Source organism: Paraburkholderia phenoliruptrix (genome assembly GCF_047325075.1).
Lineage (GTDB): Bacteria > Pseudomonadota > Gammaproteobacteria > Burkholderiales > Burkholderiaceae > Paraburkholderia > Paraburkholderia phenoliruptrix.
This window is the reverse complement of sequence record NZ_CP168530.1, coordinates 1,198,964-1,313,600: the sequence shown is the minus strand read 5'-3', so window position 1 is coordinate 1,313,600 and position 114,637 is coordinate 1,198,964. Positions and strand designations below refer to the sequence as shown.

102 protein-coding genes (1 of these 102 only partly in view) are annotated in these 114,637 nt (G+C 63.4%); 50 read left to right on the top strand and 52 right to left on the bottom strand.

Annotated elements, in window-relative coordinates:
* Window positions 1-265: 265 nt before the first annotated feature.
* A complete protein-coding gene (locus ACEN8U_RS05835) occupies window positions 266-454 on the bottom strand; it encodes a hypothetical protein (RefSeq protein ID WP_013590508.1) in 189 nt (62 codons plus the stop codon).
* 239 nt (window positions 455-693) lie between these two features.
* Between ACEN8U_RS05835 and ACEN8U_RS05830 the strand changes: the two genes are divergently transcribed.
* Window positions 694-972 (top strand): DUF1488 family protein, encoded by a 279-nt coding sequence (locus ACEN8U_RS05830; protein ID WP_310108239.1) that lies wholly within the window; start codon window positions 694-696, stop codon window positions 970-972.
* 30 nt (window positions 973-1,002) lie between these two features.
* On the top strand, window positions 1,003-1,794 hold the full coding sequence (locus ACEN8U_RS05825) for a phosphate/phosphite/phosphonate ABC transporter substrate-binding protein (RefSeq protein ID WP_310108241.1): 792 nt from the start codon (window positions 1,003-1,005) through the stop codon (window positions 1,792-1,794).
* A 13-nt stretch (window positions 1,795-1,807) separates the two neighbouring features.
* Here ACEN8U_RS05825 and ACEN8U_RS05820 read toward each other — a convergent pair whose 3' ends face one another.
* Genes ACEN8U_RS05820 through ACEN8U_RS05805 form a run of 4 tightly spaced genes read right to left on the bottom strand, consistent with a single transcriptional unit; the run spans window position 1,808 to window position 7,500 of the window.
* Complete coding sequence (locus tag ACEN8U_RS05820; protein ID WP_310108242.1) at window positions 1,808-3,835, bottom strand: acetyl/propionyl/methylcrotonyl-CoA carboxylase subunit alpha; 2,028 nt, start codon at window positions 3,833-3,835, stop codon at window positions 1,808-1,810.
* A gap of 33 nt (window positions 3,836-3,868) precedes the next feature.
* On the bottom strand, window positions 3,869-4,654 hold the full coding sequence (locus ACEN8U_RS05815) for an enoyl-CoA hydratase/isomerase family protein (protein ID WP_310108244.1): 786 nt from the start codon (window positions 4,652-4,654) through the stop codon (window positions 3,869-3,871).
* Between the two features lie 28 nt (window positions 4,655-4,682).
* Complete coding sequence (locus tag ACEN8U_RS05810) at window positions 4,683-6,290, bottom strand: carboxyl transferase domain-containing protein (RefSeq protein ID WP_028359671.1); 1,608 nt, start codon at window positions 6,288-6,290, stop codon at window positions 4,683-4,685.
* Window positions 6,291-6,318: 28 nt separating this feature from the next.
* A complete protein-coding gene (locus tag ACEN8U_RS05805; RefSeq protein WP_310108247.1) occupies window positions 6,319-7,500 on the bottom strand; it encodes an isovaleryl-CoA dehydrogenase in 1,182 nt (393 codons plus the stop codon).
* A 216-nt stretch (window positions 7,501-7,716) separates the two neighbouring features.
* Between ACEN8U_RS05805 and ACEN8U_RS05800 the strand changes: the two genes are divergently transcribed.
* From ACEN8U_RS05800 to ACEN8U_RS05790, 3 genes are all read left to right on the top strand, one after another.
* Window positions 7,717-8,472 (top strand): TetR/AcrR family transcriptional regulator, encoded by a 756-nt coding sequence (locus ACEN8U_RS05800; RefSeq protein ID WP_310108250.1) that lies wholly within the window; start codon window positions 7,717-7,719, stop codon window positions 8,470-8,472.
* 122 nt (window positions 8,473-8,594) lie between these two features.
* Window positions 8,595-9,452, top strand: coding sequence for a DUF72 domain-containing protein (locus ACEN8U_RS05795; protein ID WP_374725917.1), 858 nt, complete (start codon window positions 8,595-8,597; stop codon window positions 9,450-9,452).
* Between the two features lie 140 nt (window positions 9,453-9,592).
* Window positions 9,593-10,711, top strand: coding sequence for a 3-deoxy-7-phosphoheptulonate synthase (locus ACEN8U_RS05790; protein WP_310108251.1), 1,119 nt, complete (start codon window positions 9,593-9,595; stop codon window positions 10,709-10,711).
* A gap of 191 nt (window positions 10,712-10,902) precedes the next feature.
* On the opposite strand, the gene ACEN8U_RS05785 is transcribed toward ACEN8U_RS05790, so the two are convergent.
* Window positions 10,903-11,181: an HU family DNA-binding protein gene (locus ACEN8U_RS05785; protein ID WP_006049832.1), complete on the bottom strand. Its 279-nt coding sequence runs from the start codon at window positions 11,179-11,181 to the stop codon at window positions 10,903-10,905.
* Between the two features lie 350 nt (window positions 11,182-11,531).
* On the opposite strand from ACEN8U_RS05785, the gene ACEN8U_RS05780 reads away from it, so the two are divergent.
* Window positions 11,532-11,915: a hypothetical protein gene (locus tag ACEN8U_RS05780; protein WP_310108253.1), complete on the top strand. Its 384-nt coding sequence runs from the start codon at window positions 11,532-11,534 to the stop codon at window positions 11,913-11,915.
* 174 nt (window positions 11,916-12,089) lie between these two features.
* A complete protein-coding gene (locus ACEN8U_RS05775) occupies window positions 12,090-14,063 on the top strand; it encodes a putative bifunctional diguanylate cyclase/phosphodiesterase (RefSeq protein ID WP_014972108.1) in 1,974 nt (657 codons plus the stop codon).
* A gap of 19 nt (window positions 14,064-14,082) precedes the next feature.
* Here the strand turns inward: ACEN8U_RS05775 and ACEN8U_RS05770 are convergent, their stop codons facing one another.
* On the bottom strand, window positions 14,083-14,811 hold the full coding sequence (locus ACEN8U_RS05770) for a DUF899 family protein (protein WP_310108255.1): 729 nt from the start codon (window positions 14,809-14,811) through the stop codon (window positions 14,083-14,085).
* 251 nt (window positions 14,812-15,062) lie between these two features.
* Between ACEN8U_RS05770 and ACEN8U_RS05765 the strand changes: the two genes are divergently transcribed.
* Both ACEN8U_RS05765 and ACEN8U_RS05760 read left to right on the top strand, forming a co-directional pair.
* On the top strand, window positions 15,063-15,989 hold the full coding sequence (locus ACEN8U_RS05765; protein ID WP_310108257.1) for a LysR substrate-binding domain-containing protein: 927 nt from the start codon (window positions 15,063-15,065) through the stop codon (window positions 15,987-15,989).
* Window positions 15,990-16,099: 110 nt separating this feature from the next.
* Window positions 16,100-17,350 (top strand): MFS transporter, encoded by a 1,251-nt coding sequence (locus ACEN8U_RS05760; RefSeq protein ID WP_310108258.1) that lies wholly within the window; start codon window positions 16,100-16,102, stop codon window positions 17,348-17,350.
* 21 nt (window positions 17,351-17,371) lie between these two features.
* Here ACEN8U_RS05760 and ACEN8U_RS05755 read toward each other — a convergent pair whose 3' ends face one another.
* Window positions 17,372-17,977: a peroxidase-related enzyme gene (locus ACEN8U_RS05755; RefSeq protein WP_310108260.1), complete on the bottom strand. Its 606-nt coding sequence runs from the start codon at window positions 17,975-17,977 to the stop codon at window positions 17,372-17,374.
* A gap of 162 nt (window positions 17,978-18,139) precedes the next feature.
* Here ACEN8U_RS05755 and ACEN8U_RS05750 point away from each other — a divergent pair, with 162 nt between their 5' ends.
* Together ACEN8U_RS05750 and ACEN8U_RS05745 are read left to right on the top strand one after the other, a co-directional pair.
* Complete coding sequence (locus ACEN8U_RS05750; protein WP_310108262.1) at window positions 18,140-19,105, top strand: LysR family transcriptional regulator; 966 nt, start codon at window positions 18,140-18,142, stop codon at window positions 19,103-19,105.
* A gap of 98 nt (window positions 19,106-19,203) precedes the next feature.
* Window positions 19,204-19,623, top strand: coding sequence for a cupin domain-containing protein (locus ACEN8U_RS05745; protein ID WP_310108264.1), 420 nt, complete (start codon window positions 19,204-19,206; stop codon window positions 19,621-19,623).
* A gap of 24 nt (window positions 19,624-19,647) precedes the next feature.
* Here ACEN8U_RS05745 and ACEN8U_RS05740 read toward each other — a convergent pair whose 3' ends face one another.
* Window positions 19,648-20,634, bottom strand: a complete 987-nt coding sequence (locus ACEN8U_RS05740; protein WP_310108775.1) for a zinc-dependent alcohol dehydrogenase family protein — start codon at window positions 20,632-20,634, stop codon at window positions 19,648-19,650.
* A 148-nt stretch (window positions 20,635-20,782) separates the two neighbouring features.
* Between ACEN8U_RS05740 and ACEN8U_RS05735 the strand changes: the two genes are divergently transcribed.
* Window positions 20,783-21,127: a hypothetical protein gene (locus ACEN8U_RS05735; RefSeq protein WP_310108266.1), complete on the top strand. Its 345-nt coding sequence runs from the start codon at window positions 20,783-20,785 to the stop codon at window positions 21,125-21,127.
* Window positions 21,128-21,352: 225 nt separating this feature from the next.
* Window positions 21,353-23,122 (top strand): SulP family inorganic anion transporter, encoded by a 1,770-nt coding sequence (locus ACEN8U_RS05730; RefSeq protein WP_310108267.1) that lies wholly within the window; start codon window positions 21,353-21,355, stop codon window positions 23,120-23,122.
* 22 nt (window positions 23,123-23,144) lie between these two features.
* Here ACEN8U_RS05730 and ACEN8U_RS05725 read toward each other — a convergent pair whose 3' ends face one another.
* Window positions 23,145-23,759, bottom strand: coding sequence for a TetR/AcrR family transcriptional regulator (locus tag ACEN8U_RS05725; RefSeq protein WP_310108270.1), 615 nt, complete (start codon window positions 23,757-23,759; stop codon window positions 23,145-23,147).
* Window positions 23,760-23,842: 83 nt separating this feature from the next.
* Between ACEN8U_RS05725 and ACEN8U_RS05720 the strand changes: the two genes are divergently transcribed.
* Both ACEN8U_RS05720 and ACEN8U_RS05715 read left to right on the top strand, forming a co-directional pair.
* Window positions 23,843-24,994: an MBL fold metallo-hydrolase gene (locus tag ACEN8U_RS05720; protein WP_310108271.1), complete on the top strand. Its 1,152-nt coding sequence runs from the start codon at window positions 23,843-23,845 to the stop codon at window positions 24,992-24,994.
* 405 nt (window positions 24,995-25,399) lie between these two features.
* Complete coding sequence (locus ACEN8U_RS05715; protein ID WP_310108273.1) at window positions 25,400-26,128, top strand: OmpW/AlkL family protein; 729 nt, start codon at window positions 25,400-25,402, stop codon at window positions 26,126-26,128.
* A 21-nt stretch (window positions 26,129-26,149) separates the two neighbouring features.
* On the opposite strand, the gene ACEN8U_RS05710 is transcribed toward ACEN8U_RS05715, so the two are convergent.
* Window positions 26,150-26,395 (bottom strand): hypothetical protein, encoded by a 246-nt coding sequence (locus tag ACEN8U_RS05710; protein WP_309588221.1) that lies wholly within the window; start codon window positions 26,393-26,395, stop codon window positions 26,150-26,152.
* 313 nt (window positions 26,396-26,708) lie between these two features.
* Here ACEN8U_RS05710 and ACEN8U_RS05705 point away from each other — a divergent pair, with 313 nt between their 5' ends.
* A complete protein-coding gene (locus tag ACEN8U_RS05705; RefSeq protein ID WP_310108277.1) occupies window positions 26,709-27,719 on the top strand; it encodes a DUF2891 domain-containing protein in 1,011 nt (336 codons plus the stop codon).
* Window positions 27,720-27,794: 75 nt separating this feature from the next.
* Here ACEN8U_RS05705 and ACEN8U_RS05700 read toward each other — a convergent pair whose 3' ends face one another.
* A complete protein-coding gene (locus ACEN8U_RS05700) occupies window positions 27,795-28,220 on the bottom strand; it encodes a PRC-barrel domain-containing protein (protein WP_013590577.1) in 426 nt (141 codons plus the stop codon).
* Window positions 28,221-28,404: 184 nt separating this feature from the next.
* On the opposite strand from ACEN8U_RS05700, the gene ACEN8U_RS05695 reads away from it, so the two are divergent.
* Complete coding sequence (locus ACEN8U_RS05695) at window positions 28,405-30,789, top strand: DNA polymerase II (protein WP_310108279.1); 2,385 nt, start codon at window positions 28,405-28,407, stop codon at window positions 30,787-30,789.
* A 51-nt stretch (window positions 30,790-30,840) separates the two neighbouring features.
* Here the strand turns inward: ACEN8U_RS05695 and ACEN8U_RS05690 are convergent, their stop codons facing one another.
* Entirely contained in the window at window positions 30,841-32,334 is a 1,494-nt protein-coding gene (locus ACEN8U_RS05690; RefSeq protein ID WP_310108281.1) for an alkaline phosphatase family protein, read from the bottom strand.
* Window positions 32,335-32,984: 650 nt separating this feature from the next.
* On the opposite strand from ACEN8U_RS05690, the gene ACEN8U_RS05685 reads away from it, so the two are divergent.
* From ACEN8U_RS05685 to ACEN8U_RS05670, 4 genes are all read left to right on the top strand, one after another.
* Entirely contained in the window at window positions 32,985-33,275 is a 291-nt protein-coding gene (locus tag ACEN8U_RS05685; RefSeq protein WP_310108283.1) for a hypothetical protein, read from the top strand.
* Window positions 33,276-33,870: 595 nt separating this feature from the next.
* The gene (locus tag ACEN8U_RS05680; RefSeq protein ID WP_310108285.1) at window positions 33,871-34,206 is read left to right on the top strand and encodes an ArsR/SmtB family transcription factor; all 336 of its coding nucleotides are present in this window, start codon (window positions 33,871-33,873) and stop codon (window positions 34,204-34,206) included.
* Window positions 34,203-34,730, top strand: coding sequence for an SRPBCC family protein (locus ACEN8U_RS05675; RefSeq protein WP_013590583.1), 528 nt, complete (start codon window positions 34,203-34,205; stop codon window positions 34,728-34,730). The genes ACEN8U_RS05680 and ACEN8U_RS05675 overlap by 4 nt, the downstream gene beginning before the upstream one ends.
* Window positions 34,731-34,754: 24 nt before the next feature.
* Window positions 34,755-35,171, top strand: a complete 417-nt coding sequence (locus tag ACEN8U_RS05670; RefSeq protein ID WP_310108287.1) for a DUF1801 domain-containing protein — start codon at window positions 34,755-34,757, stop codon at window positions 35,169-35,171.
* A 12-nt stretch (window positions 35,172-35,183) separates the two neighbouring features.
* Here the strand turns inward: ACEN8U_RS05670 and ACEN8U_RS05665 are convergent, their stop codons facing one another.
* Window positions 35,184-37,334 carry a tetratricopeptide repeat protein gene (locus ACEN8U_RS05665; protein ID WP_310108289.1) on the bottom strand — a complete coding sequence of 717 codons (2,151 nt, stop codon included), beginning with the start codon at window positions 37,332-37,334 and terminating at the stop codon, window positions 35,184-35,186.
* Between the two features lie 212 nt (window positions 37,335-37,546).
* Between ACEN8U_RS05665 and ACEN8U_RS05660 the strand changes: the two genes are divergently transcribed.
* From ACEN8U_RS05660 to ACEN8U_RS05650, 3 genes are all read left to right on the top strand, one after another.
* Window positions 37,547-37,948 (top strand): DUF2946 domain-containing protein, encoded by a 402-nt coding sequence (locus tag ACEN8U_RS05660; protein WP_310108291.1) that lies wholly within the window; start codon window positions 37,547-37,549, stop codon window positions 37,946-37,948.
* 117 nt (window positions 37,949-38,065) lie between these two features.
* The gene (locus tag ACEN8U_RS05655; RefSeq protein WP_310108293.1) at window positions 38,066-40,390 is read left to right on the top strand and encodes a TonB-dependent receptor; all 2,325 of its coding nucleotides are present in this window, start codon (window positions 38,066-38,068) and stop codon (window positions 40,388-40,390) included.
* A 54-nt stretch (window positions 40,391-40,444) separates the two neighbouring features.
* Window positions 40,445-41,968: a PepSY domain-containing protein gene (locus tag ACEN8U_RS05650; RefSeq protein WP_310108295.1), complete on the top strand. Its 1,524-nt coding sequence runs from the start codon at window positions 40,445-40,447 to the stop codon at window positions 41,966-41,968.
* Window positions 41,969-42,027: 59 nt separating this feature from the next.
* Here ACEN8U_RS05650 and ACEN8U_RS05645 read toward each other — a convergent pair whose 3' ends face one another.
* The 4 genes from ACEN8U_RS05645 to ACEN8U_RS05630 form a co-directional block, all read right to left on the bottom strand.
* Window positions 42,028-42,360: a DUF2322 family protein gene (locus tag ACEN8U_RS05645; protein ID WP_013590589.1), complete on the bottom strand. Its 333-nt coding sequence runs from the start codon at window positions 42,358-42,360 to the stop codon at window positions 42,028-42,030.
* Between the two features lie 96 nt (window positions 42,361-42,456).
* Window positions 42,457-44,373 (bottom strand): SMP-30/gluconolactonase/LRE family protein, encoded by a 1,917-nt coding sequence (locus tag ACEN8U_RS05640; RefSeq protein WP_310108296.1) that lies wholly within the window; start codon window positions 44,371-44,373, stop codon window positions 42,457-42,459.
* A gap of 78 nt (window positions 44,374-44,451) precedes the next feature.
* The gene (locus ACEN8U_RS05635) at window positions 44,452-45,108 is read right to left on the bottom strand and encodes a DsbA family oxidoreductase (protein WP_310108298.1); all 657 of its coding nucleotides are present in this window, start codon (window positions 45,106-45,108) and stop codon (window positions 44,452-44,454) included.
* 96 nt (window positions 45,109-45,204) lie between these two features.
* Window positions 45,205-46,203: an SDR family oxidoreductase gene (locus ACEN8U_RS05630; protein WP_310108300.1), complete on the bottom strand. Its 999-nt coding sequence runs from the start codon at window positions 46,201-46,203 to the stop codon at window positions 45,205-45,207.
* A gap of 164 nt (window positions 46,204-46,367) precedes the next feature.
* Between ACEN8U_RS05630 and ACEN8U_RS05625 the strand changes: the two genes are divergently transcribed.
* From ACEN8U_RS05625 to ACEN8U_RS05595, 7 genes are all read left to right on the top strand, one after another.
* Window positions 46,368-48,203, top strand: coding sequence for a thiamine pyrophosphate-requiring protein (locus tag ACEN8U_RS05625; RefSeq protein WP_310108301.1), 1,836 nt, complete (start codon window positions 46,368-46,370; stop codon window positions 48,201-48,203).
* Window positions 48,204-48,214: 11 nt separating this feature from the next.
* A complete protein-coding gene (locus tag ACEN8U_RS05620; RefSeq protein WP_310108302.1) occupies window positions 48,215-49,339 on the top strand; it encodes an enolase C-terminal domain-like protein in 1,125 nt (374 codons plus the stop codon).
* Between the two features lie 26 nt (window positions 49,340-49,365).
* The gene (locus tag ACEN8U_RS05615) at window positions 49,366-50,340 is read left to right on the top strand and encodes a hypothetical protein (RefSeq protein WP_310108303.1); all 975 of its coding nucleotides are present in this window, start codon (window positions 49,366-49,368) and stop codon (window positions 50,338-50,340) included.
* A complete protein-coding gene (locus ACEN8U_RS05610) occupies window positions 50,337-51,002 on the top strand; it encodes a gluconate 2-dehydrogenase subunit 3 family protein (RefSeq protein ID WP_310108304.1) in 666 nt (221 codons plus the stop codon). Before ACEN8U_RS05615 ends, ACEN8U_RS05610 begins: the two co-directional genes overlap by 4 nt.
* Window positions 50,992-52,635, top strand: coding sequence for a GMC family oxidoreductase (locus tag ACEN8U_RS05605; protein WP_310108305.1), 1,644 nt, complete (start codon window positions 50,992-50,994; stop codon window positions 52,633-52,635). Before ACEN8U_RS05610 ends, ACEN8U_RS05605 begins: the two co-directional genes overlap by 11 nt.
* A gap of 72 nt (window positions 52,636-52,707) precedes the next feature.
* Window positions 52,708-53,292, top strand: a complete 585-nt coding sequence (locus ACEN8U_RS05600) for a glutathione binding-like protein (protein ID WP_310108306.1) — start codon at window positions 52,708-52,710, stop codon at window positions 53,290-53,292.
* Window positions 53,293-53,345: 53 nt separating this feature from the next.
* A complete protein-coding gene (locus ACEN8U_RS05595; protein WP_310108308.1) occupies window positions 53,346-53,933 on the top strand; it encodes a diguanylate cyclase in 588 nt (195 codons plus the stop codon).
* Between the two features lie 105 nt (window positions 53,934-54,038).
* Here the strand turns inward: ACEN8U_RS05595 and ACEN8U_RS05590 are convergent, their stop codons facing one another.
* Window positions 54,039-55,589: a methyl-accepting chemotaxis protein gene (locus ACEN8U_RS05590; RefSeq protein WP_310108310.1), complete on the bottom strand. Its 1,551-nt coding sequence runs from the start codon at window positions 55,587-55,589 to the stop codon at window positions 54,039-54,041.
* Window positions 55,590-55,855: 266 nt separating this feature from the next.
* Here ACEN8U_RS05590 and ACEN8U_RS05585 point away from each other — a divergent pair, with 266 nt between their 5' ends.
* Window positions 55,856-57,529 carry an FAD-dependent oxidoreductase gene (locus ACEN8U_RS05585; RefSeq protein WP_310108312.1) on the top strand — a complete coding sequence of 558 codons (1,674 nt, stop codon included), beginning with the start codon at window positions 55,856-55,858 and terminating at the stop codon, window positions 57,527-57,529.
* 17 nt (window positions 57,530-57,546) lie between these two features.
* Here the strand turns inward: ACEN8U_RS05585 and ACEN8U_RS05580 are convergent, their stop codons facing one another.
* From ACEN8U_RS05580 to ACEN8U_RS05545, 8 genes are all read right to left on the bottom strand, one after another.
* Window positions 57,547-58,248 carry an OmpA family protein gene (locus tag ACEN8U_RS05580; RefSeq protein ID WP_310108314.1) on the bottom strand — a complete coding sequence of 234 codons (702 nt, stop codon included), beginning with the start codon at window positions 58,246-58,248 and terminating at the stop codon, window positions 57,547-57,549.
* Between the two features lie 44 nt (window positions 58,249-58,292).
* Entirely contained in the window at window positions 58,293-59,057 is a 765-nt protein-coding gene (locus ACEN8U_RS05575; protein ID WP_310108316.1) for a flagellar motor protein, read from the bottom strand.
* A gap of 81 nt (window positions 59,058-59,138) precedes the next feature.
* Entirely contained in the window at window positions 59,139-60,374 is a 1,236-nt protein-coding gene (locus ACEN8U_RS05570; RefSeq protein ID WP_014972140.1) for a Crp/Fnr family transcriptional regulator, read from the bottom strand.
* 233 nt (window positions 60,375-60,607) lie between these two features.
* Window positions 60,608-61,459: a carbohydrate ABC transporter permease gene (locus ACEN8U_RS05565; protein ID WP_310108318.1), complete on the bottom strand. Its 852-nt coding sequence runs from the start codon at window positions 61,457-61,459 to the stop codon at window positions 60,608-60,610.
* A gap of 9 nt (window positions 61,460-61,468) precedes the next feature.
* Complete coding sequence (locus ACEN8U_RS05560; protein ID WP_413657443.1) at window positions 61,469-62,449, bottom strand: carbohydrate ABC transporter permease; 981 nt, start codon at window positions 62,447-62,449, stop codon at window positions 61,469-61,471.
* A 52-nt stretch (window positions 62,450-62,501) separates the two neighbouring features.
* Window positions 62,502-63,755, bottom strand: coding sequence for an ABC transporter substrate-binding protein (locus ACEN8U_RS05555; protein WP_374725918.1), 1,254 nt, complete (start codon window positions 63,753-63,755; stop codon window positions 62,502-62,504).
* 89 nt (window positions 63,756-63,844) lie between these two features.
* On the bottom strand, window positions 63,845-65,830 hold the full coding sequence (locus ACEN8U_RS05550) for a beta-galactosidase (RefSeq protein WP_310108322.1): 1,986 nt from the start codon (window positions 65,828-65,830) through the stop codon (window positions 63,845-63,847).
* Window positions 65,831-65,841: 11 nt separating this feature from the next.
* Window positions 65,842-66,993: a sn-glycerol-3-phosphate ABC transporter ATP-binding protein UgpC gene (locus tag ACEN8U_RS05545; protein ID WP_310108324.1), complete on the bottom strand. Its 1,152-nt coding sequence runs from the start codon at window positions 66,991-66,993 to the stop codon at window positions 65,842-65,844.
* A gap of 190 nt (window positions 66,994-67,183) precedes the next feature.
* Here ACEN8U_RS05545 and ACEN8U_RS05540 point away from each other — a divergent pair, with 190 nt between their 5' ends.
* The 5 genes from ACEN8U_RS05540 to ACEN8U_RS05520 all read left to right on the top strand — a co-directional run bounded on the left by ACEN8U_RS05540 (window position 67,184) and on the right by ACEN8U_RS05520 (window position 72,834).
* Window positions 67,184-68,215 carry a LacI family DNA-binding transcriptional regulator gene (locus ACEN8U_RS05540; RefSeq protein ID WP_310108326.1) on the top strand — a complete coding sequence of 344 codons (1,032 nt, stop codon included), beginning with the start codon at window positions 67,184-67,186 and terminating at the stop codon, window positions 68,213-68,215.
* Window positions 68,216-68,613: 398 nt separating this feature from the next.
* On the top strand, window positions 68,614-69,618 hold the full coding sequence (locus tag ACEN8U_RS05535) for a sugar ABC transporter substrate-binding protein (RefSeq protein WP_014972144.1): 1,005 nt from the start codon (window positions 68,614-68,616) through the stop codon (window positions 69,616-69,618).
* A gap of 87 nt (window positions 69,619-69,705) precedes the next feature.
* A complete protein-coding gene (locus tag ACEN8U_RS05530) occupies window positions 69,706-70,692 on the top strand; it encodes an ABC transporter permease (RefSeq protein WP_310108328.1) in 987 nt (328 codons plus the stop codon).
* Window positions 70,693-70,779: 87 nt separating this feature from the next.
* Window positions 70,780-71,577, top strand: coding sequence for an ATP-binding cassette domain-containing protein (locus ACEN8U_RS05525; RefSeq protein ID WP_013590611.1), 798 nt, complete (start codon window positions 70,780-70,782; stop codon window positions 71,575-71,577).
* A 30-nt stretch (window positions 71,578-71,607) separates the two neighbouring features.
* Window positions 71,608-72,834, top strand: coding sequence for an ROK family transcriptional regulator (locus ACEN8U_RS05520; protein WP_310108329.1), 1,227 nt, complete (start codon window positions 71,608-71,610; stop codon window positions 72,832-72,834).
* A gap of 21 nt (window positions 72,835-72,855) precedes the next feature.
* On the opposite strand, the gene ACEN8U_RS05515 is transcribed toward ACEN8U_RS05520, so the two are convergent.
* Together ACEN8U_RS05515 and ACEN8U_RS05510 are read right to left on the bottom strand one after the other, a co-directional pair.
* Window positions 72,856-75,942, bottom strand: a complete 3,087-nt coding sequence (locus ACEN8U_RS05515; protein WP_310108331.1) for a transglycosylase domain-containing protein — start codon at window positions 75,940-75,942, stop codon at window positions 72,856-72,858.
* 191 nt (window positions 75,943-76,133) lie between these two features.
* Window positions 76,134-77,147: a LysR family transcriptional regulator gene (locus tag ACEN8U_RS05510; RefSeq protein ID WP_310108333.1), complete on the bottom strand. Its 1,014-nt coding sequence runs from the start codon at window positions 77,145-77,147 to the stop codon at window positions 76,134-76,136.
* Window positions 77,148-77,277: 130 nt separating this feature from the next.
* On the opposite strand from ACEN8U_RS05510, the gene ACEN8U_RS05505 reads away from it, so the two are divergent.
* From ACEN8U_RS05505 to ACEN8U_RS05495, 3 genes are all read left to right on the top strand, one after another.
* Window positions 77,278-78,210, top strand: a complete 933-nt coding sequence (locus ACEN8U_RS05505) for a dihydrodipicolinate synthase family protein (RefSeq protein WP_310108335.1) — start codon at window positions 77,278-77,280, stop codon at window positions 78,208-78,210.
* 58 nt (window positions 78,211-78,268) lie between these two features.
* On the top strand, window positions 78,269-79,558 hold the full coding sequence (locus tag ACEN8U_RS05500; protein WP_310108337.1) for an FAD-binding oxidoreductase: 1,290 nt from the start codon (window positions 78,269-78,271) through the stop codon (window positions 79,556-79,558).
* Window positions 79,559-79,709: 151 nt separating this feature from the next.
* Window positions 79,710-80,435: a TetR family transcriptional regulator gene (locus ACEN8U_RS05495; RefSeq protein ID WP_013590617.1), complete on the top strand. Its 726-nt coding sequence runs from the start codon at window positions 79,710-79,712 to the stop codon at window positions 80,433-80,435.
* Between the two features lie 77 nt (window positions 80,436-80,512).
* Here the strand turns inward: ACEN8U_RS05495 and ACEN8U_RS05490 are convergent, their stop codons facing one another.
* The 3 genes from ACEN8U_RS05490 to aroQ are packed head-to-tail and all read right to left on the bottom strand — an operon-like array spanning window position 80,513 to window position 83,323.
* Window positions 80,513-81,886 carry an MFS transporter gene (locus ACEN8U_RS05490; protein WP_035480272.1) on the bottom strand — a complete coding sequence of 458 codons (1,374 nt, stop codon included), beginning with the start codon at window positions 81,884-81,886 and terminating at the stop codon, window positions 80,513-80,515.
* Window positions 81,887-81,944: 58 nt separating this feature from the next.
* Window positions 81,945-82,871 (bottom strand): shikimate dehydrogenase, encoded by a 927-nt coding sequence (locus ACEN8U_RS05485; protein ID WP_374725919.1) that lies wholly within the window; start codon window positions 82,869-82,871, stop codon window positions 81,945-81,947.
* Window positions 82,868-83,323: a type II 3-dehydroquinate dehydratase gene (gene aroQ / locus ACEN8U_RS05480; protein ID WP_013590620.1), complete on the bottom strand. Its 456-nt coding sequence runs from the start codon at window positions 83,321-83,323 to the stop codon at window positions 82,868-82,870. Before aroQ ends, ACEN8U_RS05485 begins: the two co-directional genes overlap by 4 nt.
* Before the next feature lie 306 nt (window positions 83,324-83,629).
* Between aroQ and ACEN8U_RS05475 the strand changes: the two genes are divergently transcribed.
* The 3 genes from ACEN8U_RS05475 (at window position 83,630) to ACEN8U_RS05465 (ending at window position 86,578) form a co-directional block, all read left to right on the top strand.
* Window positions 83,630-85,513 carry a bifunctional sugar phosphate isomerase/epimerase/4-hydroxyphenylpyruvate dioxygenase family protein gene (locus tag ACEN8U_RS05475; protein WP_310108341.1) on the top strand — a complete coding sequence of 628 codons (1,884 nt, stop codon included), beginning with the start codon at window positions 83,630-83,632 and terminating at the stop codon, window positions 85,511-85,513.
* A gap of 307 nt (window positions 85,514-85,820) precedes the next feature.
* Window positions 85,821-86,153, top strand: coding sequence for a hypothetical protein (locus ACEN8U_RS05470; protein ID WP_013590622.1), 333 nt, complete (start codon window positions 85,821-85,823; stop codon window positions 86,151-86,153).
* Window positions 86,154-86,317: 164 nt separating this feature from the next.
* Complete coding sequence (locus ACEN8U_RS05465; RefSeq protein ID WP_041746494.1) at window positions 86,318-86,578, top strand: hypothetical protein; 261 nt, start codon at window positions 86,318-86,320, stop codon at window positions 86,576-86,578.
* 5 nt (window positions 86,579-86,583) lie between these two features.
* On the opposite strand, the gene ACEN8U_RS05460 is transcribed toward ACEN8U_RS05465, so the two are convergent.
* From ACEN8U_RS05460 to ACEN8U_RS05435, 6 genes are all read right to left on the bottom strand, one after another.
* Window positions 86,584-86,913 (bottom strand): hypothetical protein, encoded by a 330-nt coding sequence (locus tag ACEN8U_RS05460; RefSeq protein WP_014972154.1) that lies wholly within the window; start codon window positions 86,911-86,913, stop codon window positions 86,584-86,586.
* 10 nt (window positions 86,914-86,923) lie between these two features.
* Window positions 86,924-87,691 carry an AraC family transcriptional regulator gene (locus tag ACEN8U_RS05455; RefSeq protein WP_035480268.1) on the bottom strand — a complete coding sequence of 256 codons (768 nt, stop codon included), beginning with the start codon at window positions 87,689-87,691 and terminating at the stop codon, window positions 86,924-86,926.
* A 160-nt stretch (window positions 87,692-87,851) separates the two neighbouring features.
* Complete coding sequence (locus tag ACEN8U_RS05450; RefSeq protein ID WP_310108344.1) at window positions 87,852-89,135, bottom strand: FAD-dependent oxidoreductase; 1,284 nt, start codon at window positions 89,133-89,135, stop codon at window positions 87,852-87,854.
* A 163-nt stretch (window positions 89,136-89,298) separates the two neighbouring features.
* Entirely contained in the window at window positions 89,299-89,574 is a 276-nt protein-coding gene (locus tag ACEN8U_RS05445; RefSeq protein WP_310108346.1) for a 2Fe-2S iron-sulfur cluster-binding protein, read from the bottom strand.
* Window positions 89,567-90,694, bottom strand: coding sequence for an FAD-binding oxidoreductase (locus ACEN8U_RS05440; protein WP_310108780.1), 1,128 nt, complete (start codon window positions 90,692-90,694; stop codon window positions 89,567-89,569). Before ACEN8U_RS05440 ends, ACEN8U_RS05445 begins: the two co-directional genes overlap by 8 nt.
* The gene (locus tag ACEN8U_RS05435; protein ID WP_310108347.1) at window positions 90,691-91,659 is read right to left on the bottom strand and encodes a 4-hydroxyproline epimerase; all 969 of its coding nucleotides are present in this window, start codon (window positions 91,657-91,659) and stop codon (window positions 90,691-90,693) included. The genes ACEN8U_RS05440 and ACEN8U_RS05435 overlap by 4 nt, the downstream gene beginning before the upstream one ends.
* A gap of 358 nt (window positions 91,660-92,017) precedes the next feature.
* Between ACEN8U_RS05435 and ACEN8U_RS05430 the strand changes: the two genes are divergently transcribed.
* Window positions 92,018-92,923, top strand: a complete 906-nt coding sequence (locus ACEN8U_RS05430) for a dihydrodipicolinate synthase family protein (protein WP_310108350.1) — start codon at window positions 92,018-92,020, stop codon at window positions 92,921-92,923.
* Window positions 92,924-92,938: 15 nt separating this feature from the next.
* Here the strand turns inward: ACEN8U_RS05430 and ACEN8U_RS05425 are convergent, their stop codons facing one another.
* Window positions 92,939-93,673 (bottom strand): response regulator transcription factor, encoded by a 735-nt coding sequence (locus tag ACEN8U_RS05425; protein WP_310108351.1) that lies wholly within the window; start codon window positions 93,671-93,673, stop codon window positions 92,939-92,941.
* A 391-nt stretch (window positions 93,674-94,064) separates the two neighbouring features.
* On the opposite strand from ACEN8U_RS05425, the gene ACEN8U_RS05420 reads away from it, so the two are divergent.
* Window positions 94,065-95,366 carry an MFS transporter gene (locus tag ACEN8U_RS05420; protein WP_310108353.1) on the top strand — a complete coding sequence of 434 codons (1,302 nt, stop codon included), beginning with the start codon at window positions 94,065-94,067 and terminating at the stop codon, window positions 95,364-95,366.
* Between the two features lie 139 nt (window positions 95,367-95,505).
* A complete protein-coding gene (locus tag ACEN8U_RS05415; protein ID WP_310108355.1) occupies window positions 95,506-96,981 on the top strand; it encodes an MFS transporter in 1,476 nt (491 codons plus the stop codon).
* Window positions 96,982-97,227: 246 nt separating this feature from the next.
* Here the strand turns inward: ACEN8U_RS05415 and ACEN8U_RS05410 are convergent, their stop codons facing one another.
* The 5 genes from ACEN8U_RS05410 to ACEN8U_RS05390 all read right to left on the bottom strand — a co-directional run bounded on the left by ACEN8U_RS05410 (window position 97,228) and on the right by ACEN8U_RS05390 (window position 99,427).
* Window positions 97,228-97,500: a hypothetical protein gene (locus ACEN8U_RS05410; RefSeq protein WP_014972163.1), complete on the bottom strand. Its 273-nt coding sequence runs from the start codon at window positions 97,498-97,500 to the stop codon at window positions 97,228-97,230.
* A gap of 67 nt (window positions 97,501-97,567) precedes the next feature.
* Window positions 97,568-97,999, bottom strand: a complete 432-nt coding sequence (locus ACEN8U_RS05405; RefSeq protein WP_310108356.1) for a DoxX family protein — start codon at window positions 97,997-97,999, stop codon at window positions 97,568-97,570.
* 164 nt (window positions 98,000-98,163) lie between these two features.
* Window positions 98,164-98,628, bottom strand: a complete 465-nt coding sequence (locus tag ACEN8U_RS05400; protein ID WP_013590636.1) for an RbsD/FucU family protein — start codon at window positions 98,626-98,628, stop codon at window positions 98,164-98,166.
* A 97-nt stretch (window positions 98,629-98,725) separates the two neighbouring features.
* On the bottom strand, window positions 98,726-98,992 hold the full coding sequence (locus ACEN8U_RS05395) for a hypothetical protein (RefSeq protein WP_310108358.1): 267 nt from the start codon (window positions 98,990-98,992) through the stop codon (window positions 98,726-98,728).
* 66 nt (window positions 98,993-99,058) lie between these two features.
* Window positions 99,059-99,427: a nuclear transport factor 2 family protein gene (locus ACEN8U_RS05390; protein WP_013590638.1), complete on the bottom strand. Its 369-nt coding sequence runs from the start codon at window positions 99,425-99,427 to the stop codon at window positions 99,059-99,061.
* 297 nt (window positions 99,428-99,724) lie between these two features.
* Between ACEN8U_RS05390 and ACEN8U_RS05385 the strand changes: the two genes are divergently transcribed.
* From ACEN8U_RS05385 to flhC, 4 genes are all read left to right on the top strand, one after another.
* Entirely contained in the window at window positions 99,725-100,606 is an 882-nt protein-coding gene (locus ACEN8U_RS05385) for a helix-turn-helix transcriptional regulator (protein ID WP_310108360.1), read from the top strand.
* Window positions 100,607-100,930: 324 nt separating this feature from the next.
* Entirely contained in the window at window positions 100,931-102,154 is a 1,224-nt protein-coding gene (locus ACEN8U_RS05380) for a YeeE/YedE family protein (protein WP_310108362.1), read from the top strand.
* Between the two features lie 530 nt (window positions 102,155-102,684).
* A complete protein-coding gene (gene flhD, locus ACEN8U_RS05375) occupies window positions 102,685-103,005 on the top strand; it encodes a flagellar transcriptional regulator FlhD (RefSeq protein WP_006052742.1) in 321 nt (106 codons plus the stop codon).
* 14 nt (window positions 103,006-103,019) lie between these two features.
* Window positions 103,020-103,589, top strand: coding sequence for a flagellar transcriptional regulator FlhC (flhC, locus tag ACEN8U_RS05370; RefSeq protein ID WP_013342731.1), 570 nt, complete (start codon window positions 103,020-103,022; stop codon window positions 103,587-103,589).
* 152 nt (window positions 103,590-103,741) lie between these two features.
* Here the strand turns inward: flhC and ACEN8U_RS05365 are convergent, their stop codons facing one another.
* The 8 genes from ACEN8U_RS05365 to ACEN8U_RS05330 form a co-directional block, all read right to left on the bottom strand.
* Complete coding sequence (locus tag ACEN8U_RS05365; RefSeq protein ID WP_310108364.1) at window positions 103,742-105,070, bottom strand: Nramp family divalent metal transporter; 1,329 nt, start codon at window positions 105,068-105,070, stop codon at window positions 103,742-103,744.
* Between the two features lie 59 nt (window positions 105,071-105,129).
* Window positions 105,130-106,332, bottom strand: coding sequence for an acyl-CoA dehydrogenase family protein (locus ACEN8U_RS05360; protein ID WP_310108365.1), 1,203 nt, complete (start codon window positions 106,330-106,332; stop codon window positions 105,130-105,132).
* Between the two features lie 213 nt (window positions 106,333-106,545).
* Window positions 106,546-107,202: a methionine ABC transporter permease gene (locus ACEN8U_RS05355; RefSeq protein ID WP_310108367.1), complete on the bottom strand. Its 657-nt coding sequence runs from the start codon at window positions 107,200-107,202 to the stop codon at window positions 106,546-106,548.
* On the bottom strand, window positions 107,195-108,355 hold the full coding sequence (locus tag ACEN8U_RS05350; protein WP_310108369.1) for a methionine ABC transporter ATP-binding protein: 1,161 nt from the start codon (window positions 108,353-108,355) through the stop codon (window positions 107,195-107,197). Before ACEN8U_RS05350 ends, ACEN8U_RS05355 begins: the two co-directional genes overlap by 8 nt.
* A gap of 13 nt (window positions 108,356-108,368) precedes the next feature.
* Window positions 108,369-109,775 (bottom strand): LLM class flavin-dependent oxidoreductase, encoded by a 1,407-nt coding sequence (locus tag ACEN8U_RS05345; protein ID WP_310108371.1) that lies wholly within the window; start codon window positions 109,773-109,775, stop codon window positions 108,369-108,371.
* A 41-nt stretch (window positions 109,776-109,816) separates the two neighbouring features.
* On the bottom strand, window positions 109,817-110,656 hold the full coding sequence (locus ACEN8U_RS05340) for a MetQ/NlpA family ABC transporter substrate-binding protein (protein ID WP_013590646.1): 840 nt from the start codon (window positions 110,654-110,656) through the stop codon (window positions 109,817-109,819).
* A 216-nt stretch (window positions 110,657-110,872) separates the two neighbouring features.
* Window positions 110,873-112,477: an efflux transporter outer membrane subunit gene (locus ACEN8U_RS05335; RefSeq protein ID WP_014972174.1), complete on the bottom strand. Its 1,605-nt coding sequence runs from the start codon at window positions 112,475-112,477 to the stop codon at window positions 110,873-110,875.
* A gap of 13 nt (window positions 112,478-112,490) precedes the next feature.
* A protein-coding gene (locus ACEN8U_RS05330; protein ID WP_013590648.1) for an efflux RND transporter permease subunit crosses the window boundary here: on the bottom strand, window positions 112,491-114,637 show its 3' portion. The gene runs 1,039 nt beyond the window's last position; 2,147 of the gene's 3,186 nt are visible here — the last part of the coding sequence; its start codon lies off the right edge, out of view — the gene reads right to left on this strand; the stop codon is at window positions 112,491-112,493.

Sequence of the window (114,637 nt, the reverse complement as noted above, 5' to 3'; positions counted from 1 at the left end):
ACACCATTAGCATGACAAATTAATACACGAGTAATGAGGGGCCATGTGCGAACACATAGCCCCAAGTCCGGCGCAACGACTTTCCCTGCGTGGAGACACGGAGAAAGAACCGAACAGCGGGATTTAGCCCGCGCAGAAGGCGCCGAGTCAAGTCATTAACGACTGATCTGCCTTTCGTAATCTTTTCCCAAACTTAATAGAGCGTTATTTATTTCAGATTATTAATCCGAGTTTCCCTTTCTGATTATTTCAGGCCTTCGCTTCTTCAATGGCACCCTATTGCGCAGCCGAGCAGACTGAATGCGCCGACAATTCCCACGCCTGCGCCCAGGCCGAAGGTTTCGAGTGAGGTTGCGCAGCCCTGCAAACTGAGCAGCACCGCCATTGCGGCGACGAGGGTCGCCTGCCGGATTGCGCGCGGCATCGCATGGTTGGGTCGGCTGGTATCGGACATCTTCTCCCGTCTTGATGGATCGAACAAGGCGAGTGTAGTCAGCAAGTCACGAGGCGAACGGTCGAATACCGGCTGCGAAAGCGGCGGCGGTTACAAAACCTTGCCTCGCCGAAACAATCGGCGACGGGCGCCGGGGCGCATGCACAGCCACTTTGCGGCGAATGCTGGCTCTCCCACATACCGGAGGCGCTCAGCTTGTCATGCTGACGACTCAGGCGCGCGCGCGAAAGGAGGTCGCCATGTCGGTCTATGTGGATGAAGGATTCCGGCCCTGTGTCACGGAGTGCGCAACGGTCGCGTTCAGGGTGTGCTGCGACGATCGGGCCCAGATTTTCGAAGTCAGTGCGGACGCGCTCATCGCCTACTGCGGCGCGGCGAGCGCCCGCAAGAAGGATCTGTTGCTCGCTTTCGAGGGCGCGCAAAACGAGATTCTCACGGTGGCCGCACGAAAGTGGACGTTCCGGCCGACGGAGCCCGTGCGGCTCGGCGTCGACGAATTCCGTATGATCATGCATTAGTCTGCCCATTTGCCATGCCCGCACCGCATCATGACCTGGATCGCCGCTTTGCCGATGTACAACGTCACGCCTTCGCTGGAAAGCGAATGGCGCGGGTGGCTTGCCGACGTGCTGCGCATGGTCAAGCCGGCGTGCCGCATCGTCGAGCCGGATGAGGAATTGCACGGCTTCTGGCGGCGCCCGAATCTGCTGATGTCGCAAACCTGCGGCTACCCGTTGATGCACGGTTTGCGCGAACAGGTGCAACTCATCGCGACGCCGCGTTTCGACGCGCCCGGCTGTGAAGGTGCGGATTACGCGAGCGTGATCGTCACGCGCGCCGACGCACCGTTCGATACGCTCGCCTCATGCCGCGGCGCACGCGTTGCCTACAATCAGGACGACTCGAACAGCGGCATGAATGCGCTGCGCCACGCTGTCGCGCCGTATGCGCAGGAAGGCGCGTTCTTTCGCGCGGCGCTGCGCACCGGCTCGCATGTCGGTTCCTTGCAAGCGGTCGCGGACAATCGCGCGGACGTCGCCGCAATAGATTGCGTGACGTTCGCTTTCGTGTGCGATGAAATGCCGGAGCTGGCGCGTCGCGTGCGGCGCATCGGCATGACGGCCGCGTCGCCGGGCCTGCCGCTGATCGCCTCGGACACCGTGCCCGCCGCAACCGTGGGCGCGCTGCGCGAGGCGCTGAACGAAGCGCTCGCGGTGCATCCCGAGCGCACAAAACGCCTACGTTTGCAGGGGTTTTCCGCGTTGCCGCTCGCGGACTACGAGCGCATCGCTCAGCTGGAAAACGAGGCGCGTGCAGTGGGATACACGCGGCTCGGTTGAGGGCACGGCACGGCTACTGCACGTCCAGCACCAGAAGCTGCGCGCCGTCGGCGACCTGATCGCCCACCGCATACAGCACCTCGGACACCGTGCCGGCTGCCGGCGCGCCGATGGTGTGCTCCATCTTCATCGCTTCCATCACGATGAGCGGCGTGCCCTTTTCCACCACCGTGCCCGGCTCGACGAGCACGGCAATGACCTTGCCCGGCATCGGCGCGGTCAGGCGGCCTTCACCATGTTCGGCATCCGCGGCGTGCGCGAGCAGGTTCTGCCATTCGAACGCCAGCGCGTGGCCGAGGCAGAACACATGGAACGTATCCCTGTCGATGAACACGCGGCCCGTGGCCCGCGCATCGCCGATCGTCGCGCGATATTCGTGCAGGCCCGCGCCGCTCGACCACGTGAAGCCTTCGCGCACACCGTCATGCTCCAGGGTTTGCGTGGCGCCGTTGCGCGCGAACGTGACCGTGAATACGCTCTCGTCTTCGACATTGCGCCAGCCGAGCGTCTGCGTGTAGCCGCCATTGAGCCGCCAGTGCGACAGTGCGTCCCAAGGCGACGCGCCATGCGCGGTGCCGCCCTCGCGTGTGAGCAGCGCGGCGCACGCGAGCGCCAACGCTTCCTTGAACGGCTTCTTGACGGGCGCAAACAACGCGTCATGATGCCGTTCAATGAGACCGGTATCGAGATCGCCGCTCGCAAACGGCTCGCTTTGCACAATACGCTGCAGAAACTCGACATTCGTATGCGGGCCGACCACTTCGCACGCATGCAGCGCGCGGCTCATTCGCGCGAGTGCCTCTTCTCGCGTCGCACCGTGCACGATCAACTTCGCAATCATCGGATCGTAGAACGGCGTGATCGTGTCGCCCTCGCGCACACCGCTGTCGATGCGCACCGGCGCCTTGCGGCCCGGCTCGCCGAGACCGGCGGCGTCGATGACGAATTCCACGCCTTCCGGCATGCGCAAATGCTTGAGCGTGCCGGTGGACGGCAGGAAGCCGCGCGCCGGATGCTCCGCGTAAATGCGCGCCTCGATGGCATGCCCGTCGATCCTCAGTTGCTCCTGCGTAAGCGGCAACGGTTCGCCGGCGGCCACGCGCAGTTGCCATTCCACCAGGTCCTGGCCGGTGACCATTTCCGTAACGGGATGCTCGACCTGCAGGCGCGTGTTCATTTCCATGAAATAGAACTCGCCGGTGGACGTCATGATGAACTCGACGGTCCCCGCGCCGACATACTTCACCGCGCGCGCGGCGGCGACCGCGGCTTCGCCCATCTCGCGCTTGATTTGCGCCGGCAATCCGGGCGCGGGCGCCTCTTCCAGCACTTTCTGGTGACGACGCTGCACCGAGCAGTCGCGGTCGAACAGATAAACCGCCCCGCCATGACGATCCGCGAAAACCTGCACTTCGACGTGGCGCGGCCGCGTCAGATACTTTTCGATCAGCACGCGGTCGTTGCCGAAGCTGCTCGCCGCCTCCCGTTTGCACGACGCAAGCGCCGCAAGGAAGTCGTCGCTGCGCTCCACCACGCGCATGCCCTTGCCGCCGCCGCCCGCACTCGCCTTCAGCAGAACCGGGTAGCCGATCGCATCGGCCTCGCGATGCAATAATTCGGGGTTCTGATTATCTCCGTGATAACCGGGCACGAGCGGCACCGCTGCCGCATGCATCAGCGCCTTCGCGGCGGCCTTCGAACCCATCGCTGCAATCGCGTCGACGGGCGGTCCGATGAACACGATGCCCGCCGCTTCGCAGGCCTGCGCAAAGTCTTCGTTTTCCGACAGAAAGCCGTAGCCGGGATGCACCGCCTGCGCACCGCTCGCCCGCGCCGCTTCGATAATGCGCTCCACGCGCAGATAACTTTCCGCCGCCGTGGCGCCGCCGATATGCACGGCTTCGTCGCATGCGCTCACGTGCTTGGCATTGGCGTCCGCATCCGAATAGACGGCGACGCTCGCGATGCCGAGCCGTTTGCAGGTTGCGGCGACGCGGCACGCAATCTCGCCCCGGTTGGCAATCAGGATCTTGTTGAACATGAGTTGTCTCGATCTCGGGATATTTTTCTGGTGTCAGTCGCGCCAGGCCGGGGTACGTTTTTCGAGGAACGACGCGACGCCTTCGCGGCCTTCCGCGCCGGCTCGCGTACGGGCAATGCGCGCCGCCGTGTCTTCGATCAATGCGCCGTTCAGCTCGCGGCCGGCCATGTCCTGCACGAGCTGCTTGCAGGCGCGCACCGCCTGCGGCCCGTTCGCACACAGCGTTTGCGCGATCTGCTGGACGGTGGCGTCGAGTTGCTCTGCAGGGACCGCTTCGCTTACGAGGCCGAGGCGCAACGCCGTCGCGCAATCGAACTGCTCGGCGGTGATGAAATAGCGGCGCGACGCCTGCTCGCCCAGCGCGCGGATCACATACGGCGCGATGGTCGCCGGAATCAGGCCGAGGCGCGCCTCCGACAGGCAGAAGCGCGCGCTTTCTACGGCCACGACAATGTCGCACGCGGAAATGAGGCCCATACCGCCCGCGTAGGCATCGCCGTTCACGCGTCCGATCACCGGCTTGTTGCAGCGATAAATGGACGACAGCATGTTGGCGAGCAACATGGCGTCGGCGCGGTTCTCGTCGTCCGAGTAACCGGCCATTTTTTTCATCCAGTTCAGATCCGCGCCGGCGCAAAACGCCTTGCCGTTTGCGGCGAGCACGACTGCGCGCACGTCGTCGCGCGTGTTGAGCGTGGTGAAGGCCGACGTGATGTCGGCGATCATGGTTTCGTTAAATGCGTTGCGCACGTCCGGGCGATTCAGCGTGACGGTGGCGACGTATCCCGCGATGTCGACATTCAGTGTTTCGTATTGCATCGTGGCGGCTCCCATGCGTCGCGCGCTGTCACATCCGGAACACGCCGAAGCGCGTGTCTTCGATCGGCGCATTCATGGCGGCAGACAAACCCAGGCCGAGTACATCGCGCGTTTGCGCCGGGTCGATCACACCGTCGTCCCATAAGCGCGCGCTTGCATAGTACGGGTGCCCCTGGTGCTCGTATTGCTCGCGAATCGGCTGCTTGAAGGCTTCTTCTTCCTCGGCGCTCCATGATCCACCTCGGCTCTCGATGCCGTCGCGCCGAACCGTGGCGAGCACCGAGGCCGCCTGCTCGCCGCCCATGACCGAGATGCGCGCATTCGGCCACATCCACAGGAAGCGCGGCGAATACGCGCGGCCGCACATGCCGTAGTTGCCCGCGCCGAACGAGCCGCCGATAATCACCGTGAACTTCGGCACCTTCGCCGTGGCAACGGCCGTCACCATCTTTGCGCCGTTGCGCGCAATGCCTTCGTTTTCGTACTTGCGGCCCACCATGAAGCCCGTGATGTTCTGCAGAAACACGAGCGGAATCTTGCGCTGGCAACATAGTTCGATGAAGTGCGTGCCCTTCAGCGCGGACTCCGAAAACAGAATGCCGTTGTTTGCAATGATGCCGACGGGATGCCCCCAGATATGCGCGAAGCCGCACACAAGCGTGGTGCCGTAGCGTGCCTTGAATTCGTCGAATGCCGAATCGTCGACGATGCGGGCGATCACCTCGCGAATGTCGAACGGCTTTCTCGTATCCACCGGAATCACGCCGTATATGCTCTTCACGTCGTAGCGCGGCGGCTTCGGCGCCTGCAGCAAAACCGGCACGTGCTTCGTGCGATTCAAGTTGCCGACGATGCTGCGCGCAATGGCGAGCGCATGCGCGTCGTTCTGCGCAAGATGATCGACCACGCCGGACAGACGCGTGTGCACGTCGCCGCCGCCCAGGTCCTCGGCACTCACCACCTCGCCGGTCGCGGCCTTCACGAGCGGCGGGCCGCCGAGAAAAATCGTGCCCTGATTCTTCACGATGATCGACTCGTCGCTCATGGCCGGCACATACGCGCCGCCTGCGGTGCACGAGCCCATCACGACGGCGATCTGCGGAATGCCCGCGGCCGACAGATTCGCCTGGTTGTAGAAGATGCGGCCGAAGTGATCGCGATCCGGAAAGACGTCGTCCTGATTCGGCAGATTGGCGCCGCCCGAGTCGACGAGATATACGCACGGCAAGTGGTTTTCCGCGGCGATTTCCTGCGCGCGCACGTGCTTCTTCACCGTGATCGGGTAGTACGTGCCGCCCTTGACCGTCGCGTCGTTGCAGACGATCACGCACTCGTGCCCCGCAATCCGCCCAATACCCGTGATGACGCCCGCGCCCGGCGCGTCGTCGTTATACATGCCGTACGCCGCGAGTTGCGAGAACTCGAGAAACGGCGTGCCCGGATCGAGCAGCTTCTCGATGCGTTCGCGCGGCAGCAGCTTGCCGCGCCCGGTGTGCTTCTGGCGCGCGGCCTCGCCGCCGCCGAGCGCGAGTTTTTCGACTTTCGCGCGCAGATCGTCGACCAACGCCTCGAGCGCCGCGGCGTTCGCGCGAAAATCGTCGGAGCGCGGATTCAACCTGGATTCGATGACGGGCATCGCGTCGTTCTCCTGTTCGTGGCTCGGCTTACATCGTTTCCGCAAACAGCTCGCGGCCGATCAGCATGCGACGGATTTCGCTCGTGCCTGCACCGATCTCGTAGAGTTTCGCGTCGCGCCACAGGCGTCCGACGGGATACTCGTTGATATAGCCGTTGCCGCCGAGAATCTGGATTGCTTCGCCGGCCATCCACGTGGCTTTTTCGGCCGTATAGAGAATCACGCCCGCGCAGTCCTTGCGTACCTGGCGCACGTGTTCCTTGCCGAGCGTATCCAGCTGGCGGCCCACCGCATACAGATAGGCGCGGCACGCCTGCAAGGTCGTGTAGAGATCGGCGACCTTGCCCTGAATCAGCTGGAATTCGCCGATGGACTGGCCGAACTGCTTGCGGTCGTGGATATACGGCACGACCGCGTCCATCACCGCGACCATGATGCCGGTCGGGCCGCCCGCGAGCACCGCGCGCTCGTAGTCGAGCCCGCTCATCAGCACTTTCACGCCGCCGTTCAGTTGCCCGAGGATGTTCTCCTCCGGCACTTCAACGTCTTCGAATACGAGTTCGCCCGTATGGGAGCCGCGCATGCCGAGCTTGTCGAGCTTCTGCGCAACCGAGAAACCCTTCATGCCTTTTTCGACGATAAACGCCGTAATGCCGCGCGACTGGGCTTCGATGTCGGTCTTCGCGTAGACGACCAGCGTGTCGCAATCCGGCCCGTTGGTGATCCACATCTTCGTGCCGTTCAGCACGTAACGGTCGCCCTTCTTGTCCGCGCGCAGTTTCATGCTGACCACATCCGAGCCGGCGTTCGGCTCGCTCATGGCGAGCGCGCCCACATGCTCGCCCGATACCAGTTTCGGCAAATACTTCTGCTTTTGCGCTTCGGTGCCGTTGCGATGAATCTGGTTCACGCACAGATTCGAATGCGCGCCATACGAGAGACCGACCGAGGCCGACGCGCGCGAAATCTCTTCCATCGCGACCATATGCGCGGTGTAGCCCATGTTCGCGCCGCCGTATTCCTCGGAGACCGTCATGCCGAGCACGCCGAGATCGCCGAACTTGCGCCACAAGTCCATCGGAAACTGATCCGTGCGATCGATTTCCGCGGCACGCGGGGCGATTTCTTTCGCAGCGAATCCGGCAAGGCTGTCGCGCAGCATTTCGATTTCTTCGCCGAGCGGGAATTGCAAACCGGGCAGGTTGCTCATTGCGGTGTCTCCAGAGTTCGTTGACGGCCGGCGCATGGCTGCCGGCGAATTCGTTCAACGCGCATTTCACGCCAGATTTACGTAAGCGTCAATAGGTATTTTTGAGTGATACTCAGAAACTGCCTTCACCCAGTTTATTGCCGCCTGTACTGTGGTAGCATCGAATCCACGGGGCTTTCACCGCCCAATCCGCCGACAAACTTGACTTCAACTCATATGACGGTCGCTCTCAAGCCCGAACTGCCCGCGTCGCGGCGCCAGCCCGCCGGGCGCAAGTCGCAGCAGCGCGTGAAGGAGATTCTTCAGGCGGGCCGCGACGTGTTCTCCGAAAAGGGTTATGAACGCGCCACCACCGCGGAGATCGCCCAGCGCCTCGGCGTGTCCGAGGCCACGGTGTTCAGCTATTTCCGCGGCAAGCGCGAGTTGTGCGCGCGGGTGATCGGCGACTGGTATGACGAAATCATCGGCGCGATAGAGTCTGGGCTGCCGCGCGACGGCAGTGTGCGCCAGCAGTTCGCGTTCATCGTGCGCACCCATTTGCGCCTCATGCTCGTGAACGGTACCGACCTGTGCGCGCTCGTGCTCTCGGAAGGACGCGCGCGCCATCACGAGTTGAGCGAGGCGCTCACCGAATTGCAGCGCCGCTACACCGCACCGTTGATGCGCGTATTGGCGCAAGGCCAGGAAAGCGGCCAGATTCGCTCGGACATGCCGCTGCGTCTGCTGCGCTCCATGGTGTTCGGCCCCATGGAACACGTGTTGTGGGACGCAACGCTCGCCAACCGTCATACCGACATCGAGGCAACCGCCGACCAATTGATCGAAGTACTGTGGGCCGCGTTGACGCCTCAGAACCCCGCAGTCCATGCGTTGCAGCAGTTTCGCGCGGAAGTCGCCGAGGCCAGCCGGCGCTTCGAAGACGCTACGCGTGAAGCGTCCACCCACGCCGCTCACCCGGCTCGCGGCGAATAGGTGCGGATCGGCACCACCGGGTGTCGTCGCTATGCTTTTTCGTAGGCTCTGCCCGGCGCGGCAAAAAAGGCTAATCTACGCGTCTACCGTCAGCTCCGGCGCAGCCCGAAGGAGAACGTCAGGTGGCCGATTCCAAGCCCGCGAAAGCCGCAACATCATCGAGGAACACGACAAGCGCCCGCTCCGCAAAAGCCGGCAAGATCAGAATCGGCATAGGCGGCTGGACTTACGCGCCGTGGCGCGGCCCGTTCTATCCGGAAGATCTCACGCAAAGCCGCGAACTCGAATACGCGAGCCGGCACCTCAGTTCGATCGAAATCAACGGCACGTTCTACGGTTTGCAAAAACCGGCGAGCTATGAAAAGTGGTATCAGGAAACGCCGGAGAATTTCGTCTTCTCGCTGAAGGCGCCGCGTTACGCGACCAATCGAAAAGTGTTGGCGGACGCCGGCGAGACCATTGAGCGTTTTTTCGCGAGCGGCGTGCTGTTGCTCAAGCAGAAGCTCGGGCCTATCAACTGGCAGTTCGCGCCGACCAAGAAATTCGACAGCGAAGATTTCGAGGCCTTTCTGAAGCTGCTGCCGGCGAGCATCGAAGGGGTGAAACTCCGCCACGCCATTGAAGTCCGTCACGAAAGCTTCAGGACGCCTGAGTTCATCGCGCTGGCACGCAAATACAAGGTCGCCGTGGTGCTGGCCGGGGACAGCGAGTACCCGCAAATCGCCGACATCACCGCGCCGTTCGTCTACGCGCGCATCATGGGCACCACCGACAAACAGGCCAAGGGCTATTCAACCAAAGCGCTCGACGCATGGGCCGAGCGAGCGCGCCAACTGGCGGCGGGCACGACGCCCGGCGATCTGGAGACCTGCGGCGAGGCTCCCGCGAAAGCCGCCGCGCGCGACGTTTATCTCTATGTGATCAGCGGCTTCAAGGAACGCAATCCGGCTGCGGCGATGGCGCTAATCGAGCGGCTTTAAGCGGCGCCCAGCACCCTCGCACGGCGCCGTTTCTCGGCAGCGGCACGCGAATGTCATAATCCCGGCAGCGCATCACACGCAACCCCATTCATATTCAAGGCCGCGAGGCCAGCTCACATCGACAAGTCCGGGAGAATACCTTGAGCGCCATCGACAATCCTTTGCACGATCAGGAAGTCGGCTCGGCCGACGCCACCCAGGACACCACGCGCATCGACGACGTGCGCATCGGCGCCGTCCGCCCGCTGATTTCCCCTGCTCTCTTGCAGGACGAACTGCCCGTGCCGCCCGCGGTGCAATTGCTCGTCGAACAAACCCGCGTGGAAATCGCGGACATTCTGCACGAGCGCGACGACCGCCTCGTGATGATCGTCGGGCCCTGCTCGATTCACGACCACGACCAGGCCATCGACTACGCGCACAAACTGAAAGCCGCCGCGGATGCGTACAAAGACGACCTGCTGATCATCATGCGCGTGTACTTCGAAAAGCCGCGCACCACGGTCGGCTGGAAAGGCTATATCAACGATCCGCGTCTGGACGGCAGCTTCCGCATTAACGAGGGCCTGCGTCTCGCGCGGCAATTGCTGCTCGACATCAACGGTCTCGGCTTGCCCACCGCCACCGAATTTCTCGACCTGCTGAGCCCGCAGTACATTGCGGACCTGATCGCGTGGGGCGCAATCGGTGCGCGCACAACGGAAAGCCAAAGTCACCGGCAGCTGGCTTCCGGCCTCAGCTGCCCCATCGGTTTCAAGAACGGCACCGACGGCGGCGTGCAGATCGCCGCTGATGCAATCGTCGCCGCACGCGCGAGCCATGCATTCATGGGCATGACGAAAATGGGCATGGCGGCGATCTTCGAAACGCGCGGCAACGACGACGCCCATGTGATTCTGCGCGGCGGCAAGAAAGGGCCGAACTACGACAGCGCTTCCGTGGCCGCAACCTGTGCGGCGCTCAAATCAGCGGGCTTGCGCGAACAGGTGATGATCGACTGCTCGCACGCGAATTCCGGCAAATCGCATTTGCGTCAGCTGGATGTGGTTCAGGATCTCGCGCAGCAATTGTCAGCGCAGGAGCGCCGCATTATCGGCGTGATGCTTGAAAGTCATCTGGAAGAAGGCCGTCAGGATCTGAAGGCCGGAGAGCCGCTGCGTTACGGCGTATCCATTACGGATGCCTGCGTCAGCTGGGCGCAAACCGAACCGGTGCTGGAAACCCTCGCCGAGGCGACCCGCAAGCGCCGCGCGGGCTGATGCCACAAGCCGCGTGAGTGCGGCAAGCCGGCTCGAGACAAGCCGGCGCACACGCGCCGCGCCATCCGCCGATGGATTCGTCTGATCGGGGCTGGGCAGCGCGTGATTCTTCGCACCCGAGGCGTCGCTCGCAGTGCCCTGACAGCACGATGCGGGGGCAGTGCGGACGCTCCGGCGCGAAGCGCGTTGCATTACGACGCGTTGACCGCTTCCTTGAACGCTTTACCTGCGGTGAACTTCACCGTCTTGGCCGCGGCGATCTGGATCTCGGCGCCCGTCGACGGATTGCGGCCCACGCGTGCTGCACGCGCGCCGGTCGAGAAAGAACCGAAACCGACCAGTTGCACCGTATCGCCACCGACCACGGCTTTGGTCACCGCTTCAACGATAGCGTCGATGGTTTGGCCAGTGGCCGCTTTGCTTTCGCCCGTCGCTGCGGCGACTGCATCAATCAGTTCCTGTTTGTTCATAGCACTTCCCGTATGGTAATCATGGAACCGGCGCTACATCTGTCGCGCCGGGACCGACACACTAACGCATCCGCGCGCTTTCGCGCAAACCCTGCGTGTAAGCCTTGTTTCACCCGTCCACGGGCGATTTGACGATTTTCGCGGGCAAAGTGCCATAAGAATCGCGCGCTTACGTGTTTCTCCGGCTTGACCGGCACGAGCCTTGAATCACAATCCGTTGCAATTTCAGGGCTTTAGCGAGCGTTAAAGCGCGCGCACAGCGCTTTTTGACCGTGTTGGCGCGCCGCGCGCAAGCGTCGGCACTCGCCTTGCAAGGCGCCGTGCAAGCCGGCAATCGGGAGAAAGAAAAAATGAAATTTCGCCATATTGCAACAGGTGTCCTGCTCGGCACGCTCTTTGGCACGAGCGTTTTTGCCGATGAAAACGGCTGCGCGACGCTCGCGCGCGCGGGCACGGCAAGCCCACCGCAGCCGTTCCAGGTGCGCGACGGTGAGGCGGTGGACCTCATAAGCAGGGCAAAAACGGTGCACGGCAAGTTGCTCGTGTTCGGCGAAAATGGCGTATTTCGCGCTTACTGGCAGCCGGAGGACAGCGCCGAACAGTATGTTCTGGCGAATGCCGGCGAGAATGCCGTGCGCCTCGTTTCCACTCCCCCGCAAGGCAGCCCGGCCACGCACGGCGAACCGGGAACGACGCTCGGCCCGTTGCGCGTGCTGTCCTGCCCGACGCTTTGAGCGCCATCACGGGTCAAATTTACTGAAATGATGCGGTATAACACGGTGCCGTGCGCACACGCACGTCGTTATTACCGATGCCGACACCCAGCACCGGGTCTAGCGCGCTCAAGGTCCGACCGGCCCTGCCGATATATCTAGCTGCGTATGCGGCGCAAACGTTAAAGGACAGGAATGGTTGCAATAGCCAGATTGAGGGAAGCGTTGTCTGTTGCCGAAGGAGACCCCGAACTCGTGCGTTCGCAGGTCCAGGCGTTCGGCCGCCAGATTCCGCTCCTTTACTTCATCCTGATCGTCAATACGATGGCCGTCACGGTCACGCATCTGCGCAGTGCACCGGCGTGGATGACAATGTACGTTCCGGGCGTGCTATGCGCGCTGTGTATCGTGCGATGCGTGCGCTGGTGGCGCGGCCGCAATCGCGTGCTCACTCATGACAAAGCCGTACCGGAGCTGCGCAAACTCATCTGGATGGCCGGCATTTTCGGCATTGCGTTCACCGCCTGGTCGCTCATGCTGCTGCCCTACGGCACGCCCTACGAACAGGCACAGGTGGCGTTTTATATGGCGACGACCGTGGTGGGCTGCGTGTTCTGCCTGATGCACCTGCGCGTAGCCGCGTTGCTGTTGCTCTCCATTGTCATCCTGAGCTTTGCGACGTTTCTCGTCTTCACAGGGTCTCCGGTTTTCATCGCAATGGCCGTCGACATGTCGCTTGTCGGACTCGCCCTCGCGTTTATCATCGAACTGTATTACCGGTCGTTTGCCGGCGTCGTGCACACGCAGCGCGATTTGCAGGCGAGTCAGGAGAAAACCCAAAGGCTCAGCGACGAGAACTTTCGCCTCGCCAGCATCGACAGTCTGACCGATCTGCCTAACCGCCGCAGTTTCTTCGCCTCGCTGCGGGCGCTGTCCGAGCAGGCACTCGCGACGGACGGGGCCTTCAACGTGGGACTCATCGATCTGGACGGCTTCAAGCAGGTCAACGACATTTACGGCCACGCAAGCGGCGACCTCGTGCTGCAGGAAGTGGGCGCGCGGCTCCTTGCGCTCGCGGAGCCCGGCATTTTCTTTGCGCGGCTCGGCGGCGACGAGTTCGGCGTGCTCGCGCAAGACCGCCAATCGAAAGATGCGCTGCTGGAATTAGGTCAGCGCATTTGCGACTCACTGAGCCAGCCGTATCGCGTTGGGGGCAATATTGCGGAACTGTCGGGCACGATCGGCTGGGCCGCATTTCCGGACGCAGGCAAGACGGTCACGCAGGTGTTCGAGCGCGCCGATGCCGCGATGTACGTGGGCAAGGAAAGCCGCCGCGGCACCGCCGTGATTTTCTCGACCGAACACGAAACGCGCATTCGACGCTCGAGCCTCGTCACGCAGGAACTGCGTCATGCCGATCTGGAGTCCGAACTGTTTCTCGAGTTTCAGCCGATCTCCGATGTCGTGACGCGACGCACGATCGGGCTCGAAGCACTTGGCCGATGGCACAATCCGCGGCTCGGCGCAGTCAAGCCGGAGGAGTTCATCCGCATTGCCGAGCGCACCGAACTCATTTTGCGCATCACCGAAGTGCTGCTGCACAAGGCGCTCGCGGAAGTGCCGCACTGGCCGTCCGAGCTTTATCTGTCGTTCAATCTTTCAGCCATCGATATTTCGACGTCGGCACGTGCGCGCCGGCTGATCGACATTGTCGCGGCGAGCGGCGTGCCGCCGCATCGCGTGTCGTTCGAAATCACGGAGACGGCGCTCACGCGAGATTTCGAACAGGCCCGCTCCGCCCTCACGATGATCAAGGCGGCAGGCTGCCGCGTTTCGCTCGACGACTTCGGCACCGGTTATTCCAGCCTCAGCTACGTGCACCGCCTGCCGTTCGATTCGATCAAGATCGACCGCAGTTTCATGACTGACGTGGATTCCAATAGCGCGTCGAAGAAGATCGTCAAATCGGTGCTGGATCTGTGCAAGAACCTCGGGCTGGAATGCGTCGTGGAGGGGCTCGAAACGTCGTCGCAAGCGGAGGTCGTCAAGGCATTGGGCGCCCGCGCGGTGCAGGGCTATCTGTTCAGCCCGCCCATGCGTTCGGGCGCCATCTCCAGCTATCTGCAATCGGCGCGCGAACAAAGTCAGGCGAACGACGCCCCGCACTGATCGCGATGCCGCGAGCCGGCTAACGCGGTGCAGCGTCGTATTCGAGCTTCGGATACCAGTCGCGCCCGCGGCCGCCCGGCGTCATATCGAGCACGGTCCACAAAGGCATGACGTCCGGCGCGCCGCGCGGATCCTGCCCCGGGTCGGCGGTCCACGGGCCCATTTCCTGGGCCCAGAAGTGCCGCACCGTGCCGCCGGACCGCGTGAACACGTTGAACGCCGGGACGTCGTCTCCGTCGGGATCTTCACCCGCATAGTCGCGGTTGAACGTGTTCCCCGCCGACGAATAGAGCCGCAGATACCGCCAGCCGCGCTGCTTCGCGAAAGCGGCGAGCTTCTGAACAGGCGAGCGGCCGATGACCGCAAAGGCGACGCGCTGCAGAATGTCGGGCATTTCGCCGTCGTAAGCGCTCAGCAGCGAAGTGCACATCGGGCAAGGGCGCTCGCGCCTCGGACCGAACATCCAGTTATAGGTCACGAGCGTGTCGTGATGGCCGAACAGTTCACTGAGCGTGACCGGTCCCGCCTCGCCTTCGAAGCGGTAGTTCTCCGGCACCACGCCGCCCGGCGGCAGCGCGCGGCGCTGCGCGGCGACGCGCTCGATATGGCGGCGCAATTCTATTTCTTCAGCAAGCAGGTCGTTGCGTGCCCGGCGATATTCGGCGCTTTCGCCGGGGAAACGGCAAGGCGAGTCCGCCAGTTCGCGGGCCGGCCTGAGCTTGGGTGCGGCTTCGTTCGGTTGAGTCATCTGCCATCTCCTGTCGAGAAGAAAAACAAGCAGGCGGCCCGCGGTGTGCGCAAAGCCGCCCTATGCACACGACGATCCACTGTGCAGCGAATCGACATCCCGCGCGAAGAATTTTTCACAGGGCGCTGAAGGCGGGCCTTTGCGCACTGCAATGGAAACCGCCTGAAAATGATCCGCACGTCGCGGTATGCTGTCGCCAAACCGCACGCACGCGGCCTCGCTCGCGTGCCGCCGTCATATGAGGATGCATCATGCCGCTCCGTCTGCCGCCCTTGCCCGCGCTTCGTTTCTTTGAAGCGGCGGGCCGGCATCAAAGTTTCAAGCTCGCCGCCGCCGAGTTGAACGTCACGCCCAGTGCCGTGAGTCACGGCATTGTCGGTCTCGAGGAGGCGCTCGGGGTCGAACTCTTCGTGCGCGAGCCGCGCGGCATTTCGCTGACGGCAACGGGCGCCGACTATCTGTCGTATGTTTCCGAGGCGTTCTCGCTGATCGCGATCGGCACGCAGCGTCTGCCGAATCATCGCGCGAACCGCCCGATTGCGCTGAGTTGCGCGCCGACGTTCGCGTCGCGCTGGTTGCTGCCGCGCTTGCCGCTTTTCAGGGCGCGTTGGCCAAAAGTGAATGTGACGGTCGACACGTCGCATCGTCAGGTCGGTTTTCCCGTCGACGGATTCGATTTCGCCATCCGCCTGAGCCGCGCGCCGGTTGCGGGCTCCGCGTGGACGCGTCTCTTTGGAGAACAGCTCGTACCCGTATGCAGTCCCGGCTATCTGGAGTCGCTGCGCGATGTGCAGGGCACGCCGTTGTTAAGCAATGCGACGCTGATTCATGTGAATGCCGCGAGCGAAGACTGGCAGACCTGGCTCGAAGCCACCGGCGCGGAGCACGTGGATCCGGACGCCGGCCTGCGGGTCGACACGATCCAGCTCGCATTCGAAGCCGCAAGCATGGGACTTGGCGTTGCACTCGGCCGCAGGCCGCTGGTGAATCGCGACCTCGAAAGCGGCGCGCTCGTGCAAGCCGCTTTCAACACGGTCAACTCGGCCACCGCCTATTGGCTCGTCAGCGCGGAGAACGCCGACCGTCGGCCCGAACTGCTTGATTTCCGGCAATGGATACTGGCCGAGGCGGCGCAGTTCTCGTGCGACACGAGCGTCGATGCGGCCGCGGCACAATAAGCGCCGGCGGTAACCGCACGCAGGTGAGCCCCGCTCACCTGTCGTCAAAAACTTTTCTTTTGCTGCTTCGGGTTCTCGCTGCGACCATGGCGTCAAAGGAGATCAGAGCCATGTCGACCGCCAGCAGCAAGCGCTTCGCGCCCGCCTTCAATCACACCACACTCGTCATTCTCGCGGCCGCGCTCATCCTCAGCGCGGCAATGGGAATCCGGCAAACGTTCGGGCTTTTTATCGGCCCGTTTTCATTCGATCGCGGCTTGCCCGTCACGCTCATCGCGTTCGCCATTGCGCTGCACAATCTCGTGTGGGGCTTCGCGCAACCTTTCGCGGGCGCGGCGGCGGACCGTTACGGTTCAGCCCCGGTGGTCGCCTTCGGCGCCACCACGTTCGCGGCGGGCCTCACGCTTTCGGCCGTGGCGCCGAGCGGCCCGTTGCTGATCGTCGGCATGGGCTTGCTGGTCGGCATCGGCGTCAGTTGCACCACGTTCGGCGTCGTGCTGCCCGCGGTCGGCCGCGTGGCGTCGCCGGAAAAACGCAGTATGGCGATGGGTCTTGTCAGCGCCGGCGGCTCTGCCGGACAGGTGTTGATGGTCCCGCTCGTGCAAGGCATCCGGCTCAATGCGGGTGTTGCCACCTCGCTCTTCGTGCTGGCCTTCCTGATGCTGATGGTGGCCCCGCTCGGCATGATCCTGGACCGGCGCGCACACACCGGAGCGCCTCGGCAGGAAGCACTCGCCGCACCGTTACGCGAAGTGCTCGCACAAGCCGCGCGACATCGCGGTTACCGGTTGCTCACAATCGGCTTTTTTACCTGCGGGTTTCAACTTGCGTTCATCGCCACGCACTTGCCCGGTTATCTGTCGCTTTGCCATATGCCCCTCGGGCTCGGTGCAACGGCGCTCGCGTTGATCGGCCTGTTCAACATGATCGGAAGCTGGGCGTGCGGCTGGTTGGGTGGCCGGTTCCGGCAGCATTACGTGCTCGGCTGGCTGTATCTGATTCGCAGCGTGACGATCGGCGCATTCTTCGTACTGCCGAAAAGTGCCATGACGGTCGTGCTGTTTGCAGCCGTGATGGGTCTCACGTGGCTCGGCACCGTTCCCCTGACGAGCGGGCTCGTGGCGAAAGTTTTCGGCACGCGGCATCTGGGCAGCCTGTTCGGCGTTTGCTTCCTGAGTCATCAGATCGGCTCGTTTCTCGGCGCATGGCTGGGCGGCGTGGTCTTCGACATGACCGGCTCGTATTCGCTGCTGTGGCAGGCCACAGTGGCGAGCGGACTTGTCGCGGCGCTATTGCATTTTCCGATCGACGACACCGCGCTGCATACGCCCGCATTGCAGTCAGAACCTGCGGGCGCATGAACGGCGGCCAGAAAAATACGCCTATTTCTGCGAGGCATCCGGCGCGGGTTTCGGCACGCGGCCCATCAAATAGAACTCGTCGTTGGGCCGCATGGAAATCACATTGGCCATGCGATTCGACAAGCCGAAAAATGCGGTGATTGCCGCGATGTCCCAGATGTCCTCGTCAGAGAAGCCATGTTCGCGCAAGGCCTGGAAATCGGCTTCCTCCACGCTGCCCGATTCCCGGCATACCTTCAGTGCGAAGTCGAGCATGGCCTTCCGCCGCGCGGTGATGTCGGCCTTGCGATGATTGACCGCCACCTGATCGGCCAGCAGCGGCGCCTTTTCGTAGATGCGCAAGATCGCGCCGTGCGCCACCACGCAATAGAGGCACTGGTTCACGGCGCTCGTGGCCACCACGATCATTTCACGTTCGCCTTTTGTGAGCCCGCCCTCTTTGAGCATCAACGCGTCATGGTAGGCAAAGAACGCGCGAAACTCGTCGGGCCGATGCGCGAGTGTCAGAAACACATTCGGCACGAAGCCGGCCTTCTGCTGCACTTCGAGAATCCGCGCGCTGATGTCGTCGGGCCATTCGCTCGGGTCGGGCACCGGGTAGCGGCTGATCGGCTGAAGCGTTGCCATGCTGTGTCTCCGTGATAGCGCGATAGGTGATGACGATTGTAGCGCTCGCGCGGATGGGCCGCACCGCGCGCATCTCCTTGGTCCACGGGTGTTCGCACGCTTCCCGAACGCGCGGCAATCGGGTATTTTTCACCGATTCTTCCTCGATGAGCGTGCGGATTCATGGACCGTCTCGAAGCAATGTCGATTCTCGTCGCCGCGGCGGAAAGCGGCAGTTTCTCCGCCGCGAGCCGCAAGCTGCACATGCCGCTGCCCACCGTCAGCCGCAAAGTCGCGGAACTCGAGGCGCATCTGAATGCGCGTCTTCTTGTGCGCTCCACACGCAAGCTCACGCTGACAGACGCGGGCGCTGCGTACCTCGCGGCCTGCAAGCAGATTCTCGAGCAGGTCAGCGAAGCCGAAAGCGCCGCGGCAGGCGAGTACAGCACGCCGCGCGGCGAACTGGTGGCGACCGCGCCTGTCGTCTTCGGGCGGCTGCATGTGCTGCCCATCGTCAGTGATTTTCTCGCGGCTTTTCCGGAGATTACTGTGCGGCTCGTGCTGGCCGACCGCAATCTGCATCTGCTTGACGAGCATATCGACGTTGCGCTGCGCATCGGCAAGCTGCCCGACAGCAGCATGGTCGCGATCGAGGTGGGCACGGTCGGCCGCGTCGTGTGCGCGAGTCCGCATTACCTTTCTCAAGCCGGCGAGCCGAAAACGCCTGCCGATCTCGCGCGCTTTTCATGCATTGTTTCGGACGCACTGCCTTCTGGATTCCTATGGAATTTCGCGTCCGCTCACAGCCCACAGCAGACGGTGCCGGTTCATGCGCGACTGTCGGTGAACACGGTGGAGGCGGCGATCGATGCCGCCATCGCCGGTGTCGGCCTCACCAACGTGCTGTCGTATCAGGCAGCCGGAGCCGTCAGCGAAGGAAAACTCAAACGGGTGCTGCGCGACTTCGAACCCGAGCCCGTGCCTGTCAGCGTCATGCATGCAGGTCAGGGAAAATTGCCGCTGAAAACCCGCAGTTTTATCGATTTCACCGTGCCGCGTTTGCGCGCCGCACTGGCTCGCGACAAGGACATGCTGCGCAGTCAGGACCCGACGCGCGGCAAGCGCAAACGGGCCTCGCCGGGCCGATAATGCCCTGCGGAAGGTCCGGCAAACCCCGCACCTATCGACTAGACTTTTCGCTACACGCCTGAACCACGACCCTTCCCGCACCCGCCAACGGAGCCGCCATGTCGAACGTCCTGCACGATGCAGAACCCACCGTCGTCAGGGTTCGTCCCGGGAACGCGATGGCGACGAGCCAGCGTCTGCCCTATTTCGTGGGCATTTCGGCCGGCACTGCGCGAGCCACGGGTTTGTCGATGTACCTGGTCGTCGTGCCGCCGGGTGCTCACGCAGAGCCGCACTATCATGCCGACTTTGAAACGGCGATTTATCAGCTCGAAGGCCGGGTCGAGACGCGCTATGGTCCCGGCTTGCGCGAGTCCGTGATTACCGAGGCCGGCGATTTTCTGTTCATTCCGCCGGGCGTGCCGCATCAGCCGTTCAATCTCGACGAGCGTGTTGCCGCGCGAGCCATCGTGGTGCGCAATCAGCCGGACGAACACGAACGCGTCGTGCCCTACGATCCTGCCGCCGACCCGCGCTAGTTTTTTAGCGGTACCCCGCTCGCCCTACCGCATACACAACACGGCCGCGCCGTTGACTCTGCCGTCGCGCAGGTCGTTTAGCGCGCGGTTTGCATCCGCGAGTGCATAGGGCGTGGTCTCGATGTCGAGCGGCACATCCGCCGCAAGTTGCATGAAAGCGTGACCATCCGCGCGCGTGAGGTTGGCAACCGAACACACGCGCCGCTCGCCCCACAGCAGCGCGTACGGGAACGACGGAATATCGCTCATATGGATGCCGCCGCACACCACCACGCCGCCCTTCGCCACCGCCTTCAACGCTGCGGGCACGAGCGGCCCGGCAGGCGCGAAAATCAGCGCTGCGTCGAGTTGCTCCGGGGGCGTCTCGTCGCTGCCGCCGGCCCACTGCACGCCGAGCCGCAACGCGAACTGCTGCGCGGCGGTGTCGCCGGGGCGCGTCAGGGCGAACACCGTGCGCTCCTGGTGCAGCGCCACTTGCGCGACGATATGCGCGGCCGCGCCGAACCCGTAGATGCCGATTGCGCGCGCATCACCCGCCATGCTCAGCGTGCGGTAGCCGATCAGGCCCGCGCACAGAAGCGGGGCGGCTTCCACATCGGCATAGCGCTCGGGCAGGTGCAGGCAGTAGCGGCTATCGGCGACGGTGCGTTCCGCGTAACCGCCGTCGATCGTGTAACCCGTGAAGCCGGGTTCGTCGCATAGATTCTCGCGGCCCCTCGCGCAATAGCGGCAGTGGCCGCAGGTAGAGCCTGTCCACGGCACGCCGACGCGATCGCCTGCCGCGAAGCCCGTGACGCCGTCGCCCAGCGCCGCCACGGTCCCGACGATTTCATGTCCGGGAATGAGGGGCTCTTTCGGATGCGCGAGTTCTCCGTCGATCACGTGCAAGTCGGTGCGGCACACGCCGCATGCGTGAACGTCGATCAGCAACTGACCCGCGGCCGGCCGCGGCTCGGGCATCTGCCTTTCACGCAGCACCGGAGCGGTCCCGTCGAACACCATTGCGCGCATGTCATTCCCCTCTTGCATGGCGGATGGCGCGGCGTCGAACCCCTGTGCTTGCGGATTGCCGCGCGCGACGCACGGCGCGTCACGCGAGGCAGGGCCCGCTTTGCCGGCTTACTGGCTCGCGCCGGACGCGGCCGTTGCCGGCGGGGCCATGCTGTTGCTCGTCGCAGCCGGCCCGCTCATGCCCGCGGTTCCCGCCGTATCGTTCGAGCCGGAACGTTTGCAGCCCAAAGTGCCACCTGCCAGCGCCGCGATCAATACGGCGACCATCGCCTTCCTCAATACGGGTTCCATCATAATCTCCTCATCGCTGGTGAGCATCGAATGTCACGCTTTTCGCCCTTGGCGAGGCGCGGCTGCTTCGACAAATCGTGCGCACATCGGCCACTTGCCGGAAAAGCGCCTGAAAATAGACGCATCGCCCGCATGCCGACACGGCACGGCTTCGCAATACGCGACCGTCTTCTGTCCCTGTACAACTTGCAATGCCATGTAAAAAGCGCAATCTGTAGGCTGTAGGCGCCCAGGCTGGTATTGCTTCGGTAGCGCAAGGTCGCCAGTACAACCTCGTGCGGATGGTTCAATGCTTGCGAGTTCGCATGGCAAGGTAAAGACGACAACGCATACGGTTAACGCATGCATGACTTGCGCCCGTTTTGAGCCCGCCTCGCATGGAGACGAACGTCCGCACATGCAACCTGCGAGGTGATCCTCCGTGCAGATGGGTAAAGTTCACACAGAGCCGCCGGTGACGCGGCGTCACGCAAGCGTTCTCGCGCGGCTCCCGCGCTGGATTCCGGCGCTCACGTGGATGCGCGAGTATCGGCTCGCCTGCCTGCCGCACGACGCTGCCGCGGGCGTCACGCTGAGCGCGGTGCTGGTGCCGGCGGGGATGGCGTATGCGGAGGCTGCGGGCATGTCTTCTGTGGCGGGCCTGTATGCGTCGCTTGCGGCGCTCGTCGCCTACGCCGTGTTCGGCTCGAGCCGCATCCTCGTGGTAGGACCGGATTCCGCGCTGGTCGCGCTGATTCTCGCGGCCGCGATACCGCTCGCACCGCACGGCGGCCCGCAGGCGGTCATGCTGGCGGGCGCTCTTGCGCTGCTCTCTGGCCTGCTGTGCATAGCCGTGGGCCTCCTCAGACTCGGCTATATCGCCGATCTCCTTTCCACGCCGATACGCCACGGCTATCTCAACGGCATCATGCTGACCATCATAATTAGTCAGTTACCCAAAATATTGGGGCTTCCGGTGAAGGGTGAATCGTTCCTCGCGCGGGTCCACGAACTGGCGCGCGGCGTACTGGCGGGACAGATCAACGGCGCGGCGCTCGCCATCGGCGCGGGCTCACTTGTCGTGATTCTGGCCTGTCGGCGCTGGGCGCCCAGACTGCCTGGCGTTCTTATCGCGGTCGTGGCGGCCACGCTGGCCGCATCGTGGGCCGATCTGGCGGTACGTACGGGCATTGCCGTCGTCGGTAGCGTGCCGCGCGGTCTACCGGCGCCTGAATTTCCACTGCTCGCATTGGGCGAGTGGCTCGCGCTCGGCACGACCGCGTTGGCGATTTCACTCGTCACACTGACCGACGTGAGCCTGTTGTCGCAAACGTATGGACTGCGCGGCGGGCAACACGTCGACCGCAATCAGGAATGCTTCGCAATCGGCGTCGCGAATGTGGCTGCCGCGCTGTTTCAGGGCTTTCCCGTCAGCGCAAGCGGCTCGCGCACGCCGGTCGCGGAGGCCGCCGGAGCGAAGACGCAACTCACCGGATTGGTGGCCGCCGCAGTCGTCGCCGGCCTTTTGCTGTTCGCGCCGCAGGCGCTGCGCAATACGCCGCAGGCCGCGCTCGCGGCTGTCGTCATCGCCGCTTCGCTGAGCCTGCTCGAAACGCGCGGCGTGCTGCGGCTATATCGCCTGCGGCGCGGCGAGCTCGTGCAGGCAGTCGTCTGTTTCCTCGGCGTCGTGCTGTCCGGCGTCGTGACAGGCGTGGGGATCGCGCTGGCGCTCGCCGTGCTGATGTTTCTGTGGCGCGCGTGGCGGCCGTATGCGGCGGTGCTGGGGCGCGTCGACGGGGTGAAGGGATACCACGATATCGCGCGGCATCCCGATGCGCGGCGCGTGCCGGGGCTCGTACTCCTGCGCTGGGACGCGCCGCTCTTTTTCGCCAACGCGCAGATTTTCCGCGAACGTGTGCAACAGGCGATCGACGCTGCACCTGCGCCCACACGCCGCATCGTGATTGCCGCCGAACCAGTGACCGACATCGACATCACCGCTGCGGACATGCTGGCCGAACTCGTCGAACAGCTCGAGGCGATGCACATCGAGCTCTGCTTTGCGGAATTGAAGGGGCCGGTCAAGGACAGCCTCAAACGCTACGGCATTTTCGAGCGGCTCGGGGAACGGTGTTTCATGCCGACCGTGGGTGCCGCGGTCAGCGATTATGTGCGGGCTTATCGCGTCGAATGGCACGATTGGGAGGACGAAGCGTAAGCGCGCCGGTGCTCATGCATACTCAGGCATAGCGCGCGAGAAACATGTCGGCGGCGGAATCGGCAATGGCCTGCTGTTCGGTCTCGCTGAGCGGCGGCTGGCCCATCGTCACCTGCGGCCAGAACGCAAACGCCTTGACGAGGCCCTGTAACTGAGATGAGGCGAACCCCGGATCCGCAATCCGCAGACGTTTGTCCGCTGCGGCCGCGCGTATCCATACGGTAATGTCTTCTTCGCGTTCGCCGAGGCGCGCGACCATGTCGCGCGCGCGTTCCGGCGAATGAATGCCCGCGGCGATCGCCACGCGCGCAAGCGCGAGGAACGATTCGTCGTTGAGAAGCCGCAACTTGCGCATCAAGAGTTCGACCAGTTGCTCGCGCAACGGTACCGTCGCCCGATAGGCAAAGGCGTCGCCGGCATGGCTCGCGTCCCACAACTGCCGCAGGATTTCGGCGAACAGCGCTTCCTTGCTCGGGAAATGGTTATAGACCGTGCGCTTCGAGACGTTCGCGCGCGCGGCGATGCGGTCCATGCTGGTGCCGTCGAAGCCCGCCGCGAGAAATTCGTCGATCGCCGCGGCAATCACGGCGACCCGCTTGCGGTCGGTCAGGCGTTGATGAGTGACGGTGGGGTCCATCCGGAAATTTTACACCGGGCAGTTTACTTTTTGAGATTATAAAGTACACTCCTCAGTCTACTTTCGACTTCGGGGCGGCGTACATGACATCGTTTCTCGACTCCATCAGCCGTGCCTTGGGGGTTCACGCCGCGAGGCGCGGGCGCGCGCTGTCCGGCCTCTCGGCCCAGCACGACGGCGAGCGCTTTCGCAACGTCAAGCCGCGTCCCGTCGAAGGATTCGGCAAGACGTTACGCATTGCGTGGAATGTGCTGTTGAACAAGCCCTCGGGCACAGTGCCGCAAGGCGCCCTACCCATCGACGCATTGACGCGCGACGATCTTCACGCGGCGCCCGACCGCAGCCTTTACCGGCTCGGACATTCGACCCTGTTGCTCAAGTTGCGCGGCCGGTTCTGGCTGACCGATCCGGTGTTCGCGGAACGCGCTTCGCCGTTCCGTCGCGTCGGTCCGAGGCGTTTTCATGCGCCGCCTATCGCGCTCGCCGATCTGCCGCCGCTTGCCGGCGTGCTTCTTTCGCATGATCACTACGATCACCTCGACCGCGAAACCGTGCTCGCGCTCGCCGCCACGACCGAGCGCTTCGTCACGCCGCTCGGCGTCGGCGACCGGCTGATCGAATGGGGTATCGACGCGAACAAGGTGCGTCAGCTCGACTGGTGGCAAAGCGTGGACGTCGGCGGTATTGCATTCACGGCGACGCCCGCGCAGCATTTTTCCGGGCGCAGCCTCTTTGACGGCAATAGCACGCTGTGGGCCTCGTGGGTCATCGTCGACGACGACCTGCGCGTGTTCTTCAGCGGCGACACCGGCTACTTCGACGGCTTCAGGACGATCGGCGAGCGCTTCGGGCCGTTCGACGTGGCACTCGTGGAAACCGGCGCGTACGACGCACAGTGGCCCTATGTCCACATGCAGCCTGAAGACACCGTGCAGGCCCATGTCGATCTGCGCGGCCGCTGGCTCGTGCCGATTCACAACGGCACATTCGATCTCGCCATGCACCGGTGGTATGAGCCGTTCGAGCGCGTACTCGGACTCGCCGCGGCGCGCGGCGTCGCGCTTTCGACACCGCGCATGGGCGAGCGGCTCGATCTCGCGGCCCCGCATCGCGGCGAGCGTTGGTGGCGCCATGTGATGGATGTAGTAGAGGCACCGGAAGTATCGCGCGGCCTCTTAGCACGGCTCTTCACGTGCAGCAGCGCGGCGCGGGCCAATTCGAGGGGCAATGCGTGAGGCGGGGCGCTCTGTTGCTTTCCGCTTTCAGTACTGGACGCACGGATGACTTGTCTTCCGGCATGACAATCACCTCGTTGACGCCATTCGCAGCAAGTAAGAAAACAAAAGACAAACAAGCCTGAGAACTCGGCTTTAACGCTTGCGCCGCATGTTTGCGGCAGGGTTAAATAGCCCCGCGTCATCGCGATTTATTCTCTGCGAGAGCGCATTTCTCTCTTTCAAAAAAGGCAACCGGAAGCCCACTCTAACCAGTGGGCTTTTGGCTTTGGCCTGACGACTGCAAGCTTTAAATCCTTACCAGATTACAGAGGCAAAGTTCAATAAAGCACGCGACAAACCGAACGACCGCACGCATAGAATCGTCCCTGGCGAACCACTCATAACAGACAGAAGGAGACGAAGATGAAGCACACACGGGTATTCGGTTTGGCCGCTGCACTGTTCACGGGTACTGCCGCTCACGCGCAAAGCGCCGGCGATTTCGTGCTGAACGCGGGGTGGTTCCATCTCGCGCCCCAAGACTCGAGCAAACCGCTGACGGTCAATGCGTTGGGCACGAGCGTCACGAAAACCGGCACAGGCGCAACAGTCGACGATTCGGACACGTTCGGTCTCACGGCGACCTATTTCTTCACCGATCATATTGCGACCACCGTCGTGTTCGGCATTCCGCCGAAGTTCAATCTGACCGGTACCGGTTCGCTGGCGGCACTCGGGCAGATCGGGTCCGCATACGAATGGAGCCCGACACTGCTGATGAAGTACTACTTCAATGATCCGCAGAGCCGGTTCCGTCCTTATCTCGGCGCTGGGGCAGCGTACGTCTGGTATAGCGGCGTGAAATTGAGTCCGGCCGTGTCGAGCGGCAGCTTTCTTTATTCATCCACATATGGCACCGCACTGGAGGGCACGACAACCGCCAGGCTCGGCAGCTCATTCGCACCCGTGGTCAATGCGGGCTTCTCGTATAACGTCGACAAGCACTGGTCGGTCGACCTGTCGCTCTCGTATATGTGGCTCTCCACGCGGGCGACGCTGACCACGAAGTCCTCGGTCGGCACGGTCACGAGCACGACCAGACTTAAGCTGGATCCGATCGTGTCGTTTGTCTCCGTCGGCTATCGCTTCTGAAGCCGCCCGTATAGCGGACGCTCAATCGGTGACGACCACCGTCACCGCTTTTGCATGCATCATTTCGAAAGTACTGAGCCGCCCGGCGCGAACGTCAAGTACTAGACGCTCGATTAACTCCACTTCGCGCTCGCGCTCCAACTCCGGACTCGTTGCGCACGCAATCTTATCGAGGCACACGCGCCGGCGCGCCAGCAGGAAATTGACGGCGCTCGCGCGCCGCATAAAGAACTGCTCCATCTTCGTGTTGTCGGCGGAAAGACGCATGACTTGGGACGGAGCGCGACCATAGCACGCACATATAAACCGCAGCCACCGCGCAAAGAACCGGAAAGAAACACGTTCCGCTCGCCGTCTCCCGCGAGAGTCTTGCGCGCGCGCCAGCAAAAACGCTAACGGCAGCTTTAGCCGCAATTACGCGCAGTTCGCTTCGGCAAATGCCGATATCGCGACATTCCCGCTGCTGCGGCTAGAATATCGACAGCGCATCCGCAAGCGCACAACGTTCAGAGCTTTGCTATTGCGCGCCGCCAATACGATACTAGTGGCCTGTTCGTATTCCGCTTTCGAGGAACCGCCGATGACCGCCCTGCTCACCCGCGAATTCGCTTCCAGATTCGCCAATCTCGCGCTCGCTCACCTCACGCGCGAATATCCGAACAAACTCACGCACTCGCTCGCCGGCCCGCAAGACGTGCAAAGCCCCCGCGCGTTGCATCCCATCTTTTACGGCAGCTATGACTGGCACTCGTGCGTGCATGGCTACTGGCTGGTTCTTCATCTTATCGAGCGCTTTCCGGATCTGCCGGAAGCCGAACATATCGTCGCTGTGGTCGACGAGCACTTCACGGCTGCGAATGTCGCCGGCGAGCGGGCTTACCTCGACCTGCCGCATAACCTCGGCTTCGAACGGCCGTATGGCTGGGCGTGGTTGCTCACGCTCAGCGCGCAACTGCATGCGTTGAAGCTCTCGCACGGCGCGCGCTGGTCGAAGACCTTTGCGCCGCTTACCGAGGTTTTCGTCGAGCGCTTCGAGACGTTCCTGCCCAAAGCCACTTATCCGTTGCGGGTGGGCACGCATTTCAACATGGCCTTCGCGCTCGCGCTTACGCTCGATTTCGCGCGACAAACCTCGCACGGCTCGCTGGAGGCGTTGATCGTCAGCACTGCAGAGCGCTGGTTTTTGCATGACGTGGGGTGCCAGGCGTGGGAGCCTGCCGGCGACGAATTCCTCTCGCCCTCGCTGATGGAAGCGGAATTGATGCGGCGCGTTTTGCCGCCCGCACAATTCGTCGACTGGTTCGGACGCTTTCTGCCCGATCTGGGCGCGAAAAAGCCCGCTACGCTATTCGAGCCGGTCACCGTTACGGACCGCACCGACGGCAAGATTGCGCACCTGGACGGCCTCAATCTGAGTCGCGCCTGGTGCCAGCGCTCGCTCGCCCGCGCGTTGCCCGCGGGCGACATCCGCCGGGCCGCCCTGCTCGATTCCGCCGAGCGGCATTTGCAAAGTGCGCTGCCTCATGTGGCCGGAGACTACATGGGCGAGCATTGGCTGGGCACCTTCGCGACCCTCGCCCTCGAGGCGTGAAAGACGCGCAGGCCGGCGCGTGCGTCCAGCCTGCAAACGGGACGGTCCCGTTCCGAAGTCACCGTGCGCTGTGCATCACTGCGCCGACAGCTTCTTCGGCTTCGGCGGCGTTTGTACCTTGTTGTACTGGAACTCGGGCGTGGCCTTCAACGCCGCTTTCGTCGCGCCGGCCAGATAAAAGTTGCCCGAACGAATGTCGAGCGCGGCAATCGGCACCGCTACATCATGCGACGCAACGCCGAGAAACCCGCCTGCGGCGACAATCGCTGCGGACAGCGAGCCGTCCGGCGCCACCACGAGATCGCGGATCGAACCGATCTTCTCGTTCTGATCGTTGTACACGGCCTTGCCGAGAATGCTCTTTTTCACGCTCCAGCCGCTCAACAACGCATTCGATTGCTCGACAGTCACGCCAAGAGGTTGCGTGCCCGCGACCTGCGCGTGCGCGCCGAAGCTCGCTGCGGCCACCGCAGCCGCCACCAGAAGTTTGCCCAAAGTCATTTCATATACTCCGCTGTTTTAAAAGACTGACCAGCGCATGATCGCGCCGAAACACACGCTGCGAAACCATCATACCGGCTACGCCGCGCCGCTGCATGCCCGGTGACATGAGCGCCCGCGAGCGCCGGGCGCCGCTGTATGCGCCTGGCGGTAAAATCGCATCAGGCGACGACGCGCCGTTCCCATGGCACAGGTGGTGGGTTTGACAGAGTTCGAGCAGGGTTTCATCTTGACGCGGCATTGGCGGGACACGCCCGCCGGTACCGAAGTCGATTTCTGGCTGGCAACGGACGCCGGGCCCCGTCACATCCGTTTGCGCCATCAAACATCGGTTGCATTCATTCCTGCGGAACAGCGCGAACGCGCCGAAACGATTTTGCGCCGCGAGGCACCGCTCGATCTGCGCTCCCTCGAACTGCGCGACTTTCATCACCGGCCGGTGCTGGGACTTTACTGTCCGCAATATCGCCAGTTGACCGGCTACGAGAAGCGCCTGAAGCAAGGCGGCGTGGAGGTTTACGAGGCCGATATATTTCCGCCGGAGCGCTACATGATGGAGCGCTTCATCACCGCGCCGGTGTGGTTCAGCGGCGAGCGGAAGAGCGACAAGGCGCTCGTGAATGGCGAGCTGAAACCGGCTGCGGACTATCGGCCTTCATTGGGGCTGGTGTCGCTCGACATCGAGACCAGTGTTCACGCAGAGCTGTATTCGATCGCTCTCGAAGGTTGCGGCCAGCGCCAGGTGTACATGCTCGGCCCGCCGAACGGCGATGCCGGCAAGCTCGACTTCGACCTCGAATACTGCGAAACGCGCGCACAGCTGCTGGAAAAATTGAATACGTGGATGGAGCGGCACGATCCCGATGCGATCATCGGCTGGAATCTCGTGCAGTTCGACTTGCGGGTGCTACAGCAGCACGCCGAACAATACCGCGTGCCGTTGCGGCTTGGACGCGGCGGCGCCGTGATGGAGTGGCGCGAGCACGGACTGAAGCAGAACCACTATTTCGCGGGCGCCCCGGGACGATTGATTATCGACGGCATCGAGGCGCTGCGTTCAGCCACGTGGAGCTTTCCGTCGTTCAGCCTCGAACATGTGTCGCAAGCCGTGCTGGGCGAAGGCAAATCCATCGACAATCCCTATCAGCGCATGGATGAAATCCAGCGCCGCTTCGACGAGGACAAACCCGCCCTCGCCCAATACAACCTGAAGGACTGCGAACTGGTTACGCGCATCTTCGCCAAAACGGAACTGCTGCCGTTTCTGCTCGAACGCGCCACCGTAACCGGCCTGCCCGCCGATCGCAGCGGCGGTTCGGTGGCGGCGTTCACGCATTTGTACATGCCGCGAATGCACCGGCAAGGCTATGTGGCGCCCAACGTCGGCGATGTGGCCGGCGCCGCGAGTCCGGGCGGTTTCGTCATGGACTCACGCCCGGGCCTCTACGATTCGGTCCTGGTGCTCGACTACAAGAGCCTGTATCCGTCGATCATTCGCACGTTTCTGATCGACCCGGTCGGGCTCGTGGAAGGCATGCTCCATCCCGGCGACGATGAGTCCGTGCCGGGCTTTCTCGGCGCGCGCTTCTCACGCACGCGCCACTGTCTGCCGTCGATCGTGGGCCAGGTCTGGCAAGGCCGGGAAACCGCCAAGCGGGAGCACAATAAGCCGCTCTCGCAGGCGCTGAAGATCATCATGAATGCGTTTTACGGCGTGCTGGGTTCAACCGGTTGCCGCTTTTTCGACCCGCGTCTGGCCTCGTCGATTACCATGCGCGGCCATGAAATCATGCACCGCACACGCGAGCTGATCCAGGCCGAAGGCTATGAAGTCATCTACGGCGACACGGACTCGACCTTCGTCTGGCTCAGGCACGCGCATGACGAAGACGACGCGGGCCGCATCGGACGTGCGCTCGTTGAACATATCAACGCATGGTGGCGGCAAGATTTACAACGGCGCTTCGGGCTCGACAGCGCGCTCGAATTGCAATTCGAGCGCCATTACCGGCGTTTTTTCATGCCGACGATTCGCGGCGCGGAAGAAGGCAGCAAGAAGCGCTACGCCGGGCTCACCGTGTCGGCGGACGGACACGAAGAGATTGTCTACAAGGGCCTTGAAACGGTACGCACCGACTGGACGCCGCTCGCGCAGCAGTTCCAGCAAGAGCTTTATAGGCGCATCTTCACGCAGCAGCCCTATCAGGATTACGTGCGCGACTATGTGCGCGATACGCTCGCCGGCAAGCTCGACGATCAGCTCGTGTATCGCAAGCGCCTGCGCAGACCGCTTGGCGACTACGAACGCAATGTGCCGCCGCATGTGCGCGCCGCCCGCGTGGCCGACGAATTCAACCGCCGGCAAGGCCGTCCGCTGCAATACCAGAACGGCGGCTGGATCAGCTACGTGATGACAATTGCCGGCCCCGAGCCGCTCGAAACACTGCGTTCTGCGATCGACTACGAACACTACCTCACGCGTCAATTGCAACCCGTTGCGGATGCAATCTTGCCGCTGCTGCGCGACGACTTTACACGGCTCACGTCCGGCCAAAAGCAGTTGTTCTGACTTTCGACGCGGCGCGAGCAGCGGCAAGCCGATCCTCTCAATTGCAACTGATTACTTCGGCGCTGGAAAGCCCAACGCGTCCGCTTTGGTCCGCAACTCCGCAAAACGGCCTCCCGGCGCACTGATCGCCGTATTGGGCACCAACTGACTCTTGTCCAGTTGCGCGATGCCGCTCGCGCCCGACGTCGCCGTCGAGATATTGGAGCAGGCGGAACCGAACGTGCCTTGAGTCACCGCAATGGCCGGCGTGTCGGTGCGCGCGGGATCGGTAAAGTCGAGTGCGTATGCCATATTGAATGTCGTCGAATCGCTCGCACGCACGCCAAGCGGATCGAGGCCGAAGCGCCAGGCGAGCAACTGGTGAATGGAACTGGGATCGAACGGATAGCGCGACACGTAGTTGGCGCGCACGCGCGGGCCGAGCAGCATGCACGGTACGCGGAAACCGAGCCGGCCGTCGTTGCCGAGCGCGGCTTCCGCACTGGACACCGGCTTGACCGGCGGTGCCACGTGTTCCATGAAACCGCCCCACTCGTCGTACACGATGATCATCAGCGTCTTGCTCCAGTTCGGGCTCGTGCGCAACGCGTCGTAGATCTGACCGAGCAGCACCTGGCCGTTGCGGACGTCGGCATGAGGGTGGTCGTCGTTGGACGTGCCCTGCGCCTCACCGCCGAAGCTCGGATCGACCATGCAGAACGAGGGCAAGGTGCCGGCCGCCGCGTCGGTGAGAAACTCGGAGAATAGCTTGGAGCGGCCCACATAGCGCGTGCCGTACAGCGCGGTAAACGGCACGTCGTGGAAGTAATAGGTCGAAGAAATGCCCTTCGCGTCGAGGCGGTCCCAGATGGTCGGTAGCGACGACGTGTCGAGCGTGTCCGACAGGCGGTCCGTTTCCCCGCTGTGCAGATACACGCGGTTTGGATAGGTGTCGGCGAGAATGCCGCTCATGTAGTAGTCGCAGACGGTGTACTGGGTGACCGCGCCGCGATAGAAGTCGAGATCCGCGGACTGGAAATAGCCGATCGGCAGCAGATCGCCACGCGTGAGGCTCGTGGCGGGTGTCAGCAGGAAGCCGTTCATGGCGCCATTGGCAAGATGAACGCGTCCAGCGTCGTACGAATGATTGGGGTCGGCGAACGAGCATGCCTGATAGCCATACGCGGGGTTCGTTGCGAGCGCAAAGGAAGCGTGCGTTTCGCCGAACGCATCCTTGAAGGTTCGGCCGGCCTGTGCAGTTTCGGCGTTCGGCACCCAGCCCATCAAGTGGTCGAACGAGCGGTTTTCCATGGTCACCAGCACCACGTGATCGATTCCCGAGGTGGCCGGATCAGGCAGCGCGGGGCGCGCAAGATTCGCGCGGTCGGGCGGAATCGTGCCGACAGGCTGGGGGGCGCCCGAACCCGAGCCGCCGCTGCTGCCACCGCCGCCGCCGCCTCCACAAGCCGACAGTGCGATGGAACCTGCAAGCGCGGCAAGAATCTTGCGGCGGCCTGGATCGGCCGGATCGGCCGGCGTCGCCAAGGTCGTGGGTTTGGTCGTCATGATTGTCTCCCTTGTTAATTGCTTGCTGTTTTCGCGGAAGAATTCGCGGGCGGCGCGGGTACCGCCATTCGATTTCGTGCAACACGGGAGCAATAACCGTTCCGCGAAGAAAACCGGGCTCACCTGCCGCCCGGCTTCTTGCACAGCGTCGAACCGGCTAATCGGTTAGAAGCGGTGAATGATGTCGACGCCGAAAGCAAACCGGTCGACCGGGGCGTGGCGACTGAACATCGCATTGCTGTAGAAGCGTGGGATGCGAGCATTGCGCCGCGCGCCAGCTCGCGGCTCCCGGCTTTCGGTGGAAGCCGCGTTTTATTCTGGCATCCGAATTGACTATCTTCGACAGATACGCGCTTGTGCGCGAAATAGCTCTGCAAGTCACGCGGGTCGCATCGGTTTCGCTTGTATCGGGCAAACACCTGGAGAGATCTGCGCTATCACCGGATCTGCTTATCGGTAAGGTTGACATGCGGGATCCGCCGGTAGCCACTCGCGTCTGCGTCGGGCCCAAGACATGCTGTTTCTGCAGACGAATTCCGGCGTGCCGCCCATGCCCTTGATTGCCTTCAAAAACACCCTCTATTCGACGAATTGAAGTGCGGCTGCCGGGAGCACACTGACATCGTGCCAATCGCGCCCTGGAGCTCCACATGTCTTCCCGTCATCGCCCGAATCGCCAGTTCGACGAAAGCCTCTACGACCCGGCAACGGCCGAATGGCGCAACCCGGCGCCGGCAACCGACAGCCAGACCATGCACGGGCTGCATCTCGCTTCGCAGAATGTGTTGCATCTCGCGATGCAGACGTACAATGCAGCGGCGCGCGGCGATGAAAGTGCGGCGCATGCAGCGCGGGAGTCGCTGGTACAGCAGCTTGGCGTCGCGACGCACCTGATCGACGAGCTGATTTCCTGCGGCACCGACCAACCCACGATGCACTAACCGGCCGGCCATAGCGGCTCGGGCAACACAACAACAGCAGTTTCCAATCTTCGAGACACGAAATGAGCGCTTTGACGGTAATTCTTGGCATCTGGGCGATGGTCGCGTTCTGCGCAGTGTTGTTCATTCGCGGCGCCACGGCGCGTGTCGAGCGGCCCACCGAGTCGACCCAAAGCCGTCCGGCGCGGTTTTCCATCGCAGAATAAGGGTTCGAGCACGGGTTGCCGGGGGTTACATCGACCCATGGCATGGTTGCACCGGACTTGCGGCAACGTCGGTGCAACCGTTCCGGGCGCGCCATTCGCTGCCAGGATTAACCCTTATCTATCCGGCGCCGGGTTCGGCACGGATCACACCGCCTGTCGCGTTGTCGCGCGACGTCTTCCAATGAGCGGCCGAACGAATTACGAATCGTTGCCGTACCGGCCGGTTTCTCGTGCCCGGCGATGCCGTCGCCGTCGCTAAATACAACGCACATTTCATTGTCAGCAGCATGGCCGGCAGACAGCGGCGCAGCCACGTGCGTGCTTCGCGTCGCGAATCTGGCCGTCCCCGCGAGTTGACACTTATATGCCTCACGAGGTATATAAACACCATGGACTCAACCTTCGCCATCATCGCCGAGCCGAGCCGTCGCGCCATTCTCAGTCTGCTTGCATCTTCGGAGCGGTCCGTGGGCGATATCGAGGAGCAGCTCAACCTCTCGCAGCCTTCCGTTTCGAAGCACCTGCGCGTTCTGCGAGAGGCGGGCTTCGTGGAGTCGCGCGTCGACGCGCAGCGGCGCCTGTATCGGATCAAACCGGAACCGCTCATGGAGATCGACGCGTGGCTCGCCCCATTCCGCCGTTTCTGGTCGGTTCATCTTGACGCGCTCGAGCGTCATCTCGATCAGACCCATCCCGCACCACGCCGCAAGGAGAAGAAACGATGAGCAATCGCAACGCATACAGGCCCGGCCCTGCCGCCGGCGCGGAAGTTCAGAAAGACGGAGACAGGTGGACGCTCGTGCTCGTGCGCGAGCTGCGTCATTCTCCCGAGCGGGTCTGGCACGCGCTGACGGACCCGGCGAGCCTGCGCGAATGGGCGCCGTTCGACGCGGACCGCAGCCTTGCATCGGTAGGGCCCGTCAAGCTTTCCACGGTCGGCACGCCCACTCCGCAGGTCTCCGAGACAGAGATCACGCGTGCCGATGCGCCGAATGTGCTGGAGTACCGCTGGGGCGAGAACGATCTTCGCTGGCAACTGGAGCCGCTCGGCGACGGCACGCGTCTCACGCTGTGGCACAACATCGACCGCAAGTTCATCTCGATGGGCGCGGCCGGCTGGCATATCTGCCTCGACGTGCTCGATCATTTCCTCGCCGACGATCCGCTTGGGCGTATCGTTGCCGGCGATGCGATGAATTTCGAATGGCCGCGGCTGAACAGCGAGTACGCGAAGCAATTCGGCCTCTGAACCGAAAAAGCTTAGGAGAACAATATGAACAGATCAGCGTCTGCCGAATCACAGCCGGCCTCGGAACTGATAGACCAAAGAATCGCAGATCTCGCGGACTGGCGCGGCGCGACCCTGAGCAGAATGCGCCAGCTCATCCACGAGGCCGATCCGGACGTAACCGAAGAATGGAAATGGATGGGCACGCCCGTTTGGTCACATGACGGAATCCTTTGCACCGGCGAGTCCTACAAATCGGTCGTCAAACTCACCTTCCTGAAAGGCGCCTCGCTGCCGGACCCCGCGAAGCTGTTCAACTCGAGTCTCGACGGCAATGCGAGGCGGGCAATCGACATCCGCGAAGGCGAAGAACTCGACGGGGATGCATTCAAGGCGCTCATTCACGCAGCGATCGCGCTCAACACGTCCAGCAAGAAATCAAAGCCGAAGCGCGCCCGTTAGCTGCACGGACAACTAATCGCGCACGCCGAAGCGCGCCACGCACGCCTGCCGGACTCGTTCGACCGTCGTCGCCCAGTCGTCGCCTCGCTCGCGGCGAAAGAGCCGCAGCGTGTGCGGGTACCACGGCGAATCGTTGCGCGCGTGCATCCAGCGCCAGTCCACGTCCTTTTCCGGCAGCATCACCCAGCAGGGCTTGCCGAGCGACGCGGCAAGATGGGCGATAGACGTATCCACGCAAATCACCAGATCGAGCTGAGCGACAATGGCCGCCGTGTCGGCCAGATCGGTCAACATCGAACCAACGTGAAGCAGGGGCTGAGCAGCGGGCGGGTTGCTCGCTTCGTCCTCGCCCTGCCCTTTCTGCAGACTCACGAAGCAAAGGCCGGGCACGCTCCATAGCGGGAGAAGCGTGGCGAGCGATGGAATGGAACGGTTCGCGTCGTTGTGATGCCTCGCATTGCCTTTCCACACGAGACCGACTTTGCGGCCCGGCGGCAAGGCATCAAGCAACGGCCGCCATTTTTCGACGAGCGCCGGTTCGGCGGCGAGCCGGACCGGCCGCGGAATGGTGTCCAGCGTGGTACGCATATGCAGCGGCGCGCTCAGCAGGCTCGTCCAGCAGTCGTAGCTCGACGCGCGCGCGGCGGCCGTGTCGTGATCCAGCACCGCGTCCACGCCGTCGACGCGCGACATCAATCTTTGCAGCGCGGGCATGCAGGCAAACGCGATATGCGCGGCGCCTTGTGCCTTCAGCAATGCGAAATAACGGCTGAATTGCAACATGTCGCCAAGGCCATCTTCCTGCCAGACGAGCAATGAGCGCCCGGACAGCGCATCGCCCTGCCACTGCGGACAGGCGAGCCGCTGTACAGTCTGCCGATGCACGAAGCCCGCCTGCTGATAGCGGCACTCGTAGAGCGGCCAGCCCTCCTCGAAGCGCCCCATGCCGAGCAGCAACACCGCGAGCCCGAAGCGCGCATCGCCGTAATCGGAGCGCAAGGCAAGCGCGCGGCGATAAGCGCTTTCCGCTTCGGACCAACGCCCGAGTTGCGCAAACGCGGCGCCCACGTTGTAATGCGCTTCGGCCAGATCGGGTTGAAGCGAGAGCGCTTGCTGGAACGCTTCGACGGCTTCAGGCAGACGGTCGACGAGGCGCAGCACGCAGCCGAGGTTGTTATAGGCGGGCGCGATGTCGGGACGCAGGCGCACCGCTTCGCGATAGGCGGCCGCGGCCTCCTCCAGGCGTTCCCGCTTGAAGAGCACGACGCCGAGGTTGTAATGCGCTTCGGCGTAATCGGCGCGCAACGCAATGGCTTTGCGGTAGGCCGCCTCGGCCTCGGGCAGCCGCGCCAGATCGGTCAGCGCCGCGCCCAGATTGACGTGAGCTTCGGCGTAATCCGGGCGCATGGTCAATGCAAGCCGGCAGGCGAGTTCGGCTTCAGTCAGGCGCTGCGCTGCCTTGAGCGCGCCCGCGAGATTATTCAATGCTTCCGGATATTGCGGCCTGATGGTGAGCGCGTCGCGGTAGGCCGCATCCGCATCGGCAACACGGCCCAGGTCCATCAACACATTGCCGAGATTGTTATGTGCCTCCGCGTGCGCCGGCAAAAGCCGCAGTGTCTCGCGGTACGCCGCCTCGGCTTCGTGCAGACGCCGCAGCGCGTGCAGCACGACACCGTGGTTATAGTGCGCCTCGGCATGCTCCGGACGAAGCGTCACTGCGTGCCGGTACGACGCCTCGGCCTCCTCGTGCCGGTCCTGCGCGTACAGTACAGCCCCTAGCTGATGGTGAGCGTCCGCATGATCGGGCTGCAACGCGATGAGCTGCCGGTAGACCGCCTTCGCTGCGGACAGCCGGCCGCGCATCTTCAGCAATGCGCCGAAACTTTCATAAACCTCGGCGTAGCCGGGCATGATGCGCAGACATCGGCGCCAATGACGCTCGGCGGCGTCCACCTGACCCAGACGGCACGACGAAGCGCCCGCAATGTTGAGCGCGTCGGCCATCGCCTGTATCGCCGCCTCGTCCAGCGTGCTGTCGTCGCACTCGACGGCGGGCATGACCGCCGACAATGCCGCGGCAAAATCGTCGGCGGCGTACAACGCGATTGCGCGCTGGTTCAGTTGTGCGATGGAGGAGGCGAGCGGATGGGCGAGAGTCATGAGTCCAATCATGTTGCGAGTGCGACGTCCACGTGCGGGATCGCCCGTGTTGCCAAAAGGCCGACATGTACCACGCAGATTAAGCGATCCGGCCCGGCTGTAACGGCGGGAAATGAGCGGATTTCAGCCGTCAATCCGTGGATATGCCTGGCATCACGCAGAAAAATGCAGCGGGCAGTGCTAGAATCGCCCGCGTTTCCCTACTCATCCACATGACTCCACGTTCTCGCAACCGTCTGACAGCCTGGCTTGGCCTCATCGCCATGTGGCTCGTCGTGTTCGCGCCGGTCGTGAGTCAGGTGCTCGCGTCGCACCGCGTGCCGGAGCCGATCGCCGCGCTGTGTTCGGCGCTGCCGGCCGTGCAGCCCGGCGTGTCGGACCATGCCGGCCACGCTGACGCGGCGGCCGTGCATCTTGGCCACGACGATGCGTTCAGCGCTTGCGGCTACTGTCATCTATTGCAGCATCATGTCGCGATGCCCACGGTGGCCGCGACAGAACCGCCGGTTGCCGTCATCATGACCGGCACCGCACCGCCCACGCTCTCCACCCGCTTCACACCGCTCGGCGCGTTTCCTTCCGGACGCCCCAGAGCACCGCCTGCCGTTTCCTGATCGCCGCTGTTCCTGATCGCCCGCGCGCGTTTGCGACGTTCGGCCCGTGCGGGCCGCATGTGTCGCCGGCGCCGACCGTGTGCGCGATCGTCCATGTCATGCATCAAGGAAACTCCCATGCCTCTCTTCGCCTTGCGAAGGCTGCCCGCCTTCGTGCCCGTTGCCGCGACGGCATTCGCGGCCGCGCCGGTTCAAGCCGACACGACGAACACGACGAGTGCCGACACGACGCTGCCCGCCGTCAGCGTCAGCGCCAGTAGCGCTCTAAATCAGGGCGTCGCACCACGCGCCGTCGATCCGAATCTGCCTGCCTCGGTCGAAACGCTCACGCGCGATCAGTTCTCGAACTGGAACGTCGTCAACACAGAGGACGTGCTCAAGTACATGCCGAACCTTGCGGTGCGCAAGCGTTTTATCGGCGATCTGAACTCGATCATCGCCGTGCGCGGCACCAGCAATACGCAGAGCGCGCGTGGCCTCGTCTATGCCGACGGATTGCTGCTCAGCAATCTGCTTGGCAACAGTTTTTCTTTTCCGCCGCGCTGGTCGATGGTCTTTCCCGACGAGGTGCAACAGGTCGACGTCATTTATGGACCGTATTCCGCGCTCTATCCGGGCAATTCGCTCGGGGCAACGGTGCTGATCACGACGCGCATGCCGAAGAAGTTCGAAGCCGAAGCCGACGTCAAAGCATTCACGCAGCACTTCAGCCTCTACGGCGTGAATCAGAATTTCAACGGCAGTGAAGCGAGCGCGTCGATCGGCAACCGGATCGGCAAGTTCTCGTTTCTGCTCGGCGTGAATCATCTGGAAAACACGAGCCAGCCGCTGCAATTCGCGACGCTGGCCAGGTCGGCCACGCCCGCAAAAGCCGGCGATACGCCGGTGACGGGCGCGTACTTCTACAACAACCAGACAAATACGCCGACCGCGATACTCGGCATGAACGGCGAAGGTATTGAACACACCGTGCAGGATCAGTTCAAGCTCAAGATGCAGTACGACTTCACGCCGACACTGCAAGGCGGCTTCACATTGGGCTATTGGCATCAGACGTATAACAGCGAAACGTCGAGCTTTCTGCGCGACGCAAACGGCAACCCGGTGTATAGCGGAAAGGTTTCAATTGACGGCTACGAGTACACCATTCCCGCGGCCGCATTCGCGCCGAGCCTCGGCCATAGCGAGAACTGGCTCTACGGCGTGACGCTGAAAACGCGCAACGCCGCCGGCTGGAATGGCGAGGCCATCGCTTCGTATTACGACATCGGCAATAGCGTCGCGCGTCTCGCGAATACCGGCGCGCCCGGCAATGGCGCAGGCACCGTGACTTTCGGCGACGGCACAGGATGGAAGACGCTCGACTTGCGCAGCACCTACACGCCGGCCTCGACGCAGGCGGGTCTTTTCAATCACACGCTCGCCTTCGGCTATCACTACGACAACTACTTTCTCGACAACGAAAGCTACTCGACCAACAACTGGCGTGACGGCGCCGCCCGCTCGTTCGCCAATGCGTTCGCTGGCAAAACGCAGACTCAGGCGCTCTACGCGCAGGACGCATGGCGTTTTCTGCCGCGCTGGAAACTCGTATACGGCGTGCGGTATGAAGACTGGCGCGCGTACGACGGTTCGCAAGCGTTGCCGGGGACGACTGTGGCACTCGCTGACGCCAGCCAGCAGCACTTCTCGCCAAAGGCTTCGCTCTCGTTCGACGTCAGCGACGATCTGACGTTACGTGCGTCAGTTGGCCGCGCGTATCGCTTTCCTACCGTCAGCGAGCTGTTCCAGGGACAAATCAACGGCTCTTCAATCATCAACAACAATCCGAACCTGAAACCAGAGGACGATCTTTCGAAAGAGCTGACCGCCGAATGGGCGCACTGGAACGGCATTTTTCGCTTCTCGCTGTTCCAGGACGACGTGAAGAACACGATTTTCAGCCAGACGGACACCACCGTCATTCCCAACGTGACGAACTTCCAGAACATCGGCAAGGTGCGTTCGCGAGGCGTGGAAACGAGTTACGCAGGCGAGGACGTGTTCGTGCGCGGCCTCGACCTTCTGGCGAGCGTCGCGTATACGCAGTCGAAGATCGTTGCGAATGCACAGAATCCGGCGAGCGTCGGCAAGTACTTCTATCGCATTCCGTTGTGGCGCGTGAATGTCGCGGCGACTTACCGCTTTGACGAGCGGGCGGCGCTCACACTGGCCGCGCGCTATTCCGGTCGCCAGTACAACACACTCACGAATGCGGACACGAATCCGGACGTATTCGGCGGCACGAGCTCGTACACAGTGGCAGATGCGAAGTTCACGTTCAGGCCGACAAAGCTGAGCGAAGTGGGTATTGGTGTCGACAACATTTTCGATGCGCGCTACTTCGTCTATCACCCCTATCCCGGACGCACTTTCTACGTGGAAGCCAAGTTGCGCATGTAGTGGGCAAACAGAGCTTCGCCGCAAGAACCCGATCGATCCGTTTCAGGAGGATTCATGTCCACCCTCTCTCGACACAATGCCGCATTGAGCACGGCCAATTCCAGTAGCGGCTATCGCACGCTCTGGCGATGGCATTTTTATGCAGGCCTGTTCGTTATGCCGCTCCTCATCGCATTGGCGATAACCGGCACGCTGTACTGTTTTCAACCGCAGATCGAACCGCTGCTTTATCCGCAGCTTCTCGTCGTCGAACCGCAAACGGCGCCGCGCATGACGGAAGACGCGCTACTCGCGCGGGCGCGCGCAGCAATGCCCTCCAACGCAACGGCGGTCACGGCTGCCATATCCAATGCGCCGGACCGCAGCACGGAATTCATCTTCCGTCTCGCGGACGGCGAGAAACAAAGCGTGTACCTGAATCCTTATAACGGAGCAGTGCTCGGCACATTGAGCGTCGATTATCGTTTCATGCAAGTGGACCGCATGCTTCACCGAAAGCTGTTGCTCGGCAAACCGGGCGAATTGCTAATGGAGCTGGCAGCCTGCTGGACGTTCGTGATGATCGGCACCGGCGTCGCGCTGTGGTGGCCGCGTGGAGCAACGCGCGTGCAAGATGCACTGGTGCCGCGTTTTACGTTAAAAGGCCGCCCGCTGTGGAAGAACGTTCACGCGGTTATGGGCATCTGGCTTGCACTCGGCGCGCTCGCGTTCGTGCTGACGGGTCTTCCATGGTCCGGCTCCTGGGGCCAGCAATTCAAGGCGCTCGCGACCGCCACCCATCTTGGTGCGCCGCCCGGCACGTGGGGCGGCCTCGCATTGCGCTCGGTGCTGCCGGCCGGCTCGGGTAGCCAGGAAAGCGCTGAGACCGATGCGACGAACGCCACGTTCGCCGGCCACGAAACACACGCCGCCCAGACGGATTCGATGCCCGGCATGGTGATGGACGACTTACCGCTGCCGCAAACGCCTTGGGCCGTCGGCAAGGTGGCAGTGCCCGCTTCGGCAGATACAAACGCAAACACCAACGCGAAGGTGGCCGCGCCGCTGCCGCTCGGACACATCGTCGCGCAGGCTGCATCGCTCGGTGTCACGAGCGGCTATAACATCGCATTGCCGACATCGGCGACGGGCGTCTATACCGTGTCGTATTTTCCAGCCGATCCGCAACTCGAACGCACTGTCTATATCGACCAATACAGCGGCGCCATCCTGAAGGACATTCGCTATGCCGACTACGGCGCGGTATCGAAAGCGGTGTCGTACGGCACCTCATTGCATATGGGCCGCTATTTCGGCGTAGCGAACCAGATTCTCTGCGCGGCGATTTCGCTGGGTCTCGCGTTGATGGCCGTGACCGGCTACGTGATGTGGTGGAAACGCAGGCCGCAACGCTCGCTGGGCGCACCGTCGCGAGAAAGAGCCGCACCGCCTATGCGCGGCTGGAAAGCCGGCCTCGTCATGCTCGGCATCGTGTTTCCGTTGATGGGCCTAACGCTGCTCGCCGTCTGGTTCGCCGACCGTGCGATATTCGGCCGTGCCGCGCGCCGGCAACGCGAACACGAGCGCGCTGCGCAGTGAAGCGTGAGAGCCCGCGCGCACGCGCGTCAAGCTCCGCTCAAGCGGCGCTCATGCGAAGATCAAGCCGCCGCAATCACGTCGATGCGCAATGCCGGCGCCCCCGCGGCAATCGCGAGCAGGTGGTCGACATTCGGATGTGCACCGGGCCGCTTGCGCGCATCGGCGGTATGTTCGCCGAACACGGCGAGTCCGTGCCCGGCCGCTTTCGCGTCGAGCGTACCGAACGTTTGCTGCAGATAGTTGTACACCGCAAGCGAGCCCTGTTTTCCCGGCTTGTTTTCGATGCTTGCGACAACTGCGCCGTTCGCGTCGATCAGATCGATGCGTGCAATGCCGTCGATCGCGGGCATTTGCGCAAGGTTCTCCTTGAATACATTGCTCGGCTGAATCACTGAAACTACTCCTTTTAGGCGAGACTTTTAAGCGGGACAATTGCCGCGAGGGCCGTATCTTATCCGATGGCCCTCCTCCGCGCAGTCACACGCCGCTCAGGGCGTCCAGCGATGAACGACGATGCTCGAGCCGTTGTAGTTGTCTTTGGTGATCACATACTCGCCGCTTGCGCGCAGGAACGCTCGCAGCCCGTACATCGAATCGACGTCGTTGCCCACATCTACCGTACCGGGGCTATTGTTGACGAGCGTCGCGTCGAGATTGCCGGTAGTGAGGTTGAACGCGTCGATGTTCGGCACCGTATGCACGTAGCCGACGAACAGATAATTGCCCGCTGCGGTAATCGACTTCGGATTCGCACTGGTCAGATTGATGACCGGTTGCGGCTGCGTGGTATTGCCCGCGCTCCAGCCGTGATAAACCTCGATGCGCGACTGTATCGCCGTCCAGTCCCAGCTGCCCGCCACGCCTTGCCCGAGAATCATCGTGTCGCTCTCGGGCAGATAGACGATGCGAGTAAGCGGCCGGATACTGAGCGGAATTTTGGTCGTGACCGCGGGACCCCATAAGGGCTTGCCGTTTCCGTCGAAGCCCGTGAGCGGGTAGTGGTAGATCTGATTGGTTCTGTCGAGACCGGCCCACACGTCGCCGCGGCTATCGATACAGAAACCTCCCGTCACTTTCACCGTCGTGTTGAACGCGGGGCCCGGCAGCGAGCCGTCCGGTATCGCAATGTAGCCGCTCGCCGCATTGAAATGGTAGAAGTTGAAGGTATCGGGATTCTGGCCCGAGGCGACGAGAATGCGGTTGCCGCCGACCGCCACGAGCTGGCCGAAGTGCTGGCCACGCTGAGTGTCGTTCACGTTCAGGCGCGGATCGGACGGATACGTGAATGGGTCGACAGTATTCGCCACGAAGGTGCCGCCCGCACTGCCTGTGTAAATGTGCGCGCCGCTGTAAAAATACGCACCGTCTGTCAAAGGATCCGGCGCAGCGACCGCTTCGAAGTTAAGCGCCTGCAGTTTCCATTTCAGATTGCCTGCGCTGTCATAAGCGTGCAGATCGGTCGGACCATTGCGGCCAAGATCCCAGCCGCCGCCCCACGGATTGTTGAGCACATACAGGTTGCCCGCAGCGTCCTTGCCGAGGCCCGCCACGCGCGTGAAGCGCTTGTCGCCGACCTGACCTTTGATTCCGGCGGTCGTGTCCAGATATCCGCCCTGAATGCCGAATGTACCAGCCAACGTCGGCGCGCCCGCCACGTTGTAGATCTTGATGTTCATGTCGGGACCTTCATCGCCGACCATGAGGCGTCCCGTGGATGCATCGAAATAGAGCGCAGAAGGCCGCGATGCAGCGGGCATCTGGATCGTGTTCAACGCCGCGCCGCCCGCGTTGAACTGCGCGATCACGCCGGCGCTTTGGCGCGCGACCCACAGATTGCCCGCGCTGTCGAGCGCGAGCGCGCCGGGACCGGATACCGCGATATCCTGCTGCCACACGCCGTCGGTCGTATACACGCGCACGCGATTGCCGTAGAAGTCGCTAACATAAAGCAACGTGCCCGCCGTCGCGAGACCGGTGATGACATCGGCGTGAGGCATGCCGGTCCACACGCTGACGGGAATGCGCAATTCGAGCGCTTTCGTCGCACGGTTGTAGCGTCCGACTGAACCGCTGCCGAACGATCTGTTGTACTGCAAGGCCACGAAAATCGACGTCGCATTGCCCGTAATCGCACTGCCCTGGAAATCAGCGTGCGTGCCGATCGAACCGAGGCTCTGGCCGTTCTGATAGATCGCGACGCCCCCCTCGTTTTCGTCCCAAAGCGAAGATGTGTAAATCACGCCCTCCGGCGCAACCCACATTGAACGCGCGCCGTTACCCACGTGCCCGGCGAGCGTGCCATAGGTGTTGGCGAGCCAGTCGGTCGTGTATTGCGCGTGGCACACGCAGGCAAACGCCATCAACGCGAAGCCCAGCAACGCGGCATGGATTCGTTTTGCAACCATGAAGGGAATTCCTCCGGCAGTGCGTCGTCTATGTTTCGTCCACGTCTTCATGCGCCTGTGCGTGCACAGGCTTGTCTTCTACGAAGATGCCGGTTCGCCTTCGGCGAGAATCTGCTGAATGACCTGTTCGAATGTCTCAACAGGTTGCCCGCCGCTCACCAGATAGCGACGGTTGAAGATGATCGCCGGCACGGACTGAATGCCGTGCGACTGGAATTCCTCTTCCTCCGCGCGGACCTCGTCGGCATAGTCGCCACTTTGCAGCACCTTGCGCGCGGCATCAGCGTCGAGCCCGACAGACCGCGCCGTTTCGACGAGCACGTCATGATTGCTGGGGTCGCGGCCGTCCGAATGATAGGCGCGCAGCAACGCGAGCTTCAGCGGCAACTGCTTGCCTTCGAGGCCGGCCCAATGCAGCAGACGGTGTGCATCGAACGTGTTGTAGACATGCGTGCGAGGTCCGAAGTTAAAGCCGACGCTTGCGCCGCGCTCGCGGATCATTTCCTGGGTCTCTTCGATCTGCTCGGGCGTGCGTCCGTACTTCTTGCCCAGATACTCGACAATCACCTCGCCTTCCGCGCCCATTTGCGGATTCAGTTCGAATGGATGCACGACGATCTGCGCATCCACGGCATCGCCCAGGCGCGCCAACGCGAGTTGCAGCGACGAAAGGCCGATTGCGCACCAGGGGCATGCAATGTCGGAGACGAAATCGATGGTGAGCGGTTGCGACATGGTTTTCCTGAAGGCTGTGTGAAGAGCCCTATTGTCACCGATCCTCGCGACTCTCACCTGGCACGTCCCCAGAACCGTTCACTCTGGGGCCAAAACTTATGCGCTGCGGCTTTTTCTCATCAGCAGCCCAATGCCGCCAGCGATGCCGATACCAGCCAACGCGCATAGAAGGCCCTTGTGCCGGACCGCACACATCTCAAGACTCGCCGACTTGGCCTCGCTGTCAAAGCGTCCATGCGCGCTGTAATCGCCCGCGACGGGTTCGAACAGATTGGCCGGCGCGTCCGGAGGAAGCGGCTCGTCGGTGAGCTGGCCTTCGTAGCCCGCCTTCGCGAGATATCGGTCGAGCAAACCGGGCGCGATGAAGTTGGCAAGAATCGCCTTGACCGTCGGAAAGCCTACCCAAATCTCGCGACGCTTATGCGTCGCAGCAAAATAGATGGCGCGTGCGGCCACTTCCGGCTGGAAAATCGGCGCGACAGGTTGCGCTCTCTTGCCCGTCTTGTTGAGCGCCCACTCGAACTGCGGCGTATTCAGTGCGGGAAGATCGACCATCGTCAAATGCACGTTCAGCCGATCGTGAATGATCTCGGAGCGCAGTGCGTCGGTGAAGCCGCGAACCGCAAATTTCGCGCCGCAGTAGATGGATTGCAGCGGCACCGAACGATAACCGAGCGCGGACCCCACATTGACGATGGTGCCGCGATTGCGCGCGCGCATGCGCGACAGCGCGGCCATTGTGCCGTGGACCTGGCCGAGATACGTCACCTTCGTGCCTCGCTCGAATTCCTGCGCGGTGAGCTTCGAGACCGGCGCGAACACGGTGGCCATGGCCACGTTGACCCATACGTCGATAGGCCCGAGCTCCGCCTCCGTGCGCGATGCGGCTTCCTCGACGCGCTCTGCATCGGCGACATCCGTCGGAATGGCCAGCGCTCGCACGCCATATTTGCGCTGCAGCTCGGCGGCCGCGCGCTCGAGCCGCGCCGGTTCGCGCGAAAGCAACGCGACGTCCCAGCCGTGCCGGGCGAACTCTTCGGCGCTCGCGCGCCCGGCTCCCGCGCCGGCCCCTGTCACGACGACCACTTTATTCATAGCGAATCCTTTGCACCGCCTGTGCGACTCTTCTTGCAAACAAGCGCGCAGCAATAAGCGCGCCCGCGTCACTCACATCGCAGCCATCATTCTTTCTGCATGAAAGAACGCGGAACATGGTTTGCGACCACCCTTGTATGACGATCTCTCCAGAGGAGCTGTCCATGTCCACTACTGTCGGTGACTTCATCGTCGAGCGGCTGCAAGCGTGGGGCGTGCGCCGCATATTCGGCTACCCGGGCGACGGCATCAACGGCGTGTTCGGCGCGCTGAATCGTGCCCAGGCCGAAGCAAAAAAGCATCACAAAATGACAGATCAACCGGGACCCATTGAATTTATTCAGGTACGTCATGAAGAAATGGCAGCCTTCATGGCGTCCGCCCATGCAAAATTCACCGGCGAACTCGGCGTGTGTATCGCGACATCGGGGCCGGGTGCGTCGCACCTCGTGACCGGTCTGTACGACGCTCGCATGGACCACATGCCGGTACTCGCGATCACCGGCCAGCAGGCTCGCGCGGCGCTGGGCGGCCATTACCAGCAGGAAGTCGATCTCGTCTCGCTCTTCAAGGATGTGGCGGGTGCGTTTGTCGGACAGGCCTCGGTGCCCGCGCAGGTGCGCCATCTGGTGGATCGCGCGATACGTACCGCGCTTTCCGAGCGGAAGGTGACCGCGCTCGTGCTGCCGAACGATTTGCAGGACCTGCCTTATGAGCCGCCGGCACGCAAGCACGGCACGCTGCATTCGGGCGTGGGTTATCGCGCCCCGCGGCTAGTCCCGCAGACCCAGGATCTACAGCAGGCCGCCGACGTGCTCAATGCCGGCAAGAAAGTCGCCATTCTCGTCGGCGCAGGCGCACTGCATGCCACCGACGAAGTGATCGCCGTCGCCGAAAAACTGGGCGCAGGCGTGGCCAAGGCGCTGCTCGGCAAAGCCGTTCTGCCCGACGACCTGCCTTGGGTTACCGGCTCGATCGGCCTGCTCGGCACGAAGCCCAGTTACGACCTGATGACCGAATGCGACACCCTGCTCATGATCGGCTCCGGCTTCCCCTATTCGGAGTTCCTGCCGAAGGAAGGCGCGGCGCGCGGCGTGCAGATCGACCTGAAGGCCGACATGCTGAGCCTGCGCTATCCGATGGAGGTGAACCTCGTCGGCGATAGCACGGAAACCCTGCGCGCGCTGTTGCCCCTCATCGAACATAAGCAGGACCGCGCGTGGCGCAAGACGATCGAAGGCTGGACCGCTGACTGGTGGAAGACGCTCGACAAGCGCGCGCACGAGCCGGGCAAGGACGCGGTCAATCCACAACGCACGGTATGGGAATTGTCACCACGCATTCCGTCGAATGCAATCGTGACGAGTGATTCGGGCTCCTGTGCAAACTGGTATGCGCGCGATCTCAAGGTCAAGCGCGGCATGATGTGCTCGCTGTCGGGCGGTCTCGCGTCGATGGGTGCCGCGGTGCCCTACGCAATCGCGGGCAAGTTCGCTTATCCGGAGCGCCCCGTCATCGCACTGGTCGGGGACGGCGCGATGCAGATGAACAACATGGCTGAACTCATCACCGTGTCGAAATACTGGAAAGGCTGGGCCGATCCGCGCTGGATCTGCATGGTACTGAATAACCAGGACCTGAATCAGGTAACGTGGGAGCAGCGCGTCATGGAGGGCGACCCGAAGTTCGAGGCGTCGCAGGACATTCCTTCCGTGCCGTATCACAAGTTCGCAGAACTGATCGGCCTGAAGGGCATTTACGTCGACGACGCCGAACAGATGGGCCCGGCCTGGGACGCAGCGCTTGCCGCAGATCGCCCCGTGGTGATCGAAGTGAAGGCCGACCCGAACATTGCGCCGCTGCCGCCGCATATCACGCTCGCGCAGGCGAAGGCGTTCGCCTCGACACTGCTGAAGGGCGATCCTGACGAAGGCAACGTGATCGTGCAGACCGCAAAACAGGTGCTCGGAGCGGTGCTTCCGGGCCATCACGACAAGTAAGGCGCACGGCGATGAGCAGAGCGACCTCCGCACAGGCAGGCGGCTCGCGCGCACCCGTCACCGCGTTGCGGGCGAGCGCCTATCGCATTCCGACCGACGCGCCAGAAGGCGACGGCACGTTCGAATGGAATGCGACGACGCTCGTCGTTGTCGAACTGGATGCCGGCGGCGAGACGGGAATCGGCTATACGTATAGCGATTCCAGCATCGTTGCAATGATCGCCAACACCTTGTCGCCGTGCGTGACCGGCGAGGACGTCACCGACATTCGGGCCCATTGGAACAGGATGCAGCGCCAGGTTCGCAATCTCGGGCGTACGGGACTCGCGGCCACCGCCATTTCCGCGATCGACTGCGCGTTGTGGGACGCGAAAGCGAAACTGCTCGGCGTGCCGCTCGTGCAACTGCTGGGCGCTGTGCGCGACAGCGTGCCGCTTTACGGCAGCGGCGGCTTCACCACCTATACGGATCGCCAGCTACGCGATCAGCTTGCCGGCTGGGTTGAACGTGACGGCTGCCGCTGGGTAAAGATGAAGATCGGCAGTGAACCGCCGAAAGACCTTGCACGCGTGCAAGCCGCGCGCGATGCGATCGGCGATGCAGGCCTCTTTGTCGACGCCAACGGCGCCTTGTCGCCACGTGAAGCGCTGTACTACGCGCGGCAATTCGAGGAGCAGCATGTCGCGTGGTTCGAAGAGCCGGTTTCATCCGACGACGTAGCCGGCTTGCGCTTCGTGCGCGAACACGCGCCGCCCGGCATGGACATCGCCGCGGGCGAATACGGGTACACGTCCGACGATTTCCGGCGATTACTCTCGGCGCGCTCGGTGGACGTGCTGCAAGCCGACGTCAGCCGATGCGGCGGCATCACCGGATTCATGCAGGCCGCCGCGCTATGCGATGCATTTCATGTGCCGCTGTCGGCGCATTGCGCGCCTGCATTGCATCTGCATGTGGCGTGCGCTGTGCCGCGCCTGCGCCATCTGGAGTGGTTTCACGATCACGTGCGCATCGAGGCAATGTTGTTTGACGGAGCACCGCAAGCGCGTGACGGCGCAATTGCACCGGACCTGTCGAGACCGGGTTGTGGTCTCGCGTTCAGACATCAGGACGCGGCACAGTACCGCGTCAAATAGGCGGCAAAACGTAGGAGCATGCATCGATGGGGACGCACCGCATACTCGGATTGTTATGCACGGCGGCGGGGGCGGCCGCGTTGACGGCGCTCGCCGCGAACAGCGCGAATACGAATCGGCGCATACATGGAGCAACGCGAATCCCGCCGCCCAGTTCTACCGAGGTCCTGCCGCAGCCTGCGCCCGTCGCTCAAACGCACGTCGAAGCCGCGCGGCGCTTCAATCACAGTTCAGCGCTGCTCGCGTTTTCCGTCCTGACGGATAGCGCGATGGAACACTACCGCGGCGCGTTCGATAACCCGGCGATGTACACGCCGCTCGTCAGCGCGAGCCTTTCGTTAATCGCCGGTTTGCACGGCGGCGCCGACCGCCGGCAGCAGACCCATCATGTGCGTCATGCGATCTATCGGAGCGCGGCCGCAGCCGGCATCGCGGGCACCGGTTTTCACTTCTACAACGTCATGAAGCGCCCCGGCGGGTGGAGCTGGAACAACCTGTTCCATGCCGCGCCGCTCGGCGCACCGATTGCGCTGCTGCTGTCCGGCGCACTGGGCGCGGTCGCCGAACGCCTGCGCGACGAACCCGTGCACGAGCCGCAATTGCTCGGCATGCCGGCGGGCCGCGCGTTGGGTCTGCTCATCGCCGTCGGGCTTATCGGCACGGTGGGCGAAGCGGCCTTGCTGCACTTTCGCGGCTCCTTCCAGCATCGCGCGATGTATGCGCCCGTGAGCGTGCCGCCCGTGGCAGCGGCGCTACTCGTGCATGCGGCGCTCGCCGCGCCGCGCGAACGGTGGTTCACGCGCCTGTGGCTACGCATCACGACGGCGCTCGGCTTAGCCGGTGCGGCCTTTCACGCGCGCGGTATCGCACGGCGCCAGGGCGGCTGGCACAACTGGAGTCAGAATCTCTTCGCCGGCCCTCCGCTGCCCGCGCCGCCGAGTTTTTCGGCGCTCGCGCTCGCGGGGCTCGCCGCGCTGCGACTGAGGGAGACCGAGCAATGAAAACCGGCAGGCCAGCAGAAAGAGCGACACGTTATCCCGGCTACGACGTGTTAAATAAACGCGAGACACCGTCGTGGGACGAAGTAACCCGCGTTGTGATCGACGAGCGGCTTGCGCTGCCCCGCGAGCCCCGCTTTTTCACCGCAGCGGAATGGCTCGCCGTGACGTCGCTCTGTGCGTGCATCGTGCCTCAGGCGAATGTCGAGCCCGCCGTGCCGATCGCCGCGATGCTCGATCACCGGATGTACACGAATCAGGGCGACGGTTACCGGAACGCCGCGTTGCCGCCCATGCGCGATGCGTGGCGCACGGGCCTCGCCGCTCTCGATGCCGAGAGCCGCGAGCGACACGACTTACCGTTCGCGAGCCTCGAAAAAGCCGCGCAAACCGCGTTGCTCGGCGAGATGCAGCGCGGCGATCTCGCGCATGCAGCGTGGCGCGGCATGCAGCCGAAAGTATTCTTTGCCGAGCGGGTGCTGCACGACATTTGCGGACTGTACTACTCACATCCGCATGCGTGGAGCGAGATAGGCTTTGGTGGGCCGGCCAATCCGCGCGGATACGTTCGCATGTATTTCAATCGCCGCGATCCGTGGGAACCCGTCGAGGCGCAATCCGGCAACGAAGAAAAAGCCGCCAGGGAAAACCGCCGTGTTCGATGACGCTCTCCATCAACCGCGCGGCAGGCATGGCCGCGCCCCCGACGTGTTCGAACCGCATGGCTGGGTGCCGATGCGAGAATATTCGAACGACGACGAAGTCGACTTCGCGATTGTCGGCACAGGCGCGGGAGGCGGAACGCTCGCGTGCCGTCTCGCGGAAAAGGGCTTCAAGGTCGTCGCTTTCGATGCAGGCGCGTGGTGGCGTCCGCTGGAAGAATTCGCTTCCGACGAAGCGCATCAGCAAAAGCTTTTCTGGATCGACGAGCGCATCTGCGACGGCGACAACCCGATCAAGCTCGGCCACAACAACAGCGGCAAAGCCGTGGGCGGCAGCACGGTGCACTTCGCGATGGTCTCCTTGCGCTTCAGACCCGAGTGGTTCAAATCCCGTACGTTGCTAGGCTACGGCGCGGACTGGCCGCTCGACTGGCGAGAAATGTGGGAGTACTACACACAGGTCGAAGACGCGCTCAAAATCGCAGGACCGGTCAACTACCCGTGGGGACCGAAGCGGCCGCGTTATCCGTATCGCGCGCACGAGTTGAATGCGGCCGCCATGGTGCTCGCACGCGGCTGCGAGGCGCTCGGCATCGGCTGGAGCGCAACGCCGCTCGCCACCTTGTCCGCGCCGCGCGGCAAAGCGCATCCCTGCGTGTATCGCGGCTTTTGCGTATCGGGTTGCGCGACCAACGCGAAGCAAAGCGCGCTCGTTACATGGATTCCGCGTGCGGTGCGCGCCGGCGCGGAAGTGCGGGATCTCGCGATGGTTGGACGCATCGACATGAACGACGCCGGGCTCGTCACCGGCGTGGAGTACTTACGCGAGGGGCGCTGGCAATTCCAGCGCGCGAAGAACGTCGTCGTAGCCGGCTATGCAATCGAAACACCCCGCCTGCTGCTGATGTCCGCGAACAGCCGATTCCCTGACGGTCTCGCGAACCGCTCGGGTCTCGTCGGCAAGAATCTGATGGTGCAATCGAACCAGGCCGTGTACGGCACGATGGACGACGAGATACGCTGGTACAAGGGACCGCCGTCGCTCGCCATTACCGAACACTGGAATTACGCCGACAAAGACAAGGATTTCTTCGGCGGCTATGCGTATATGAGCCAGGGCCCGCTGCCCAACGCGTGGGCAGCGGCGCAGAACGGCCGCGGCCTTTGGGGCACCGCGCTCGCCGACGAAATGCAGCGATACAACCATCAGGCGGGACTCAAGATAGTGGGCGAGACGCTGCCGCAGGAACGCAACCGCGTCACGCTCGCAGACGAGAAAGATCAGTATGGCTTACCTGTTGCGCGCGTCACGTACTCGTACTGTGACAACGACAGGCGCCTCATCGCCCATTCGCTCGACTTCATGGAAGAGGCGCTCGCAGCGGCGGGCGGCAAAGACATCTGGCGCGAAACCGACGATACGTGTCACCTCAACGGCACGGCACGCATGGGCGACGATCCGGCGACGAGCGTCGTCAACGCGGATTGCCGCAGTTGGGATATCCGCAATCTCTGGATTTGCGACGGCTCTGTCTTCCCGACCGTCGGCGGCGTCAATCCTTCATTGACGATTCAAGCCATTGCCTGCCGGACCGCAGACCGCATTTCGGCCCTCGCGGCGCGCGGCGAGCTGTGAGCGTTGCAGGCAAGGCATGCGGCATGCTGCACTCGATGAATCGCCAACAGCTCGATCAAGGAGGGCCGCATCATGAAGCTTTATTACTCGCCTGGCGCGTGCAGTCTCGCCGATCACATTGCGATGCACGAAGCGGATTTGCAATTCGAGCGCGTGCGCGTGGACCTGAAGACAAAGACGACCGAGACCGGCCGGAATTTCGACGAGATCAACCCCAAGAGCTATGTGCCGACGCTTGAATTCGACGATGGTCAACGGCTCACGGAAAACGTTGCCATCCTGTCATGGGTCGCGCAACGCAAGCCTTCGCTCGCGCCGTCAGGCGAGCTCGGCGCGACGCGGCTGATCGAGATGCTGGCCTTCATCTCGACGGAGCTTCACAAGCAATTCGGGCGTGTCTTCAAACCGACTTCGGATGCAGAAGCCAATGCCGCGCGAGAGAAAATCGGCCAGCGCTTTCAACTTATCGCGACCATGCTCAAGGGCGACTATCTGTTCGGCGCAGCGGCAAGCGTGGCGGACGCCTATCTGTTCACCATGCTTCTGTGGGCGAAGAAAGTCAAAATAGAGGTACCGCAACAGCTCGCGGCATTCGAAGAGCGCATGCGCGCGCGGCCCGCGGTGCAGCTCGCGTTGAAACATGAAGGGATCGAATGAGACGGCGGGCGGTGGGCGCTTGCGTGCTGGGTCCGCCGTTCGCAGGGTAAGCCATGTCGACTGATCCTACGCTCACGCTCCTGATGTACTTCGTTTTACCGGTGTGGCTCGCCGCGGGTTTTGCAGACTGGCTATGCCATCGCGCCACGCGGATCGAGTCCACCACCGGTGCGAAGGAATCGGTCATCCATCTGCTGATGTTCGCCGAAGTAGGATTGCCTCTCATGGCCGCGATCTTTCTCGAGATCAACGCGGGCATCATATTGCTGATGATCGTCGCGTTCCTGATTCACGAAGCGACCGCGCTGTGGGACGTCAGCTACGCGGTCGGCGGGCGTAAGGTCACGCCGCTTGAACAGCACGTTCACAGCTTCCTCGAACTGGTGCCGCTAATGGCGATATTGCTCGTCGTGTCCCGGCATTGGCCGCAATTCGCGGCGCTGTTCGGACTCGGCAGCGAACCCGCGCGATTCGAACTCACGGCGAAGACAGAGCCGTTGCCCCTCGCCTATATCGTCACACTGTTCGCTCTGATTCTGCTTTTTGAACTGCTGCCTTACCTGGAAGAACTGTGGCGCGGACTGCGCGCACGCCGGCGCGGTTTCGCATCGGCGGCCGCGCGCGGGCGCGGCTCGTCGTGAGGCTCGGTCGGCTTTGGACTCGTCGAACTGCAGGATCTCGATGGCACTGCGAGCAGATTGCCGTCATATGAAGCCTAGAACAGATAGCGGCCGGTGGCATCACCGTTATCGCAAACGGAACGCGGATACCGCGTCGGTCATCGACTGCGCCTGGTGCTCCAATGCGCTCGCTGCAGCGGCGGCCTGCTCGACGAGCGCAGCGTTTTGCTGCGTCACCTGATCCATCTGGCTCACGGCTTTGCCGACCTGCTCGATGCCGGCGGTTTGCTCGACCGTCGCCGAAGTGATCTCCGCCATGATAGTCGCAACGCCCTGCACGGCGCCCACGATTTCGTTCATCGTCTGGCCGGCTTGCGTGACGAGTTCGTTACCGTTGCGCACGTCGTCGACCGAAGCAGAGATGAGTGCCTTGATTTCCTGCGCGGCGCTTGCGCTACGTTGAGCCAGCGTGCGCACCTCACCGGCAACAACGGCAAAGCCGCGGCCCTGCTCGCCCGCGCGCGCGGATTCGACCGCCGCGTTGAGCGCCAGAATATTGGTCTGGAAGGCAATGCTGTCGATCATGCCGGTGATTTCCGCGATCTTGTGCGAGCTTGCGGTGATGGCCGTCATGGTCTGCACCGCGCGCTGCACGACGTCGCCGCCGCGCTGCGCGACGTCGGCCGCGCTTGCGGCGAGCGTGCTCGCCTGGCGGGCGTTATCCGCGTTCTGCCTGACTGTCGAAGTCAGCTCTTCCATGCTGGCCGCGGTTTCCTCGAGCGACGCCGATTGTTGCTCGGTACGGCTCGACAGATCGAGGTTGCCCGCGGCGATCTCGCGCGCGCCGCCGTGAATCGCCTCGCAGTTGACGCGCACGTTGGACACCGTGTGCGCGAGTCCGGACTGCATCCGCGACATGGCGCTGAACAACTGGCCGATTTCGCTCTTGCTGCCTTCGGGAATGGAGGCGGTCAGGTCATTGCCGGCAATCCGGTCCAGTAGTTTCGACGCCTGCTGCAACGGACCGATCACGATGGTTCGCAGAGCGAAGTGTGTGGCGACGATCAATGCGAGAGCCAGCGCGACACCCGTCAGGACCATCGCAACGATCCACCCGTATTCGCGCGCGTTCCTCGCCGCTGAATCCTTCGCGAGCGCGCTCGCGAGGTTCTGGAATTTTTCGACGTTCGCCGAATAGGCCTGGCCCGCAAGCGTAATGTCGCGGTCGTTGATGGCGACGTAGGCGTCCGTGTCGCCGCGCTGGAGCGCGTCGAAAGCCTTTTTCAAGGTGGCCGCGAGAGCATTGGACGAATCGACGAGCTGCTGTTTCAGTGCATCGTCCTGTCCCACGAATCGGGATGCCGACGCAAAATCGCGCGTTTCCGCGTCTGCCCGGTCGAGCGTACGCTGTGCGCTGCCGAGCGCCGAATCGCGCGTGGCGAGATCGTTGCGCTCCTTGAGCGCCGCATAAGCGCGCGTAAGAGCCGCACGCGTGCGGGTGCTGTCCTTGTAGCCGTCGTTGGCGAGAATCTCCTGACTGGCGATCTCCTGAAGCCGCTGTGCGTTCTCATTCGAGCGGCCGAGCGCCAATACGCCGACCACGCCGCCAAACATGATCATCGCGGCAAACACGACGAGCACTGCAAGTAAGCTCTTTTTAACTGTCAAATCGCGCATGCTTCCGAGACCCTCTTTGTCGTCTATTTCTCTCAAATCGTTTACGGCAGAAGAGCCGTGAACTTGAGTAGTGCCACGCTACCGCCGTGGCCCGCCGGTTGTCGCCCGCCTTACGCACTCTTTACTGGGGAACGAAGTCTGGCGCACAATCACAGCGAAAACGGCTGTCCGCAGCCATTCCGATGCCGCCGATTGTTCGCATTCGCGTGCCAATCCGGCGGCGTAGCGACAAGCATGCATCATGCGTCCATCCAATCGGGCCTCTCATGAGCGATAAAACTTCTGGCAAGCGTGAAGATCTGCTGGCAGGCGGCAGCCGTCACCACCAGATCTTTCCAAAGCTGAACGATGCGCAGTTTGCAGTACTCGAGCGATATGGCGAGCGCCGCAAGCTCAGTGCCGGCGACGTCCTGTTCACCGAAGGCGATCGACACGTTCCGATGTACGCCATCGTTTCAGGCACCATCGAGGCGACGCGCGGCAGCGGCGAGAACCTGCATTTTCTCGGCGCTCACGGCGCAGGCAGTTTCACCGGAGAAGTCGGTACGCTTGCAGGGCGCGGCGCGGTGGCGTCCGCGCGCGCAACGAGCGATTGCGAAGTCATTGTGATCGACGAGGAATCGCTGCGCGCGCTCGTGATCGCCGAAGCGGAGCTGAGCGAGACGATCATGCGCGCGTACATTCTGCGCCGGGTCGCCTATATTCAGGACCAGAACGGCGGCGTGGTCGTGATCGGCAGCTCTGCTTCTTTTCCGACTCTGGTATTGCGGCATTTCTTGAGCCGTAATGCACAACCGTCGGCGTACTTCGATATCGCCGACCATGAGGAGGCGAAACTACTCCTCGAACGCTACGGCGCCACCGAAGAAGATCTGCCGGTACTCGTCACATTGCAAGGTGTCGTGCTCAAGCGTCCGACTAATCGTGCCGTTGCGGACGCAATCGGTCTGAGTCCCGACCGGTTGAACGGCGAACGGTTCGACGTGGTGGTGGTCGGCGCGGGCCCGGCGGGGCTCGCTGCGGCGGTGTACGCGGCATCCGAGGGACTGCGGGTCGCGGTGCTCGACACGAAGGCGCCCGGCGGCCAGGCCGGCACGAGTTCTAAAATCGAAAACTACTTTGGATTTCCCACGGGCATTTCCGGTCAGGCGCTCGCGGGACGCGGCCTTTCGCAATGCCGGAAATTCGGCGCGGAAGTCGGCGTGCCGATCGAGGCGCTGGGTATCGAATGCGATAAAGGCCAGCCGTTTCACATCCGCCTGAGCCACGACGAGCATGTTTATGGTCGCGCGGTCGTGATCGCGACCGGCGCGCGTTATCGCAAGCCGGATCTCGCGCGTCTCGAACATTTCCAGGGCCGCGGCGTCTATTACAGCGCAACGTATATGGAAGCCGCGTTTTGCGGCAACGAAGAACTCGTCATTGTGGGCGGCGGCAATTCGGCGGGACAGGCGGCGGTATTTCTGTCCGGATTTGCGCGCCATGTGCACATCGTGATTCGTGGCGAGGGGCTCGCCGCGAGCATGTCGAACTATTTGATCCGACGCATCGAGGCGGCGCCGAATATTTCCGTTCATGTACGAACGCAGATCGTCGCGCTAATTGGCGAAGCGCACCTCGAGTCGATTCAATGGAATCAGCAAGGGCGAATTGAAGAAAAGCCGATCCGGCATGTGTTTCTGTTCCTCGGCGCGCAGCCTAACACCGGCTGGCTTGGTGACTGTGTCGAACTGGACAGGAACGGCTTCGTGCTGACCGGCCCGGATGTCGCGCACAAGTGGCCCTCCGAGCGCCCGGCGCACTTTCTCGAAACGAGCCGGCCGGGCGTTTTCGCAGTAGGCGACGTGCGTAGCGGCTCCGTGAAGCGAGTGGCCGCCGCCGTGGGGGAAGGCGCGGCCGCGATTCAGTCGCTACACCAGTACCTTGCGCTCGACGCCTGAAACCAGGCGCTTCGCACTCAGTATTCGACAAGTATCGTCACGCGGCGATTGGCGGCGTTCGCCGCCGCATCGTTGCCGATGATCAGCGGGAAATTGTCGGCCCGGCCGATTGCCGCCATGCGATGCGCCTCGATGCCCCTGTCGGCGAAAAAGCGCACCACGGCCCCCGCGCGCGCGGACGAGAGCTCCCAATTGGATTCGTACTTGGCGGTCGCTATCGGCAGACTGTCGGCATGGCCTTCCACGAGAATGTTATTTCTCGCACGGTCGCGCAGTACGGTGGCGATCTGACCCAGCACCGCGAACGATTCCGGCAAAAGACGCGCATCGCCGGAATTGAACAGCACTTTCGCGTTGATCGCTATTTCCACCCCTTGCGGCGTGTGGGAAATCGTAATCTGGCGATTGTCCTGCAAGGGCGCGAGCAATGACAGAAGCTGTTTTTTTGCGGCTTCGTTTGCATTGCCCGTGGTTGCAGGCGGCTGTACGTCGACAGCCTCTTTCACCGGATGATGCTGCAGCGTCTTTATCTGCAGCTCGCTGTTTTTCGCGAGCTGCAAGACATACAGCGCCAGAAACAGCACCATTAGCGTCGTAATCAGATCGGCGTACGAAATCAGCCAGCGGTCCGACTGCTCGCCGCCGTCGTGAGCGCCATCGTGGCCGTGGTGACCGGTCTTGTCCGTTGAAAGACGCTTGCTTCCAGTAGTTGTGCTCATACACGGAGTCCGCTATCAGTCATGCCCGACTTTCGTCGATGCGGCTAGCCGAGCAATTCGGCGGAACGTTCGCGCACGTCGCCCGCCAAACGCGTTTCAATGGTGTGCGGCGATTCCTTGCGAGAGATGGCGAGCAAACCGTCCAGGTACAAACGCCTGAAACGCAATTCGCTGTCCACCTGCGCGCGAATCTTGCCGAATAGCGGAAGAAACACGAGGTTCGCCAACGCGAGGCCATATAGCGTTGCGACGAAAGCGACCGCAATGCCCTGCCCCAATTGCGACGGCTCAAGCATGTGTCCCGTCACCTGAATGAGACCCAGCACCGCACCGAGAATGCCGAAGGTCGGCGCGTAACCGCCCGCCTGTTGCCAGATGCGCGCCGCCGCCAGGTAATTGCGCTCATACGCGTCGACTTCCCGCTGCAACGCATCTTCCAGTACTGCCGTGGATACGCCGTTTGCAAGCAGCTCGAGCCCTCGCTTTGCAAACGGGCTGATGCCGTTGGCCTCCATCGACTCGAACGCGAGCAGACCGTTCAGTTTCGCCTGATCGCCCCATTCGAGCAGCACCGACAGGCTCTCGCGATCCACTTGCCGCGCCTTGACAAACGCGAAGCGCAGCAGTTTCACGCCGTCGAAAAACCGCGCCCAGGTGTTCTGGATCATCACTGCCCCTAAGGTCCCGCCAAGGACAATGACAAATGCCTCCAGCTGAAATAGCGACGTGAAATTGCCGCCTTCGAGTGAGAAGCCTGCGACGATCGCCGCCACGCCGAACACTACGCCAAATACCGTCAAAAGATCCATACGTCCTCGCGAGCGGCTGCACGAGCCTGCGAATTACAGTTAAATGTCGCGCTCAGTCATGTACGCCGGGCGCGACAGGCATCAGGACTCGGCCGGCGCCGCGTGCGCCGCAGGCGACTTCAGTGCTCGAACCGTGTCGATGAAGCGCTGCTCGATCTCGACGATCTCGACTGGATCGATCTTGATCTCGCGACGCATCACCCACGACACCTCTTTCTTTCGTGCTTCGGTCATGACGGACTGGAGGCGTTCGTCAATCGGCTGTCCCGCCGACGCCGAGAGAAGCTTCGCGAGGTCGTACGTATCGAACGCGCTCACTGCTTCGAACAGGGTTCGCTGGTCGACAAAGGCGAGGTCGTCGAGCGAATTCAGCTCGCCCGCGCCGCGCACATTACGGCGCGAGAAGTAGCTGAGGCCCTTCTCCTCGACGTAATTGAGCACCTTCGTCTTGCGGAACGCGAAGATGTCCTCGGCGATCTCGGCGTGCGAAAGCTTGTTCAGAATCACTTTCCTGTCGACGCCGATAAGCGCTTCCAGATCGTCGAGCTCGATCAGTTCGAGTTCGCTGCTGATCGAAACATCGAGGTCGTGATTCGCCACCTGCTGCGCCCGCTCGGTGATCTTCACCGGATCGAACGTCACGAGCTGTCGGCCCGCCGCGCCGTCGCTCGCCGAATAGCGTCCGGCCGAATTGTTGAGCCGCTCGGAGCGCCCGGATTCGATCGACACGAGGTTGAGCTTTTCCATGCGCTTGAGCATGGCCATGACGTGCGGTCGCGAATGACCTGCAATGGCATTGCACTTCTTGAGAACTTCGGCAAGCGGAATCGAGACTTCTTCGTTTTGCGGACGGCGTGCGCGCGCATCGAACCGGTCATTCATCTCGGCGCCTGCCATCAACGAGAGAACATGCGCGTACGACAGCACGCCAGGCAGAAAATCGGCGTGGGTATTCGTCGCAAGAATGTCGTCTTTCTTTTTGACGCGCCGTATCATCGTGCGCACGATGTGGCGCAGCAGCGGCGACACGCGCTCCAGCTCCTCTTCGACAATTCCGCCTGCGATGGCCGTCAATTGACAGAAGCTCAGTGCCTTGGCGGTATGCGCTCGCGGCTCGGGCGGCAGCAGTGCCGCTTCGCCGAAAAATTCGCCCTTGCCGAGCGTGGCGAGAATGACCTTTTTTTCATCGCACTGAGTGGAGATTTCGACTTTGCCGTCTGCAATGACGTAGATCACGGCGTCGGCCACGAAGCCTTCCGAGTAGATGACTTCCCCCGGAGCCGCCGTGCGCGTCCATGGCGAGCGTTGTTGATTCACGATGAGTACCCCCGATGAGCTTTGGTCCAGCGCGTGCCATTCTTCAGGCACGAGTCAGTTCGACGGTCTGACTTATTTCACTGGATAACGACAAGCCCTTCCCAATCTTTAATAAGGGGAAACGTGACAACAGTGGCGCAAACGTTTGCTATCCGTGCCGGCAAGGCAGCGCGCGCCTTGCGGACTTTCCATTCTGTTAGCGGCGACTCGCACGGTGTGAGCCGCCGACAGCTTCAACCCTTCGTCGCGCCGAACGTCAAGCCTGCGACGAAGTGCTTCTGCATCGCAAAGAACATCGCCACCGAAGGCAACGCCGCGAGGATGGACCCGGCGGACACGAGATTCCACGCGGTCGTCCATTGTCCCTTCAACGCAGCGACACCGACGGTAATCGGCGCGGCGTCGTCGCCTTGCGTCAGACACAACGCCCAGAAGTAGTCATTCCAGACAAATGTGAACACCAGAATTGCCAGTGCAGCGAGCGCGGGGCGAATGAGCGGCAAAACAATCTTGAAGAACACGGTCCATTCATTCGCACCTTCTATTCGCGCTGCTTCTACCAGTTCGAACGGCAACTGCTTGATGAAGTTGCGCAGGAACAGAGCACAAAAGCCCGTCTGGAAAGCCACGTGGAAAAGAATAAGTGCACTGACCGTATTGAACAGCCCGAGTTGCAGCGACAGATCGCGCACCGGAATCATCAATACCTGGACCGGCACGAAATTGCCCGCGACGAAGGTGGCAAACAGCGAGGAGTTGCCGCGAAAGCGATAGATCGCCAGTGCGAAGCCGGCCATTGCCGCGAGTGCAATCGAACCGACTACCGCGGGCACCGTAATCAGCACGCTATTCCAGAAGTAATGCAGCATCGGCGAAGTGGTAAGCGCCTCGCGATAGTTGTCGAATAGCGCGAAGTGCTTCGGCCAGCCCCAGTAGTTGCCCTCGCTGAGCTCTTCGGTGGAGCGCACGGAGGTGACGAGCACGGCGATCATCGGCAAAAGCCAGATCAGCAATGCAATCGGCAAGGTCAGTTTGTAGACGCGGCGCGAGGCCGGTTTCCATTTGTCGATTGGAACGGGAAACATGGTCGCTCCTTATTGCTCGGCGCGCAGCATCCGCCGCAAGTGATAGACGATGTACACCAGCATGATGCCGAACAGCACGACAGCGATTGCCGCCGAATAACCGATGCGGTAGTACTTGATGGCCTGGTCGTACATGTAATAGGCGAGTACCGTCGAGCTTTCGAATGGCCCGCCGCCCGTCATCACGGAGATAAGGTCGAAACTGCGCAACGCGCCGATAATCGTGACGACGATTGCCATGAAGGTGGTCGGCCGCAATTGCGGGAGAATGACGTGCCACAGCATTGACCAGCCGCGCGCTCCTTCCATGCGCGCCGCTTCGATCTGCTCCGCATTGAGCGACGTGAGACCGGTCAGATAAAGAATCATGCAATAGGCGGTTTGCGGCCACAGTGCGGCGAATACGATGCCGAAGGTCGCATAGCGCGGATCGCCGAGTACCGGCACGCCGTGGCCGAGAATCATCGCGAGGAGGCCGAAGGTCGGGTCGTAGAACCACGAGAAGATCAGCCCGACGACTACGCCCGACAATACGAACGGTGCAAAGAAAAGCGATTTGACGATGCGAATGCCGGCCACCGCCTGGTTCAGGTACAGCGCGACGGCGAGTCCCATCGGTGGCGCGAGTAGAAACAGCAGCAGCCAGATCAGGTTGTTCTTCAACGCCGTATAGAAGGTCTGCGCATTGAAGAGCTCGACGTAATTGGCGAGGCAGGCGAACGTCGGCTCCGTCATGCCGTCCCAGTTGAAGAAGCTCAGGCGTATTGTCGAGAGGATCGGCCAGATCACATAAACGGCCACCATCACGCAGGCCGGTGCGAGAAACAGAAACGCGGCACGCCGTTGGCGCCGCGCCGTGGGCGAAGGACGGCGCCCACGCGCGCGCGCCTTGGGCGCCTGTACACCCGCCGCGCCGCCCAAGGCGGGCAAGCCCGTACCGCCTGGTTCAACGGATCCGCCCACAGTGTGACGGGTAACGGAATGCTCCAAGATAATCCTCCAGCGGAAACAACAGTAGACGGCCTCGCGGCCGTCTCCTTCCTTACTTTTTATAGATCCGCTTGCGCGTCTGCTCCAGCTGCGCGAGCACGCTGTCCAGCTTCGACGGATCGGAGATGAACTGCTGCATCCCCTTCATGCCTTCATCGGCCATTTCCTTCGTCATGTCGCGATCGTAGAACTGCGCAATGCCGCCCTTCGTATTCGCGAGAATCTGGAAGCCGATCTTCGAGATGGGATCTTCCGGCTCCGGCGACTTGCTGTTCGCCGACAGTGAGCCAAGCCCCGTGGCCAGCTTCGCGCCGATCTCCGGCGTCTCGACGAACGCGAGGAACGTATGAGCATCCGCCTTGTTTTTTGCTTTCGACGGAATATGCAGCGATTCGACCGGCCCGTCTTCGGCAGTCGGCACATTCGCGTCGATAATGGGGAACTGGAAGTAGCCCATTTCAGGCTTCACGTTTGCCGGAAAGCCTCCGGTAATGAATGTGCCCATCAGCATCATCGCGGCCTTGCCCTGGAAGAGGAACGGCTGCACTGCATCAAGATCGTAGGAGAGCGAATTGTCGATGAAATAACCCGCGTCGATCAGCTGCTTCCACGTCGTATAAACCTTCTTCACGCGCGCATCGGTGTACGCAATCTCGCCCGCCATCAGCTTCTGGTGGAATGCATTGCCGTTCAGGCGCAAGTCGAGGTAGTCGAACCAGCCGGCGAGCGTCCATGCATCGCGGCCGGCCACGGCAATCGGCGCAATGCCGGCGGCCTTCAGCTTCTTGCAGTCGTCGAGAAACTGGTCCCACGTTTTCGGCTCGCCTGAAATGCCGACTTTCTGGAACAGATCCTTGCGATAGAACATACCCCACGAGTAGTACACGGTGGGCGCGGCATATTGCTTGCCCTTATACGAGGACGCTTCCTTCGTCGACGCATACATGTCGTTCCAGCCGTTCTTCGCCCAGTCCCCGCTCAGGTCTTCGAAGAGGCCGCGCTGCGCGTAATAGGCCATGCGCTCGCCGTCGTGCCAGTTGACGATATCCGGAGCGACCGTCGAGAGCCAGCCGGGCAACTGCACCTTGTACGCTTCTTCGTCGATAAACGACACCTTCACGTCGATGCCGGGGTGCGCCTTCTTGAAGTCGTCCACTACCGACTGCCAAACCGCGCGCTGGCTTGCACCCTTGAACGCAATGTTGGCGGTCAACGTGCCGGCCTGCGCAGTGCTCACGACGGACGTTCCGAGCGCAGCCGCAGCGAGCGCGAGTGTCAGCAGAACCTTGCGTGGTTTCATTTTCATGCTACCTGTCTCCTTTATTCCTTGATTTTGCGTCGTTGTCGTTACTGCATGGAATTCCGGCTTGCCAATCGCCCTGCTACCCGCGCCGGTCATTTCGATCGATACACTGCCACGCCCTGCGGTTCCACCTCACGCGAGCCAATCACGAACGCGTCGTCTGCTACGCCGGCAATGGTGTGGGCGGACTCGCCGTAGTTGAACACGTAGGTCAGCGCACCGCGCCGGCTGATACGCACGCTATCCCCTAGCGCTATCGTCTCGATGCCTGCCTGCTGCGCGATTTGCGCAAAGAGCCGCACCATCAATGCATCGTCGAAGAGGCTCGCGAAGTAATGAAACGTACCGCTTCGCACATACGCGGGGTGGCCGTCGGCGAAACGCGCGAGCACGTCGAGCGGATTCGCGTCGTGGCTTTCGACGAAATCGCGCCAGTGCCGTGCGACGCCATGCCCCGAGCCCGAATCCTGCACACCGGCAAGATGCACGGCTTCGGTCACGTTAGGCCGCATCGATTCGACGCGCCACACGCGCAGCGGCAACACATCGGCGAGCGCGCCCGGCGGAAGGTTCGCCGGAATCTGCAAGTCCGGCGTCTTCGAACCGCCGCGCGGACCGACGACGACCTGCGCGCCCGAGCGTGCAAGACGCGCCGCAAGATCCGCCGGCACGACCGGCAGCGGCGGCACGACGATCAGGCTGTAGCCGTCGAGCGGGGCGTCGACCGGCACGACATCGACATCGAGGCCTAGCGCGCGCAGCGCCGAGTAGTACTCGAAGGCAAAGCGCGGGTAATGAAAATCCGCGCCCTGCGGATGAATTTCGAACAACCACTTCGCTTCGTAGTCGTAGACGAGCGCGACCTTCGAACGGATGGCCGCGTCGGCATTGGCGTTTGCCGCGAGCACGGTGCCGATTTCTTCGGCCACTTGCGACGCTTCGCTACCCCCCACGTCGAGGCGATTATCGGGCGTATTCAAACCCGCATGCATCTGCTCCTGCGCGAACGGCGCCTGACGCCAGCGGAAATACGACACACAGCCCGCGCCGTGCGCGAACGCCTCCCAACTCCACAAACGCACCATGCCCGGCAGCGGCGCGGGATTCCACATGGCCCAGTTCACAGGACCCGGCTGCTGCTCCATGACCCAGAACGGCAGCTTCGACATGCCGCGATACACGTCATGATTGAACGACGCAAAGTCGGGGTGACCGCTGCGCAGCCAGCGCGCCTTCACCTCGGGCCCGAACCATTGCTCTTCCAGTGCGCCGAGCGGATAGCTGTCCCAGGCAGCGACGTCGAGATCGGCCGCCACCTTGTAGTGATCGAACTCGGTGAAGAGCTGCATGAAGTTGTGCGCGACCGGGCGTCCCGGCGAATGAGCGCGGATGATTTCGACCTGCATGCGGTTATAGCGCGCCACTTCGTCCGACGCAAAACGCCGGTAGTCGAGCCGGTGCGAAGGATGTGCTTCGGTCACCGTAGCAACCGGCGCATCGATTTCGTCGAAGCTGCGGTACTCCATGCTCCAGAACACGGTACCCCACGCACGGTTCAATGCGTCGACCGTTTTATAGCGCGCCTTCAGCCACTCGCGAAATCGCCCCACCGCTGCCGGCGAATAGCTGACCACCGTGTGATGGCAACCGAACTCGTTATCGGTCTGCCAGTAGGCCACGGCCGGGTGCTTGCCGTAACGCTCCGCAATCGCCGTGCAGATCTTCTGCGAAGCCGCGAAGTACGACGGCGATGAAAAATCATAATGGCGTCGCGAACCGAACGCGCGCGGGCGGCCATCGGCGCCAATCGGCAAGATGTCCGGATGACGGTCGATCAGCCACTTCGGCGGCGTCGCGGTCGGCGTGCACATCACGACCTTCAAGCCGGCTCCGCCGAGCACGTCGATCGCGCGATCGAGCCACGCCCAATCGTATTCGCCGGGCGCCGGTTCAATGCGGCTCCACGCGAACTCGGCAATGCGCACCTGCTCGATGCCGAGTGCTTTCATCCGGCGCGCGTCGTCTTCCCACATCGACTCTGGCCAGTGTTCCGGGTAATAGCAGACTCCAAGGCGCATCCGAATGTCCTTTATGCGTAGTGTTCGACGGATTCGAGCGAAGCGGCGGCAAAGCCGTCTTCGGTAAACAAATGCGTGGCGTGGCGGGGCACGCGCAGGTGCGCGCGGTCCCTCGGCGCGAGGTGCGTATTGCCCGGCGCTTTGGCGATCAGCGCGGCGCCGCCGGGCTGATCCAGATGCACATAGCTGTGTTCGCCGAGTTGTTCGACAAGCGAGACGGTACGTGTGAGCACTGCGTCATCGTGAGAAGCCGAGGTCTGAACGAATTCGAGGTGCTCGGGCCGCACGCCCAGCGTGACGGCTTGAGCCACCTCGAGCGCGGCGCCGTCCACCGGCACACGCACGTTTTCCTGCGTGGCATCAAGGGTGACGATCACGCCTTGCGGGTCGACTGAAGCAACACGTCCCGGCAAAAAGTTCATACGTGGCGAACCGATAAAGCCGGCCACAAAGCGGCTCTTCGGACGGTGGTACAACTCGAGCGGCGCGCCGATCTGCGCGATGCTGCCGTAACGCTCGGTATCTTTGCCCGCGTGCAGCAACACGATCTTGTCCGCGAGCGTCATGGCCTCGATCTGATCGTGCGTGACATACACTACGCTCGCCTTCGCAAACTGCTTATGCAGACGCGCGATTTCAATGCGAGTCTGGCCGCGCAGTGTGGCGTCGAGATTGGAGAGCGGTTCGTCGAACAGAAACACGCCGGGTTCGCGCACGATTGCGCGGCCGATTGCAACGCGTTGACGCTGACCGCCGGACAAGGCTTTCGGTTTGCGTTCGAGCAGCGCTTCCAGTTGCAAAATGCGCGCGGCTTCCTGCACCTTGCGCTCGATTTCTTCCTTCGGCGTTTTGCCGAGCTTCAGTCCGAATGCCATGTTCTCGAACACGGTCATGTGCGGAAAGAGCGCGTAGCTCTGAAACACCATCGCCACGCCGCGCTGCGCCGCCGGCACGTCGTTCATGATCTTGCCGCCGATGGAAAGGTCGCCGTCGGTCACATCCTCGAGCCCGGCAATCATGCGCAGCAATGTGGACTTGCCGCAGCCGGAAGGTCCGAGAAAAACGCAGAATTCGTTTTCGCCGATGTCCAGATCGACGTCGCGAATCACCGGCGCGCCGTCGCCATACGCTTTCTGCACGCCTCTTAACGAAATGCTCGCCATTGCATCGACTCCGTGATTTAATCGGCTCGACGATGGAGATTAAGCGCTTAATCAGCGTGACCGAAAAAATCGATCGCATGCGATCGTCGGTCCCTGCCTGTCTCCATGTCGTTTTGTCTGTGCGACAGATGGTGCCGCGCCTCGCGCTTTGATGCAAATGCCGGGTAACCATCCCAAATAATGAAGAGACATGCCCACACTTAGCGAAGTCGCGCGCCATGCCGGCGTCACGCCCGCCACCGTATCCAACGTGCTGCGCAATCGCGGCCGCGTGGGCGAGACGACGCGCCAGCGCGTGCTCGAAGCCGTCGATGCCCTCGGCTACCGGCCGCATCTTGCGGCCCGTGCGCTGGCCGAAGGCCGCGCGCCCACGCTCGCCCTGATGGTATCGAGCATCGCCAATCCGTTCTACCCGGAGTTCGCGCTCGCCGTCGAACGCGCGGCGCGCGCGAGCGGCAACTTCGTGATCATCTGCAATACTAACGATGATCCCGCGACCGGCCGCGCGTACCTGGATCAGATTGCCGGCACGCTGTCGGAAGGCGTGCTCGTGACGAACGCCAACCTGCACTTCGCCGACCTTCACGTCACCGAATCACGCGGCACGCCGGTGGTTTTGTGCATGTGGGAGCGGCCCAACGAGCCGCCGGGACTGCCCTGTGTCGCCGTGGATTTTCGTCTTGCCGGCGAGCTGGCAGGCAAGCATCTGCTCGAACTGGGACATCGGCGGATTGGGGCGATTGTCGGCAGCAAGGTGTCAGGCATTCATGCCACACGTTACGAAGGTTTCGTCGACGCGCTGCGCGTGGCCGGCGTGCGAAAAAACCGCGTCAAACATGCAGCGGATACGATCCACGGCGGCTACACCGCGGCGCGCGCGTTGCTCGAAGCCGATCCGCAACTCACCGCCATCTTCGCGACCAACGACCTGCCCGCTCTCGGCGCGATGCATGCGGCCGCGGACCTGGGCCTCTCGGTCCCGACAGATCTCTCCGTGATCGGTATCACCGATATTCAGCTTGCGCGCGAATCGCGGCCCGCGTTGACCACCGTGGCCGTGCCGACCGTCGAAGTGGCCGGGCTCGCGGTGTCGCTGCTGCGCGAACTGATCGAGTCGTCGTATGGACACGCGCGACGCGGCAAGACCAAAGTGCCGATGCGCATTTCGTCGGCCCCAAAACTGGTGGTGCGAGCGTCGACTGACGTGCCGCGTTCACGCTGAGACTCGGGCGCACTGCCCGCTTTCAAAGGCGGCCACAAAGTGTGTTTCGGCGGGCCAACGTATGCCGCTTGCCTTTCACGCGACTTTCACCGCAGCCAGGACTTTCCCCAATCCGCCGCGCCGCGCGCTGCATCGCACTAGCGGCTGACAGGCCCGCTCCATAAGGCTTTGCGCGCTTGCGCATGGTTCGCTGCACTCACACGCTCGCCGACGAGTTTTCTTGACGAGCTGCGCCGCGCCTGCTGTACTAAATCAACCAAAGTGATTTAGGCGGCGTCTTTCGGTCTTGCGTTATCTGTCCGAATCGGCCGCGAACCAGGTTGCGCCCGCGCAGCGTTCGCGTGTGCAACCACCCAGCAGTTCAAAAACGTCATTGCCAATAATCGGAGGAGCGTCCCATGAATCTGAATTCCCGCAGGGTTCCTGCCACCAGGAAAATCGTCTCGCTGTGCGTCGCGGCCTCGGCGCTCTGGTGCGCGAGCGCGAGCCAGGCAGCCGACCAGCCGGTGGTCGGCCTCATCACGAAGACGGACACCAACCCGTTCTTCGTGAAGATGAAGCAAGGCGCCGAAGCCGCCGCATCGAAAGACGGCGCGAAACTGATGACCGCTGCGGGCCGGTTCGACGGCGATAACGCGAGCCAGGTCACTGCGATCGAAAACATGATGACGGCGGGCGCCAAAGCGATTCTGATCACGCCGAGCGACACGAAGGCAATCGTGCCGAGCATCAAGAAAGCGCGCGCCGCCGGCGTGATGGTCGTCGCGCTCGATACGCCGACGGATCCGCAAGACGCCACCGACGCCCTCTTCGCCACCGACAACTTCAAAGCCGGCGTGCTGATCGGCAAATATGCGAAGGCCGCGCTGAACGGCAAGCCTGCGAAGATCGCCACGCTCGACCTTGCGCCTGGCGTATCGGTCGGCGTGCTGCGCCATAACGGCTTTCTCGAAGGCTTCGGCGTGAAAGAAGGCGACCCGTCCATCGTCTGCAGCCAGGACACGCGCGGCGATCAGGCAAAGGGGCAGACGGCGATGGAGAACTGTCTGCAGAAAGCATCGGACATCAACGTCGTCTACACGATCAACGAACCGGCGGCTGCGGGCGCGTACCGCGCGCTGAAAGCAGCAGGCAAGGACAAGAGCGTGATGATCGTCTCGATCGACGGCGGCTGTGAAGGCGTGCGCAACGTGAAGGCCGGTGCGATTGCCGCAACCTCGCAGCAGTATCCGTTGAAAATGGCGTCGCTCGGCGTGACGGCCGGCGTCGATTACGCGAAGACCGGCAAGAAGGTGTCGGGCTACCAGGACACGGGCGTGACGCTGATCACGGACAAACCGATGTCCGGCATCGACAGCAAGGACACCAAATTCGGCCTCGACAACTGCTGGGGCAACAAGTAACGCGCATTGCATGGCGGCCCGCGTGCCGGGCCGCCGTACGTTTCGCCGCGTGGCAAAGGCCACGCTCCTGTCTCGAGGACATCCATCATGTCGACTCCATCCGCGCCCGCGGGCCATCCGCGCCATTTATCAGACCGCCTGCCCTCGCTCGCCGAAGCCGGGCCGCTCGTTGCGCTCGTACTGGCCTGCGCATTTTTTATTTCGCAGAGCAACCGGTTTCTCTCGTTCCAGAACCTCTCGCTGATCCTGCAGCAGACGATGGTCGTCGCGGTCATCGCAATCGGTCAGACACTGATCGTGCTGACAGGCGGCATCGATCTTTCGTGCGGCATGGTGATGGCGTTCGGCTCCATCATCATGACGAAGTTCGCCGTCACGCTCGGCCTGCCGCCCGTCGTCGCGATTCTGTGCGGCATCGGCGCAAGCACATTGTTCGGCGTACTGAACGGCGTGCTGATCACGCGCATCAAGCTGCCCGCATTTATCGTCACGCTCGGCACGCTGAACATTGCGTTCGCGCTGACGCAGATCTATTCGAATGCGGAAAGCGTGTCGAATCTGCCGGACGCCATCATGTTCTTCGGCAACACCTTCAAGCTCGGTCCCGCCGATGTCACCTATGGCACGGTCCTCACCTTGCTGATGTACCTGGCCACATGGTTCGTGTTGCGCGACACGATCCCCGGACGGCACCTGTATGCGCTCGGCAATAACGCCGAGGCCGCGCGGCTGATGGGTTTGTCGTCGCAGAAAATACTGTTGACCGTCTACACGCTGGCGGGCGCGATCTACGGCATTGCAGCACTGCTGTCGGTATCGCGTACCGGCGTGGGCGACCCGCAAGCAGGCCAGACGGAGAACCTCGACAGCATTACCGCGGTGGTGCTCGGAGGCACCAGTCTTTTCGGCGGACGCGGTTCGATCTCCGGTACGCTGCTCGGCGCGCTGATTGTCGGCGTTTTTCGCAACGGCCTGACTCTCATCGGCGTTTCTTCGGTCTACCAGGTGTTGATTACCGGCATGCTGGTGATTCTCGCGGTGGCCGCGGACAAACTTTCTCATCGCCGCGGTTAAGCACTGGATCGCAACCATCTTGCATACGGCCCGAGCGAGCGTGTCTGGACGACACCAGGCGCCCGCTCAGGCTGACAGGAGCCCGTCATGTCGACAACAACTTCCGCTTCTGCCCCGCAGCCGGTTCTCCAGGCGCGTGGGCTCGTCAAACGTTATGGCAACGTCACCGCACTCGACGGCTGTGACTTCGAGGTGCTGCCCGGCGAGATTCTCGCTGTGATCGGAGACAACGGCGCAGGCAAATCGTCGTTGATCAAGGCGCTGTCGGGCGCGACCGTTCCTGACGAAGGCGACATCCTGCTCGACGGTAAGCCCGTCAAATTCCGCAGCCCGCTCGATGCGCGCGCGCAAGGCATCGAAACGGTATATCAGGAACTCGCGGTCGCGCCGGCCATGAGCATCGCCGAAAATCTCTTTCTCGCGCGGGAATTGCTGAAGCCCGGCTGGCGCGGCTCGATCTTCAAGATGATCGACAAACGCCGCATGCTCGAAGAAGCGACTGCGCATATGAAGGATCTGCAGATCGGCATTCGCTCGATGCGCCAGGCCGTCGAAACCCTTTCCGGCGGCCAGCGTCAAGGCGTCGCCGTCGCGCGTAGCGCGGCGTTCGCGCGGCATGTCGTGATTCTCGACGAACCGACCGCCGCGCTCGGCGTGAAGGAAGGCAACATGGTGCTCGAACTGATCCGCCGTGTGCGCGACCGGGGACTGCCCGTCATTCTCATCAGTCACAACATGCCCCATGTGTTCGAGGTCGCGGACCGCATTCACATTCAGCGCCTCGGCCGGCGCGCCGCGCTCGTCAATACGAAAGACGTGCACATGTCGGAGGCCGTTGCGATCATGACGGGTGCAAAAGAAGCCGACGTCAAGGCGATTGCATGATGCAGTCACTTCGCTGAGGGACCCGCGACCATGGACACCACCGGCATGCGCCCGTCGCTCAAACGCACCGTCGGCTCCAACCAGGTCGGCATGCGGCAATTCAACGAACGCATCGTGCTGCAGGCGATCCGTTTGCATGGGCCGCTGCCTAAAGCCGACGTGGGCCGCCTCACGCGTCTGTCGATGCAGACCGTCTCGATGATCGTCGATCGTCTGATCGACGACGGCCTGCTGGAAAAGCAGGCTCGTGTGCGCGGACGGATCGGCCAGCCGTCGGTGCCGATTGCGTTGCACGCGGACGGCGCCTACACGATCGGCATCAAGGTGGGCCGCCGCAGTCTCGACGTGCTGGCGATGGATTTCGCGGGCCGCGTCGTCTGCCGCGATGTGTTCGAATACCCTTACCCCGATCCGCGCACGCTGTTTCCCGCGCTGGAAAGTAAGCTCGCGCGCGTCAATCAGACGCTCGGTGAGAACGCGAGCAAGGTAGTCGGCGTTGGCGTGGCCGCGCCGCTCTGGCTCGGCGGATGGCGCGACTTCCTCGGCGCGCCGCCCGACGCGCTCGACGCATGGCATGAAATCGACCTGCGCTCGCGTATCGCGACCATGACGGGCCTGCCGGTGGAATTTGCAAAGGACACCACCGCAGCCTGTGCCGCCGAACTCGTCATGGGCCAGGGCCGCGGCATCCACAATTTCCTGTATCTGTTCGTCGGCACCTTTATCGGCGGCGGGCTCGTCATCGACGGCCGCTTGCATGGCGGTCCGCACGATAACGCCGGCGCAGTCGGCTCGATTCCGCTGCGCGAAAGCAGCGCACGCAAGCCCGCGCGGCAACTGCTGCATGCAGCGTCGGGCTTCGTGCTGGAACGTCTGCTGAGCGAAGCAGGCAAACCGCCCGCCGCCGCGCACGATCATCGCGCGCTGTTGCCGGACATGTGGCGGCATACCGAGGAATGGCTCGACAGCGCATGTCCGGCGATTGCCAGCGCGCTCATCAACGCGGCCGCGTTGCTTGATCTCGAAGCGGTAGTGATCGACGGCGAGCTCGACCGGCAAATGGTGCGCGAAATCATTCGCCGCACGGAGCGCGTGCTCGACCGGTTCGAGTGGGAAGGAATGGTGCGTCCGCAACTATTGGAAGGGGCAATCGGCGCTGACGCGCGCGCCATGGGCGGCGCGATCCTGCCGCTCTATGCGCACTTCGCACCGGTGCATGAACTCTTTCTGAAGCCGGCGACCGAGCCAGCCTATTGATTCACAACGGACAGCGGCGCCTTATTGCACAGCAACCTTGGTCGCAGCCACCGAGGCAGTCGTGGCAGGCTGAGATTCCAGTAGCGGCTGCAACACCGGCGCCATCGACTTCAGCAATTGGACGGAAAGCGCACTCGTGAATTCATAGTGCGCCGCATACGGTTCGTGCACCCACGCCGTCAGCGTGCCGTAAAAGCGGTCGCCGATAGCAAACACGAAGGTCGCGCTGCGGTTCACCTTGCGTGACTCGATAAGCCGCGCGCCTTTGGCGAATACGTTGAAACGCTGATCGCCCGTGCCCGTCTTGCCGTACACGTCCATGGTGCGGCCGTCGGGAAACGTCATGCCTTGCGCAAGACGCCGCGCCGTGCCGCCCGTCACCACGTCGCGCAGCATGCCCTTCACGGTTCCCGCGATTTCCGGCGAGAGCTGCTGTTGCGGCGCGGCTGCCGCGCGCCGGAAATGCGTTTCGTACGGCGTGTCTTTCGCGAAGTCGAGTTGCGTGAGGCTTTCGGTCGGCACCTTGTTGCCGTCGTTGGCAATCAGGCCGATCAGTTGCGCGAGCGCCGCGGGCCTGTCGCCCGACGCACCGATTGCCGCGGCATACGAAGGCGTGAGCGTCGTGAACGGATAGCCGAGCGCCTGCCACGATTTGCCGATTGCCTCGTACGCGCGCAATTCGACCATGCGTTTGATGCGGCGATCCTGCGTTGCGTGGTAGCGCGTCTTGAAGAGCCACGAGTAGCTTTGCAGGCGCACGTCGCTGCTCGCGTTCTGGATTTCGCTGAGCGTGGCGTCCGGATGCTCGCGCAGATAATTGAGCGTCCACAATTCCAGCGGATGCACGCTCGCGATATACCCGCGGTCGTTCAGATTGAAGCGGTCGATTCCGTATTTGGTGTAGAGCTTCGCGAGGTCTTCGTCGTCGAGCACCGAGGCGGCCGGCGTATTTTTCAGCGCCGCGCGCATCTTCGCGTTGAACCATGCATTCGACTCGTCCGGCGCGACGCTGCGCAACACGGTGGCCACTTTCGGCGGCGATTTGCGCACGCCCAGCAGCAACAACGCGAGGGCCTGGTCGCGCGTCTTGCCGTGATACTTCGCGTAGAAGCGATTCATGTAGACGCGGCTTTCCTGATCGGCAAACCGCGTCAGGTACATCTTGCGGATCGCCGGGTCGCTCAGCCATTGCGACGAAAGCCCGGTGGTCTGCACCATCTCATAGTGGACGATGTCGCGCATCAGCCGCACGAATACGAGATTCACCGAATGCTGGAACGCGCGGCGCACGGTCAGAATGCGGCTGTTGTCGTCGGATTCGAAGTTGTTGAAGGTCTGCGCGCCGCCGCCCGTGTAGAAGGTCTCGCCCGGATTCGCCGAGTATTTGCGTTCCACCGCTGCATCGAGCATGGCTTGCAACGAACGGTCCTGCGTATGCGACAGATAGCCGAGCGCCCAACGCGTCAGCTGGTCGTTCGGATCGGGCTTGATCGCTTTGAGTTCTGCCGCGCTGCGGGCAGCATAACGGTCGTGCAGTTGAGACACGATCTGCAGATACGTCACTACGGTGCGCAGTTTTGCAGTGGAACCGAGGTTCAGTCGCGCGCCGGAGTTGATGTCGAACGGCTGGTTCACGCTGTCTGTCTGCACGCGCACCAGGTTCGCGCCGTCGCGCCGCTCGAACAGCGTGAAGCTATAGGCGATTTTCGATGGATCGTCCGAGGCGCGCAGCATTTCGAAGCCGACGAGACCTGCGGCTTTCGCGCCGTCGCGCGTGGCGGCTGCGGCAAGCCGTTCGCTTACTGCCTGTTGCACCGCGTTATTGAGCGTACCGGTGGCTTGCAGATCCAGCCGGTCGAGTTCGTAGAAGCTCGGAATGCCGAGGGCCGCGAGCAGGTTGGAGCGCATGGACGTGACGGCCTTGCGCGATACGAATGAGCTGGCCCTTTCCACGCGTTTAGGTGTGCGATGCAATTGCACGTTCGCGGCAAGCGCCGCATCGCGCAGCCCGGCCGAGATCACGCCGCCGTTCGCGAGCAGGCGCAGATAGCTGTCGGTCAGCCGCTCCAGTTCGGGATAGCCGCGGTGCAGGAAATACGATGGCGCGCGCTGGGCGATCATCAGCGAGAGCACCTGGCGGAATGCCTCGCCCTGCTCCGGCAGACTCTCTGCACGGGAGGGCGCGGCAAGTATGCGGTTCACGTCCGCGAAATCGCGCCCATACCATGCGGCAAGACCGTCGCCCATGCCGTTGATCTCGCCGATGCCAGGTTGCGCGGCAAGCGGCACCGAATTCAGATAATGCACGACGATCTTCTGACGCGCAGGCATGGTTTGCGGCCCGTTCAAATAGGCGCGCACCGAAGCCGACGCGATTTGCCGCAGCTTTTCCGGCGGCGTGGCCGTGCGGCCGCCTGCCGAGTGGCGGAATTTTTCGATCTGCGTGGCGAGCGTGCTGCCGCCGGGCGTCGCCTGATGATGATTGAATAGGCGCGCGCCCTGGTCCGCGAGAGCGCGGCTGAAGCGCCCCCAGTCGATAGCCGGATTGCGGTTCGGCTGATTCGGATCGAGCAGATAACGGTCTTCTATAAAGAGCAGCGAGTTGACGATGACAGGCGGAATCGCCTCGAAGCTGCCATAAGCGCGGCCCGGAAAGCTGGCGCTGAAAAGCGGGGCGCCGGTGCCGTCGAAAAGTTGCAAGCCGGCCTGGTCTTTCTCGGCATACGGCAGAAAAAGACTTCTGTCGGCCAACGAGAGCATGCGTTCCGAATCGCGCGCCTGTGCGGTGATTTCGAAGCCGCGCTGCAAGAGACGTTGCTGGATGGACGGCAGCAGCGCATAACCGAGGCGCGTGTCGTAAGGGCCTTTTTCGGCTTCTGGAAAACGGATGGAATGACTCGGACCGTCATCCACCGTGAAGCCGACGTCGCGGGTGAGTTCGGACAGATAGTGCGCCTGCAGCCGGGATGTTTCTATTTCGAGCTGACACAGCCGTACCAGCCACGCGAGGCCCAGCAACAAGGCCGCCACCAGCGTCCATTTGAACCACTTGCGCACCGACGTGGTGCTGGTGGCGCGAAGCGGAAACCGAACCGAAGGCCGATTCATGACTGCTCTCCCCGGACGGGCGCCAGCCTCGTAAATCCGACACCCTTTAAGCAGTGTAGCGCGGACGTGAAGACGCATTTGGTTCGGTTAAACCCCAGTGTCGCCGCTACAACACTCGTTGCGAGGACATAGCAAACTGCGAATTACCGTGCGATATTCGACGTCTGCCATGCGCTCCCAAAACCACGGGTTCAGGCAGTTTTTCGCTTCCTGGCGGCTTGGGCAGATTGCACCTTTCGGGTCGCCTGCTGCCGCGCGGGGCGCACCCTATGATCGCTTGGCGTGTGCTGCCGCAGCAATTCCACGAAACGCCCGGCCGGCGGCGACAACACGCCGCCCTTGCGCGTCACCACACCGAAAGTTTGCGAAGGCGACTTGAGTTTCACCGGCACGCGGCGCAGCATTTTTTGCCGAATGAACATGTCCGCAGTGGCAGTCGGCAACAACGACACGAGGTCCGCACTGCTTTGCAAAAGCGCGACCGTCACGAAAGTGGACGCCGTGGAAATGGGGTTGTCCGGCATGGAGAGTCCCGCGAGATCCATTTCGCGTTCGAGCAGCGCGTGCAACGGCATATGTGACGGATACATCACCCAGCGGTGATCGGCGAGATCGGCAAGTTTCACCTCTTTTTTCGGGAATGGCGGGTGGCCATAGCCCACCACTACCGACAACGGCTCATCCGCAAGCGGGTGATACTGATACTTCGACGGATCGGCCGCCACTGCGGCTCGGCCGATCACGAGATCGAGCCGGCCCTCGTCGAGTTGCGCAAGCATGCGCGCGCTCGTGTCTTCCACCACTTCGATCGACAGGTTCGGATAGCCGGCGTGCAGCCGATTGACGGCGGGAATCACGCATTGCGCAATGGCGCCCATGATCGCGCCGATCGCAAGGCGCCCGCCGCGCCCCGAACGTATTTCGGCCACGTCCTGACATAGTGCAGTGAGATCCGTCGCGACGAGGCGCGCGTAGCGGATCACGCAATGGCCCAGCTGATTCGGAATCATGCCGCTTTTAGAGCGCTCGAAAAGCGGCGCCTCGAACATCGACTCGAGTTCGTGCAACGCCTTGCTGGCGGCCGATTGCGTCATCGCCATCAGGCCCGCCGCTTTATGCAGCGACTTTTGATCGTCGAGCGCGATCAGCAACTGAAGCTGCTTCATGCGCAGCTTGCCCAGCAGAACGTTCAGAGTGTTTTTCATGAATGCCGCGGTGAGTCGCAAAAGCGATCACTGGATGGAAACAATTCAATATACCTGCGCGCGGCGGCGCCGTATAGTCGGCGCTGGAGACGTTCACTCTGCCCTATTACATCTGAAAAGAGCCTGAATCATGAGCCCAAACAGCCCTGCCGCCGCGATGCGCGGCGTGTTTCCCGTTGCCCCCACCATCTTCGACGAATCCGGCCAGCTGGACCTGGAAGGCCAGAAGCGCTGCATCGACTTCATGATCGATGCGGGCTCGAACGGTCTGTGCATTCTGGCGAACTTCTCCGAACAGTTCGCCCTGTCCGACGACGAGCGCAACACACTGATGCACGTCGTGCTCGAGCACGTCGCCGGTCGCGTGCCGGTGATCGTCACCACGACGCATTTCAGCTCGCATCAATGCGCACAACGCAGCCGCCGTGCGCAGGAGGCCGGGGCCGCGATGGTCATGATCATGCCGCCCTATCACGGCGCCACGATCCGAATCGGCGAGCGCGGCATCGAAGAGTTTTATCGCACGGTGTCCGATGCGATCGACATTCCGATCATGATTCAGGACGCGCCGGTCAGCGGCACGCCGCTGTCCGCGCCGTTTCTGGCACGCATGGCACGCGAGATCGAACATGTGTCGTACTTCAAGATCGAAGTGCCGCAAGCGGCAAACAAGCTGCGCGAACTGATCCAGCTGGGCGGCGACGCGATTGTCGGGCCGTGGGACGGCGAGGAAGCCATCACGCTGATGGCCGATCTCGATGCGGGCGCAACGGGTTCAATGACGGGCGGCGGTTACGCGGACGGCATCCGTCTGATCGTCGACGCCTATGCCGCAGGCGATACCGAAGCCGCCGCCGCGCACTATCAGCAGTGGCTGCCGCTCATCAACTATGAAAACCGCCAGGGGGGTCTTGCTTCGTGCAAGGCGTTGATGAAGGAAGGCGGCGTGATCCGCTCGGACGCGGTGCGTCATCCCTTGCCGGCGATGCACCCCGCCACGCGCGAAGGCTTGCTAAAAATCGCGCGGCGGCTCGACCCGCTCGTGCTGCGCTGGGGCCGATAACACGCGGCGGCAGCAAGCGGCTTTGCGTGCGGACGCAATTGCCGCTACGCTAGCCGTCATGAAAAGTTTCTACGAAGCCACTGTCACTCGCCCGTCTGCTTACGCGCCGCTTGCCGGGCGGCATAGCGTCGATGTTTGCATCGTCGGCGGCGGCCTTGCGGGGCTCTCCACGGCATTGGGACTCGTCGAGCGCGGCCTCGCGAACGTCGCGGTGCTCGAAGCGAAGCAAGTCGGTTTCGGCGCATCGGGGCGCAACGGCGGCTTTGTGTTCGGCGGCTACAGCCTCGATTGCGCGGATCTGCTGAGAACGCTAGGCGCGGCTCGCGCGCGCGAACTGTACGGGCTCACGGTCGACGCCGTCAATCTGATGCGGGCGCGCATCGCGCGCTATCGCATCGATTGCGACGCGACCGACGCTGGCGTGATTCTCGCGAACTGGTTCGACGAACCGGCGCGGCTCGAAACACAGCGGCGCCTGATGCGCGATTCGTTCGGTGTCGACTGGGAACCGCTGCCAGCAGACCAGCTTGCCTCACAATTAAAGACGCGCCGTTATCACGGCGGCCTTTTCGAGCGCAACGCGTTTCACTTTCACCCTTTGAAGTATGTGCTCGGCGTGGCCAGCGCTGCGGCCCATGCAGGCGTGCGGATTCATGAGCAATCGCCTGTCGTGCGGTTGCAGCGCGACGGCGCGGGCTTCGTCGTGCACACGCCGCACGGCGCCGTCGACGCGCGGCACGTCGTGATGGCGGGCGGCGGCTATGCGCGCAACGTCTATGCGAAAGTGGAGCGTGCGGTGCTGCCCATCGCCACTTACGTGATGGCAACCGAACCGCTCGGCCCGCGTCTGCACGACGCCATCGGCACGCGCGCAGCGGTCTACGACACCCGCTTCGCATTCGACTACTACCGGCCTTTGCCGGATACGCGCATTCTGTGGGGCGGACGCATCTCGGTGCGCGATCGCGCGCCGGAAGTCATCGCGCGTTTACTGCGGCGCGATCTGCTCAAGGTGTATCCGCAATTGCACGACGTGCGCGTCGATTACGCGTGGGGCGGCCTGATGAGCTACGCGCGTCATAAGATGCCGCAAATCGGCCGCAGCGCGGACGGCGTCTGGCACGCCGTCGGCTTCGGCGGGCATGGCATGGCGCCGACCACCGTCTCCGGCGAATTGCTGGCTGCGGCGATTGCGGGCGAGCGCCCGGTGCCCGAGGCGTTCGCCACGTTCGGCCTCACGCCCGCCTACGGCGCGCTCGGTCTCGCCGCCGCCCAGTTGACTTACACCGCGATGCAGACGCGCGATGCGTTGGCCGCACGTCGCAGGCGGGTTCGCGGCGTCGGCTAGGGTGCGCTCGTCAGGCGAGGTGCTTCGAGGCCGCCTGGATACGGACCGGCGCAAGGTTTAACGCCCGGAAACCCCGCGGCGAAGCGCTTTTTTCGCATGCTAGAATGCGCCGTCACCGCCGCTCGAATAGCTCGCATAGCTCGAATACACAATGAAAAAGGGAAGCAAGGCCGCCGAGCCCGATACCAACGGCATCCCGTCCGACGCGCCGCGTAAGGACAACGGACGCAGCGACGTCCGACGTACCGACGCTCGCCGCAAGTACGATCCCGAGCAGACGAAGCGCAATATCCTCGACGTCGCGACGCAGGAGTTCTCCGCAATGGGACTGACGGGGGCGCGCGTCGACGCAATCGCGGAGCGCACGAACACCACGAAGCGCATGCTGTATTACTACTTCGGCAGCAAGGAAGGCCTGTATCAGGCGGTGCTCGAAAAAGTGTATGGCGACATTCGCGCGCTCGAACAGGACCTGCATGTCAGCGAGCTCGACCCCGTGGAGGGCATGCGTGCGCTCGTCGAATTCACCTTCGACTATCACGACCGCCAGCGCGACTTCGTGCGCCTCGTGACGATCGAGAACATCAACGGCGCGAAGTATGTCGAGCAGTCGAAGAGCTTCAAAGGCCGCAATGTCACCGTCATTCATACGATCGAAGATCTGCTCGCGCGCGGCGTCGCGGCCGGCCAATTTCGCAACGACATCGACGCCATCGACCTCCATCTGCTGATTAGTTCGCTGTGCTTTCATCGCATCGGCAACCGTCATACGTTCGGCACGGCGTTCGGACGCGATCCGTCGCATCCGCGACTGCGCGCGCGTCACCGCGCGATGATCGTCGACGCTGTCTTGCGTTTCGTGCGCAAGGAAGACTAGAAGCGCGAGCAGATGAAAAACGGGACGTGGCCTGCGCCACGTCCCGTTTCTTATTGCTGTTGCTTAAAAGCGCGTGCTCAGTCCACCAGCACGATCCGCTTGATGTCGCCGACAATGAAGATGTACGACAGCGCGCCGATCAGCGCGATCACGCCGATAAACACGAGTGCGCCGACAAACGACCCCGTCGCCGCGACGATGAAGCCCACCACGAGCGGCGTCACGATGCCGGCCAGATTCGCGGCGAAGTTGAAGATGCCGCCGGTCACGCCGAGCAGGCCTTCAGGCGCGATGTCCGATACCAGGGTCCAGCCGAGCGCCGCCATGCCTTGCGCGAAAAACGCCACGGAGAGGATCGCAATCACCGCCACGTTGCTCTGCACATAGTTCGCGAGAATGATTGTCGACGCGAGCAGCAAACCGGCGATGATCGGCAGCTTGCGCGCAACGTTCGGCGACTTGCCGCGGCGCAGCAGCCAGTCGGAAAAGAGCCCGCCGAACATCACGCCGATCGACGCCGCAATGAACGGCATGATTGCGAAGAAGCCGATCTTGAGCCAGCCCATATGGCGTTCCGTCGCGAGGTACGTCGGGAACCAGGTGAGAAAGAACACGAGCGTCGAGTTGCCGGCGAACTGGCCGAGACAGATGCCCGTCAGTTGCCGATGCTTGAGCAGGCGGCCGATGGTGCGCCATTCGAAGCCGCTTTTCGCGGGCGCTGCCGCGCTGCTTGCAGCGGCGCCGGTGTGCCGTTGCGTGAGGCCACCGCCTGCTTCGATATAGTCGAGCTCAGCCTGATTCGCCGACGGATGCTCGCGCGGTTCGCGATAGAGCAACCACCAGATGAGACCGAACACGATCCCCACGCCGCCGACCACATAGAACAGCGAACGCCAGCCGAATGCGCCCATCAGCATGAACAGGAACGGACTGAAAAACGCCAGACCGATGTATTCGCCGACGGTGTAGGTGCCCGTCGCCATCGCGCGTTCGCTCTGGGGAAACCAGGTCGCCACCACGCGGCTGTTGGTCGGAAAGCACGGTGCTTCGGAGACGCCGAGACCCAGACGGAACACGAACAGCCCTGCGATGCCGTGCACGAGTCCCTGCGCGAGCGTGCAAAGGGACCAGAAGGTCATCGAGAGGAAATAGGTCAGCTTGCTGCCGAAACGGTCGAGAAAAAGGCCGCCCGGAATCTGCGAGGCCACGTAGCTCCACGAGAACACCGAAAACAGCAGGCCCATCATCGCGGCGTTGATGCCCAGTTCCTTCGTCAACTGCGGCGCGGCAATGCCGAGCACCGTGCGGTCCAGATAGTTGATCATCGTGCCGACGGCGAGCAGCCCGAGTATCTGATAACGCGCGTTCGAGCGGCGCGCCGTGCTCGCGGCCGCATTGGCGCCGGGGTGACGCTGGGCGTCCGCCGGGCTGGATTGGATCGGTTGCGGCATGGGGGTTTGTCTCCTCTAACTGATTAGGTATCCGTCATTCACCGGCGTGCGCTACCGGTTAGCGTTCCAGCAGCGACTGGAAATGCGTATAGACGCGCTGGGCATCGGGCTCCAGCTCCGTGAAAATGCGCATGGCGTCGACTGCCTGGTACACCGCCATGCCGCCGCCCGACAACGTGCGGCAGCCGAGCGCTTCGGCTGCCTGCAACAGCGCCGTGCGAATCGGGAAATAGACGATGTCCGCGACCCACAGGTCGCGATGCAGCAATTGCGCCGGCAACGGCAGGCCGGGCAGCTTGGCCATGCCGGTGGGCGTGGCGTGAATGAGGCCGTTCGCGGCGGCGAGCGTTGCGCCGAGCGCAGCATCTGTGGACGCGCCCGCGCTGACAGTTCGGTCTGCGAAACGTTTCTGCAATTCCGCGGCAAGCGCTGCGGCTCGCGCCGCATCGACGTCGAACAGCGTGAGCGTTTGTGCGCCCATGGCAAGCGCCGCATGCGCCACCGCGGCGCCTGCGCCGCCCGCGCCCAGTTGCACGACGCGTTCGAGCGAGACGTCGGGCAGGCCGCGTTGAAACGCGCGGGCGAAACCGGACCAGTCCGTGTTGTGGCCGATGCGCTTGCCGTCCTTGAAAAGCACCGTGTTGACGGCGCCGAGCGCGCGGGCATCGTCGGACAATTCGTCGAGTAGAGGAATGACCGCCTGCTTGCACGGGTAGGTAATGTTCAGACCGTTGAATCCCATTCGTTCGGCGGCAAGCAGCAGCTCCGGGAGTGCCGATACGTCGAGCTTCAATGCTTCGAGGTCGATGCGGCGGTACACGTAATGCAAGCCGAGCCGGCTGCCTTCTTCCTCGTGCATCGCGGGGCTCAGCGAGCCGCCGATGCCCGCGCCGATCAGACCGACCAGATACGATTTCGCAGTGGCCTGTGCGGCCGTTTTTGCGCTCATTGGCGTGTCCGCAGGCGTCTTCGCTGGCATGTTCATTTGGCCGCCCTATTCTTAAGGAGGGTCGCCATTCGCTCGAGGGCGAGCACATAGCCTTGCGTACCGCAACCGACGATGATCCCCTCCGCCACCGCCGACACATACGAGTGATGGCGGAACGCTTCGCGCCGATGCACGTTCGAAATGTGCACTTCGATCACGGGCTTCTGAATGGCAGAGAGCGCGTCGGCGATCGCGACGGAGGTGTGCGTGAACGCAGCCGGGTTGATGACAATTCCGTCGACCTTGGTGCGCGCCGCGTGCAGCCAGTCGATCAGTTGGTGCTCGGCGTTCGACTGGCAGAAATCGACTGCCAGGTCGAGGCGCTCGCCGGCGTCGCGGCAAAGCCGGGCGACGTCGTCGAGCGTTTCGGAGCCGTAGATGGCCGGCTCGCGTGTGCCGAGCAGATTGAGGTTCGGTCCATTGAGGACCAGTACGGACGCAAAAGTCATGATTGTCTCGATCGGATAGAACCAGAAGCGACGGCCGGAAACTCATAACGCTTCTCAACGTATGGCGAAGTGTGCGCGCATCGGCCGGCGCCGTCATTCGGGGTTTATACGAATTTGTACCATCTAGTTAGTTTGTATAGACTGTCGAAAAATGCGCATATCTTGGGAAATTCTGGCCCGCGTCTTGCTGTCGAACTAACGAACTGGCCCATTTTTCGCATCGCAACATGGCTACCGGAAAGGCTTTTCGCTGCGCCGCAACGCATATCCGCGCTAGCCGCCCGACTGTCTTCGCAGGAGCTGTACATGCAACGTTCGATTGCCACCGTGTCGATCAGCGGCACCCTCGTCGAGAAGCTGACCGCGATCCAGGCGGCGGGCTTCGAGGGTGTCGAGATTTTCGAAAACGATCTGCTGTATTTCGACGGCTCGCCCGCCGACGTGCGGCGCATCGCCGAAGATCTCGGCCTGAAAATCATGCTGTTCCAGCCGTTCCGCGATTTCGACGGCGTGAGCGCCGAGCGTCTCGCGCGCAACCTGGACCGGGCGAAACGCAAATTCGACGTCATGCACGAACTGGGCACGGACCGCATTCTGGTGTGCAGCAACGTCTCGCCGGACACCCTCTGCGACGACGCGCTGATGACCGACCAGCTCGGCGCGCTCGCGCAGGCGGCGCAAGCGGCCGGCGTGATCGCCGGTTACGAAGCGCTCGCGTGGGGCAAGCACGTCAAGACCTACCGCCACGCGTGGAAGCTCGTGAACGCGGTGAACCATCCGAACCTCGGGCTCGTGCTCGACAGCTTCCACACGCTGTCGCTCAACGACACCGTTGAGGGCATCGCGGACATCCCGGGCGAACGCATCGCTTTCGTGCAGATCGCGGACGCCCCGAAGCTTGCAATGGACGTGCTCGAATGGAGCCGCCACTACCGCTGTTTTCCCGGTCAGGGCGACTTCGACGTCGCGAACTTCACCGCCCAGGTCGTCAAATCGGGCTACACGGGCCCGCTTTCGCTGGAAATTTTCAACGACGGTTTCCGCGCCGCGCCCACCACGATCACCGCGGCGGACGGACATCGTTCGCTTCTGTTTCTCGAGGAGCAGGCGCGCGCGCTGCTTGAAACCTCGCGGCAACCCGTCGGCGAGCTTTACGAACCGCCGGCGGCGCCCGCGCACGTCGGCTACCAGTTCCTCGAATTCGCCGTGGATCACACCACGCGCGCACATCTCGCCGACTGGCTCGGCAAGCTGCGTTTTCGCCAGGCCGGCCAGCATCGTTCGAAAGATGTCACGCTGTATCAGCACGGCGCCGCGTCGATCGTGCTGAACGCCGAGCCCGATTCGTTTGCCAATGCGTTTTTCCAGCAGCATGGTTTGTCGCTGTGCGCGTCCGCGTTTCGTGTCGACGACGCGAGGCAGGCGTTCGAGCGCGCAGCAGGCTTCGGCTACGCGCCTTTTTCCGGCCAGGTCGGACCGAACGAACGGGTGCTGCCCGCGGTGCAGGCGCCCGACGGCAGCCTCAATTATTTCGTCGACGAAACGCCGGATCAGCCGACGCTGTTCGAAGCCGACTTCATCCTCACGGACATCAACGGCCCGGCGGAAGTGGGCCCGCTTAGCCGCATCGATCACGTGTGTCTTGCGGTGCCGGCGAATTCACTGGATACGTGGGTGCTGTTTCTGCGCACGGCGTTCGGTTTCGAGGCCGAGCCGGGCGTGCTCGTGCCCGATCCGTATGGACTTGTGCGCAGCCGCGCGCTGCGCAGCCGCGACGGCTCGGTTCGCGTAGTACTGAATGCGTCGGTGGATCACCATACGGCGGTGGCCGAGGCGCTGCATACCTATCACGGCTCGGGGCTCAATCACGTGGCCTTCAGCACGAGCGACATCTTCAGCGCGATTCCCGAATTCGTCGCCGATGGTTTGCCGGTGCTGCGCATCCCGCGTAATTACTACGACGACCTTGCCGCCCGCTACGCGTTGCCGGACGAGACTTTGGACGCGCTGCGCGAGCACAACATCCTCTACGATCGCGATGAGCGCGGCGGGGAGTTTTTCCACGCTTACACCGAGCAGCTGGACCAGCGCTTTTTCATGGAAATCGTCGAGCGGCGCGGCGGTTATGACGGCTACGGCGCGGGCAATGCGGCGGTGCGGCTCGCCGCGCAGGCGCAGCGGCGGAGATAGGCGGCGGGCTGAGAGTGGTTGGCCGCGGCTTTGACGATTGCGGCTTAACGATTGCCGCTTGCGGCTCGCGGCCCTGAACCGCGCAAGCTTCCGCCCCTCAGCCGCTCAGGCTCTCGCTCACTCAGGCACGGGCCGTGCGCCATCGGCTGAAGGCGAGCCATCGCCCGATATAATGAGGCCTGACTTGCGGTCCGCGCCGCGCGGCTGTGTCGCCGGTCCGGTCGCAGCGGTGTTTGCGACGGGAGCGCTCGCGCAGCCTCGGGTCCGCCCGCCCACACCGCCGGCCGAATCAAACGCCAGGAGAGATATGAAGAAGTTTGCCGTAGTCCTGTCAGTTCCCCTCCTTCTCAGCGCTTGCGCCTACTTTCAGAAGAACCCGGATGCCGGCGAGCCGGTCACGGACACCACCACGCAGCGCTCGGTCAACGACGTCGTGGCCTGCCTGACGCAACTAGCCTCCAACCACGACGCCGCGTTCAAATCCACGTCGATCCCGCAAGGCCAGATGCTCGACTTCGGCGATTCGAACGTCATCAAGGTGCGCAGCGACAATGGAGCGACCACTTACCGCTTCTATGCGGGCAAGCGCCACGCCAACAATCTGTGGATCGAAAGCGCCGCGAAAACCTGCGCGCCGTAGGCCTTGCAACGCGGCGGGAAGCCGGCTGTTAAGGGTTGGTAAGGTACGCCGGTGCGACGCTGGTGCCATCTTCGTGTCACGGTGTTACAGGACAATGCTTCTTAAGAATCGTTTAAGACTTCGTCCCCATCATGCCTCGGACACTACCGCACGAGGTGCGCACCATGAACCAGCCCGAACAGAACAGCAACGACACCGCGGCGCCGGCGAGGCGTCCCACCATCCTGCGCCGCCTGCTGAGCCATCACGAACTGGCGACGCTGCTGCTTCTGCTGCACGCGCCCATCGACGCATCCGCGAAACCCGAGATTCCGCAACTGCACGAAGCGGGCTTGATCGAAACAATTTCAAACGAAGCGGGCGGCGCGCGCATCCGCCTGACGCCCGAAGGCAATGCCGTGCTGCGCGGACTCGGCGTCAAATAACGCGCTTACGCCTGCCATACACCGTATCCCGCTTCGCGCAGCCCGATTGCCAGTTCCACTTCCATTTCCTGTGCGCCGCGATACGGCATCGGATTGAACACTTCATACAGCTCGGGCACGAGGCGCAAGCCGTAATCGCGCACATAGCGGTTGGCCTGAATGCCGGCCTTGTGCCGGTCGAAACGCAGATCGGGATCGAGCCCGGTCATCCCCACATACACGCACGGCTTGTCGAACCGGTAATCCGGATTCGCACGGCGAAAACGCGCCTCGTTCCAGACCTTGTCGTCGAGCACGACGACGTACACGTAATAACGATGCTTGCGGCGAGCCATAAGCCGAGCGTCAGTTCCTCGACGTGCTGTGCAACAGCATCCGGTATTCGGTCGGCGTGACGCCGACCGTCGCCTTGAATTGCCGCGTAAAGGCGCTGTGATCAGTGTAGCCGCATAGCGCGGCGACGTCGGTGACCTTATCGTGCGACAGCAGCAGCGCGGTGGCGGCGTCGAGCCGCGTCTTCAGCAGCACCTGGCGCGGCGTCAGGTGAAACACCTTGTGGAAATAGCGCTCCAGCTGCGCGACCGACATATCCGCCATCGCAGCCAATTGTTTGAGGTTCAACGGCTGCACGTAGTTGTCCTGGATGAACTGCACCACCGCGGCGAGCCTGCTGTAAGCGGGATGACTGCTTTCGTCCGCCTTCAGATCGCGCGAGATACCGGCGAGCCCGACCACTTTGCCTGCCGCGTCGCGCAACGGCTGCTTGCTCGTCAGACACCAGCCAGGCTGACGTCCGGGATAAAGATGCAACTCCAGCTGGTCGGTCATCTGATTGCCGACATGAATGACGCCCTCGTCCTGCGCCGTGTAAATGCGGCCGAAGCGGCGCGGAAACACGTCCTCGGCGGTCTTGCCGAGCAGCGCCGCCTTGTCCTTGAAACCGCAGCGCGAAGCAAGCGTGCGGTTCACGAGCGCATAGCGCGCGTCGGCGTCCTTCACGAAAAAGACGACGTCGGGCAGCGCGTCGAACACGGGCTCGAGCTGCCGGAAATGCGCGAGCATGCCGGACAGGGTTGCTTCGTCAGGTGAGAATTGATGAGCCAGCGTGTTCATCGTGCGGGTCCCGTGGATCCGAGCCGTGTGTAAGGCATATAGCGAGCGCTGCTGCCTTGACGCGTGGCCTGCGATCATTCGATTCGCATTGCATGCGCCGTCGATTATAAAGCCGCGCATGCGCCGACAATAAGCGCGTGGCGGCGGCAAGTCGCGGGGGTCATTCGCCTTGCGGCGCCTCTGCAGCGGCCGCCATCAGCGTGCCGATTTGCGTTGGGCTGAACGGCGGACGCGGCGCGGCGGACGGCCAGCCGAAGTACACGCTCGCCGCGGTGCCGCATATCTTTCCCTGGCACGCGCCCATCCCGCAGCGGGTGTGCAGCTTCGCGTCGCGCCAGGTGCCGAACGCGCGCACTTCGCCAAGCGTGACATCTTCGCAGCGGCATAGCAGCGTGCCGTCGGAGGGTGGCGTGCAGGCGGCCGGTTGCAATGCGAAGGCGGATTCGACGCATGCCGCGAAGCGGCGCCAGCGCGCGCGCCGGGCTTGCAGGGCGCCGCTCGCACGACTCACGCCGCCGCTCGCCCCCCACCCCGCGATCTCGCCTTCGACCGCCGCGAGTTCCGCGCCGCCCACACCGGTGCACTCGCCCGCCGCAAACACGCCATCGACCGAAGTCCGCTGCGCGTCATCGACAGCAATGGCGCCCGCTTCGTCGATCACACAGCCGAGCGCTTGCGCAAGTGCGACGTTCGGCACCAATCCGAAGCCGCACGCGACGCGCTCGCAATCGAGCGTCACCCTGCGCTCGCCGCGCCGGATCGTGACCTGTTGCACATGGCCCGCGCCATGCGCCGCCTCGACCATGCTGCTGGTCCAGTAAGAGACGCCGGCGAAGCCGCGCGTCATGCCGACGGCCTGCCGCAGCTTCGCCGGTTCGCGCAGCAGCGAAGCGCCAAAGCGCGCAACCCGCGCAGCCGGCGCCTGCTCCACCACCGCGAGCACGCGCGCGCCCGCCGCGCGCGCGGTGCTCAATGCGGCGATCAGCAACGGACCGCTGCCGGCAATCACGACGCGTTCGCCGCGCACCGGCATGCCGCCCTTGATCAGCGCCTGCAGCGCGCCTGCGCCCGTCACGCCGGGCAAGGTCCAGCCGGCGAACGGCAGCAAGCGCTCGCGCGCGCCCGTCGCCAGAATCAGCCGCCCGTAGGTCATGCGCAGCCCGCCGTGTTCCGCCGATTCGACGAGCAGCCCGCGCGGCGCAAGCGGTGCGATGACGCGCGTCGACGGAAAATGAGTGAGGTTGGCGCGGCAGGAAAGATCGGCGAGCAGGTTGGTGAGCGGCGCCTGCGCCACACTGCCTGGCCCTTGACGCCAGATCTGGCCGCCGGCGCGCGGGTTGTCGTCGAGCAACGCGACGCGCGCGCCTTCGCGGGCCGACACGAGCGCGGCATGTAGGCCCGCCGGACCGGCGCCGACTACGATGACGTCGAAGTGCTCGCTCACGATGGATCCACCTGTATGTCGTGCAGAGACTGGTGCTTGCGGCGGAGGCTGCTGCCCGGGTTCCTGGTGCAACGGCAACATGTGATTGCGCATCCGCCTGTCGCGCGCGGCGCGGCCGGCCATAGCCGGCGAGTCTCTCTCCACACAACCGGAAGTTGCCGTTTCATCGCGTATTCGCCTTCTGCGTGTTCACCATCTGGCCGTCGCGGCACAGCGTCTGACACGCGAGCACGTGCGCGCGGCCGTCTATCGTCACGCGGCATTCCTGACAGACGCCCATGCCGCAGAACGCGGCGCGCGGCTCGCCGCGCACGGAGAGCCGCGTGCCGCCGGACGCGCCCGCCAGCACCAGCGCCGCTGCCACGGTCGTGCCCGCGTCGACCTCTAGCACAAGGCCGTCGATCTTCACCCGAATGCGCGCCGCCCCGCTCTCACTCATGCGCCACCTCGTGCACAAACCGGCCCGGTAAATAAGGTTCGACGGGAATCGCCGCGGCCTGTCCGACGATCTGCGCGGCAAGCAGTTTCGCCGTCGCGAGCGATGTCGTCACACCCAGGCCCTCATGACCGACGGCCAGCCACACGCCTGGCGCGTAATCGCCGGCCGGACCGATCAGCGGCAAGCCGTCGGGCGAGGCGGCGCGAAAGCCGGTCCATGCGCGAATGCCGTTGAGCTGCGGCAGCATCGGCAGATAGCGGGCCGCGCGCTGCAGCATCTGCGCGAGCACGGGCAGCTCGACCGCTGGGTCGGTGGTGTCGAACTGTCGCGACGAGCCGATCAGCAGTTGCCCCGTCGGCCGCGGCTGTGCATTGAAAGCGACGGACGTTCCGGTCGCATGATGCGCGCTCCTGATGTAGCCGAGCTCGAGCAGTTGATGATGGATCAGCTCGGGATAGCGGTCCGTGATCAGCAGATGACCTTTCTTCGGCTGCAGGGGCAGCGTGGGCAGCAGCTCGCGAGCGCCCAGCCCGTTCGCGACGATCACATGCCGCGCGCCGCGCCGCTCGCCATTGGCGAGTGTGACACCGGTCGGATCCACGCGGACGACCGGCGCGCCGAGCCGCACGCCGATTGTCGCGGATGCCGGCGATTGCGTCAGCAGCCACTCCGCAGCCGTCGGCGCATAGACGATGCTGTCGTGCGGAATCCGCAAACCGCCGACGAGCGACGCCGCCACCGCCGGCTCGCATTGACGCAGCGCGGACGCGTCGAGCAGTTCCGCCGAGACGCCCCGCGCCTCGTAAGCGGCCTGCATGGCGCGGGCGGCTTGCCATTCCTCTTCGTCGGCGGCGAGCCAGAGCGTGCCGCAGCGCGCGAAGGCGTCGCGCTCGCGCAACTGCGGCGCGAGCTGCAGCCACAGGTCGCGCGAATACAGCGACAGCGCCAGTTCCGCCGGCGAGTCGTTCATCACGACAATATGGCCCATACCGGCCGCCGTCGCGCCGCCGCCGACGCCTTGTGCGTCGAGCACCTCGACCTGCATGCCGAGCGCGGCCAGCTCGGCCGCACAGGCCGCGCCCACGATGCCCGCGCCGACGATCAACGCATCCGCCGTCATGCCGTGCGGATGCCCCACGCGAACGGATCGCGCTCGTCGAAGCAAAGCCGCCCTTCCGCCGCGATATACGCATGACCCGTGATGGTTGGAATGACGTGGAGGCCGTCGCTGACGCCGTCGCCCGCACGCCGGTAGCTCGCCTCGAACACGCTGCCGATAATGCTTTCCTGCCGCCACACCGCGCCTTCGGCGAGCTTGCCGTCTGCCGCGAGGCAGGCGACTTTCGCGCTCGTGCCTGTGCCGCACGGCGAGCGGTCGTACGCGTTGCCCGGACACAGCACGAAACTGCGGCTGTCGATGCCGTCGCGCGAACCCGGCCCGAAGAGCTCGATATGGTCGATCAGCGCGCCCTCGGCGCCCGTGATGCCCTGCGCGATGAGCGCGTCGCGAATCGCCGAGCTGAACGCCGTCAACTCGGGGATACGCGCCGCCTCCAGCGAACGGCCATGCTCCGCGACGAGAAAGAACCAGTTGCCGCCCCAGCCGATGTCGCCCGTCAGCACGCCGTGACCGGGCACTTCCACCTGCACGGCCTTGCGATAGCGATAGGCCGGCACGTTGCGCACCGCGACACTGCCGTCGTCATTGAGCGTGGCTTCGACCACGCCAACGGGTGTTTCGATGCGATGACGCCCCGGCGCGATGCGCCCCATGTGCGCGAGCGACACCACGAGGCCGATCGTGCCGTGCCCGCACATGCCGAGATAGCCGACGTTGTTGAAAAAGATCACGCCCGCCGCGCACGACGGATCGTCGGGCTCGCACAGCAGCGCGCCGACCACCACGTCGGAGCCGCGCGGTTCGGTGACGATGCCGGCGCGCCAGTCGTCGAAGCGGGTGCGAAATACGTCGAGCCGTTGCGCGAGCGTTCCGCCGCCGAGGTCCGGGCCGCCCGACACGACGAGGCGGGTCGGTTCACCGCCGGTGTGGGAGTCGATGATATTGAGCGTTTTCATGACGCACATGGTAGGAACGGCGCACGCGCGAGTCTTGGTGCGCGTGCGCGTGGATTGTGACGATTTCGGCATAGTATGCAGCAGTGGTCATGTCGTCGGTCGAGGACGCCGCGACTGGTCTCACCCTCCTTGAATACGCCTGCGGCACGCCGCAGTAACAAGGCCGGTCGCTCATCCAGCATGGCGCCGCAATGAACCTACGGTTTGAGCATCGCGCACGCCCAGCTCGCGGCACAGCCGAATGCCGGCGCTCCGTCACCGGCCGCACTGTGCCGAAATCGTCATCCGCCACGCGCGATTCGTGCAAGACGGCGGCGTTTTCGCTGCTTACACTGCGCTTCGACTCATCACATTCAGGAGAGCAGTCGTGGCGCATATCTGGGAAGGCGTATTGCCGGCGGTCACCACCAAGTTCAACGCGGATTTCAGCATAGACCGGGCGTGGACCGGCAAGAATATTGAAGCGCAGATCGACGCGGGCGTGGACGGCATCATCGTGTGCGGATCGCTCGGCGAGGCGTCGACGCTCTCACTCGACGAAAAGCTGCAGGTGCTCGACATCGCCGTGGAAGCTTCGCGCGGCCGCGTGCCGGTGCTGCTGACCATTGCGGAAAACAGCACGCTCGACGCGTGCCGCCAGGCCGAAGCCGGCAGCCGTCGCGGCGCCGCCGGTTTCATGGTGCTGCCGGGCCTGCGCTATCTGTCGGATCGTCGCGAGACGCTGCATCATTTTCGCAGCGTCGCCGACGCAAGCGCGCTGCCGCTCATGATCTACAACAATCCGCTTGCTTACGGCGTGGACATGACGCCCGACATGTTTGCGGAAATCGCCGACGAAAAGAAAATCGTCGCGATCAAGGAATCGTGCGGGGACGTGCGGCGCGTGACCGACCTGATCAACGCAGTCGGCGACCGCTTCGCGATTCTGTGCGGGGTCGACAACCTCGCGATGGAAGCGATCCTGATGGGCGCGCATGGCTGGGTGGCCGGTCTCGTGTGCGCGTTTCCGCATGAGACGGTGGCGATCTACAAACTGCTGAAAGCGGGACGGCTGGAAGAAGCGCGGGCCATCTACCGCTGGTTCGCGCCGCTGCTCGCGCTCGACGTCTCGCCGAAGCTCGTTCAGAACATCAAGCTCGCCGAGGCGATGGTAGGACTCGGCACGGAGCCGGTGCGTCCGCCGCGCCTGCCGCTGGCGGGTGACGAGCGCGCCGCCGTTGAGGCGCTGATCCGCAAGTCGCTTGAAACGCGGCCGGTACTGCCGAGCCTTTGAGCGAGCGCGAGGGCTTCAGGCGGCCTGCTGCTGCGGGCGCGCGGAATCGTCGTAACGCAGGTCGTGACGCAGATGCAGCAGCCTGTAGCCACTCTTATAAACCGGCTGCAGGCGAAACTCGTTTTGCGGCTCGATTTCGAGCAACAGACGCAGCCGCGACACATGGCTGTCGATAGTGCGGGTGAACTCGCGGAATTCGCGGCCCCACACCATCGCGAAAATGTGATCGCGCGACATCACGCGGCCGATGTTCGAGAAGAATAGCGAAGCCAGCCGGTATTGCGTGCCCGACAAGGCGACCGGCTGGCCGCGCAGCATCACGATCTGGCGATGCGTGTCGAAGCGGTACGGCCCCACGTCGAAGCTCGCGGTGCCGAAGCGGTCCGGATAGGCGCGCCGCAAGAGCGCCGTGACGCGCTCTCGGAACTCCGCCGGACGCAGCGGCAGCGCGACGTAGTCGTACGCGCCGTTGACGAACGCGCGCACCATGCTCTCCTCCGACGCTTCCCGCGACACGAAGATCACCGGTAAGCGGTCACCGCCGACCGCGCGCGCCGTTCTCAGCACCTCCGTGCCCGACAGACGGGTGCCGTGCCAGTCCAGCACCAGCAGATCCACGGTGGAACGAGCCAGCGTTTTCGACATGGTCAGGCCGTCGTCATAGCCTGCGCAGGTATGGTCTGCAGCCGTCAGGATTTTCTCAATCGACTGACGCACGACGGGATCGCGTTGGAGAATGGCAATGCGCATGGGATGACTCTTAACAGATGGCGTGGACGCGATTCTCGAAGGCCCACCCGCCCTATCCCATAGGATCAATCCGAATTTAGGCGCGGCTCTGACCGATCCGACCGCCGAATGGCCAACGGACTACAAGCGTCTGCGCAAGCCCCAGCACGGTTTCGTCAAAGCCGCCCAATCCGCGGCGCATGCGGAACTTTCCCAATCTAATTAAGCACTTCCCGAAGCAAATCGCATTGATCCTGTAAAATCGCGGGCTGGCTTCTTTCGTCACGCGCCGCCCTACCCGGTCCGGCGCGCCGGTGTCCCGCGCTCTACCCAGCCGTTGCCACACTTCTCGCCGACGAGCGCCGTTTTTCCACGCCACACGTGGTTTCCCATTCAAGACAACGACATAGCAATGCAAGCGACAAATCTGGGTGGAGCGCAGGCTGTCACCCCACGCCCGCTCGGGCGCAGCGACTATAAAACGCTCGGCCTCGCGGCCTTGGGCGGCGCGCTCGAGTTCTACGACTTCATCATCTTCGTGTTTTTCGCGCCGGCCATCGGCCAGCTGTTTTTCCCGGCGACGATGCCCGACTGGCTGCGCCAGGTGCAGACCTTCGGCATCTTCGCCGCGGGGTATCTGGCGCGCCCGCTCGGCGGCATCATCATGGCGCATTTCGGCGACCTGTTCGGCCGCAAGCGCATGTTCACGCTTTCCGTGCTGCTCATGTCCGTGCCGACGCTGATGATGGGCCTGTTGCCCACCTACGCGAGCATCGGCGTGATGGCGCCGGTCCTGTTGCTGCTGTTTCGCGTGATGCAAGGCGCAGCTGTGGGCGGCGAAGTGCCGGGCGCCTGGGTGTTCGTCTCCGAGCACGTGCCCGAGCGGCACATTGGCTACGCGTGCGGCACGCTGACGGCCGGCCTCACGGCAGGCATTCTGCTCGGCTCGCTGATCGCGTCGGCGGTCAATCGCCACTTCGCGCCCGCCGAGATCGCGGATTACGCGTGGCGCATTCCGTTTCTGATCGGCGGCGTGTTCGGCATGTTCTCGGTCTACCTGCGCCGCTGGCTGCACGAAACGCCGGTGTTCGCCGAACTCAAGCAGCGCAAGGCGATTGCCGCCGAAGTGCCGCTCAAGGCCGTGCTGCGCGATCACGGGCGCGCGGTCATCGTGTCGATGCTGCTCACGTGGATGCTGTCCGCCGCGATCGTCGTCGTGATTCTGATGACGCCGACGCTGCTGCAAAAACAGTTTCACATTGCGCCGGCCACCGCGCTGCTCGCGAACTGCGTCGCGACGTTGTGCCTGACCGTCGGCTGCGTGATGGCGGGCTCGATCGCCGGGCGCGTCGGCGCGGGGCGCACGATCTTCATCGGCGGCCTCGCGCTCGCCGTGACCTACTACGCGATGTTCCAGCAGCTCGCCGCCGACACCTCCACGCTCGTGCCGCTGTACGGCGCGACGGGCTTTCTGGTCGGCGTGATCGGCGCGATTCCGTTCGTGATGGTGAAAGCCTTCCCGCCGGTGGTGCGCTTCTCCGGGATTTCGTTTTCATACAACGTCGCGTATGCGGTGTTCGGCGGACTCACGCCGATCGCCGTTTCGCTGATGATGAAGTCCAATCCGATGGCGCCGCCGCTCTATGTCGGCGCGATCTGCGTGCTCGGCGCGCTGACCACGTTCCTCATCAAGGACGCGCCGACGAAGCGCTGATCCGGCTGTTACGCTCATGACAGAAACGGCGCGCCTTCGGACGCGCCGTTTTCGTTGCTGCCGGCGCCGCACCGCGCCCTTTGTTCCGACATCGACACTTCACGCCGCCCCGAAACATCGAACGCCGGATCGGCCTAGGATGTGTCGCATGAACTCCTTAAACACATCCGCTTCGCCCGCCCTCGGCCGCGTGCTCGCGACCGTCAGCGTGGGCTTCGTCGTCACGCAGCTCGACGTGACTATCGTCAATATCGCGTTGCCGGAAATCGGCGGGAATCTGCACGCGAACGTCGCGGGCCTGCAATGGGTCGTGGACGCCTACACGCTCGCCTTCGCCGTGCTGATGCTGTCGGCCGGCGCGCTCGGCGACCGCTTCGGCGCGCGCCGGCTGTATGCAGCGGGCATGGTGCTGTTCGCGCTGGCCTCGCTCGCGTGCGGCGTGGCGCTCGATGCGCCGATGCTCGTCGCGGCGCGCGCGCTGCAAGGCGTCGGCGCCGCCGCCATGTTGCCGAATTCGCTCGCGCTGCTGAACCAGGCGTATGGACACGATCCCAAACTGCGTGCCCGCGCGGTCGGCCTGTGGACGGCCTCGGGCGCGATCTCCATCGCCGCGGGGCCGGTGGCGGGCGGCCTCCTGATCGCGGCATTCGGCTGGCGCAGCATTTTTCTCGTCAATCTGCCGATTTGCGCGGCGGGCTTTCTGGCGACGCTGCTGTGGATACCGCCCCCGCAAGCGGCCCGCTCCGCCCAGCAGGACGCCGTGAAAGCCGATGCAAGTCCGCGCGGCATCGATCTCGGCGGCCAGTCGCTCGCGATCGTCGCGCTGACCGCCTTCGTCGCCGCAGTGATCGAATGGCGGCCGCTCGGATTGCGCCATCCGCTTGTCGCGGGCGGCTTCGTGCTGGCGGCGCTCGCGGGCGTGGCGTTCGTCGCGGTCGAGGCGCGGGCGCGCGCGCCGATGCTGCCGCTCTCGCTCTTCGGCAAGCGCAGCTTCAGCGCAGCCGTGGTGTTCGGCATCTGCGTGAACATGACCTATTACGGGATGGTGTTCGTGCTCAGCCTGTATCTGCAGCGGGCGCGCGGCTACACGCCGTTGCAGGCCGGCCTCGCGTTTTTGCCGCTGACGGGCGGCTTCCTCGTGTCGAACGTCGCGAGCGGCTGGGTGGTCGGACGCTTCGGCGTGCGTGTGCCGATGATCGCCGGCGCGATCACGGCCGGGCTCGGCTACGGGCTGCTGCATTTCGTCGATGCCGGCACGCCGCTCGTCGGCTTGCTGGTGCCGTTCCTGATGATTCCGTCGGGAATGGGGCTCGCGGTGCCGGCCATGACGACCGCCGTGCTGGCATCGGCGGAGGCGCGGCGCGCGGGCACGGCATCGGCGGTATTGAATACGGCGCGCCAGGCCGGCGGCGCGGTGGGTGTGGCGGCGTTCGGCGCGCTGGCCGGCGGCTCGGCGGCGACGCAGATTGTGGCGGGCATGCAGGCGGCGACCGCCATTTCGGTCGGTCTGCTGGTGTTGGGCGGCGTGATGAGCTGCCTCGTGCATCCGCAGCCGCATTCGTCGGCGCCAGGGCGGCGCCAGGCGGATTCAGTGCGGGTGGGCAATTCGCGGTGAGGCGCGCCGGGATTTGGCGCCCGGCTCCGGCGGCTGGCTTTGACCGTCGCGTGGTCTGCTTGCATTTGCCGATCATGTCGTCGTCTCGACGACGCGCGGCACATCATTTCGCCGCGCCTTTGCTTCCGGCTCACGAAAAAAACGACCCCGGCGGCTTGCGGCCGCGGGGTCGTCAGCGGTACGTCACCCTGGCGCCAGCGCGCCGCAAGCTTGCCTTGCACCACGGCGCACAGTGACGGGCACGCGCTACAGCCGCGCTTCCTGAATCGTGCCGGTCGTGATCGCGGCTTCGATCAACCCTTCGCTTTGCGCCTTGCTGATTGCATCGGCGATCAGTTTTTCCGGCTCTTCGATCTCAGCCTTGATCGTGCCGAGGAATCCGGAGGCATCCAGAATGACCAGCGTTTTCGCGGAATCGGCGAGGCTGATGATCACGCGATGCGGCGTGGGCCCTTCGCCCAGACTCGCGCACAACTGCAGCACCTTGCCGCCAATGGATTGCTCGAAACTTTGAATCATATGTGCTCCCTTGATTGCAGCCGAATACAGCAAGGCAAAACCAGCGGACCGGCGAACGCGCCCTTGCTCAGAGCCCGAGCCCGCCGCGCGGCGCGCGCGCACCGTCGATGCTGATACGTCCCGCGCCGGTTACGAACAGCAGCAGAAAACCGCCGGCAATACCGATGTTTTTCCAGAAATGGATCACCATGTCGCGCTGCAGGGCGGCGTCGGTCACATTCCAGAAATCGTGGCCGAGCACCGCCGTGGCCACCGTATAGACCGCCATGATGAGCGCGAGCGGACGCACCTTGAAGCCGACGATCAGCAAGAGCCCGCCCAATGCCTCGACGGCAGTGGCGATCGGCGCGGCGATCTGCACGAACGGCACGCCCTTCGCATGCAGATAGCCGACAAAACCCGCATAACCCAGCAGTTTCATCACGCCGCCCCACAGGAACAGAACGGCGAGCGCGATACGCGCGATGAGAATAACGCCGGAATCGACGGGACGCGTCATGAGGTGCTCCTGTAGATGAATAAGCAGCAGACCCGGCTGAAAGGCGGCAGTTCCCTGCTTGCCTCCGAGCATAGGTTCATTGCCCGCTCTTTCCAAGGCGGGCAGTCGCTTGCGCGGCCACGAACGACCTGAACGACCCCGCCGACGAAACCCGGCGGCAAAAGCTACGAGCGCGGCGCATCCGGCGCGAGCAACACGCCTTTCGTGAAGACGAAGCAGCCATAGCCGCGCTCTTCGCCCGTCGCAATCACGCAATAGGCTTTGCGCGCGCGCTCATAAAACGCGAAGCGTTCGATGGGCGCAAACGGCACCTCGCGGCCTTCGGCGGCATTGACCTCGATCTGCGCTTCGCGCTGCACTGCGGGAAGGGTATGCGGCTCGCCGACGACTTCCATGCGCGACGCCGGTTGTTCGATGAAGGTGTCGAGCGGCAGCACCGACAGCACCGCGCGGACCGCGCGCGGCGAGCTCACGCCGTCAAGACGCAGCAGCTTGCCGAGCACCGTGGAATGCGCCACGGAATCGCCGGGAAAGTTGGCGTCGCAAATCACGACTTCGTCGCCGTGGCCCATTGAGCGGAGTGCATGCAGGATGTCGGCGTTGAGCAGGGGATCGAGATTTTTTAGCACTGTGTCTCCGTGCAGATTGCTTGCGGTTATTCGAATGGATTGCCTTGATGCCATGCGGCAAACGATTGTAGCAAGCAACGCCGTGCACTTCGGAGATTCAGTGCGCCGCGCACGACGCGCCGGGCACGCGCCGCGCCTTGCCGCGGCAACGCCACCGCAGCCATCCGATCGCCGCGAGCAGCACGAGCCCCGCGCCGCTCAGCACCGGTTCCCGCCACCCGAGCAACGCGGTGAACATGAACGCGCGCGTGCCGGCGAGAAGCGCGAAGCCGGCGATCGCGCCCGAGAGCGCGTCGATGGCGCCCGCGAAGCGCGCGAACCGTGTGGCGGGCGAGTGAGCCGTGACGCTGGCGGGCTCGTGCATGATGATCTCCGTGAACGATGAGCAGTGGCGACGGGGATGGCTGCGACGTCGGTAAGCGGCGGTTGGTCAGGCGCCCGCGGGCACCTGGTCGAGGAAGCCGGTTACCGTCTGCAGACGCCCGTGCGCGTCGACGGTGCCGAAGTCGGAACCCTTGACGAGCGCGTCGCCGGCCGGCGTCAGCAGTTCCCACGAAAAGCGCAGGCGGTTGCCGAACCCGTCGACGTCCGTCGAACGGCGAAACGTGTGGCCGGCAAAGCGCTCCTGCACGGCACGGATCATCGCGTCGATGCCGTCGTGGCCCGAGCCGGCCATCAGCGGGTCGCGGTAGTCGGCATCGCTCGCCCAGGTCGCGGCGATCAGCTCGCGGCGGCGCGCGCCATCGGTCTCGTTCCATGCGTCGAAATAGCGGTCGATCAGATCGGTATGCGCGTTCATTTCCTGCTCCTGTGACTGGATTGAGCGCTACGCTCGGCATCCGGGACGGATGCGGCGGGCTCGGAGTGAAGATTCGCGGTTTGCGCGGCGCCGGTCGATTACGTGAGAGGTAATGGTTGCGCGGCGCGGGTGGCGGGGGGGCGGAATGCGCCGAGATGCCATAACCGGCAACGAGGCTGGGTCACGCAGTCATGCGCGGCGGAGCGCGGTGACGTGCAGCGTGGTGCCCCGGCGCGCGGCCCGCTTTACCTCGCAGGTAATGGATTGCCGCGCGGCGCTTTGGCTATCATCAGCGGCATGAACACACTTTCTCTAGCGCAAGGCGCCCCGTCCGCGCCGCCCACGGCCAGCCGCAGCGTCGGCGATCTGCTGCGCGAATGGCGCCAGCGGCGCCGAATGAGCCAATTGCTGCTCGCCGCCGAAGCCGAGATTTCGACGCGGCATCTGAGCTTCGTCGAATCCGGCCGCGCGATGCCGAGCCGCGAAATGGTGATGCACCTCGCCGAGCGGCTCGACGTGCCGCTGCGCGCGCGCAACGCGCTGCTGATCGCGGCGGGTTACGCGCCGCTCTTTCGCGAACGCCCGCTGTCGGATCCGCAGCTGAGCGCCGCGCGCGAGGCCGTCGAGCTCGTGTTGAAGGGCCACGAGCCGTATCCGGCACTGGCCATCGACCGTCACTGGACCATCGTCGCGACCAACAACGCGCTCTCGCCGCTCGTCGCGGGCGCGAGTCCGGACCTGCTGAAGCCGCCCGTCAACGCGTTGCGGCTCAGCCTGCACCCGGACGGCATTGCCGCGTCGATCGTCAACTGGCACGCATGGCGCGAACATGTGCTCGCCCGGCTGCAACGGCAAATCGACGTGAGCGCCGACGACACGCTTCGCGCCTTGCGCGACGAGCTGGCCGCCTACCCGCCCCCGCCCGGCGCCGAAGTGCCCGACGCCGGCGACAGTCCGCTCAACCAGATCGCCGTGCCGCTGCGGCTGCGCACGCCGCTCGGCGAGCTGTCGTTTTTCAGCACGACGACGGTATTCGGTACGCCCGTCGACGTGACACTCTCGGAACTCGCCATTGAAGCGTTCTTCCCCGCCGACCCGCAAACCGCGGCGGCATTGCGCGAAGCGGCGCAGAGCCAGCCCGTGGGTGGCGCTGGCGAGCAGAGAACAGCGGGGGCTTGAGCGCGCGCTCAGGGACTGCAACGCGGACGGGTCCGGCGCTCGGACGGGCGGCCGATGCCGCCCGTGCGCGTCTGCGCCTGAGTACAGCCGGCGCCTTAACACCGAGCGAGCTGCCGCCCGTCAACCGTCGGCGCCTGAACAGTCGACGCCGCTCACCGCCGAACCCGCCCCATTTCGTCGCAAGCGGCCACCGTCTGCCGCCTCGCCGCCCGTCTGCGCGAATCAGCCCGACGTGCTATCTTTTTCGATTGCATTGCACCTTTCCCCTGCCACAGGACGACGCCCGCGAGCCGCAGGCGCGCGTGAGTCGCCTGCGTACTCATCATGTCCGAACTTTCCACTTCGCTTTCCCGCGCACCCCGCCGCTTTGACCTCAATCCGAAACCGCTTGCCGCGGCGCTTCTGCTGATCGCGCTAGGCGCCGTTTATCTGGCGCAGACGGTCAGCGGCCGCCAGGCCGCACTCTATATAGTCGGCGCGCTGCTCGGCCTGTCGCTTTATCACGCGGCGTTCGGCTTCACGTCGGCCTGGCGCGTATTTATCGCCGATGGCCGCGGCGCCGGGCTGCGCGCGCAAATGCTGATGCTCGCCGTCGGCGTGATCCTGTTTTTCCCGGCGCTGGCGTCCGGCAGCCTGTTCGGGCACCCGGTCGTCGGGCTGGTGGCGCCCGCGGGCACTTCGGTGCTGGTCGGCGCTTTCATGTTCGGCGTCGGCATGCAGCTCGGCGGCGGTTGTGCGTCGGGCACGCTGTACACGGTCGGCGGCGGCAGCACACGGATGATCGTCACCCTCGCGGCATTTGTAACCGGCTCGGTGGTGGCCACGGCGCACATGCCGTTCTGGACCGCGCTGCCGTCGCTCAAGCCGCTTTCGATGGTCAAGACGCTCGGCGCGGGCCCCGCCATTGCGCTGAATCTGGCGATTTTCGCAGCGATCGCGGCGCTGACCGTATTCATCGAGCGACGCCGGCACGGACGCCTCGCCAATGAGCCGGTGCGCCCGCCGCGCGCCTCGCCGTGGCTGCAAGGGCCGTGGCCGCTCTTTGCCGGCGCGATCGCGCTGGTGCTGCTCAATTTCGCGACGCTCGCGCTGTCGGGCCGCCCATGGGGCGTGACTTCGGCGTTCGCGCTGTGGGGCGCGAAGTTTTTTGCGGCGCTGGGCGTGGATGTCGCCAGTTGGCCGTACTGGGCGGCCGGCGCAAATGCGGGTGCGCTCGCCGCGCCTGTTACACATGACGTCACCACGGTCATGGACGTCGGCATCATTCTCGGCGCCATGGCCGCCGCCGCGCTGGCCGGGCGTTACGCGCCCGTCTGGAAAGTGCCGGCGCGCTCGCTGATCGCCGCGGTGGTGGGCGGCCTGCTGCTCGGCTACGGCGCGCGGCTCGCCTACGGCTGTAACATCGGCGCGTACTTCAGCGGCATCGTCTCGGGCAGCCTGCACGGCTGGCTGTGGCTCGCCGCTGCCTTTGCCGGCAACGTGCTCGGCACGCGCCTGCGCCCGGCCTTCGGACTCGAAGTCGAGCGCGTGCGCCGCACCGGTTGCTGATCCTTATCCAAGAAGTTACAAAGTCGCCCCGGTTTGTAACTGGGGCGGCACCGATCCGTTACAAGTTAAATCTGTCCCCAAAGCGCAAAAAGAATGCGGCATTTATTACATAGTCCGCTTTGGCTTTTCCTCTTTGCTCCCTTCAGTCTTATTTACCGGTTGTGCGCACAACCATCTGCTGTTGCGCGGACGATACGCCGAGGGCCCCGCCCGACAAGGGTTTTCACGGGTCAGACAATTCCTAACGAGGCTCGGAAACCCGTCCCGTATGGCCTATTACAGGCCCGTGAAATTCTTACCGAAATTTGATGCATTTTTTCGAGATATTTTTTTGAGAAGGGATTGATTTCTTGTTTTGCCCTTCATACAATTCGTCCCAAGCTGTTACGAAATGTAACGCGATGTATCAAAAGGTCGCCATCTGTATCAAGGGGGCGACTCGTAGCCGAAGGACAACGTTTTCGGCGAGGCACAAGAGACATAACGGCGAAAAGCCGACTTAGTAATTCGGGGCTTCGGAAACAGAGAAAATGGACCGTAGCAGCGAGACGCTGGACTCAATCCGCGAGATTAACCTGTCGTACATCATGCTCGCGCAACGCATGTTGCGTGAGGACAAACCGGTCGGCATGTTCCGGCTGGGCCTGTCGTCGGAACTGGCTGATCTGCTTGCCGGGCTGTCGCTCGCGCAGATCGTCAAGCTGGCCTCTTCCGACCAGCTTTTGTGCTTCTTCCGCTTCAACGACCACTCGATGTTGTCGGCGTTGACGCAAACGACGAAGCACACCGCAGTTGCACCGACTCACGCGGCTATCCTGCTTGCAGGCCAGCCCGCCGAGCAATTTGCCTGATCGAGGTGACTGCGATGCAAAAGCGTAGCCTGACGGAAGACGCACAAGAAGTGTTTCGCGCCATCGCGCTGATCGAACTCGGCGCGCGCATGCAGGTGCTGGAGAGCGAACTGACGCTCTCGCGCGATCGCATGATCCGCCTGTATCGCGAGGTGAAGGGCGTATCGCCGCCCAAGGGCATGCTGCCGTTCTCGGCGGACTGGTACATGACGTGGCTCGCGAACATTCACGCTTCGCTGTTCTACAACACGTACCTGTTCCTCAAGAACGAAGCGCGCTGCTCGCACCTGGACGCGCTGACGAAGGGATACCGGCTGTATCTGGAGCACTGCAAGCACAGCGAAACCGAACCGGTGCTGGACTTGACGCGCGCCTGGACGCTGGTGCGTTTCTTCGACGCCGACATTTTGCAATTGACGAAGTGCTGCCGTTGCACCGGCAAGTTCGTCGCGCATAAGCACGATTTGCAGCATAACGTGGTGTGCGGCGCATGCCAGCCGCCGTCGCGCGCCGGCAAGACAAAGAAGGCCGCAGCGGCTCGTCAGGAAGCCATCGAAGCGACCCAGGTCGCCGAAGCCGCCTGACAGACGACTCGCCTCATTCACGATAAGGGCTGGTCCGCCCGAGTCGTACCGAAGCCTTAATTACCAAGTCCGCGCAGAGCATTGTCTGCGCGGACTTTTTGTTTGCACGGCGCGACAGCTACCCGGCGTGCGCCCGCGCCCACGTGAGTGCCCTAGTCCACCAGCCCCACCGTCTGCACGACGAGCCAGAGGTTCGCCGCGGTAATCACCGCAAAGAGCGTCCACGCGACTACCTTTGTCAACAGCGTATTCGCGAACTCGCCCATCAGCGCCCGGTCGCCTGTCATGCGAATGAGCGGGTACAGTGCGAACGGCAATTGCAGGCTCAACACGACCTGGCTCGCCACGAGCAGCTTGCCGACCGCGCCGTTGCCCATCATCTGCACGCCGATCAGCGCGGGAATCAGCGCGAGCGCGCGCGTGATGAAGCGCCGCTGCCAGCACGGAATCTTCAGCTTCAGGAAGCCTTCCATGATCACCTGGCCCGCCACCGTGCCGGTGAAGGTGGAGCTTTGCCCCGATGCCAGCAGCGTGATGGCGAACAGCACCGCTGCGAAACCGGTGCCGACAATCGGCGCGAGCAGTTTGTAGGCGTCCTCGATTTCGGTGACCTGAGTATGGCCGGTCGCATGAAACGCGGCGGCCGCGAGAATCAGGATCGCCATGTTGATCATCAGCGCGAGCAGCAGCGAGACGATCGTGTCGAGGCGCGACATGCCGATGGCGGAGCCGATGCTCGCGGCATCGCGCTTGACCGCGCGCGTCTGCACGATCGACGAATGCAGGTACAGGTTGTGCGGCATCACGGTCGCGCCGAGAATGCCGATGGCGAGATACAACGGCTCGCGCGCATTGAGCGCCTGCCACGACGGCATCAGCCCTTGCGCGACCGCCGGCCAATGCGGCTTCACCAGGGCCAGTTCGATCACATAACCTATGCCGATGGTCGCAATCAGACCGAGCATGATCGCTTCGAGATCGCGGAAATTCTTGCCCTTCAGGCCGAGCACGATCAACGTATCGAATGCGGTGAGCAGCACGCCTGTCGTCAACGAGCATTTGAAGAGCAGATGAAAAGCGAGCGCGCCGCCGAGCACTTCCGCGAGGTCGCACGCAATGATCGACAGCTCCGCGAGCAGCCATTGAAATCGCGCGACGGCCGGCGAATAACGCGCGCGCGATAACTCAGCGAGGTCGCGCCCGGTGACGATGCCAAGACGCATGCTCAGACATTGCAGCGCCATGGCCGCGAGACTCGCGAGCATGACGACGAACAGCAGGCTATAGCCGTAACGCGAGCCGGCTTCGATGTCGGTCGCCCAGTTGCCCGGGTCCATATAGCCGATCGAAACCAGCAGGCCGGGGCCTGCAAACTGCAAGATCTTCTTCCAGAACGGCGCGCCTTGCGAGACGGCGACCGTGCCTTGCACCTCGGATGGGCAAAAGGGCGCCGTTGCCGTGGTCGGTAGTTTGAACTGCAATCCGGAGTCTCTCGAGGGGAATAAAAGCGCGGTGCAGAGGGGCTGCGCCGCGGACCGCCTCAAGTGTACAAAGAAACTTCCGGCAATGTCCCGCTCAGTGCATAACGGCCGACGTCGCGCACGCGATAGTCGACTGGATCGTGCAGCGTGTGCACGCGCGCGTTGCGCCAGAAGCGGTCCAGTGCGAGCGGTCCGTGCGTGGCGCGCGCGCCGCAGGCGTCGAACAGTTTTTCGCTGACGTCAAGCGCCGCACGGTGCGCGACAATCTTCGCTTCCGACGTGACGAGCGCCACATGTGCACGCGCTTGCGCGGAAAGCGCCGGGCCTTCGCGCCATGCGGCGTCGAGCGCCTGCGCGGCGCGCACCGCCAACGCCTCCGCACTCACCGCCTGAATGCGCATTTCGCCGAAACGCTGGATCAGATAGGGATCGTCGGTTGCTTTCGCCACGCCCGAGTTCAGCCACGGTTTGCCGTATTGCGTGACGTAGGCGCGCGCTTCGTCGAGTGCGCCTTGCGCGATACCCACGAACAGGTTCGTCATGACCTGCTGCGAGACGAGCGTGCGCAAACTCGCGTACGGTGTATCGGCGCGTTGCAGCACTTCGCCGGGCTCGACCCGGACCTGAGTGAAAGACACGCTGCCGCTGTCGGTCTGCCGCTGGCCGATCGGATTCCAGTCTTCGTTAACGGTGATGCCCTCGCGCGTGGTCGGCACCGCTGCAAACACGGCGTTGCCCGAGAGCGGGTCTTGCGCCGAAACCGTCATCATCTGCGAGCCGCGCGTGCCGGAGCAAAAGCCCTTCTGACCATTCAGAAGATAGCCGCCGTCGCCGGTTGCAGTTGCAACGAGACGCGTGTCGAGCGGATTGACCGCATTGCCCCACCACCAGCGTTCCTTCACCGTGCCGCGCAGGTAGCGCTCGCGCTGCTCCACGTTGCCCCACACATGAATGCTCACTTCCTGCAGGAACGTGAAGCCGAGCAGATGCGCAAGCGCGCTGTCGACCTGCGCGATCTTGCGAATGATCTCGTAGATGTCCGGCCACGACGCGCCTTCGCCGCCGAACTCGCGCGGCACGGCGAGCGTGAGCAAGCCGGCGTCGGCGATCCACTGCTTTTCCTGCGCGGCGTGGCCGCCCGCAAGATCGCGTTGCGCAGCGCTCGCATGCAATGCCTCGAGCAGGCCGGCAAGATCGCGCACTGCCGGCGCGGCGGGCGCCTCGCGCGTTTGCAGCGTCGCGGGGTGGCCAGGATCGTTCATGCTGTATCCACGTGTTAGGTGTTGAGGGCGAACAGGCGGTGCAGATGCGACTGACGTGACTGACGTGACTGACGCAAAGCGCACTGGCACCGTCCGGCAGGTTTCATGATAGGCGGTGATGCGCTCGACCGATAGGAGCCGCGGCATTCGTCATGCAAAAGCGCTGCGGGGCGGCCGGCGCGAGATTCCAGATCATGCGCGCAGCGCGCGACATCACGCTCGCTGCGCGAGCCGCCGCACGACGCGGTCGCCCACCAGCTGCACTGTCGTCACGATGGCAATGAGCAGCACGATCACGGTGACCATCACCGTCGTGTCGAAACGCTGATAGCCATAGCGGATCGCCAGATCGCCCAGGCCGCCCGCGCCGACCGCGCCCGCCATCGCGGAAGAGCCGATCATTGCGACTACCGTAATCGTGAAGCCGCCGACAATGCCGGGCAGCGCCTCGGGCAACAGCACATGCCAGATGATGTGCCGGCGCTGCGCACCCATTGCCTGCGCTGCTTCGATCAAGCCTCGGTCCACTTCGCGCAGACTTACCTCGGCCACGCGCGCGAGAAACGGAATCGCGGCAATGCTGAGCGGCACCACGGCCGCCCATACGCCGATGGTCGTGCCGATCAGCAAACGCGTGAGCGGCAGCAGCGCGACGAGCAGAATGATGAACGGCGTCGAGCGGAATGCATTGACGAGCGCGCCGAGCGTGCTGTTCACCGCGCGCTTTTCGAAGATGCCGCCGCGCGTGGTGGTGACCAGCACGAGCGCCAACGGAATGCCGACGAGCGCCGCGATCAGCGCGGATACGCCGACCATCACCACCGTATCGCGTAGCGCACCGACAAGTTCGGACAACCAAAGATCAGACATAGCCCAGTACCTCGACATGATTCGCGTGGCCGCGCGCGCGGTCGAGCAGCGCGGCAACCTGCGCCGCTACGGCGGCATGCCCGCTCGCATGCACCTCGGCGGACACAATGACGCGCCCTTGGGCGTGTCCCTGAATCCGGTCGATGCCGCCATGCACGAAGTTCACGCTGCTGTCCCCGGTGCTCAGCGCACGCGCGAGGGCGGCGAGGTCGGGGTCGCGTTCGGCGTCGCCGGTGAAGCGTACGTCGAGCAGCACGCGGACGTCGGCCTGGCCGATCCCGGCGAGCGGCTTCACGCGCTCGGCAAGATCCGCAGGCAAGTCGTGCACCAGAGTGCGCAACAACGCTCGCGTCGCATCGTGCTGCGGGTCGCCGAATACGCGCCACACAGGACCCGTTTCCACCACGCGCCCGCGCTCGATCACGGCGACCGTATCGCACACCTCACGAATCACCTGCATTTCATGCGTAATCAGCACGACGGTCAGATTCAAGCGCCGGTTGATGTCGCGCAACAGAGCGAGAATCGCTTGCGTTGTTTCGGGATCGAGTGCGGACGTGGCCTCGTCGCAAAGCAGGATGTGCGGGTCCGTAACGAGCGCGCGCGCAATGCCCACACGCTGTTTCTGCCCGCCCGACAGGCTCGCCGGATAAGCATCGCGCTTCGCGGCCAGCCCGACGAGTTCGAGCAGCGCATCAACTTTTTTGTCGATGGCGGCTTTCGGCGCGCCGGCAATCCTGAGCGGCAATGCAATGTTCTCTCGCACCGTCTTCGCCGACAGCAGGTTGAAGTGCTGAAACACCATGCCGATGCGCCGGCGCAGCGCGACCAGCCCGCGTTCGTCGAGTTCGCCGACATTCACGCCGTTCACGGTCACCGCGCCCGAGCTCGGTTTTTCGAGTCCATTGACAAGGCGCAGCAGCGTCGACTTGCCCGCGCCGCTGCGGCCGATGATGCCGAACACCTCGCCGCGCGCGACGTTCAACGTCACGTCCGCGAGCGCCGCGGTCGAAGCGCCGCGTGCGCCGGCAAACACTTTACCCACGTTATCGAAGACGACAGCCGCCTGGGTCGGTGCTGCATTCGAACGCTCATCGACTGTCAGCGACGGCGCGTCCTCAATAAACTGCGGCACGTCGAAAAGAGTGGCCATGGCTTTACTCCCCTCAGGCTTCCACGATTTGCTTGACGCCGTTTTCCAGCGGACGACGATGCCGCGCGCCGGCATGCGCATCCGGCAAACGCGCGCGGCCGGCGCCGAACAGCTTCTCGCGCAGCGTCGGCGCGGGGTCGTAATCTTCCTTGTAGACGCCGCGGCTTTGCAGCTCGGGCACAACCAGATCCACGAAGTCCTCGAACGACTCCGGCATGACCGTGCGGGTCAGATTGAAACCGTCCACGCCGGTCTCTTCGATCCACGACACGAGTTCATCCGCAATTTGCTGCGGCGAGCCGACCACCGGTTTCGCGCGGCCGCCGAGCGTCATCTGCTCCAGCACCTTGCGCTTGGTCCACACGCCGCTCACGCTCTTTTTGGAAATGGCCTCGACCGCGGATTGCATCGACTCCGTCTTCACATACGAGATCGGCTCGTCCAGTTCGTACTGCGAAAAGTCGATACCGGTCGAGCTCGAAAAATGCGCGATGCCGCCTTCGGCACTCGCATAGCGCCGGTATTCTTCGAATTTCTCCTGCGCCGCACGCTCCGTCTCGCCGACCACGACGGTGATGCCCGCGAAAATCTTGATGTCGTCGGGCGCACGCCCAAAGCTCACCGCACGGGCGCGAATGTCCTCGACAATGGAGCGCGTCAACGGCTTGTTCTGCCCGCCGACAAAGACACATTCCGCATGACGTGCCGCAAAATCCACGCCGCGGCTGGAAGAACCCGCCTGGTACAAAACGGGCGTGCGTTGCGGGGAAGGCTCGCTCAGGTGAATTGCGTCGAGCGAATAATAGGGGCCGTCGTGCTTCACGCGATGCACCTTGCCCGGCTGAGTAAAAATACGCGCCGCGCGGTCGCGCACTACGGCATCGTCTTCCCAGCTCTGCTCCCACAGCTTGTAGACCACGTCCATATAGTCGTCGGCGCGATCATAGCGGTCGTCATGACTGATCTGCTGCGCGAGACCCATGCCGCGCGCGGCGCTGTCGAGATAACCCGTCACGATGTTCCAGCCGACGCGGCCCTTCGTGAGGTGATCGAGTGTGGACATGCGGCGCGCGAACAGATACGGCGGCTCGTAAGTGAGATTCGACGTGACGCCGAAGCCGATATGCCGCGTCACGTGCGCCATGGCCGGCACGATGAGCGCCGGATCGTTGATCGGAATCTGCACGGCTTCGCGCAAGGGCGTATCGGGGCCGCCCTCGTACACGTCGTATACGCCGACTATATCCGCGAGAAAAATGCCGTCGAACTTACCGCGTTCCAGCGTTTGCGCAAGACTCGTCCAGTAATCGAGGTCCGTGTAGTGTGCCGAGCGGTCTCGCGGATGCGTCCACAAACCGTGATTGATATGGCCCACCGCGTTCATGTTGAACGCGTTCAGCAGGATCTTTTTCTTCGGCATAAGCTGGCTCCTGTCGTTCGTTCAGCACGAAAAGCCGCCGCTTACCACGCGACTGCGTAGAGATTGCCGAATGCCTTGTCGAGCGCCGCGCGCACGGCCGGCGAATGCTGATAGATCGAGATGAACTTGCGGATACGCGGATCGTTCACGCTTTCGGGGCGCACCACCCATTGGATCGCATAGTTTTTGTTCTCCAGGCCGTCGAACAGCAGTGCGCTATTCGGATCCGTCGTGCCCGCGAGTTTGATGAAGCTCGGGTAGCCTTGCGCAAGGTCGACGTCGTCAAGCGAACGTGCAAGCTGCGAGGCTTCCAGCTGAATGATCTTCAGATGCTTCGGGTTATCGGTAATGTCGAGCGTGGTCGCGCGATAGTCGATGCCCGGCGTCAGCTTGATCAAACCTGCTCGTTGCAACAGCAACAAACCGCGCCCGCCATTCACGGGATCGTTTGCGATCGCCACGGTCGCGCCGTCTTTCAGCTCGTCAAAGCGTTTGATCTTCTTCGAGTACAGACCGATCTTCATGATCGTACCCGGCGCGATGGCGACAAAGTTATAGCCGCCCTGCTTCTTCGCGTTCTCGAGAAACGGAATGTGCTGGAAGTAATTGACGTCGATGTCCTTGTTCGCGAGCGCGGCGTTCGGCGTATTCCAGTCGGTGAATTCGATCACCTTCACATCCAGTCCCTGCTCTTTCGCCTCGCGCACCGCGATCTTGAGTGCCTCGATTTGCGGGCTCGTGGCTGTGCCGATCTTCAGCGTGGGCGCATCCGCTGCCAGTGCCGGCACGGCGGGCAAGGCGAGTGCTAGAGCGAAGGCGCTGAAAAGCGCGAACGCCGGCGCACGGAAAAAGCGCCGCGCGTGAGAAAGAACAATGCGCATGGTGGACTCTTATGGGAAACGTGATGAGGTTCGCGGCGGGCCTGATCGACGGCCTGTGCCAAAGTGCGAATCATCATAGAGGCCACGGTGCCGGCGGGTCTACGAAGGGATTGTTCAAAGGAAAGCGTGAAAAAAGATTTGCCGCATAAAAAAACCGGACCGCGCTTCAGGCGCGATCCGGTTGTGCTTCCACACTCTATGCGGCGATAGCAGCGTTTAGCGCTTTGCCACCTGTTCGGCAGACGCCGCCGCAGAAGCAGGCGCTGCCGCCGGGGAACCCGGAGCCGCCGAACCCACCGCCGTATCCGACGCCGGCATATCGCCCCAGCCGCCGCCGAGCGCGCGAATCAGGTTGACGGTGGCGACTGCCTGCGTGCCCTGCAAGTGGCTCGCCTGCAACTGCGTGCTCAGTACCTGCCGCTCGCCGTCGATCACGTCCAGGTAGCTCACGGCGCCCTCCGTGTACTGCGTGCGCGACAGCCGCGCGGCGCGCTGCGACGCCTGCACCGCGTTGTTCTGCTCGCGCATCTGGTCGTCGAGCAGACGCAGATCGGCCAGGTTGTCCTCGACTTCGCGGAACGCCACGAGGACCTGCTGACGATATTGCGCGACGTCTTCGTCGTAGCGCGCGCGAGCCTGCGCGAGATTCGCCTTGCGCCGGCCGCCGTCGAAGATCGGCACGGTCAACGCGGTTCCGGCCAACGGTCCGAGAATAAACGCGCGGCTCGACCACATGAAGAGATCGCCCAGGGTCGCCGATTCATAACCGAATGCGCCGGTAATGTCGAGCTTCGGGAAGAACGCCGACTTCGCGAGACCCACGCGCGCATTCGCCGCCGCCATTGCGCGCTCGGCTGCCGATACGTCAGGCCTGCGTTCGAGGAGCGCCGAAGGCAAACCCGGCGGCACCCGCACCGTGACCGGCGTGAGCGGCGCTTCGGCGAACGAGAACTCCGCGGGCGGCTTGCCGAGCAGAATCGCGAGACTGTGTTCCGACGCCGCGCGCTGACGTGCGACGCCGACGGCATCGGCGCGCGCGCTCGCGAGTTCATTGCGGGCACGCGACACATCGAGCTCGCTGATATCGCCTTCCTTGAAACGACGCTCGATGAGCTTCAGCGTATCCTCACGCAGCGCCACCGTGCGGCGATACAGGTCCTGGTCGGCGTCGAGCTCGCGCAACTGGAAATAGTTTTGCGCGACGTCGGCCTGCAACGACAACTGCACCGAGCGGAACAGCGCTTCGCTTTGCTGCTCGTCAGCGCGCGACGCGTTCACGTTCGAACCGACCCGTCCGAACAGATCCGCTTCATACGACGCGCCCACCTGTGCGCGCCAGATGGTGCCGGTCGTGCCGCCCACGCTATCCGGCTGCAATTGCGAGGCCGCCGACGCGCGTTCGCGGGTCGGGCCGAAGCCCGCGTCGAACTTGGGGAACCAGTCCGACCTGGCTGCCCGCGTCACCGCACGCGCCTGCTGCACGCGCGCGGCTGCCGCCTTCAGGTCCTGATTCGCAGCGGCCGCCTGCTCTTCCAGCGCGTCGAGTTGCGGGTCGCCGAAAATCTTCCACCATTGCCCGCGATGCGCGTCGTCGGCGGGTTGCGCGGTCTTCCACGTGCCGGTGTCCTGAGCCGAAGGAGCCGCCCCCGCCGCGCCAGCCGACGCGCCCGAAGCCGCTGCCGGCGCTTCCTTGAACGCGGCCGGCGTATCCACTTCAGGACGCTTGTAGGTAGGCTCCACCGAGCACGCGGCGACGAGCGCAAGCAGCAAACCGCTGGCTGCCGCACGGCCCCATCCACTCAAAATCTCAAAGCGTTTCATTGTTGTTCTCTCCTCAGGCGTCCGTGACCGGCGCGCCAATACGCGGCGCGTCCTTTTGCGCGACATGAATCGTCCCGCCTGCCAACGTACGCAGCACCACATAGAACACCGGCGTCAACATGAGCCCGAACAGGGTCACGCCCAGCATGCCGAAGAACACCGCGACACCCATTGCATGACGCATTTCCGAACCGGCGCCGGTCGACAGTACGAGCGGCACGACACCCATGATGAATGCGATCGACGTCATCAGAATCGGCCGCAGGCGCAAGCGGCTTGCTTCAATCGCTGCCGAGAGCGGCGTGTGCCCGTCGTGCTCCAGCTCGCGAGCAAACTCGACGATCAGAATCGCGTTCTTCGCGGACAGCCCCACCAGCACCATCAAGCCGATTTGCGTGAAGATGTTGTTGTCGCCGCCGGTGAGCCACACGCCCGCCAGCGCGGACAGCACGCTCATCGGCACGATCAGGATCACGGCGAGCGGCAACGTCAGGCTTTCATACAGCGCGGCCAGCACGAGGAACACGAGCAGCACGCTGATCGGGAACACCCACAGGCCCGCATTGCCGGCGAGAATCTGCTGATACGTCAGGTCGGTCCATTCGAGCTTCACGCCGCGCGGCAGCACCTGCGCCGCCACGCGCTCGGCCGCAGCCTGCGCCTGGCCCGACGAGTAGCCCGGCGCCGGTCCACCGTTAATGTCGGCCGCTGTATAGCCGTTGTAACGCACCACCATCTCGGGACCATACGTCGGCGTGACCGTGACGAGCGACGACAACGGCACCATGTCGCCAGCGGAATTGCGCGTCTTCAGTTGCAGGATGTCGTCGGCGCGTTGACGGAACGGCGCATCCGCCTGCACCCGCACCTGATACACGCGGCCAAAGCGGTTGAAGTCGTTCACATACAGCGAGCCGAGGTAGATCTGCATCGTGTTGAAGACGTCGGTGACCGGCACGCCGAGCTGCTTGGCCTTCACGCGATCGAGATCCACGTTCAGCTGCGGCACGTTGATCTGGTAGCTCGAGAAGGTCGGGCCAAGTTCAGGCGTTTGCGCCGCTTTCTTCACGAATGCTTCCGCAGCCTTGTTCAATTCCGCGTAACCGAGCGCGCCGTGATCCTCCAATTGCATCTTGAAGCCGCCGAGCGTACCGAGACCGAGCACCGGCGGCGGCGGGAACACCGCGACGAACGAGTCCTTGATCGCGCCATACTGCTGATTCAACGCGCCCGCAATCGCGCCCGCCGAGAGCTTGCGGTCGCCGCGCTCCTTGAACGGCTTGAGCGTGACGAACACGATGCCCGCGCTGGAACTGTTGGTGAAGCCGTTCACCGACAAGCCGGGGAACGCCACCGCGCTTTCCACGCCCTTCTGCTTCAGCGCAATCGCGCTCATGTCGCGGATGACCTTTTCCGTGCGATCGAGCGACGCGCCGTTCGGCAGTTGCGCGAACGCAATCAGATACTCCTTGTCCTGCGCGGGCACGAAGCCGCCCGGCACGATGCGCGCCAGCAACACGGTTGCGCCGACAAGAATGGCGTACACCGCGAGCATCGCGCCCTTGCGGCGCAGCACGCCCGTCACGCCGCGGCCATAGCCCTCCGAGCCGCGATGGAACACCTTGTTGAAGCCCTTGAAAAAGCGGCCCAGCACGCGGTTCATCACACGCGTCAAGAAGTCTTCCTTCGCGCCGTGGCTGCGCAGCAGCATGGCGGACAATGCCGGCGACAGCGTCAGCGAATTGAACGCCGAGATCACCGTGGAGATCGCGATGGTCATCGCGAACTGCTTGTAGAACTGGCCGGTGAGACCCGTCATGAACGCGAGCGGCACGAACACGGCGACGAGCGTGAGCGCAATGGCGATAATCGGCCCGCTCACTTCCTGCATCGCCTTATACGTTGCATCGCGCGCACTCAGCCCGTTTTCGATGTTCCGCTCGACGTTCTCCACCACGACGATCGCATCGTCCACCACGATCCCGATGGCCAGCACCATGCCGAACAGCGACAGCGCATTGATCGAGAAACCGAACGCGAGCAGCAGCGAGAACGTCCCCACAATCGACACAGGCACCGCGATCAACGGAATGATCGACGCGCGCCACGTCTGCAGGAACACGATCACGACGATCACCACCAGCGCGATGGCTTCGAGCA

Coding starts and splice junctions, on each gene's coding strand:
- ACEN8U_RS05835 (WP_013590508.1), bottom strand. CDS start 454: ATGTCCGATACCAGCCGACCCAACCATGCGATGCCGCGCGCAATCCGG.
- ACEN8U_RS05830 (WP_310108239.1), top strand. CDS start 694: ATGTCGGTCTATGTGGATGAAGGATTCCGGCCCTGTGTCACGGAGTGC.
- ACEN8U_RS05825 (WP_310108241.1), top strand. CDS start 1,003: ATGACCTGGATCGCCGCTTTGCCGATGTACAACGTCACGCCTTCGCTG.
- ACEN8U_RS05820 (WP_310108242.1), bottom strand. CDS start 3,835: ATGTTCAACAAGATCCTGATTGCCAACCGGGGCGAGATTGCGTGCCGC.
- ACEN8U_RS05815 (WP_310108244.1), bottom strand. CDS start 4,654: ATGCAATACGAAACACTGAATGTCGACATCGCGGGATACGTCGCCACC.
- ACEN8U_RS05810 (WP_028359671.1), bottom strand. CDS start 6,290: ATGCCCGTCATCGAATCCAGGTTGAATCCGCGCTCCGACGATTTTCGC.
- ACEN8U_RS05805 (WP_310108247.1), bottom strand. CDS start 7,500: ATGAGCAACCTGCCCGGTTTGCAATTCCCGCTCGGCGAAGAAATCGAA.
- ACEN8U_RS05800 (WP_310108250.1), top strand. CDS start 7,717: ATGACGGTCGCTCTCAAGCCCGAACTGCCCGCGTCGCGGCGCCAGCCC.
- ACEN8U_RS05785 (WP_006049832.1), bottom strand. CDS start 11,181: ATGAACAAACAGGAACTGATTGATGCAGTCGCCGCAGCGACGGGCGAA.
- ACEN8U_RS05780 (WP_310108253.1), top strand. CDS start 11,532: ATGAAATTTCGCCATATTGCAACAGGTGTCCTGCTCGGCACGCTCTTT.
- ACEN8U_RS05775 (WP_014972108.1), top strand. CDS start 12,090: ATGGTTGCAATAGCCAGATTGAGGGAAGCGTTGTCTGTTGCCGAAGGA.
- ACEN8U_RS05770 (WP_310108255.1), bottom strand. CDS start 14,811: ATGACTCAACCGAACGAAGCCGCACCCAAGCTCAGGCCGGCCCGCGAA.
- ACEN8U_RS05765 (WP_310108257.1), top strand. CDS start 15,063: ATGCCGCTCCGTCTGCCGCCCTTGCCCGCGCTTCGTTTCTTTGAAGCG.
- ACEN8U_RS05760 (WP_310108258.1), top strand. CDS start 16,100: ATGTCGACCGCCAGCAGCAAGCGCTTCGCGCCCGCCTTCAATCACACC.
- ACEN8U_RS05755 (WP_310108260.1), bottom strand. CDS start 17,977: ATGGCAACGCTTCAGCCGATCAGCCGCTACCCGGTGCCCGACCCGAGC.
- ACEN8U_RS05750 (WP_310108262.1), top strand. CDS start 18,140: ATGGACCGTCTCGAAGCAATGTCGATTCTCGTCGCCGCGGCGGAAAGC.
- ACEN8U_RS05745 (WP_310108264.1), top strand. CDS start 19,204: ATGTCGAACGTCCTGCACGATGCAGAACCCACCGTCGTCAGGGTTCGT.
- ACEN8U_RS05740 (WP_310108775.1), bottom strand. CDS start 20,634: ATGCGCGCAATGGTGTTCGACGGGACCGCTCCGGTGCTGCGTGAAAGG.
- ACEN8U_RS05735 (WP_310108266.1), top strand. CDS start 20,783: ATGCTGTTGCTCGTCGCAGCCGGCCCGCTCATGCCCGCGGTTCCCGCC.
- ACEN8U_RS05730 (WP_310108267.1), top strand. CDS start 21,353: ATGGGTAAAGTTCACACAGAGCCGCCGGTGACGCGGCGTCACGCAAGC.
- ACEN8U_RS05725 (WP_310108270.1), bottom strand. CDS start 23,759: ATGGACCCCACCGTCACTCATCAACGCCTGACCGACCGCAAGCGGGTC.
- ACEN8U_RS05720 (WP_310108271.1), top strand. CDS start 23,843: ATGACATCGTTTCTCGACTCCATCAGCCGTGCCTTGGGGGTTCACGCC.
- ACEN8U_RS05715 (WP_310108273.1), top strand. CDS start 25,400: ATGAAGCACACACGGGTATTCGGTTTGGCCGCTGCACTGTTCACGGGT.
- ACEN8U_RS05710 (WP_309588221.1), bottom strand. CDS start 26,395: ATGCGTCTTTCCGCCGACAACACGAAGATGGAGCAGTTCTTTATGCGG.
- ACEN8U_RS05705 (WP_310108277.1), top strand. CDS start 26,709: ATGACCGCCCTGCTCACCCGCGAATTCGCTTCCAGATTCGCCAATCTC.
- ACEN8U_RS05700 (WP_013590577.1), bottom strand. CDS start 28,220: ATGACTTTGGGCAAACTTCTGGTGGCGGCTGCGGTGGCCGCAGCGAGC.
- ACEN8U_RS05695 (WP_310108279.1), top strand. CDS start 28,405: ATGGCACAGGTGGTGGGTTTGACAGAGTTCGAGCAGGGTTTCATCTTG.
- ACEN8U_RS05690 (WP_310108281.1), bottom strand. CDS start 32,334: ATGACGACCAAACCCACGACCTTGGCGACGCCGGCCGATCCGGCCGAT.
- ACEN8U_RS05685 (WP_310108283.1), top strand. CDS start 32,985: ATGTCTTCCCGTCATCGCCCGAATCGCCAGTTCGACGAAAGCCTCTAC.
- ACEN8U_RS05680 (WP_310108285.1), top strand. CDS start 33,871: ATGGACTCAACCTTCGCCATCATCGCCGAGCCGAGCCGTCGCGCCATT.
- ACEN8U_RS05675 (WP_013590583.1), top strand. CDS start 34,203: ATGAGCAATCGCAACGCATACAGGCCCGGCCCTGCCGCCGGCGCGGAA.
- ACEN8U_RS05670 (WP_310108287.1), top strand. CDS start 34,755: ATGAACAGATCAGCGTCTGCCGAATCACAGCCGGCCTCGGAACTGATA.
- ACEN8U_RS05665 (WP_310108289.1), bottom strand. CDS start 37,334: ATGACTCTCGCCCATCCGCTCGCCTCCTCCATCGCACAACTGAACCAG.
- ACEN8U_RS05660 (WP_310108291.1), top strand. CDS start 37,547: ATGACTCCACGTTCTCGCAACCGTCTGACAGCCTGGCTTGGCCTCATC.
- ACEN8U_RS05655 (WP_310108293.1), top strand. CDS start 38,066: ATGCCTCTCTTCGCCTTGCGAAGGCTGCCCGCCTTCGTGCCCGTTGCC.
- ACEN8U_RS05650 (WP_310108295.1), top strand. CDS start 40,445: ATGTCCACCCTCTCTCGACACAATGCCGCATTGAGCACGGCCAATTCC.
- ACEN8U_RS05640 (WP_310108296.1), bottom strand. CDS start 44,373: ATGGTTGCAAAACGAATCCATGCCGCGTTGCTGGGCTTCGCGTTGATG.
- ACEN8U_RS05635 (WP_310108298.1), bottom strand. CDS start 45,108: ATGTCGCAACCGCTCACCATCGATTTCGTCTCCGACATTGCATGCCCC.
- ACEN8U_RS05630 (WP_310108300.1), bottom strand. CDS start 46,203: ATGAATAAAGTGGTCGTCGTGACAGGGGCCGGCGCGGGAGCCGGGCGC.
- ACEN8U_RS05625 (WP_310108301.1), top strand. CDS start 46,368: ATGTCCACTACTGTCGGTGACTTCATCGTCGAGCGGCTGCAAGCGTGG.
- ACEN8U_RS05620 (WP_310108302.1), top strand. CDS start 48,215: ATGAGCAGAGCGACCTCCGCACAGGCAGGCGGCTCGCGCGCACCCGTC.
- ACEN8U_RS05615 (WP_310108303.1), top strand. CDS start 49,366: ATGGGGACGCACCGCATACTCGGATTGTTATGCACGGCGGCGGGGGCG.
- ACEN8U_RS05610 (WP_310108304.1), top strand. CDS start 50,337: ATGAAAACCGGCAGGCCAGCAGAAAGAGCGACACGTTATCCCGGCTAC.
- ACEN8U_RS05600 (WP_310108306.1), top strand. CDS start 52,708: ATGAAGCTTTATTACTCGCCTGGCGCGTGCAGTCTCGCCGATCACATT.
- ACEN8U_RS05595 (WP_310108308.1), top strand. CDS start 53,346: ATGTCGACTGATCCTACGCTCACGCTCCTGATGTACTTCGTTTTACCG.
- ACEN8U_RS05590 (WP_310108310.1), bottom strand. CDS start 55,589: ATGCGCGATTTGACAGTTAAAAAGAGCTTACTTGCAGTGCTCGTCGTG.
- ACEN8U_RS05585 (WP_310108312.1), top strand. CDS start 55,856: ATGAGCGATAAAACTTCTGGCAAGCGTGAAGATCTGCTGGCAGGCGGC.
- ACEN8U_RS05580 (WP_310108314.1), bottom strand. CDS start 58,248: ATGAGCACAACTACTGGAAGCAAGCGTCTTTCAACGGACAAGACCGGT.
- ACEN8U_RS05575 (WP_310108316.1), bottom strand. CDS start 59,057: ATGGATCTTTTGACGGTATTTGGCGTAGTGTTCGGCGTGGCGGCGATC.
- ACEN8U_RS05565 (WP_310108318.1), bottom strand. CDS start 61,459: ATGTTTCCCGTTCCAATCGACAAATGGAAACCGGCCTCGCGCCGCGTC.
- ACEN8U_RS05555 (WP_374725918.1), bottom strand. CDS start 63,755: ATGAAAATGAAACCACGCAAGGTTCTGCTGACACTCGCGCTCGCTGCG.
- ACEN8U_RS05550 (WP_310108322.1), bottom strand. CDS start 65,830: ATGCGCCTTGGAGTCTGCTATTACCCGGAACACTGGCCAGAGTCGATG.
- ACEN8U_RS05545 (WP_310108324.1), bottom strand. CDS start 66,993: ATGGCGAGCATTTCGTTAAGAGGCGTGCAGAAAGCGTATGGCGACGGC.
- ACEN8U_RS05540 (WP_310108326.1), top strand. CDS start 67,184: ATGCCCACACTTAGCGAAGTCGCGCGCCATGCCGGCGTCACGCCCGCC.
- ACEN8U_RS05535 (WP_014972144.1), top strand. CDS start 68,614: ATGAATCTGAATTCCCGCAGGGTTCCTGCCACCAGGAAAATCGTCTCG.
- ACEN8U_RS05530 (WP_310108328.1), top strand. CDS start 69,706: ATGTCGACTCCATCCGCGCCCGCGGGCCATCCGCGCCATTTATCAGAC.
- ACEN8U_RS05525 (WP_013590611.1), top strand. CDS start 70,780: ATGTCGACAACAACTTCCGCTTCTGCCCCGCAGCCGGTTCTCCAGGCG.
- ACEN8U_RS05520 (WP_310108329.1), top strand. CDS start 71,608: ATGGACACCACCGGCATGCGCCCGTCGCTCAAACGCACCGTCGGCTCC.
- ACEN8U_RS05515 (WP_310108331.1), bottom strand. CDS start 75,942: ATGAATCGGCCTTCGGTTCGGTTTCCGCTTCGCGCCACCAGCACCACG.
- ACEN8U_RS05510 (WP_310108333.1), bottom strand. CDS start 77,147: ATGAAAAACACTCTGAACGTTCTGCTGGGCAAGCTGCGCATGAAGCAG.
- ACEN8U_RS05505 (WP_310108335.1), top strand. CDS start 77,278: ATGAGCCCAAACAGCCCTGCCGCCGCGATGCGCGGCGTGTTTCCCGTT.
- ACEN8U_RS05500 (WP_310108337.1), top strand. CDS start 78,269: ATGAAAAGTTTCTACGAAGCCACTGTCACTCGCCCGTCTGCTTACGCG.
- ACEN8U_RS05495 (WP_013590617.1), top strand. CDS start 79,710: ATGAAAAAGGGAAGCAAGGCCGCCGAGCCCGATACCAACGGCATCCCG.
- ACEN8U_RS05490 (WP_035480272.1), bottom strand. CDS start 81,886: ATGCCGCAACCGATCCAATCCAGCCCGGCGGACGCCCAGCGTCACCCC.
- ACEN8U_RS05485 (WP_374725919.1), bottom strand. CDS start 82,871: ATGAACATGCCAGCGAAGACGCCTGCGGACACGCCAATGAGCGCAAAA.
- aroQ (WP_013590620.1), bottom strand. CDS start 83,323: ATGACTTTTGCGTCCGTACTGGTCCTCAATGGACCGAACCTCAATCTG.
- ACEN8U_RS05475 (WP_310108341.1), top strand. CDS start 83,630: ATGCAACGTTCGATTGCCACCGTGTCGATCAGCGGCACCCTCGTCGAG.
- ACEN8U_RS05470 (WP_013590622.1), top strand. CDS start 85,821: ATGAAGAAGTTTGCCGTAGTCCTGTCAGTTCCCCTCCTTCTCAGCGCT.
- ACEN8U_RS05465 (WP_041746494.1), top strand. CDS start 86,318: ATGAACCAGCCCGAACAGAACAGCAACGACACCGCGGCGCCGGCGAGG.
- ACEN8U_RS05460 (WP_014972154.1), bottom strand. CDS start 86,913: ATGGCTCGCCGCAAGCATCGTTATTACGTGTACGTCGTCGTGCTCGAC.
- ACEN8U_RS05455 (WP_035480268.1), bottom strand. CDS start 87,691: ATGAACACGCTGGCTCATCAATTCTCACCTGACGAAGCAACCCTGTCC.
- ACEN8U_RS05445 (WP_310108346.1), bottom strand. CDS start 89,574: ATGAGTGAGAGCGGGGCGGCGCGCATTCGGGTGAAGATCGACGGCCTT.
- ACEN8U_RS05440 (WP_310108780.1), bottom strand. CDS start 90,694: ATGACGGCGGATGCGTTGATCGTCGGCGCGGGCATCGTGGGCGCGGCC.
- ACEN8U_RS05435 (WP_310108347.1), bottom strand. CDS start 91,659: ATGTGCGTCATGAAAACGCTCAATATCATCGACTCCCACACCGGCGGT.
- ACEN8U_RS05425 (WP_310108351.1), bottom strand. CDS start 93,673: ATGCGCATTGCCATTCTCCAACGCGATCCCGTCGTGCGTCAGTCGATT.
- ACEN8U_RS05420 (WP_310108353.1), top strand. CDS start 94,065: ATGCAAGCGACAAATCTGGGTGGAGCGCAGGCTGTCACCCCACGCCCG.
- ACEN8U_RS05415 (WP_310108355.1), top strand. CDS start 95,506: ATGTGTCGCATGAACTCCTTAAACACATCCGCTTCGCCCGCCCTCGGC.
- ACEN8U_RS05410 (WP_014972163.1), bottom strand. CDS start 97,500: ATGATTCAAAGTTTCGAGCAATCCATTGGCGGCAAGGTGCTGCAGTTG.
- ACEN8U_RS05405 (WP_310108356.1), bottom strand. CDS start 97,999: ATGACGCGTCCCGTCGATTCCGGCGTTATTCTCATCGCGCGTATCGCG.
- ACEN8U_RS05395 (WP_310108358.1), bottom strand. CDS start 98,992: ATGCACGAGCCCGCCAGCGTCACGGCTCACTCGCCCGCCACACGGTTC.
- ACEN8U_RS05390 (WP_013590638.1), bottom strand. CDS start 99,427: ATGAACGCGCATACCGATCTGATCGACCGCTATTTCGACGCATGGAAC.
- ACEN8U_RS05385 (WP_310108360.1), top strand. CDS start 99,725: ATGAACACACTTTCTCTAGCGCAAGGCGCCCCGTCCGCGCCGCCCACG.
- ACEN8U_RS05380 (WP_310108362.1), top strand. CDS start 100,931: ATGTCCGAACTTTCCACTTCGCTTTCCCGCGCACCCCGCCGCTTTGAC.
- flhD (WP_006052742.1), top strand. CDS start 102,685: ATGGACCGTAGCAGCGAGACGCTGGACTCAATCCGCGAGATTAACCTG.
- flhC (WP_013342731.1), top strand. CDS start 103,020: ATGCAAAAGCGTAGCCTGACGGAAGACGCACAAGAAGTGTTTCGCGCC.
- ACEN8U_RS05360 (WP_310108365.1), bottom strand. CDS start 106,332: ATGAACGATCCTGGCCACCCCGCGACGCTGCAAACGCGCGAGGCGCCC.
- ACEN8U_RS05355 (WP_310108367.1), bottom strand. CDS start 107,202: ATGTCTGATCTTTGGTTGTCCGAACTTGTCGGTGCGCTACGCGATACG.
- ACEN8U_RS05350 (WP_310108369.1), bottom strand. CDS start 108,355: ATGGCCACTCTTTTCGACGTGCCGCAGTTTATTGAGGACGCGCCGTCG.
- ACEN8U_RS05345 (WP_310108371.1), bottom strand. CDS start 109,775: ATGCCGAAGAAAAAGATCCTGCTGAACGCGTTCAACATGAACGCGGTG.
- ACEN8U_RS05340 (WP_013590646.1), bottom strand. CDS start 110,656: ATGCGCATTGTTCTTTCTCACGCGCGGCGCTTTTTCCGTGCGCCGGCG.
- ACEN8U_RS05335 (WP_014972174.1), bottom strand. CDS start 112,477: ATGAAACGCTTTGAGATTTTGAGTGGATGGGGCCGTGCGGCAGCCAGC.